We start from the raw sequence: 107169 nt of genomic DNA on the forward strand, positions 1-107169 counted from the left end.
GAGCTTGCGCTACGTATTTATGCTACTGCTACTGACGGCGATGATTGCTGTTCAGCACGGTGTGGGACGCATTGGGGAGCTTTGGACGATTTTTCGTCAGCATATGGGTTTTTGGTGCATCACCGGCAGTATTGGTTTTGGATTGTTTTATACCGGTATTTGCTATGCAGGTGATCATGCCAGTGGATGGGTTGTCGCGGCAACCTTTATGTTTACAGTCGTCACCAGCTTGCTCGTCTTATTGGCATTTGGACAGCGCTTTGACAAAAAGTTCATCGTCTATGCGCTAATTGTCTTCGTTGGTGTGGTACTGGTTAATATCAGTGAAGGTCTACACGCCCCCACTGATACCAACGCTATTCCACTGACCCAAATGCTGCTATATGGTGCACTACCGGCGCTAATCGCTGCATTTAGCTATCCTATTGGCAATCAATTGGTCTGGCAGGCTTCTTATAATGCCAAGCAGCATAAAATCAAAGAACAAGACGGCCAGCAACAGGCGCAGCCAATGCGTGCTGAGACCGCATTACTAGCCAGTGCTCATGATACCGCTGATACCCATAGCACTCCGCATGACACTACCGGTAGCTCTACCCTTCAGACTCTGATCGGACGTATCCCTGTTATCGACACGTACTTACTGCAGAACGCCTTTAACAAAGTGTGGTTAATGACCGTAGGGAGTTTGCCATTTTGGCTTGTGTTAGGCATTATAGTCCGCCCTGAGTTGCCAGGCGGCGCGCAGGTATTCAATACGCTACTGGTTGCTTTACTATCAGGCGTGGCTGCGACTAGCCTCTTCTTATATTCACGTGAGCAAGCGGTGACCTCAAGCGAGGTAGCGGGCGTCGACTCGACTCAAGCAAGTGAAATCATCTTTGCTTTGATCGGTGGTATGATCCTGCTGGGCAACCCACTCCCATCAATCCTAGGATTGGTCGGTATTGTGTTGATTATTATAGGTCTAATACTGTTTGCAAAAGATGGCTAAATGATGATCCAACAGCAAACCAGCTTCGTTTAGGTCATCATCGCCATACCCGCTCTAACAACACATTCAATTATTTTTGATGATCAAGATTTGGCAATATAACCATGGTTAATGATTTAATTTTTCCCGATATTCTATTATATTTATTAGATATGGTAGGTATCATCGCTTGTGCGATTGCAGGAACGCTACTCGCGCAGCACAAAGGCTTTGATATTGCTGGTTGCATATTGGTTTCTATGGTCAATGCCATCGGCGGTGGAACCCTACGTGACATGGCACTAGACCGTCATCCCCTATTTTGGATGACTGATCTCAATTATGTGATCGTGATTACTGTAACGTCTCTTATCCTGCAGATATTTTTCCATCTCTACCACAAAATTGATAATGCACTTAAGCTTTTTGATGCTATTGGTCTGGCGGCATTTAGTGTTATTGGCTTTAAGGTTGCATTGACACAAGATATGTCGCCGATTATTGCGATAATGATGGGCGTTTGGACGGCCATCATTGGCGGAATGCTACGTGATATTATCTGTAATGAGATACCCCTCGTACTACAACGTGAAATTTATATCACTGCCAGTATCGCAGGATCTGTGACTTATTTATGTCTACAGTACTTGGGCGTAAGTGCTAGTATTAATGAGTTTATTATGCTTTTTGTGATTTTTGCCGTGCGTATGCTAGCACTTAGATATGACTGGCATCTGCCCTCTATTCGTTTGGTTGCTTAGTTATTAGCTGCTTAGTTGCTAATTACTTAGTTGCTAGCTACTGCATTTGCGATGGCAGGCTTATGGTAGTTTATTAACTAAGACAGTCCCAATGACGATCATTGAAAATAGTGAGAATGACTTATGTTGGCTATCGCACTGGATCCTGCCGTCCTAATCACTACTTTTGATCCGCGCTCTTTGATATATTTTTTTGATATGATCGGCATTGTCGCCTGTAGTGTTTCAGGAACGATTCTGGCGAAGCACAAAAACTTTGACGTCTTTGGTTGCTTGCTGGTATCAATTGTCACCGCTATTGGCGGCGGCACGGTACGTGATGTAATTTTGGACCGTCATCCGCTATTTTGGATGGTAGATATGAGCTATCTGACGCTCATTACTATCTCGTCACTGGTGATGCAGATCTTTTTTCACCCGAACTCAAGGCGCGTCGACAAGTTCCTCAAGCTATCCGATACCATCGGTTTATCTGCATTCACATTGATAGGTATCAAGGTCGCTGATAGCATGGGCGCCAATGTACCGGTAGCACTATTATTGGGTGTGATTACCATTATTGTTGGCGGCATTATCCGCGATATGATCTGCAACGAGATTCCACTGGTACTACAGCAAGAGATTTATATTACTGCCGCATTAACTGGTGGTATTCTCTACTTTGCGCTCAGAAACCTAGGCGTGACAGACTGGATCGTTGATATCTCTACCATGAGTACGATATTTACTTTACGTATGCTGGCTATCCGCTATGACTGGCAGTTTCCGACACTCGAATGGAAATACTAATCCAAAATCAAAAGATGGCAACTGGTATGAGTACACTCAAGCTTGATGGCACTCACACTATTTTAGCCTTAGCCCTGTTCTACTACCGCTAGATCTTTTATCATCAGCTGTAGGCTTTGCTTGCCATTCCATTCATTAATATCTAACTGAAACAGCAAATGTACTTTTTTGGCACGGTAATCCCAAGCATCACTGTCAAAATTAAAGCAAATCGCATCAATTGGATACTGAACGTCTGGATAGCGTAGCGATAGCTTCAGATGCTTGTCTTTTAATATTTTAAAGCTGAGCACATCAAAGACGCCATCAAACAGCGGCGGTGCAAATCCATGACCCCAAATACTGGCATCTGCGAGATGTTCAGCAAACCATAGACTAAAGTCACTCGCCTGCAAAGACCCATCAGTGAATTTTTGCTCTGCAAACACGTCGTCGTTCATCTGAGCCATCACTTCATCGAACGCTGCGACAAATGCTTCAAAGTTACGGCGTTTGAGGGTCAAGCCTGCTGCCATCGCATGACCACCAAAATGGCTGATCAAATCCGGATATCGCTCGGCGACTTGTTCAATCGCATCACGAATATGGACACCTGGAATAGACCGTGCTGAACCTTTGATGGCACTGTCTTCATCCGTATGCTCAGTGTCTGCTGGCGCAAAAACGATACTGGGTAGATAGTGGCTTTCTTTTAACCGACCAGCAACAATACCAATAACCCCTTGATGCCAGTCATCTTGATACAGAACGATACTACGAGCGCCTGTCTTGCTTGCCTGACCAGGGGTAGCCTCTAAAGTGATTACATCATCGTGATTGTCACTCTGGTTATCGCCTATATGCTCATCAGTATTAACATCAGTCTCAGTACTAACGTCGCTATCATTAATATTGTCAGTGGTTAATGCCTGCACAATACTATCTGCTTGTGCCCGCATCTCGCCTTCTACATGACGGCGTGTACGGTTTAGCTGTTCAAGCTCTTGCGCCAAACGCTGTGCTGTGCTCCAATCTTCGGTTAATAAGCACTCAATCCCAATACGCATGTTATCCATACGTCCAGCAGCATTGATACGTGGTCCTAACACAAAACCAAAATCCTGTGCCTGAAGCTGTTTCGGGTCACGGCCTGCTTGCTCAAGTAATGCCAATATACCCATACAGCAGCGACCTTGACGAATAGCAGACAATCCATGATGTACCAAGATACGGTTATTCTTATCGAGTACGCCAACATCTGCAATGGTTCCAAGCGCAACTAAGTCCAGATACTGACTGACCTGTACTGTAGACTTGCCCGCTTGGCGGCGCAGCTTTGCCAGTCGTCCAAGGACATAAAATGCCACGCCAACCCCTACCAGTGCTTTACTAGTAAAGTCGCAAGCAAGTTGATTAGGGTTTACGACGGCCTCAGCAGGTGGTGTCTCTTTAGTCGTGAGATGATGGTCAGTGATAATCACCGTAATACCATCAGCTTGGGCGCGCGCCACGCCTTCATGGCTAGAAATACCGTTATCGACTGTCACTATCAGATCTGGACGATAAGTCTCAATCCCTAGCTCAACAATCTCTGGCGTGAGTCCATAACCATACTTAAATCGATCTGGCACTAAAAAATCAACAACCGCATCCATCGCAGTCAGCGCACGCATCATCAGTGCGGTACTGGTTGCGCCATCGCAGTCAAAATCCCCAACAATGAGGATTCGCTTACGCTCATCGATAGCAGTATCTAATAGATGGACAGCGTCAGTAACACCGTGCAGCATATCAGCTGGCAACAGACCAGACAAAGCTGTCTCAAGCTCATCAGGCTCCATGATACCTCGCCCTGCATACAGTCGGGCAAGTGTGAAAGATTGGGCGGCAAGTGGTTGCAACGCAGTGGGTAGCTCGTCGATGCGAGTACCAGTATAACGGGAGGTTAAATTTAGCATGAACGTATTCTACTGGCTTTAGAGCGTGCTCACAACGACAATTTATAATGCCTCTGTATACTATTCATGGTTGCATATGCTTATCAAAATATTAGCTTCGCAAACACTTTAGATAGGTGATTGATTTGTATTTTCATCATCGTGTAAAAGCTGACATGTATAGGCACAGGCAGTCCTGTATTTACAAAAAGGGTGCATAGTGACAGTACTTTTCTGCATTTTGCTACAAAGCAATGATTGTATGCCGCTGATAAATACATAGAATAGTAAACAACTGAGAGACTTGCTATTTATTGAAATTTTAATTATCAATATTTTAACCATTTATAAGGACACTTTATGAAAACCACCCCAGCTGCTGAAAAACTACCGAATACAATCGATCCTAGCTTGGATCTTGATCAAGTCAAAAAAGAATGCCTAGGCATGGTAAAAAAGCGCGCCAGAGTATCTGCAGGTGTTGCTGTTATTCCTGTACCGTTTTTTGATGTGGCGGTCGATGCTGGTATGTTGACGCAATTGATTCCTGAAATCAGTGAGCGCTTTGGTTTGATTGAAGATCGTCAGTCAGCCATCAATTTAGAGTCACGTGAAGTGCATTGGAGTGCTGTTAAAGACCGTACGGTAGACTTTGCTGGTCTGATGGCAACGCGTGGTATCGTCAAAAAGACAATTCAAGGCTTCGGTGGTCGCATCGCTGCAAAACAGGTTACTAAATTTATCCCATTGGGCGGTCAATTGGTTGCTGCTACCATGGGCTATACCATCTTTAAAAAGATCGCTACTGACCATATCAATGAATGCTACAAGCTAGCAAAAGACATTCAGCAAAAAGAGCACGGCAAAAACGTCTAATATCAGCCATATTTTGCAAAAAGCCAGCTGAGAGACATTCTCTTAGCTGGCTTTTTTATGCGTTATCTAGTTGAAAGCTGACCCCAGCCATTGGTTCATGATGTCATTGCGATGTTTTACTGATAATATGTAGCTTTAGAGACTACCCAACACCTTAAAGGATTAATTCATGAAAAAACTTTTGGCTTCAACAGTCATGCTAGCCACTTTTGCGCTAGCTGGATGTACCACAACAGGTGCTACAAATAGCGGTACAGGTACAGCAATCGGCACCGCAAACGAGATTGGCATGAATGTCTTTAGAGCTGCGATCGACAACCAATGCCGTAGCCAAATTGAAAAACAAACCGCTTGGCGTGTTGCAAGCGTCGCCATGACAGAAGCACAGCAAGAATCGGTCAAAACCAACGTTTGTGGTTGTGTCAGCGAGCAAGCACCGCAGCAAGTCACCATTGTTGAGTTGGGCAATGCCGCTATTGATTCTCAGTATCGTACTCAGTTGGTAGCGCAAGTAGTCGCAAAATCCCTACAGAGCTGCTATGCAAGTTTTGTTCAATAGAATATATAAGCATGAAAAAATAGTAAAAAAAGGGGTGCATTGTAAGTAATGCACCCCTTTTTTTGCTACTCAGCTCTATACTGCGCAGCCTAGAACTTGTTTTCGTCTACTGGATTTTGCGATATAGCAGCGGTAAAAGGAAGCACTTGGCTACGACGAAAGTACTTAGAAGAGCTATCAATAATTTTATCTACTTCCTTGATCAAATCATCGATTACATCATCATAAATACCATGATACAGCTCTTTCTCAAATGCTGTAAATGGGTGCTTACGCGATGCCGAACCTACTTCTGTTACCCCTTCTTTACTATAAAAAATATCTACGCGGCCGTCACTATTTAGCACACAGTTCAATCGACCCCCTTCGAGTTCCATCTCTACACGCTCAGGCATAAAAATATAATCATCCACATTGATGAGCTTTTTTTCTACTTCTCTTTTAAAAAACGACTTGATATCAAACATAGTACAGTACATCCCTAACTTTATAATTATCAGATACGTGAGCATGCCCAGTTGTATATTATTTATACGACATTTATATATGTGCTTATCGGGTCATGCCTTACTGAACCATCCTATAAGATAGGAAAAAGTTATTTAAGGTACAATATGTAAAACTGCGTTTGATGTTGGTAAAAACCCGCGGTCAATTTTAGTGTCGGAACATAAATAAAGGTATATAAAGTAGAAAATAAAATTGCTCAATAGCACCTTCCCTACTGTATTATCAAACTACTTTAACGAATCCAACTAAACCCAGCCTTTATCACGAAATGATTTGAGCACTTTTACAAATACTGCCATCTCATCAGGTCTGCCAAGCGTTAGCCGATTAAATCCAGTGATTGGCGCAAACTCCCGACCGACTGCGATACCATGATCTCGCATTCTATCAATGTATGTTTGTACGTCTCCATTTATTTCATGAAATATAAAGCTGGCTTGCGATGGCAGGTAGCGCAAACCCAGCTCATCTAACGTCTGCTCAACCATCTGACGCGATTGATTGGCTGTGTGCAAGCTCAATGCCAGAAAATCTTTATCATCGAGAGTCGCTAGCGCAGCTACAGCACCTGATAAGTTGGTATTATCAATCGAGATGAAAGCCTCTAGTTTGGCTATCATTTGCGGGTTAGCTACGGCATAGCCGACACGCATGCCAGCGAGCGCACACAGTTTTGAAAAAGTACGCACAACGACAAGGTTATCCGATTGCTGCTGGCTGAGCCATTCAATACCACTCTCAAAGCTAGAGTCTGTCACGTACTCTGAGTAGGCTTCATCTAATAAAAAATAGTGATTGGCTGGTGCAGACTGTACCCAATTTTTTAATGCTGTAGTATCAGTAATCGTTGCAATTGGATTGTTAGGATTGCACAGATAAAGCAAACTAATTCCATCAAAGTCATCAGCGACTTTTTGCATGTTTTGTAAGTCGAAATCGTAGTTTTCAGGCGTCAAAGGCACTTTTACCACGGGTACATCAATGGACGTTGCATATAGCTCAGCATAAGCAAAAGTTGGATGCGGCACGATGACTTGAAAGTTTTTACCTTCTATTAAGGACTTATTTTTTAGCATTTGAACGACAGTGCGGATGTTCTCACTAGAGCCGCTGCCTAGTGAGATCTGGTTCTCTGCTACGCCGTTTATCTCAGCGACTTTGGTGATCAGTGCTGCACGCTGATCGTCTGGATAACGAAAGCCGATATCTAGAGAGTCAATAACAGCTTTTTTGGCAGCCACTGACATACCCAGTGAGTTTTCATTGGAGTTAAGTTCTATCAAATGGTTAGTAAGCACAGTGAATAATACGCCTAGTTTATGACCATTCCAAAAATTCAGTCTTGAATGACAAGCTCAGCTATGAAGCCTGGTACAAGTTTTGGAATGCGATGTGGATAGTAAGGATGGTGGCATATGGTAAGTGGCATTAAAACGTATTACAAGCACCCTACTATTGGAAAAGCCATAAAAAAGGTGAGGTGCTCAATAAGCACGTCACCTTTTTTTATTTATCAAACCAAACTATCAGATTAAATGTGCTTTTAACTCAAGCACTTTATCACGTGTTTTTGCTGCTTCTTCAAACTTCAAATCACGCGACATTTGCTGCATCTGTTTCTCTAGACGTTTGATTTCTTTAGCAAGCAAATCAGGACTGCGTAATATATTGATGTCGACATCTGGTAGATTACTCTTAACAGGGATAGCCTGATTATCATTGGCATCCAAGCTTTCACCCGTATCAATCTTATCAGTGATACTGCGGCGAGCGCCTTTTGGCGTGATGTTATGCTCGACATTAAAGGCAATCTGCTTATCACGACGACGATCCGTCTCGTCTATCGCTTTTTGCATACTTGGCGTAATACGATCAGCATAAAGAATGGCTTTACCATTTAAATGACGTGCGGCACGACCAATCGTCTGAATAAGTGAACGCTCAGAACGCAAAAAACCTTCCTTATCAGCATCAAAGATCGCCACTAGCGACACCTCAGGCATATCCAAACCTTCACGTAATAAGTTGATACCGACCAACACATCATGCACGCCTGTGCGTAGCTCATGGATAATCTGCATACGCTCAACCGTATCAATATCCGAATGTAGATAAGCGACTTTTACATCGTACTCTTTAAGATAGCTGGTCAAATCCTCTGACATGCGTTTGGTCAATGTGGTGATCAATACACGCTCGTCTTTCTCGCGGCGTTTAGTAATTTCTGATAGCACATCATCGACTTGCGTCAAGACGGGACGTATCTCAATCTCAGGATCGATCAGACCAGTTGGACGGACAACCTGCTCTACTACTTGCTCACTGTGTTCAAGCTCATATAATGCAGGCGTCGCACTGACATAAATCGTCTTAGGCTTGATACGCTCCCACTCTTCAAACTTCATCGGGCGATTGTTCATTGCACTTGGTAATCTAAAACCATAATTGACTAAGTTTTCTTTACGTGATCTATCGCCTTTGTACATCGCACCAATCTGAGAGACCGTGACATGTGATTCATCGAGGAACAACAACGCATCTTCTGGAATGTAATCAAACAATGTCGGCGGCGCCTCTCCTGATGGGCGACCAGAGAGATGCTGTGAGTAGTTTTCGATACCGTTACAGTAGCCCAGCTGCTGAATCATCTCAAGATCATACTGAGTACGCTCCTTTAGACGCTGTGCTTCAATCAGTTTGTTGTTATCACGGAAGTATTCTAGCCGTGGCTCTAGTTCTTCGCGGATAGTATGACTTGCTGCCTCTAATTTATTGCGCGGGGTCACATAGTGCGATTTTGGATAAATCGTAATACGTGGCACGCTGCGTACTGTTTTCCCTGTTAAAGGATCAAACCACGTAATCTTCTCGACTTCGTTATCAAATAAATGCACACGTACAGCCAATTGCTCCGACTCAGCAGGATAAATATCTAACAGCTCACCACGCAAACGATAGGTACCACGGCCAAAATCTAACTCGTTACGTGTATACTGCATCTCAACCAAACGCTTGATGGTCGCCGTACGGTCTATGTTATCGCCCACCACAACGTGCAGGAGCATTTTTAGATAGCTTTCTGGATCACCCAAACCGTAGATACAAGATACTGAGGCCACGATAATCGCGTCACGACGCTCTAAGAGTGCGCGCGTAGCAGACAGACGCATCTGATCAATATGATCATTGATGGCACTGTCTTTTTCGATAAAAGTATCGCTGGCAGCAACATAGGCTTCTGGCTGATAATAGTCGTAATAACTAACAAAGTACTCGACAGCATTGTTAGGGAAAAACGATTTAAACTCACCATATAGCTGAGCGGCCAGTGTTTTGTTGTGCGCCATGATAATGGTCGGACGCTGCGTCTCAGAGATAACCTTTGCCATGGTATAAGTCTTACCAGAGCCTGTTACACCTAACAATAGCTGCTCATCCATATCAGAGTTGATACCATTGACCAGTTTTTTTATCGCTTGCGGCTGATCGCCTGCCGGCTCAAAATCGGTAACCATCTCAAAAGCACGACTCGATATTTGCGTCCCTGACGCATTGACACCAGTGATTTCAGCTTCACCTTGGAGCTGTGTGGCCAACTGGTTTAACTGACGCGATGAACGCGGTTCAGGCATTCGCATAATTGATTTCTTCTTATTAACGTTTATAACAATATGGGGTTCAAACGGCGGATTTTAAAGGACAATAACGCCACTTATCTAAGGCTTACAAAGATTATTTCTAAACGAAGCGCGAGTATATAAAAGCGCTATTTGCTATATGTATAGCTTCAATAGTAGCGGATAAATATTGCATCGTTATAAAAAACGCACACAGCCTCTGATAAATTTACAAAGATTTTCACGGTTAACAAACCCTTTACACGACCACCCAACAAAGCCTAACACTCAGGGGTTCCATCATCGATTTAAGCTGCTATTATCGATCATGAATTAACAAGCAAGCATGAATTAACAAGCAAGTAGATGACACTTGATAAAATAACGAAGTTAATTGATCAAGTATCATCAAATAAGAACTAATAAAAATACATTGGATATTTAATTCAATATAATAATTTTAAACAAATAACGGAGTACAATATGAGAGAACGTTACGCAAGTGGAATTTCGGACGAGACTGCAAAGAAAATGATTGATTTGCTAAACGCAAACCTAGCAAACGTTATTGATCTAACTTTAGATGGCAAACAATGCCATTGGAATCTACAAGGTACTGGATTCATCGGTGTGCATCAATTATTAGATGAAACATCAGATCGTATTCTTGAAGTGTCAGACACGATTGCTGAGCGCATTGTTATCCTAGGTGGTCAGCCGAATGGTCTAGCCAGCCGTGTGGCAAAAGAGTCTATCTTGGATGATTATCCAACTGATATTACTGAAGTGGACCAACACGTTCGTGAGCTAACTGGTCGTTATAAAAAAGTAGCAGAGACGTTAAGAGAAGCGATTGCTACTGCTGGTGATGCAGGCGATGAAGATACAGCTGATTTATTCACCGAAGCAAGCCGCATTGTTGATAAAGACGCATGGTTCATCGGTGCCAACGCGCCAAAGAAATAACACATTTTAAGTTAGATGTTTTTTAAGAACTAGACTTAAGTATTAGTTATATATAAAGAGAGAAGCCGTCATAATTGACGGCTTTTTTATGCTTAAATTATTCTCTTTAGAATATAAAAAGATATATGAGTAGCATCTAAGAACTACACTACTCTATACTTTTTCTACTGATCTAACCGACCAAATTTTTGTCTAAACTTAGAAGCTCAGCATTTGGCACCGATAGTGTCAAAATAGCTTCCTGAAATATAGGATTGGCTCGAAATAGGTTTTCAATCTCTTCGAATTTCTGCGCAATCTGCTCTTCTTTTTGGTTACCTTTGATATCTACAGCCGCAACCATAAACATTTTTTTGGGACCGACCCACTCTAGGTGTAGATATGACACACTATCGATATCTGGATGATTGAGTAGTTCGCCCAAGACATACTCATGCATGCGTTCAGCAACTCGATGTCCTACCAAAAAGTCTCGGTTACGACTGATCAAAAAGATAGCGACCGCTCCCAGTAGCAAACCTACAATGATAGAGCCTAGCGCATCCCAATAAGGTTCTCCTGTATAAGCATGCATACCCATCGCGGCAGCCGCAATCACCAAGCCAACAACAGCTGCCAAATCTTCAAAAAACACTCCGCGCAGCGTTGGGTTAGAGGTATCTACCACATAGCCAATCGCGCTAATATCTAACGCCTCTCCATGTTTTTTACTTTGTCTATAAGCCTGAATCAGTGAGAACCCTTCAAGCACAAATGCTACGGCTAAAACAATAAAAGCGACCGTATAATTGGTCTCAGACTCCGTAGCATTCCACTCCTTGATACCAGTATAGATAGAGACAATTGAACCTGCGGTAAATACACCAAACGCAGCAATCATCGACCAAACATAGGATTCCTTGCCATAGCCTAATGGATGGCTCTTATCTGCAGGTTTTATAGATTTCTTTTCTGCCACGATAAGTAACGTGCCGTTACCGGCATCCGCCCACGAATGAGCGGCTTCTGCAATCATCGAAGCGGAGCCTGTCATAAAAGCGGCAACTGATTTTGCAATTGCGATAATAAGATTGGCACCAACCGCAATCAATACCGTAACGAGTGAACCTGAATGCTCATCATTGATTTCAGAATAGTTGTTGGTATTAGAGTTTAGGCTGGTATCATCTGATACTTTTGGATGACTGGCACCGCGAGCACGAGAGGGCTGTGCTTTAGGAGAGGATGACAGATGACGCTGGGGATTAGCGATAGATGGTTTTAGGCTCATGCTGGACTCACTAAAAAACATATTGATACTGAACGTATTTACTATAGATAAATAGATTGGAACACACATCAGCTTAAAGTAAGCGCGCTACAATATCAGTGTCTTTTTAGTGAGTCGTTACACAGGGTAATGATGGCTGAATATTCAGAATTGAAAAGCTATTCATTCTGTTTAGTTTCTTGTTTTATTTAGCCTCATTATCATGCTTATCGAATTTTTGACTTATGCCCTCAAAGTCGCAGCTTGGGCGATGTGAGCTTTCCATACGTTGCTGTTTACGCTCTTTTGCTGCATCAGCTCGGCACTGCTGCATTTCGTTTTTTATATCGAGCGGCGGCGCAGGGGTTGGTTTACCATTGTCATCGATAGCCACCATCGTAAAGTAACAACTGTTGGTATGGCGCACTGTACGAGCACGTACGTCTTCTGCCTCAACGCGAATACCTACTTCCATCGAAGTGTTACCTACATAGTTGACACTCGCTGCAAAAGTAACCAACTCACCCACATAAATAGGCTCACGGAACATCACTTGATCGACAGACAGTGTCACTACATAGTTCCCGCTATAGCGACTGGCACAGGCGTAAGCAACCTGATCAAGCATCTTGAGCAAGTCACCACCGTGTACATTACCGATGAAGTTTGCCATATCAGGTGTCATCAATATCGACATATACAACTCGTGGTTTAGTGGGGCTTTTTTGGCAGTTGAGCTGGTATTGTATTGTGGCATAATATTCCTTAATGGGTTTGACATTTATTATGCCTACCATTTATACAGTAGGTCAGCCTATAGCACAAACAGCCCTCTGTCAGTAAACAGTCTAGGTTATGTAAATCACCGCTCTACAAGTAGAGCGATATGTCAGTACTATATATACAACGTCATAGAGAGCAAGACGATATACCTTAACCTTAGCTCAACCAATGAAAACGATAAGCAAGCCAAGCAACAATCGCACTGACGGAACCTGTCAAAACACCGCCCCACACAAAATCAACCAGCGCCGTATCTAATGTAAATCCTTTATAAAGTGCCAAGTTGGTAAAGTCATAGGTACCATAAGCCATCAAACCAATCAAACCGCCAAGTAAAAAAATATGACCAACTGATGCGCCTGCTTTAATTTGTGGATATAAAACCAATATACAAAGTGCCAGTATATAGAACATATAGAACACACCAGCAGCCATCATATTTGGCTCATCAGCCAAAAGATGACCAATGCGCGACTCATAAAAAGCGCCTTTCATGGTCGTCAACCAAACAGCGTCAACACCCAAGAAAATAACCACAGCGGCAAGATAGATAAAAACGTAGCCCATAATGATATCCCTTATCAAATGAATAAAAACTATAATGTCAGCCGCGGCTGAATGAAATCTAGAAATGCTAAAATACGCGACGATACAGCACTGTTTCTATAATAAACCGCCTGTATCGATTCGCGATTGTTCGGTCTGTCTACCGCCTCAGGCAGTACCTCAACCAGTCGTCCAGACTCTATGTCTTTGCCGATCATAAAATGAGACAACAACGCGATACCTTGATGCGCCAAGCATAGCTGCCGTAGGGTCTCGCCACTACTCGCGGTCATATGAAAACTAAGATCCACGGACGACGTCAATGGCCAACTCGCAAGCTTTGATGCGTCATTAAAACTGATCAATTTGTGATGGATCAAGTCTGCGACATCTGTGACTTGGTTATGGCGATATAAATATTCAGGACTGGCTACCAAACGCAGTTTACTTCTGCCTAGCATACGCGCGTGCAAGTTCGAGTCTTTTAAGTCACCGATTCTGATCGCAAGGTCAGTTTTGTACTCAAGTAAATCGATAATATTGTCATGCGATGTCAAATCAAGCGTAATATGCGGATACTGCTGCACAAACTCACCTACCAATGGCGTGAGTTGATGCAAAACAAACGGACTGGCTGCATCAATTCGTAAGTGCCCACTTGGCGCTTGCTTTAACAACTTAATCGCCTCTTCACCAGTATGCAGAGTATTTAAACTCTCACGTGCATATCGGATAAAGACAAGCCCTTCCTCTGTCAACTCTAAACGTCGCGTCGTTCTATTTAGCAGTGTGCATTGCAGCGTATCTTCAAGTCTGGACACAGCACGAGATACTTTAGCGACCTGCTGATTTAACAAGTTAGCAGCGCCAGTAAAACTGCCCGTATCCACTACCGTCAAAAATATCTCTATATCTTCTGTTCTAGCATGTCCTGTCATTACTGCTACCTTTACAAAACTGACAAAAGTATTTTGTCATTTGTGCTGTTTTTTGCAAACTATAAGTACGTCAAACTACGCACATCATTTAATGCTTAGGATGTCGTTATGCCACTCGCTTTATGGGCGCTCACGCTGAGCGCATTTGCAATCGGGACAACCGAATTTGTCATTGTTGGGTTAGTACCAACTATCGCAGCCGATCTGGGCGTCAGTTTGCCTTCTGCAGGGCTACTAGTCAGCTTATATGCAGTGGGCGTCGCTATTGGCGCACCCATACTTACTGCACTCACTGGTCGCTGGAATCGCAAAATAGTGCTCATGAGCCTCATGGGTTTATTTGTCATCGGCAACTTGCTGGCTTGGCAAGCGCCCAGTTACGAGACGCTGATACTTGCACGTATATTGACCGGTCTGGCTCACGGCGTGTTTTTCTCCATTGGCTCTATGATCGCCACCAGTTTAGTGAGTAAAGAAAAAGAGGCCAGTGCGATTGCCATTATGTTTACCGGACTCACTGTGGCGCTAGTCACTGGTGTACCGCTCGGCACATGGATCGGTCAGCATTTTGGCTGGCGTGCCACGTTTTTGGTCGTCTCGGTACTGGGCGTCATCGCTTTGATTGGCAGCGCTTTACTAGGGTGTGTTGACAATTACCGTAAATGGATAATCGTCGCTGCTAAATAGATATTAGCAGCAAACGACTCATCCGTTTTTTCAGCACGCATGGCAATTTTCTTGAAATCTTTCAGCTTACAGAAGAAGTTCTCGATTAAGTGACGCCACTTGTACATTTCTTTATCGAAATCTCGTTGCTTTAAACGAGAGCGTTTAGGGGGTATGACCGCTTTGCTACCACGCTCTTCTAAGTCTAGCAGTAGCCAATCCGTGTCAAAGGCTCTATCAGCAAGCAATGCACCAAACTCTTTGTCTTTAATTAAAGGTTTAACGCCAGCCATGTCATGCTGTTGTCCTTTCAATAAAGTAAAATCAACAAGGTTGCCTAATGCATCAACCATTGCCATGATTTTAGTGGTCATACCGCCTCTTGATTTGCCAATTGCCTGATGACAAGCCCCCCTTTTGCGCCTTGTCCATGACGATGTACCTTAACAATAGTGCCATCAATCATGGCATACTCTAAATCTGAGTCATTCAGAGCATTAAATAGCTTGCTGAATCTATCGCTTTTTACCCATCGACGGTAGCGCTTATAAACACTGTTCCAGTTACCAAATTCAGGGGGTAAGTCTCGCCACGGACTACCTGTTCGGACAATCCATAGAACAGCTTCGATAAATAGTCGATTATTTACCGCTGTTCTACCAACATCGGTCTCTTTACCTGCACAATACGGTGCTATCTTTGCCCACTGGGCATCACTTAGGGTTAATCTAGTCATAACACTATGATTATCAATTATTCTATATATGTCAACACACCCTAGTACCCAAAAACCTCAAACAATCCATTCCTGCAACATTTAAAGAACAACTGCAAGTCATCGTAAAACCACAATTGCTGCTGATATACCTGATGACTATTCTTGGCTATGGTGGTACGTTTACAGCGTTTACTTACCTTGCCCCTATTTTGGAACAACAGACCAAATTTGCACCCTCTGCTGTTGCCCTCATCATGCTGGTATATGGCGTATCCGTTGCCATCGGTAATATCTGGGGTGGCAAACTTGCCGACAAACGTGGTCCCATCAGTGCGCTTAGTATCATATTTAGCGCACTTAGCATTGTCTTACTGCTGTTTACCTTTACGATGCAGTCAAAAGTTGCAGCGGTGCTGACTATCTTAGTATGGGGTGCTTTTGCCTTTGGAAACGTGCCTGGTCTCCAGATCTACGTCGTCAAACAAGCCGAAAAATACACACCAAATGCTGTCGATGTCGCCTCTGGTCTCAACATTGCTGCATTCAATATCGGTATCGCACTAGGCTCTATTATCGGTGGCAGCGTGGTCGAAAACTTGAGCTTGCAAGATACCGCTTGGATCGGTGCTGTTATCTCTTTGATGGCATTGGCAGTGACACGCTATTCGGGCGCTCTTGATAGACGGTCTACACTAGCTTCCTAAGTCTGTCAGCACATCGGTCTCATACTCTACTACTGGTAGTATGAGACCGCACAAGCTCGACGACCAAATCTTATATACTTATACCGAGACTGTATCTGTCACACCTGCATCGTTAAATGTTCCTTCATTATCTGAGACCGTTTTGTTATTCAAGACAGCAGCTGGCAAATCAGAAAAATGTAAGGTATCGATATTGTTTGGTTTTACTGCAGTGACCTGCACCACACCAATGGTGCGCTCCAAAAACCCACCTTCGCAGTAGCAGAAGTAAAACTCCCACAAGCGTATAAAGGCATCATCATAGCCAAGCGCTTGGATCTCTGTACGCTGTGCCAAAAACGCCGCACGCCAATCACGTAATGTATAAGCGTAGTCAAAGCCATAGTCATGTAATTGCTTGATGACCATATCCGTCTGCTCAGTGAACTGAGTGGTCAACTCTTGGTTAGAGAGCAAACAGCCACCTGGGAAGATATGCGTCTGGATAAAATCGACCGAACCGATGTAATCTTGGTAGTTTTGATCATTGAAGGTGATTGCTTGTAATACCATGAGACCCGTTGGCTTAAGTAGGCTGTCACACTTAGCAAAAAACGTTGGCAAGTACTCATGCCCTACCGCTTCAATCATCTCAATACTGACCAGCTTGTCGTATTGTCCCGTCAGCTCGCGGTAATCTTGCTTGAGTAGCGTGATCTTATCTGACAGACCTGCTGCCTCGACGCGCCGCTGTGCCTCATCGTACTGAGCATCCGAGATAGTCGTGGTCGTCACATGACAGCCATAATGTTTGGCTGCATAGATAGCAAATCCACCCCAACCTGTGCCAATTTCAATCACATTGTCATCAGCGCTGAGCTGTAGACGCTGGCATATGAGTGACAGCTTATGCTGCTGGGCATCACTGAGTGTCATATCAGGCGTGGGATATACCGCCGATGAGTACATCATCGTATCGTCCAAAAACCGCTGATACATGTCATTGCCCAAATCATAATGCGCTAAAATATTAGACTTAGAGCCCGATTTGTCGTTACTACGTAGCTGATGCTTGGCTTTTTCGAACGCCTTACTAATACCTGCAAAACGATTTTCAAGCTTGTTGAGCACGGCTAAGTTGCGAGCCGCCAAGCGAATCAGACCTGTCAAATCATCCGTATCCCATTCGCCATTGATATAGCTGTCCGCAAGCGCGATTGAGCCGCCTAACAATAGCTGGCGATATACGGCGCTATCATGGATTTTTAAGGTGACATGTAGCGGATGGCGACCCACTGCCGAGCTGCTTGCTGCATTGGACTCGACTTTGCCAAAACTGCTCGTCTTTGATTCTGGCTCAGCAAATGTTTCAATTAAAGTAAGACTGCCAAACTGAATATGCTGCAGTGCACGAAATATAAGTTTTCGAGCGACATTGTTTACGCCATCGCTTACTGGCTGTAGCACAGCGCTTTCATTGACGACTTTGCTCATGCGAGCGCTCAATTTCTCTAGTGTTGTGACTGGTGCTCTGTCGGTCGGTCGTGCTGACATCTTATGGTTGTCCTTGTCTAAGTGCTTTGTATTTTGGAATTGAGTATATAAAGGGTATGGCTACGTTTTAGGTTGCTGCATCTTAAGATTTTGACTTTTGAGGTTATGGAGCGCTAATCCTCTAATCGTTCAGGCTTTTTTATGATGCGTACTTTTCTGCTGGCTGTCAGCTAGTTTTTCGTCATAATTGACGTAAGGTACTTTTTTGATCGCGTATAGCTTAAAAGCATGCCAATAGATACGTACTAAAGACGTGGTATTCATCAATGGATTTTTGCGCAAGCTATTACGCACAGAGCGATCTGTCATCGGTACGCCCGATATTTTTATACCCGTTTTTAGGACTTCGCCGCGCTCATCACTGATATTGATAGCGATACGAACCTGTAATCCAGTAGTTGATTGCTCGTCTGCCATATCTGTACTGCTACGCTTAACTGTGACCTGCCAGCGATATAACTGATCAATAGGGTTAAAAGGTGACACGTGGAAGTTTTTATCATGACAGAACTCGGTGTCCTCCCCTTCTAACAAAAACCCATAGTAGTAACGCTTATCCCAAGGCGTATTGGAAACTTCAGCCAGCAAATGCGTCGGTGTCTGCTGCTCGTCAAACCCTAAATAGAAATTGACTGGGCTAAAATACATACCTGCATTGCGGCAAACGAGTAATCCCAACATATCCCCTGTAGGTGTACTGCCTGCATGCTTTAAAAATGCTTGGCTCAAACGCTGCTCTAATGCTTGATCAGGCTGAATATTGTTATCTACCTTTTTATCGTCACTTAGGCTATTAGAATGTTGCAAATAGTCTTCAGGGCAGAACCGTTGTAGCGCCTTTGATTTTGCAGAAAACAAAGGCAGTCCTTTTACCAGCAATTGCTTTGGCAATATCGTACTCAAAGGTGATGTTCTGATAGTCTTATGATCGCTGAAGGCTGCTGTACTGATTTCAGGAAGCGCGTGACCTGCTGCCAGCGCGCTAATATTGACCCCCCAATAGCGATACGGATAAACAAACTTATTGATACTGGGTAGCAAGCGACTGTGCCATGTCGTACCCTCAAATAACTGATGCGGCACCATAGGACGCTTACGAGTTAGATCATGCGCGGGCATAGCATTAGCAGATTGAATGGGTGTGGCCATAGACAGTCTCATTTTTAACGTCATATTTTTATAACATACATTCTTTAAAATATCGTGATATTACTTGGCTTTACGGCGACCAAATAAACCACGTTTTTTAGGTTGGTTGCTATTTCCCGTCTCACTCTGTAGAAGTGCAGCATATTCAACCAGCTCTTGATTGGTGGTCGCAGTCATCACCTGACGCTTATCTAACTTACGCTGTTTTGTGTCAGCCTTTACTGGCAGGTCTTTATAGCGAAACGGCGTATGTGCACTCGTAGCGTCAGGCAAATGTGCTGGATCAACCTCATCTTTGATATCGATATCATGACCGAGCGACTGACAGACACGTAGACCACTGCGTACGCCATCTTCGTGGAAACCATTGAACCAATAGGCACCGCAAAAATGAGTGTGCAAGCCGGCACCAGATATACTTGACCACTTTGTTTGCGCATCAACCATTGTGAGATCAAATACCGGATGACTATAATCAATACTTTTAATGATTTGTTTGTCATCTATATCATGGTTAAGCGTAACCAAATAATTGTGCTTTTTGGTTAGACGTTGCAAGATATTCATATGGTAGGTCAGCACGGGCTTTGCAGGTGTTTTCGTATTTACGTCAGTTTGTTTATCACCTGTTTTAGTACCTGAAATACTCTCATCTATCAGGTAATTCCAACTTGCCCATGCCAATGGCTTCTTAGGTAAAATACTGGTATCGGTATGTAGTACAGCGGTGTTTTTGGTAAAGCGGAAATGACTCAGCACCTCTGATTCATTAGTGCTGGCATCTTTTAAAATACTCAGTGCCGTATCTGCATGACAGGCAAAGATAACTTCGTCAAATACAAGGTGTTCGGTATCGCCATCATCACCTTTGTTCTGGACAGTCAATAACACTTGCTCACCATCACGCGCCACAGACTGGACTGGGCTATTTACTCGCACTTTACCGCCCGACTTGATAAAACGTGGAATCAACTTATTGACGTATTGTTTTGAACCACCTTTGATTGTAAACCACTGTGGACGATTGACCACATCGAGTAGACCATGATTGTCAAAGAACTGCGCAAAAAACACCAGCGGGAAATCTTGCACTTCATCCAAGCTGGTCGACCAAATAGCAGAGACCATCGGCAGCAGATAGTTATCGGTGAACAGCTTACCGTAGCTTTCTTGCGCTAGGTAGCCGCCAAGGGTTTGCGTGGTAAAACCGCTAACATCCTCTCCTTGTACGCGTGCATTATCATAGTCTTGACGCAACTGCTTGATATGGTTATTGAACTGTAAGATATCTTTTATAAATTGCCAAAACTTTGGATTAAGTACGTTTTTGCGCTGTGACAATAAGGTATTTAACGTATGACCGTTGTATTCGAATCGACGCGCCGTGTTTTTTACCGAAAAGCTCATGTCCGTCGATTGAAACGGTACTTGTAGCTCGTGAAGTAAACGAAAGAAATTCGGATAGGTACGCTCATTAAAAACAATGAAACCGGTGTCTATTGCACTACTCTCTTCATTACCGCTCTTTGCCTTTTTGCCATCCTGTAGTGCCACATCAATGGTATTTACATGCCCGCCGATATAATCGTTGGCTTCAAAAACGGTCACCTCATGCTGAATACCCAAATAATGCGCACAAGTCAATCCTGATACCCCTGAGCCAATGATGGCAATACGTTTTTGCACTGGCTGACCGCCTGAACTTTTTATGTTGCTGTTATCAGTATTTTGGCTGGTTGCACGCTTGGCGCGAATAAACGGCATAAAGGCATTCCCTGTTATATTTTTACTATGTTAGTGAGTCATATATTCTATGATAAATTATTTTTTATTCAGCTTTTCACTGACTTGCTGCCAGACCAGATCAGGCAGCGTACCCAATGCTTTTAGTGGCATAGTAAGTTTTTTGGGAAACTCGATAACCTCATGACCGCTATCGATACCATCACGGATGGCTTGACTTGCTTGCTTTGGCGTCTGAATAAACGGCATAGGAAAGTCATTTTGCTTGGTCATTGGCGTCTCGACAAAACCAGGTACGACAAGGCTGACCGACACCTCATGTGGCGCCAAGCTAATTTGTAGCGTTTTCATCAGGTAATGTATTGCCGCTTTTGAGCTACCATAAGCTTCAGCACGCGCAAAAGGCACATAAGCAGATGCAGAGCCGATACCGACAAGGCGACCTTTTGAAGCAATCAGATGTGGTAATACTCCTTCGATAGCATGAGACAACGTACCCATATTGACTGACATGACTTTCATAAATGCGCTGCTATCGAAATTTGGCATGTCCAGATATTCACACATGCCAGCACCGCAAATCGCGAGATCAACCGTTTCGATTTTCGCAAAAGCTTCAACGACTTTATCTCGATCCATAAGATCCAAATCAATCGTTTCTGCACCTAATGACTTAAGTTCGGCTAATGCCTCATCATCCCGGCCAACGGCGTAGACGGTGTGTCCTTCTAACAGGTAATCCTTTGTTAACTGATTACCGATACCAGATGTCGCACCCGTAATGAGAATATGTAGATTTTCAGTAGAATTTGTCATGGTAATTGTCCTTTTTAATATTCTTATAGTATGAAATATATGTTGTAAAGTGTGCCCTTCATCTAGAATCTAAGGAGACTTATCTCGGAAAACCACACGAGGCTCTTCAATGAAGATTATTGGTCTTGCTTGCCGTTAACTGACTGTCTTGTTTCTAACATGCCGTATTGACTCACGCACCGTATTGAGTGATTTTGATTAAGCTATAAGCCATCTTATTTAACAAACCTAAATAATTATAGTGTATGGTGATAGGTTTATTGTTGTGACTTCGCAATTGCTGATATAAAAGCGCAATATCTTCGCAAAGCTTTAGCTATTCAGACAGGCAACAATATTAACAGATGGTACGGTTCGCGATATCGCAACCGTTTACTATCGTTTTGTCATAGAGGCGATAAGACAGCTCTATACGGGCATGCTACAATATCAAGATAGCCATACGTACATTAGTGAACCGGTTCGTTGATGGGCAAATAAAGGCTATCTTCATGACAAAATGAGACTGGCGTTATTATTGTTCAAGCCACTTAACATCTTGTCCTGACAGCTATAAAAACATTAAATCATTCATATCAGATTTTCTCCAATCCCACTCCCATATAAAAAAGGATCTCTCATGAGCGAGTTGCAACTGTCTGACCGCGTCAATAGCATTAAACCTTCTCCTACGCTAGCGATTACTAACAAAGCCAAAGAACTAAAAGCAGCTGGTAAAGATATTATCGGTTTGGGCGCTGGCGAACCTGATTTTGATACCCCTGATCACATCAAAAAAGCGGCAATCGATGCAATCAATGACGGCTTTACCAAATATACTGCTGTCGATGGTACGCCAGAGCTAAAAGCCGCTATCATAGAAAAATTCAAGCGTGACAATAATATCAGCTACGAGCCAAACGAGATCCTAGTATCAGTCGGTGGTAAGCAGTCATTCTTCAACCTTGCCCAAGCCTTTATCAACCCTGGCGACGAAGTCATTATCCCAGCACCATACTGGGTCAGCTATCCTGACATGGTTATCATCGCAGAAGGCGTACCAGTCATCGTTAAGTGCCCAGCTGAACAAGACTTTAAAATCACCCCTGAACAGCTAGAAGATGCCATCACTGACAAAACCAAAATGCTGGTACTGAACAGCCCTTCTAACCCGACTGGTATGATTTATACGCTAGATGAGCTAAAAGCCATTGCTGAAGTATTGAAAAAGTACCCACACGTCTATGTGGCATCTGATGATATGTATGAGCACATCCGCTGGACAGGCGATAAGTTCTACAATATTTTAAATGCAGCGCCTGAGCTAAAAGACCGTGCCATTATCTTGAATGGTGTGTCTAAAGCCTATGCCATGACAGGCTGGCGTATCGGATATGCTGGCGGCCCTGCCAAAATCATCGGTGCGATGAAAAAAGTACAGTCACAGTCTACTTCATGCCCAACGTCTATCAGCCAGGTTGCTGCAACCGCAGCGATCAACGGTGATCAAAGTGTGCTTGAGCCAATGATTGAGGCGTTTGAGAAGCGTTGTGACTTGGTTGTAGATGGTCTAAATGCTATCAAAGGTATTACTTGCCTGCGTCCTGATGGCGCATTTTATGTGTATCCAAACATTGTGCCACTTATCAAAGCGGCTGGTTTGTCTTCTTGTACTGAGTTTTCAGCTTGGTTATTAGATAAAGTTGGTGTGGCAGTCGTACCTGGTGATGCTTTCGGTCTTGGTGGCTATATGCGCATCTCTTACGCGACTGACGAGGCTACTTTAAAAGATGCTTTGTCACGTATCGAAAAAGCCGTTGCTGATTTAGACGTTGCTGAGTAAATTGTAAACGCTAATTGGTGTTGCCAATATTCTAGTAGATCTCGTATCTTGACAAATAAAGACGCCACATATTCTCTATGTGGCGTCTTTTTTAGGCAGTCTTTGGTTAGTTTTTGACAGAAACCTTCTCTCAAGCTATTAAAATGATAATTTTTACTAATTATGCAAAAAAACGCTTGACGTATTTTTTATCTTTGCTAGAATACGCCCCACTTAGCAAGAACTCGTTAGAGACTTCTAAGGCTCGTTGTAAGCGATCAAATACTTACAGCCTATTCTCCAATAGCTCAGTTGGTAGAGCAACGGACTGTTAATCCGTGTGTCCCTGGTTCGAGCCCAGGTTGGAGAGCCACATTTTAGTAGTAAACCTTTTGAGTCACTATAGATTCAATTATGGCATTTGCCAAAACCCCCATCAGTTTGATGGGGGTTTTTTTATGGCTATAATATGAAGGAAACTCTGCACTTATTCTAACTCTTCGATCAGCGCCTGCATTTCTTTTATCTCACGTTTTTGGGCTTCAATAATATCATCGGCAAATTATAGCTGCTGAGCGATGGACTCAATATCTGCATATACTTGATTTATACCGTCCTTATTCATTTGCATAATTTGATAAGGCGAGAACTGGTCTTGATACTCCATACCTGGGCTACCGACTGGCATACCAGGTACAGCGAGCCCAATAGCTTGCTCTGGTGGGTTCTGTAAAAACTCTGCCACATACTTCGCCGGGACATGACCTTCAAAGATGTAGCCATCGGTCGTCACTGCCGTGTGACAAGAACGCATCTCATTAGGAACGCTATAGCGGTCTTTAATCAATGACAAATCAGCTGGGTGCTGGGCTGTCGAGACTAGCCCGTGCGTCTGTGCATGATCTATCCACTCTTTACAGCAACCACAGTTGGCATCTTTGTAGACGGTTGCAGATACATTCTTCAAAATACCAGTCTGGCTTGCTTGTGTCGCTGCTGTAGACTCTACTACCGCTTCAACGTTTGCATCTTTACTGGTATTGACACTTACCTCATCAGTATTATCAGACTGTGCGCATGCCGACAATAGAAGCGCAGTAACCAATACAGCTGCCCCGCGGATTGGCATTAGCAAATACTGACGAGGTTTGAGGATGGTGTTCACAGTAAGCATTGTCATTTTATACCCTCATTTTAGGTAAAACACGGATTGCATGGAGACCTTATCATGCCCAAACAAAGCTGATCATCGATACATTTATCAAATTGGCGTTCTAGTAAAGCGGGCTTGCTAATGCTTTGATTAGCTTGACAGCATAGGCAACCAAACAACCAAAGCTAACAATGTTACGAGTAGCACAGGAGGCGTAATCAACAAGCCTATTTTTATATACTGTCCCCAGCTGATTTTATAGTCTTTTTCTGCCAGTACATGCAACCATAATAAAGTGGCAAGACTACCAATCGGTGTAAACTTGGGGCCCAAATCATTGCCGATCACATTGGCATAAATCATCAGCTCTCGCGTCGCTGCGGGCACTTGAGCCTGATCAATCGCTAGCGCGCCGACCAAAGTCGCTGGCATATTATTCATGATAGACGCGATAATAGCAGATAAAAACCCAGTTCCTACTGTGGCAATGACTGCGCCCTGCTCTCCCAACCAATTAAGGATTTGTGCGCCATATGCAGTGAGACCTGCATTACCTAAACCATAAACCACCAAATACATACCAATGGAGAATAACACGATTTGCCAAGGTGCATTACGTAACACCTCACTCACAGAAACGACTGCACTGCGCCCGCCTTGCCACAAGCGACCAGCAATGGCCATCAAAACAAGGGCGGCCGCACCAGTGACAAGTGAAATCGGCAGCCCTAACGGTTCAGTCGCAAAATAGGCAAGAAGCAGCAAGCTCAATAACGGAAATGCAGCCCGAAACACCAATGGATCTGTAATAGCAGACTCTGGAGCACTTAAGTTATCAACTGGATAGCGCTTAGGGATATGACGCGCGTAAACAACCCATAGTACCAGTAGTGTCGCCAATACAGACACGATATTGACGGGTACCATGACCGCCGCATAACGACCAAACCCAATATCGAAATAATTGGCACTGACGATATTAACCAAGTTTGACGTAACCAAGGGCAGACTTGCCGTATCAGCGATAAAGCCTGTTGCGATGATAAATGCCAAAGCTGACGGCGGCGAAAAATTCAAACGCAGCAAGATAGCAATCACAATGGGTGTTAGTAATAGCGCTGCCCCGTCATTGGCAAAAAATGCAGAAATAAAGGCGCCAAGCACGACAATCATCGGAAATAGCAAGCGCCCTTGACCATTACCTAGCCTTGCCACATGTAGTGCCGCCCAGCCAAAAAACCCTGCCCGATCTAGGATAAGCGAGATGATAATCAGCGCCACAAAAGTAAAGGTTGCATCCCAAACAATATCCCAAACAATACCGACATCTGATAGCTGCACCACACCGAACACCAACGCGACAAGCGCGCCACCCATAGCGCTCCAGCCGATACCCAATCCTTTAGGCTGCCATATAACCAATACTAAAGTAACCACAAAAATAGCAAATGCAAGCATGATGCAACCTTACTTAAGCTGACTTTGTTCAGCCGATTTTTTATAAAAGACTAGATCGATTTTTGATTAACGCGATTTGATACTTGCTCAGCACTTTCAACGCGTTCTGAATAGCGATCGGTAAGGTATGCTGAGCGTCCGCGTGTGAGCCAAGTAAATTTCACCAGCTCTTCACAGACGTCAACCAGACGCAGGTATAAAGGCGACATATCCATACGATTGTCATCGTTGAACTCTAAGAACGCTTTAGGGATCGAAGATTGATTAGGGATAGTAATCATCCGCATCCAGCGTCCGAGAATACGCATTTGATTGACCGTATTAAAGCTCTGACTACCACCACTGACTTGCATCAGCGCTAGTGTTTTACCCTGAGTGGGTCGCACGCCACCTAGTGACAATGGTATCCAGTCGATTTGTGCTTTCATGATACTAGTGATACTGCCATGGCGCTCTGGACTCACCCACAGCATGCCTTCAGACCACTGTGCCAGCTCCCGCAATTCTTGCACTTTTGGGTGGTCCGAATCTACATCGTCAGGCAACGGCAAACCAGATGGGTCAAACATCTGCACTTCACAACCATACCAACGTAGCAACCGGCTCGACTCTTCAGCAGCTAATCTAGAGAATGAGCGCGCGCGGACAGAGCCGTACAACACCAGTATTTTGGGTGGGTGACGTGAATCATTTGGTGCAATAAGAGACTTAATATCGATAGGCTGTAGATTATCGATATCAATATTGGGCAAGTCATCAATATTAGAGGTCGTCATAGATGGCTGCGTAGCCTTAGCGTTTACCATGAGAGACAACCTCGCCATCTTCTTTGGTAAAGCTGCTTATTGGGTTATCTAACAGCTCAAAAACTCGCTCTGAAGGACGACATAAAGCTGCGCCCTTTTCGGTTACTACGATAGGACGGTTGATTAAGATAGGATGCGCGATCATCGCATCGATAATGTGATCGTCAGAGAGTTCAGGATTATCTAGCCCTAGCTCATCATTGATAGCTTCTTTGCTTCTTAATAGTTCTCTCGGAGAGATTTGCATTTGCGCTAATAGCTCAACCAAACGATCGCGCGTCGGTGTATTTTTTAGATACTCCACTACTTCTGGCGTTTCGCCTGATGCCTTAATAATAGCGAGGGTATTACGAGAGGTACCGCAATTAGGGTTATGAAAAATCAATGGCTTCATAGTGATATTACCTATTAAGTGTGTGTCTTTTAAGTGAAAGGCGTTTAAGTGAGTGCCGTTATTGAATGGATAATAGGTTTAATGATGGCTTTGTTCGGCAGACGCATCCATTCGGCAGCCACTCAAACTATCCATAAGTGAGGCGCACAGCTCTGGATGCCCTGCACAGCAGTCTTGGAGTAAGAATTGAATGACGCTGTCCATATGGGAGAGTGATGCTCGATAAATGATTTGCCGACTGTGTCGTTGAGAGACTACCCAGCCTGCTCGTGCTAGCACCGCTAGATGAGCTGACATCGTATTGTGCGGCACACCAAGCTGACGGGCTATTTCGCCCGCAGGGAGACCTTCAGGCTCGTGGCTGACCAGCAGCTTAAAAGCCTTTAATCGAGTATCTTGAGAGAGCGCAGCAAAGCTTGCAATAGCATTAGTTATTTCCATATGTCCAATAATACAGACATATTAAAAATAGTTCAATGTTTTTTGAACGAGGTTTTCATTTCTTAGAGGTATCAGGCATTATTCATCATGGCATGATAAATCAAACCAACGCACCTTAGTAATGCACCACAAGCATTAGCAATTATCAGTTTCAGAAGTAAGACTGGATAGGAAATAATTTGATGCTACGGCTTGATATAGTATTACCTACCTTGGCAACTTATTATTTTTTTGCGCGTTTAAATACCCTACCAACATGAATCAAGCTAATTAGCTTAATTAGCGGTTTGATAAGTAGTTGTGCGCTGCCAAGGATGAATAGCCATGTACCGTCCGTCGTCAACGATTCTTTCAAAAAGAAAAAGCTACCAATCAAAAACCAAACAGCAATGAGTAAATCATTCACTGCACCCAAAGCGTCATATCGTCGCTGTATGACAATATGCTCTTGCCCAACATCAACATCTAATGCCTTGTGGTCACTCAAAATTTATCCTTTACTTGCATGTATTTGAGTCATAGATATATCAATTGGCCAGCATCTCTGTCAACAAGCTACTGTAAAAAACCTACTAAATAAGACGTCTGTTTTTAACTTCACTAACTAACGTTCAATAACTTTATTACATTTATAGAATTTTTAAACCTGAAAACAGCATACATGAGACGCTAAATATCGATCCAAAAAATCGCTGTTTATTGGATGAATACCTATATAAATATAAAGTTAATATATGTTATTGTATATTGATAGATATTAAGAAAATCTCAGTGAGTAAGAATTCAATCAGACAAATCAATGTAACTAGTAAGATGCTACTGGCAAAAATCTCATTTGACATAATTATAATAAGGAAAAGACCATGCTATTAGAAAAAATTAAAACACCTGGACTGTCTCACCTATCCTATTTGGTAGGCTCTGGTGGTAAGGCAGCGGTGATTGATCCGCGTCGTGACTGCGCGATATATGTAGAAAAAGCGCGTGCAGCAGGGCTTGAAATCACACATATTTTTGAGACGCATCGTAATGAGGATTTGGTCTCTGGCGCCCCTATTTTAGCAGCCTTGACAGGGGCTATCGTCTTGCACGGACCAAACCCAGAACAACCTATTGTCTACGCTCAGACAGCACGTAATGGTGATTGCTTCATCATCGGTCAACTTGAAATCCATGCTCTGGAGACTCCTGGCCATACCGATGATCATCTGGCTTATGCACTGTTTGATACCGCATATCCAGACAAAGCCGTCGGCGTCTTTACAGGCGATGCACTATTCGTCGGTGATGTGGGCCGTACCGATTTCTATCCTGATCGTCGCAGGGAAGTGGCAGGTCTACTTTATGACTCGTTACAAGACATTCTAGCACTTGGAGATCAGGCCATTATATATCCCGCTCACGGTGCTGGTTCAGTATGTGGCTCAGGTATGGCGGAGCGTGAGTTTTCTACTGTTGGTCATGAACGAATGAATAACCCGCGTTTGCAGATTACTGATCGTGAGGCATTTATTGACTTTAAGACTAACGAAAACCATTATCAACCGCCCTACTTTAGGTTGATGGAGCGTCTCAACATGGAGGGCGGTGAAGCACCTCCTACTGTTATGCGTCCTCGTAGCCTCTCGCTCAAGCAGCTGCATGACTGCGGTGCCGATCATCTCATCGATATTCGTGAGCCAATGGCCTATGCATCCGGACACCTGCCTGAATCGATGAGCTTACCTGTCAATATGCTACCTGCATTTGCTGGGTGGTTTATTGAGGAAGGACAAAGCTTGGCACTGATTGCTTCTGATGAAGAGCAACTAGCGACTGCAATGGAGCATCTGGTACGCATTGCTTTTGATAATATTGTCGGGGGCTATGTGGGTGTCGTTCCTGCTGCTGCCCAAGGCGCGCGGATGCAGCGAACCCCTATGATTGACACCTCTGAAGTAAAAAATCGTCTGGACAATGCTCAGAACTGGACTTTGCTAGATGTACGTGATATCGACGAGAGAAACGATAGTGCGATTGAAGGCTCACAGCATATCTATGTTGGTCATCTGAACAAGCGTTGGCGTGAGCTCGACCAGAGTCGCCACTATACCTTGATGTGTGCCAGCGGAGCTCGAGCAACGATAGCAGCAGGATGGCTTGCTAGTCGAGGTTTTGAGCATATTGATATCTATCTAGGATCAATGGGCGCATGGCAAGCAACGCGTGACTAACCCTCTATCTGTAGCTAGAGCCTATAATGAGCCAAACGTGTCATAAATTATAGATAATACACTTTAAGCAAAGCTCCTTTAAAACGCTGTATCTAAAATAAATATGATGACCCTTCTTTTATTCAATACAAGACTGATGTAAAAGAAGGGTTCACGCTCTAGCTGACCTTTAATTGATATGACTTAACTACATATAAATTATAATTCTAGATTATAACTCTTACTATATTTTCTTATCTGACTTATAACTCATAAAACATAGATAAAAACACAGGCACAAAAAAACCCCAAACAACCTAATGTTTGAGGCGAAACTTGCTTAAACTCGAAAGTCTAAATTCGTTTTAAATATGGCGCAGCGGACGGGACTCGAACCCGCGACCCCCGGCGTGACAGGCCGGTATTCTAACCAACTGAACTACCGCTGCTTAGGTCGTCTTAGCTTCTTGCTCTTGTTTAAGGAGCCCACTTGCTAAGAAGTGGTGGGTGATGACGGATTCGAACCGCCGACATTCTGCGTGTAAGGCAGACGCTCTACCAACTGAGCTAATCACCCTTCGAACAATTGCGATGCAATTTATTCAACATCAACTGAGCTCTAAGTTTGTCACTAAGCTCTGCTGCTGTGGGTGTGTATTATATAGATTTATACATGGGTGTCAAACGCTATTTTCTACTTTTTGAGATATTTTTGACGTTTTTATCCAAATATTTAGCAAGCATATGTTTTTGTTGATTTTATATTTTTCCAAAAAATCAAAGTTTTTGGGATATGCCATTTATTTATTCGCTAGTGTCTGCTCAATATCACTTTTGATTGCTTCTGGCTTAGTCGTTGGGGCATAGCGGTCAATAACTTGCCCTTGACTATCGATCAAAAACTTCGTGAAGTTCCATTTGATACCGTCGGTTAGCACACCACCTTTCTGATCTTTGAGCCATTCGTAGATAGGATGAGCATCTGCGCCGTTGACATCGGTTTTTGCCATCATAGGGAAGCTGACGCCATAGTTCTTTTGGCAAAACGCGCCAATCTCATCATTACTGCCTGGGTCTTGGCTACCAAATTGATTACAAGGAAAGCCGACAACCACCAGCCCTTGATCCTTGTACTGTTGATATAATGATTCCAACCCTTCGAACTGCGGCGTAAAACCACATTTGCTTGCCGTATTAACGATTAGCAATACGTTGTCTTTATAATCAGAAAATGCTTGCGAGCTACCGTCCATACGCTCAGCGGTAAAATCATAAATAGTACTCATTATTCATCCTTAAATTGAGGTTTGGTTATTTTTGGTGTTGGTTCAAAAGCTTTATCTTCTTAATGATATGAATAGTAAAAAATATTGAAAAGGAAGCACTTTGTACTTCCTACTCACACTGCTAATAATAAAACCCTACTTCTCAGACTTATCTAAATCAATAGATACTGAGTTGATGCAGTAGCGCATACCTGTCGTCTCAGTAGGTCCATCTGGGAATACGTGACCCAAATGGGCACCGCAGTTGCTGCAGGTGACTTCTGTGCGAGTCATACCGAGCGAGTTGTCAACGTGCTCGTCAATCGCGCTGTTGTCGATACCTTGATCAAAACTTGGCCAACCGCAGCTAGCATCAAACTTGCTGCTCGAATCAAACAAGCTAGCACCGCAGCCCTTACAGCGATAGACGCCATCATCAGTTGCGTCGTTGTACACACCTGTGAATGGACGCTCCGTACCTTTCTCACGCATCACGTGGTATTCATCAGCACTTAGACGCTCTTTCCAGTCAGCTTCAGTCAGTTGGCTAATCTCTTCTTTGCTTAATTGATTATCTTGCATAATTTATCCTTATTCGAGTATTTATTGTCTAATCTCGATAACTGTTTTATCGCCATATAATTATGAAAACGATGTGCCCTATCTGTTGGTTATTGCCTCACTATTCAAGGTATAAACAAAGGGAGTGCTGCTAATATTACGAGATACGTAGCATTGCTAATGAGATTGATTAAGCAAAATATAGCAAATTACCTCTACATAATAATGGGTAAAGATGTAATTTTGATACGTCTAACGCCTATTATTTTTATACAAACATTCCTAATCGAAGAGTTGTTTATAGCTAATGCAAGTATAACTTGCATATAAGATTATTTGTTTAAAACTATTTGCAAAACACTTTTGAATGCAATAATATCTTGCATTAGTATTAAGTAAAAACACGTATCTCAGGTTATGAGTCTACTAATCAATGAAGGTTCCAACAACAATGTCTGATGATAAGAATAAAAGCACGCAAGCAGAACGGTTGGTCCAGTTGCGACATGACAAAGGGTTCACCGCTGAACAATTGGCACAAGCCATGACAGCTGCTGGTGCCAAGGTCAGTCGCGGCGCTATCTCAAACTGGGAACGTGGCACCAATGGCATCGTCTCATCAAAGCTGCCCACACTTGCCCGTATTTTGGGGTGTAGCGAAGGCTACCTGCTACGCGGAGAGCTAAAGGGCGAGCGCACTGACAACGATGAATCAACTGTATCTACAAAACAGATTACGCAAGATACAGATGCCGACATAGCTACTGAAATAGCTACTGACATAAATGCGACGTCACATAATCAAATAAATACCAAAACAGACACTATTCAACCTGCTATGTCTTCTCATACTGGCAAACACACACACACTCATTCGACGAACGGTCACGCTATGAACACCATCAAAAAATCTGACAAACTGCAGAACGTCTGCTACGACATTCGTGGCCCACTATTACAGACTGCCAATAAAATGGAGGCTGAAGGCAAGCGCATATTGAAGCTTAATGTCGGTAATCCAGCACCGTTTGGTTTAGAAGCGCCCCATGAAATTTTGCGTGATGTTGCCATGAACCTATCTGAAGCTACTGGCTACTCAGACTCACAAGGCATCTTCTCAGCGCGCAAAGCCATCTTGCAGTACTACCAATCTAAAGGACTGCTGTCAGCGGTGGATGTGCGTGACGTTTATCTAGGTAACGGGGTCTCTGAGCTGATTGTGATGACCATGCAGGCGCTGATGAATGATGGCGATGAGGTACTGATTCCGATGCCAGACTATCCGCTTTGGACAGCGGCTGCTAACCTCGCTGGTGGCACCGCTGTACACTATCGCTGTAACGAAGAAGACAACTGGCACCCTGATATCGAAGATATCAAATCTAAAATTACCAGCAAGACAAAAGGCATCGTGGTTATCAACCCCAACAATCCAACAGGTTCCCTGTATAGCGATGAGCTACTAAAACAGATTATTGAGGTTGCCAAAGAGTACAATTTGATCATCATGGCAGATGAGATTTATGATCGTATTCTTTATGATGATCACGTGCACACCCCTATGAGCACCTTAACCGATGAAGTACTGGTGCTCTCATACAATGGCTTGTCAAAATCACACCGTATTGCAGGGTTTCGCTCAGGCTGGATGATGGTATCTGGTCGCAAGCAGCACGCTACTGACTTCATTGAAGGCTTGGATATGTTAGCCTCCATGCGCCTTTGTTCTAATGTTCAGGGACAGTATGCGATCCAAACCGCTATGGGTGGTCACCAAAGTATGCAAGAGCTAACCTCTGAAAAAGGTCGCCTATATAAGCAGCGCGAAATGGCGGTCTCACGTCTTAACGCAATTAAAGGTATTTCTTGTACCATGCCCCAAGGCGCATTTTATTGTTTTCCAAAAATGGATCCAGAGGTCTACCCTATCAACGACGACATGAACTTTATGATGGACTTACTGGTCGAAGAAAACGTATTGATGGTGCAAGGAACAGGGTTTAATTGGGACAAACCGGATCATTTCCGCTTGGTATTTTTACCTAACCTGCACGACTTAGAAAACGCGATGGATAGACTGGATCGGTTTTTTGCAAAAAAACGCCAACAGTTCGGTACCGATTAAACATACAGTTAGTAAACGAAACAAAAAAACGCTTATTAGCATGAGGCTAATAAGCGTTTTTTGTTGTTCTGAGTATGGTCGCAATCTAAATATCGCGACAAAGCACATACTAAAAGATGTTTTTCAAAACAATATAGCTGATCGCTGATAGTCCAGCAGCAACTGGCAAGGTGATTACCCATGCAAGACCAATTGGCTTCATTAGCGCCCAATTCGTATCTCTATTGACGATACCAATACCAAGTACAGCACCTACCAAAGTATGCGTACTAGATACCGGTAGACCTAAGGTTGATGCACCCATAACAACCGCAGCAGCAGCAAGCTCTGCTGAGAATCCTGACGCAGGATGCATTTTTGCTAGATTGGTACCAACCGTTTGAATCACTTCTTTACCGATGAACCAAAGACCTACGATCAACGCAACACCAAAAGTCAGCATAACAGCTGGCGGTACTGCTGCTTGTGAGGCAATCTCATTGGTACGGATAACGTCCATGATGGCAGCAAAAGGACCAACCGCATTAGCGATATCGTTTGAACCATGACTAAAGGCAAAGGCTGATGCGGTAAATACCTGCATCCAGCTGAACATAATAAAAGTAGCCTTGGTCAGATCTTCTTTGTGCTTACCGCGAATACTCTTGGTGTAGATAAAGGTCGCCAGCCAAACAAGGGCTGCAATCATACCCATGATCAAGAAACCCTGCAGCGTGGTCAGATTACTATTAACGTTTTTAAGACCTTTAAACACGACCAAAGAAGTCATGACTGCGCCGCCCAATGCAGCAATAATAGGCACCCATTGCTTAAGCGCTTTTAGCGTATCAAGATTACTACGCTCGTTTTCGATTTCATAAAGCTCTTTGTAGTAATCAGTTTCTAAGTCTGTGACGACACAATCATCATCTTTATAGATTTCTTGATCACGTAGCATCGCTGAGGTATAAGCCAGCTGTTCTGACTCTGTCAAACCATCCAAAAACTCTTTATGATTTTGCTTTAGTACCTTTTTATTGGCTTTTAGCTCACCGATATGGGCTTCTGTTTGATCATTATACGCAATGATATTTTTCTTAATGAGACCATATAGGATATATGCTAATACACCACCTAGCAGCGGTGATAGAACCCAAGAAATAGCGATGGTACCAACCGTACCCCAATCTACGGTAGATAGTGCAGTAGCGCTACCACCCAAATCGAATCCTAGAACGATAGAACTACCAATGACACCGCCGATAATAGAATGGGTCGTCGATACTGGTAGCCCCCTGCGTGTGGCAAATAGCAGCCAAAATGCAGCGGCGATCAATGCTGAGAGCATGACATAAATAAACTGATTGGGTGTGACTGTCAAACCATCTAAGTCGACAATACCTTTACGAATGGTATCGGTAACCTCACCACCTGCCAATACCGCACCAGAAACTTCAAATATCGCGGCTACCCCTAGCGCTTGGGGAATGGTTAGCGTTCCTGCCCCTACCGAAGTACCGAAGGAATTGGCAACATCGTTACCACCGATGTTGAATGCCATAAAGACACCAAACGCGGTTGCCACAATGAACAGCGTCGTTTGCTGACGCATGGTGTAATCTAAACCCCACCACAAAAAGTAGACGGTCATCGCAATTAATAGAATGGCAAAAAATAGATTTACTTTCATAGAGCCGACTGGTTGAGTTGGCTCTGTAGAACTGTTGCTAATACCCATACGTTGATACGTCCTGCGTAAGCTGATTGAAATTATATGCGATTAGGACATTGCGTAGCATTTAAGCAGATGATGGTAATCTGCATTTCGACTGCTTGATATGTGCGCAATGTGTTTTCTAAACAGTGAACTTAAAATAATGAACTTTTAACATGCTATTGCTGCCGTAATCCTAAATCTATCGTTGCTTTTGCACGTCTGATTTAGGTCGATAATAGTAGGTCAACAAGAAATACTCCCTACCAAAAACACATCACTCCATATATCACAAAGCCGCAAGGTATAGTGCTCAATCATTCGATTACAGCATCTCGCGGCTTACAACTCTGATAGTGGTACTGTTTTTATTTATCTCTAGTACGGCAGTAATATTGGTTGAATCTCTGCCCTAATCATAAAATATTCGTTTACTAGGAGACTTTATGACATAACAGAGGTAATTTTGCCCCTATTATATTAAATATAATCACATAATGCATAATGATATTGCAAGATTTGTAACTGGGAATGTGTACGTTTGATGTCACTCTTTCTCGATGACAGATTGGATTGAGTATGTTTTGTTCCATTAGCCTATTAATGGGTAACTTGTAGGCGCTATCAACAGTGAGCTGTCAGTATAAACCACTGTCAAAAATTACTATTCAAAGCATGACCATCACAGGCCTAACTATTAAAGTCCAGACACTAAAGCGCAGACATTGGAGCCAAGTTATGAAAACCAAAACATCAAAACTCTAATAGTGAAACCTAATCATTAAAAATTAGTCATTTTATTCAGCTACTGCCGATAGCTGCTCAATCGCATGATCTAACACATCCAAACGTGCTTGGCGTTTTTCATTGGTGGCAATAACACACCATGGCGCTGTTGCTGTGTCTGTACGTGCCAGCATATCCGCGGCAGACTGCACATAATCAGACCACTTATCACGGTTGCGCCAGTCATCATCAGTCAGCTTAAATTGCTTGTGCGGTGTGTCTTTACGATCCTCAAAACGTTCAAGCTGCTCTTTTTTGTCAATAGCCAACCAGTATTTGATAACCAACGTTCCTGCAGCTGCCAAATCTGACTCAAAACGGTTGATTTCATCATACGCGCGCTGCCATTCGTCATTGGTTGCAAACCCTTCAATACGCTCAACCAATACGCGCCCATACCAAGTGCGATCAAAAATAGCGATACGACTGATACGATTGGTTTGCTCAGCAGGCAATCTGGTCCAGAACCGCCATAAGTAAGGATGCTGGGTCTCGTATAACATCGGTGCGCCAATATTATAAACTTGATACTCACGTGGATCGAGCGCTGCCACTAGTCTCTTAATCGCACCGCCTTTTCCAGCGGCATCCATGCCCTCAAAAGCAAAGACGATATGGCGACCTTTGCGCGCACGTAATAGCTCAGCAAGACGCGCTTGCTTCTCTGCCAGTGCTTCGCGGTAGTCAGACTTACTGATTTTTGAGTCGTCTATATCGGTCAGTTTCTTAGGTATCTTGACGGGCTTAAAGGGCTTTTTATCAGCATTTGACTGAGACTTTTTCTTCTTAGATTGAGATTTTTCAGCTTTTGGATCACTTTTGCGACTACTTACCAGCGAGGCTTGCATGGCATGCAAGACTTCATGACAGAAGTTATCAGCGGCTACAGACTTGTCGTCGCCATCGATAATAATCCAATCACCTTGCTGTTCGAGTAGCGTCGCTGCCACCTCATTAAATGTTTCGATGACTTTTTTACTGTTCCAGTCTATTTGATACAAGAACTGCGGATCCGCTTCATTATCTTTCAAACGACTTTGCAACGTGTCAGCGTCAACATGAAACCAGCATTTCAATACTCTGGTATGATTGGCCACAAGATCTTGTTCAAACGCTTTTAACACTTTTAATTGCTGCTGTAGATAGTCTTGCCATTGAGCAATAGGCAGTGCGTCTGTGTCGATACTATTATTCATTAACTGAGCATTCGTAGACTGATCTTGGTCACTTTTATCATCCGATGGGGCCAATCGCATGATGTTGTATAGCAAGTCAGCATACCAATTACCAAAATACACCATCACATCACCATGGCGCGGCATATCACTCGTATGGGCTTGCCAAATAGGCTGATAGCTTAGTGGTGCCTGACCAATGGTTGCTTCAACCTTGAGTAGTCTTGGATCAACCCACTGTCTGAGCTGCTTAACTGATGTGCCCTTACCTGCCTGCTCCATCCCATTGACAAGCACCAATAGTCCTGTTGGTTTGTTGGTGGTTTGCTGACGCGTGGCTCTTAGTGCATATTGCGCTGTCACTAGCGCCAGTCTCAGCGCATCCTCATCCATAGAGAACTGACTCAAAGGATTGGGCGTTAGGCGCTGCTCGACGACTTGCTCACTAAATTGTGCACTCACCGCTTGTAGTGACGCAGGTTCAGTAGTATCATTTTTTTGGGACATGATTGGACTCGCTTTTATTTATAGTAACTGTATTTTTGGTAGCTATATTCTTAGTAACTTTGTCTTTATTAAATGACGTTTTTGCTGATCTTTATTATTGCTCGGTCATTTTGTTGTCAGATAATATCAAAACCTTTGACCAAGAAGCCTGTCATGAAGAAGCTGTTAATTAAAAAGCTATGCGTTAAGAAGATTTCCGCTAAGTGCTTCTGCATACAGCGGATATTGCTAGCAAAACGTTCTTTCAACTGTCTTTTCGGCTATTTTTATCTCACTTAATCATAGCACCACGTCAATCGAGTAAATAATAGTGCTATGTAACAGTTTGGCATTTGTATTCTTATTTATTTTCTTTTAAGGTGAACACAATTTTTAGTGCTTGTTAACATAGATACTCAAACACTCACTACATCAAATCAACATACCTACTTTTTATAATTTTAAAATATTATTTACCTCTATAGGATTTACTGCCATGGCCGCTTTAGCTGATCTACAACAGCACTTGAACCGTTTTTGGGCACTACCTCATCATCAGGATGAGCAATTGAGCATTAAGCTCAAAGAAGTACAAACATGGCAGCAAGCACGCATACGTCATACTCATCGCGCACTGTTTGAACAGCCAAAAAACCAGCTAATGGCAGATTATTTTTTGACCCAGTTATATGGGGGTGATGAATTCAAGGTGTTGGCTGAACAGCTAGCACGTATATTGCCAAAAGCCAAAAAACTAGAACGTCTTGCCAAAGAGTCTGCGTTAGAAGCTGGTAGCATGGGTATTCAAGCCGCGATTTTAGCCATTGAGCTAGATTTGCACTTAGCACAGTGGCTGCTCGATCAAGACTTGCCTGTGAACGAAGACAATATGCTGGCCGCTTACCGTGCTGTGGACGAAGAGGCAGAGCGCCGAGTACAGATTGCCAATCTAAAAGAAGTCTGTTATCGCACGGACAAACACTTAAACTCATTCATGTTAAAAAAAGCGTTTGGCTTAGCAAAGACCACAGCATATCGTCACGGTTATCAACCGCTTTATGACTTTATTGATACCGGCTTTAAAGCGATGAAACCTCTTAAGAGTGTCAGCGACTTTATTGAGCCGTTTTGTAAGCGTGAACTACTGATCGTCGATGATGTGCATAATAGCGATAAGCCAGTAGGGTTTGGTGTATCATAGAACACATAATTTAGAGTTCAATCAGCTCTTATAATACATTAGGCTGTATATAGTCTAATAAAAAACGATAGGGAAACACGATGACCGATACTTCAAACAATAACAGTGCCCATATTGACCATACCACACCTACCAATAGTCACCTGCAAAACAAACTGGTAGAGGACAGTATCGCTCATAATCAGCAGATCAGCGCACAAATACTGCGTGCCCAAACAGCGGCATCTAATGCAGATAACAGCAATGCTGCTCATGATAGCAACAATGACTTTACCAAAGTTCAAGATCTACCAACCGGAACGCCGCAAGGCCAGCAAACGACTATGCCAGACAGCAATGAGAGTAGCAGCGCTAATAACAGTACCGCACAAACAAGCAAGCAAGCACTATTTAACCAACGCGATGACATCAACAATCCGCATACCCCAGATACTGATGGCGACGAGCCAACGCATTTTGGGTACAAGACCGTTAATAAAGCTGAAAAGCAAGCACGCGTGGCTGATGTTTTTACGTCTGTCGCCAAAAAATATGACATCATGAATGACTTGATGTCATTTGGCATTCATCGTCTATGGAAGCGCTATGCTATTAGCCTATCAGGGGTTCGTGCAGGTCAACATGTATTAGATATCGCTGGCGGTACGGGCGATTTGGCTAAAGTGTTTAGCCGTGAAGTCGGTAGAAACGGTCATGTTGTATTATCAGATATCAACGCTGCTATGTTAGAGGTGGGCCGTGAACGTCTGATCAATGCTGGCTGTAATAATGTTGATTTTGTATTGGCAAATGCTGAGACATTGGCACCGTTTGATGATGAGAGCTTTGATTTAGTGACCATTAGCTTTGGTCTACGTAATGTCACAGACAAAGATGCAGCGCTAAAAGCCATGTACCGCGTCCTAAAGCCAGGTGGTCGTTTGTTAATTTTGGAATTCTCAAAGCCCGTGTTTGAGCCATTATCAAAAGCCTATGATTTGTATTCGTTTACCGCCCTGCCAGTCATGGGCAAACTGATTGCTAATGATTCTGAGAGCTATCAATACTTAGCTGAATCGATCCGTATGCACCCTGATCAGCAGACCTTAAAGCAAATGATGCAACAAGCTGGCTTTGAAAATTGTGATTATCACAACTTGACTGCTGGTATCGTGGCTGTGCACCGCGGCTTTAAGGCGTAGAGCACAACTGGCAGTACCCTATTGAACTGACGTTAATACTTAATATTTTATGCGCTAATCAAGCGCTCACTTAACGATGCGAGAGCCTTATGCTGACTGTCTTACTATTGGCTGGTGCCGAAAAGCTGATTAATATTGCGATTGCGAGTGACGAGATTACCAAAGCAGGTTTGGCACCACTTGCGGGTAAAGTATTGCGTCTCAATATGGGTATGCCTGATATTGATTTAGATGTCCTGTTCTCTCATGATCGCTTGCGTTTTGAGCCGGTCATGACTGAAAGTGTGTTTGAGCCAAGTGGCCAGATGAGTGAGCGTCAAAAAGCCAATATGGAGCGCGCACGTTTTGGTCATAGCCGACCAGACTGTACCATCACTGTAGACAATCCTGCGCAGCTGCTCAATCTGATGCGCGGCGCTGAAGGTAACTTACCAATCGCTGGTGATTACAAAGTACTAATGCAGCTAAAGCAGCTGGTGGCAGGCTTTGATCCCGATGTAGCAGGTCAGCTTGAGCCACTGATTGGTAAACCGATGGCCAGTCAATTACATCTTCTCATCTCTCAGCTCAAAGGTACCTGGCGTCACAATGCCAAACGTGCTTTTGACGATGTTAGTGATTGGGCTAATGATGTCGCCGGTAATAGCACACCTGACCCTGTTGAAGTCGCTGAAGCCAATGACCTCAAACAGCAACTGTTGAAGCTGCGTGCTGATGTCGAACGTGAACAAGCCAAGCTTGCTGCTATCAAAGAAGAGCAAGCCCGTTTCCTCAACAATTCTTTTCATCAATAGTTCGTTTTATTAGGGCGTGTTATCATTTAGATAGCGAGGCTTAGAATGAGATAAACTGCAATCAAACAAGGAAAAAATTGCAGAGAATATCGACATATTCACAAAATTTTTGACGATATTTGGCAAAATTTAGCCGTTTTAAGACCGCTAAATGATTTAACGCGCTAATTGATAACATGCCCTAGTAGCGTATTTAATTCATGTTAAGTAAATACTATTGCTGATAGTACGTGCTTAGTATGAAACACAGCGCCTACCCTATTTTCGTTTTTGTCCAGAGTACCCAATCCCATGCTACTATCCCATCATGCCCGACTACGTGAGCTTTGGCGTATCGCCGCGATGTATCGTCTTGATACACACCTGCCTCTTGAAGACGCACCGCAGCTACAACCATTAGCACGCTTAATTCGTACGCACCGTGCTGCGTGGGGTAAAAAGCACCAGCCAAATGCAATCAAGTACGCGCTTGAAGATATGGGTACGCTATTCCTAAAATTGGGGCAGCTGCTCTCAACGCGTCGCGACTTGGTACCACCTGAGATTATTGCTCAATTAGTACAGCTACAAGATAAAGTTAAACCGTTTGATGTAGATATTGCTATCGCCCAAATTGAGCATCCAAAACAGGGTCTTGGGCAGCCTATTGACACACTGTTTGCTCGTTTCGACATAAAGCCACTAGCAGCAGCGTCTATTGCACAAGTCCATACGGCGGCCTTGCATGACGGACGTGAAGTCGTCGTAAAAGTCGTGCGTCCTGATATTCGTACTGTGATTGTCTCTGATTTTGAATTGCTACGAGAACTGGCAAGTTGGGCATCTGCACGTATCGAGGCGGCGCGTGCCGTTCATATCATCGATATTGTCGAAGACTATCGACAGGTGATGCTCAATGAGCTGGATTTGACGCTTGAGGCGGACAATACCACGCAGATGCGCAACAACTTCTTGGGTTCAGCATTGATGTATGTGCCTGAAGTCTATGATGCTGCCAAAAACGTGATGGTCATGGAGCGTATCCAAGGGGTTCCTATCTCACAAGTTGAGGTTTTTGATCAGTTGGGTTATGACCGTGCCGCGCTTGCAGAAAAAGGCTTAACGATATTTTTTACCCAAGTCTTTCGTGATAACTTTTTTCATGCTGATATGCATCCAGGTAATGTCTTCGTAGAAACACCGCCTGTGCAAACACTACATGCAGATATGGCAGCGGTCGATTTGGGTCATCAGCCACGCTATATCGGGCTTGATTGCGCCATTATGGGCACATTATCAAAAGACGATCAGCTTATCGTGGCACGTATGTTACTTGCGGTCATGAATAACAACTTTACCGCGGTCGTTGATATCGTTAGCCGTGCAGGTTGGATACCACCAAATGCGGATAAACATGCCCTAATGCGTGATATGAAACGCACTGTTGGCCCGATGCTACAAAAATCAATCAACGATATCGATTTTGCTGGTGTGCTGATGCAGATTTTAGACATTGCCCGTCGTCATCATATGAGTATACCGCCGCAGCTAATGCTCTTGCTCAAAACATTAGTTCATGTAGAGGGACTTGGTCGCGACTTGTATCCTGATCTTGATATCTGGTCACTTGCCAAGCCAATTTTGAGTAGCTGGATCAAAGAGCAGCTAGATCCTATGCGTAATCTACAACAGCTGCGCCAGCAATTGCCTGAAGTGCTACTGTCTACCACTGATATTCCAAAGCTACTTGACCAAGGGCTACAAAGCCTTGCCTCACAAGGATCACGCCAAGACAGCCAACTGCGTGAGATACAACAAATCCGTGCTGATATGCTCAATGACCGTCGCCGCGACTGGTTAGCGTTGGCAGGATTCGGGATTAGTATTGGTATTGCAACTCAAGTAGGCTGGTTTGCGCCTGTCTTTTACTTATTGGCGATTTTAGTGGTTGTGTGGCGTATTCTAATTTAGATAAAATAGAACAAATGCCTGTCATCAACTCATATCAAATGGATACTGAATATGCTAATTTGATGCCAAGCAATTGCATTGTCTATAGGAGACCTTATGTTATCACTACCATTGTCACAGACTCAAAGTACCGAAAACCCAAATCACAGCGACGCCATCGCAGCCCTACAAGAGCGCTTCGGTAAGCAGTTGAGTGTGAATTCGACAGTGCGTGAGCAGCATGGTCATACCATGACTTGGCTGGCCAATCAGCCGCCAGATGCTGTATTGACTGTACAGAACAAACAAGAGGTCGCCGCGGCAGTCGAGATTTGCAATCAGTATAAGATGCCAGTGATCGCTTTCGGTATTGGCTCATCATTAGAAGGTCAATTGAACGCCCCTTACGGTGGTCTATGCATCGATATGCATGCCATGGATGCTATTTTGCAAGTCGATAGTGACGATTTGACGGTTACCGTACAGCCTGGCGTGACGCGTGAGCAGTTGAATCATTATTTGCGCGATACAGGGTTGTTTTTTCCGATAGATCCTGGCGCCAACGCCAGTATCGGCGGCATGGTTGCCACTCGCGCCTCAGGTACCAATGCGGTACGTTATGGCACCATGAAAGATGTGGTACTCGCGCTCGAGGTGGTCACTGCGAGCGGAGATATCGTACGTACAGGCACGCGAGCCAAAAAATCTGCCGCAGGGTATGATTTAACACGGCTGATGATAGGTTCTGAGGGAACCTTAGGGATTGTTACTGAAATCACGCTGAAACTGTTTGGGATTAGTGAATGTATAGGGAGCGGTATTTGTCATTTCTCGACCATTGAAGAGGCCTGTCAGGCAGTGATGCTAACCATTCAGATGTGTCTGCCTATTGCTCGTATTGAGCTATTGGACGCCATGCAAATCAAAGCCTGTAATCAATATGCCAATCTGAATCTCACCGAGACGCCTACCCTATTTGTGGAGTTTCACGGCACAGAAGCGGGCGTTGCTGAACAAGCTCAAATCTTTACCGATATCATCAAAGAATTTGGTGGTCGTGATTTTGCTTGGGATACCAATGAAGCTGAGCGCAAACGACTGTGGCAAGCGAGGCACAATGCCTATCATGCCAGCTCCGCTCTGAGACCTGAAGCGAGTGCTTTATCCACTGATGCCTGCGTGCCCATTTCACGATTGGCGGAGTGCGTTAGCGCTACCGCAAAAGATATCGAAGACGCTGGTATGATTGGTCCTATCGTCGGTCATGTGGGTGATGGTAATTTCCATGTCTTACTCTTGGTCGATGCAGACAATCCTGAAGAAGTCGCCACCGCTGAAGGCATTATCGGACGCTTAGCCACACGCGCTATTGAGATGGATGGCACTTGTACGGGCGAACACGGTATCGGGCAAGGCAAACAAAAATATATGGATCAAGAACATGGTAACGCATTAATGCTGATGCGAGCTATCAAGTCAGCACTTGATCCCAATAATATTTTTAACCCCGGAAAGATATGGCCTGAAACGCTACCTATTTCTTAATAATCTGATAGAAATCAAAACACACATAGAGTCAAAGTAATAAACAAAAAAATGCGCCTGCTTCTAATTAAAAGCAGGCGCATTTTTAATGCTCATTGTCATAACATTTGATCAATGGCCATTTGTGTCAAAACCCGTCCGCGAGCGGTACGAAGGACATACCCTTGTTGAATCAGATAGGGCTCAATCACGTCTTCTAGCGTGCCGCGGTCTTCAGCCATTGCCGCTGCCACAGCTTCCACCCCAGCAGGACCACCATCAAAACGCTCATGCAAAATCTCGATATAGCGTCTGTCTAAATGATCAAGACCACGTCTATCTACTGCCAACATATCTAGCGCACTACCTGCAATCGCGCCATTGATGCTGCCATCACCTTTTACCTCAGCATAATCACGCACTCGGCGTAATAACCGGTTAGCAATCCGCGGCGTACCACGAGCGCGACGGGCAATCTCAATCGCACCATCTTCACTCATCGGCACACGCATGAGGCGAGCTGCTCGACTAACAATCGTTGTAAGATCAGCAATATTATAAAACTCAAGACGCTGCACAATACCAAAACGATCACGCAGCGGTGAGGTCAACAGCCCAGCTCTCGTCGTTGCTGCCACCAATGTGAATGGCGGCAAGTCAAGCTTAATAGAACGCGCAGCAGGCCCCTCGCCAATCATAATGTCCAGCTGAAAGTCCTCCATTGCTGGATACAGTATCTCCTCAATGACCGAGCTCAATCTATGAATCTCATCAATGAACAGCACATCGCCTTCCTCTAGATTGGTCAACATGGCTGCCAGATCACCTGGACGCTCAAGCACGGGTCCTGAGGTAGAGCGTAGATTGCCACCCATCTCACGAGCAATGATGTTGGCAAGAGTCGTCTTACCCAATCCTGGCGGCCCAAATATAAGTGTATGGTCTAACGCTTCGTTACGGCCACGAGCAGCACCGATGAACACTTCCATCTGTTCACGTACCACCGGCTGACCAATATACTCAGCCAATAATGCTGGTCGGATGTTGGCATCGGGTGCATCACTGGCACCCTCTAGTGGATTAATTAAGCGATCTTGCATCATAGAATTTATCGTTGTATTAAAAATATTAGGTAATAAATAGCATAACCAAACGCTGCGCATAAGTCATGCAAAACATCATTAAACAGGTGTCAAAACGAAAATAAGCGACACTCAATGTCGCTTATTTTTTTACTGCATAATGATACTGTTATCGATATCTGGTATTACTCAAAAGCCAGACAGTTGCTGCAGTGTGGCTTTTAGCAAACCTTGAGTATCAGAAAAACCATCCCCTTTACTCTTGGCTGCTTTTATCGCTAATTGCGCTTCCTTTTCTTTGTAGCCCAAACTAATCAGCGCACCCTCTACTTCAGCGATGATACTGCCTTCGTGAGAAACCGTAGTTTCTTGAGGCGTCAACTCAAACGCACCATTATCGACTTCGATAGTTTTCAGCTTATCTTTTAGCTCAATTAATAAGCGCTGAGCTGTTTTTTTGCCGATACCTGGTATACGAGTCAATGCCGTCTCCGACTCTTGCTCGACATGCATTTTGAGCTCAGCTGCTGACATTGCAGAGAGCATAGCCAATGCCATTTTTGCCCCAACGCCATTGATCTTAATCAACTGACGAAAAACATCACGCTCTTTACGATCTATGAAACCGTAAAGCAACTGCGCATCTTCGCGTACATGAAAATGCGTCCAGATGCTCGCTTGCTCATTGAGTTGTAGTTGACAAAACGACGGCAATGGCAGCTCGATATCATAACCCACACCAGAGGTTGTCATGATACAAGCCGTCGGCGCCATCAAGTACTGCACCTGTCCAGTAATCAATCCAATCATTATTTACGACCTCTTGTATGAGCGATTATAAAAATCAGCTGCCATTCATTGTATAAGCTTACCTTTTACCAGTATAGTCTACTACTGGTAAAAACCAACCATACCTTCAAGGCTAGTTGGACGGATCTTGTGCGCTTGACCTGCTGAACCAAACGCTTCAAAACGATTAGTACAGATGTCTGACATCGCGACCATAGACGCTTTGAAATATTTACGTGGATCAAATTCACTTGGGTTTTTCGCAAGGAACTCACGGATAGCGCCGGTTGATGCCAGACGTAAATCAGTATCGATATTGACTTTACGTACACCATGTTTGATCGCTTCTACGATCTGCTCAACAGGCACACCATAAGTTTCGCCGATATCACCGCCGTTTTCGTTGATGACTTTTAGCCATTCTTGTGGCACTGATGAAGAACCATGCATGACAAGGTGAGTATTAGGAATACGCGCATGAATCTCTTTTACACGCTCAATAGACAAAATATCGCCTGTCGGTGGACGTGTGAATTTGTAAGCACCATGGCTGGTACCGATAGCAATCGCTAACGCATCGACATTGGTGTCTTTTACAAACTGCTCAGCTTCGTCAGCACTAGTCAATAGCTGTTCGTGATCTAATACACCTTCAGCACCAGAACCATCTTCTTCACCAGCCATACCAGTCTCTAGACTACCTAGGCAACCAATCTCGCCCTCTACAGAGACACCACAAGCATGTGCCATTTTGACAACTTCGCGAGTAACGCTAGCATTATAATCGTAATCCATTGGCGTTTTGCCATCTTCACCAAGCGAGCCATCCATCATGACTGATGAGAAGCCAAGTTGAATTGAGCGTTGGCAGATAGCTGGTGACATACCGTGGTCTTGATGCATTACCACCGGGATATGTGGCCACTCTTCGATAGCAGCAATGATCAAATGACGCAAAAATGTCGACCCTGCATAGTTACGTGCGCCTGCACTGGCTTGAACGATGACAGGTGAATCACAAGCATCCGCAGCCATCATGATTGCACGCATCTGCTCTAAGTTATTAACGTTAAAAGCAGGAACACCATAGCTGTGTTCAGCGGCATGATCTAGAAGTTGACGTAAGGATATTAGGGCCATAAGACGCTCTCTGATTGGATTTTGAATAGTATGTTAGAAATGACGACCACTCTACTGCCTATAAGACGACATGCAGAATGATAAAACCCTAAATAATTTTGGGCGTGGTCATCACGCGGTGATTATAGCAAAAATTGTCCTGTCTTCGTAGCGGTTACCTGACTATTTGTCAGTCTGATTAGTGCATCTGCGCCAACCCCTTCTATCATACTTGTTATGAGTCATATAGGCTTGGTGGCATAGATTGAGTGACATATACCAAATCAAATATGTTAAGTCACGCTATCCATTATCCTAATAGCGCACAACGCAAAAAGCCTTGGCAATCACCAAGGCTTTTCTAATATTTCGAGGCTTATAAAGCAATGACTAATTAAAAGGATGATCTATCAGTTACTGATAATATCCAAACAGTCATCAAAGTACTTATTACTTTGCTTAGTACTGCTGTTCTGCATCAACTGCAACATCGTTAGCACCGTCAGCAACAGCGTTAGCGCCATCAGCAACAGCTTCAGCAGTATTTTCGACCGCTGTGTTAGTACCTTCAGCAATAGCATCACCAGTGTTTTCTAGAGCGTCTGTTGCAGCAGCGCCAGCATTTTGTGCAGCATCTTCTGTTTCAGCAGCAGCGTTTTGGGCAGCAGCTTCAGCTTCAGCGGCAGCAGCTTCAGCTTCAGCTTCGGCAGCTTCTGCATTCATCTCAGCATCATCTGCAGCTGATTCAACAGCAGCTTCCGTATTCTCTTCAGTTTGTTGGCTACATGCAGTAACTGCGAAAGTACCAGCAAGTACGCTAGCAAGTAACAAATGACGTTTTAACATAATAAACCTCTCGTAAATAATGCATGTCAAGATACATGGTCGCGCTATTTTATAGAGTGCGAATGAGACATGCAATAATAATTTTCAGTATATAAACAAATAATTACCGCTTGATAATGAATGACTACCGTTCTCACTTATGTAAATAAAAATAAGAAAAACAACAGTCAAAATATTATTTTCACAGACTACCTTAGATACCTACTATTAGTTGTACGTCTAATGTTACTAAACTGCTGAGTAACGTTAACTTCTTAGGCGTCAGTTTGCAGCGCTGCAACTGCTGGGAGTACCTTCCCTTCGACAAACTCTAAAAACGCGCCGCCACCTGTGGACATATAACTGACACCATCAGCAACTTGGTACTTGTCAATAGCCGCCAATGTATCACCGCCACCAGCTATAGAGAAACCATCGCTGTCTCTTACGGCAGTTGCCAGTATTTGTGTGCCTTGACCAAAAGCATCAACCTCAAAAACACCTACCGGACCATTCCACAAGATTGTCTTTGCATTAATAATGGCATCAGCAAGCTGCTCTGCGCTTTGTGGCGCGATATCCAATATCATGTCATTTTCGCCGATTGCATCAACAGACTTGATGGTTGCTGCAGCTTTCTGTAAAGAACCTGTAAAATCAGAAAAATCGATATCGCCTTTATCGGCAACAACGACATACTCCGGTAGCAAGATCTCAGTTTTGGTCATAATGTCACACGCAGTATCGAGCAAATCTGCCTCGTACAGTGAGGCGCCAACACTATGCCCTTGAGCGGCCAAGAAAGTATTGGCAATACCGCCACCAACGATAATTTGCGAACACACTTCAGCTAGACTATGTAGTACTTCTAGTTTAGTAGACACTTTTGATCCACCAACAATAGCAATCATCGGCTGTGCTGGCGTTTCTAGCGCTTGGCTTAAGGCGTCTAATTCAGCTGCCAGCAAAGGTCCTGCGCAAACGCTTTTACCTGCTTGACGCATCGCTTGGGTAACCCCTTCTGTTGATGCCTGTGCACGGTGTGCGGTACCAAAAGCATCCATGACAAAAATATCGCACAAATCAGCGTACTGCTTTGCTAAAGTTGTATCGTTTTTCTTTTCACCATCATTAAAGCGTACGTTTTCTAGTAGTACAACTTCGCCAGGTTTTGCTGCGGTACCTTGCATCAGGTAGTCACTATTAAGGCGTACTGGCGTCGATATTTTCGAGCCCAGCTTGTCTGTCAAATAGTCAGCAACTGGTGCCAATGAGTAGATGGTTTCAGGATTGCCTTCTGTTGGACGTCCTAAGTGTGAGCATACAATCACAGCAGCGCCCTTCTCTAACGCCATCTCGATAGTGGGTAAACTTGCTTGTAAGCGGGCATCACTCGTAACCTTACCGTCTTTAATGGGGACGTTTAAATCCTCTCGGATCAATACTACTTTGTCCGTTAAGTTCAGCTCACTCATACGCAAAAAATTCATTACCTGCTCCTATGTATCAACACATTTGTTAATTTACAACTGCTATCATTATTAATAAGACCAATAGTCTTTCTAACTATGAGCCATTATATGTACTCAACGATTTGGATTATCGCTTTACATGCTCATTATTTATGTCTTTATCGCTAAACGCTCAGGCTGTTTACCCATTTATTTTGTTGGACTGGATAAGCAGTTAGAAATCAGCGGCGATATATTCTACCAGTTTTCTATCATAGGCTCGCAAGCAACGCTACAAAAACCTGCGTAATGTTGATATAGCGAGCTATTATTCTTAGACGTCTATTTCAACGAATCGATTGTATTTACTAGTGTTGAGCCGATTCAATAAACAGTAACATTTCGTGGTGGTACTCAGCAGTCAGGGTCTTTATGATAGGAGCATTGACAATAACAACAACCCTTTAGGAGAGCATTATGAGTATTGATTTAGAGACTGCAAAACAAAACTTATTAAAGTTAAAAGATGAATACGAGTCTCGAATTGACAAAATCGAAGATCATATCCAAAACCCACAAGATGATCTCAATGAGCACTGGGAGGATCAAGCCATCTCATATCGCCAGAACGATATGCGCAAGAATCTAATGGGCGAAGCACGTCAAAGCCTCATTTACGTTGAAAATGCATTGAGTCGTATCGAAAACGGTACTTATGGCGAATGTGAAGTGTGCGGAGAGCAAATCGAAGAACAACGATTAGAAGCACTGCCCTACGCCACTTTATGTATGGAACATGCCGAATAGTTATTCAGCTTTTTGATCAGTTCTTTCAAAAAATATTATCAAGTAAGTGTTTTCCCTTTAGACGGGTACTTTCTATTTAGAAAATGCCTGCTGCCATTCATAGCAACGCTCAGCAACTTTATGTACTGGCAATCCCATGATATCGTTCACTACTGCTATAAGAGCAATAGGTATATCCGCCAGATCTGAGATATTTTCTGCAGTCAATCCACCTATGACACATATCGGTATGTCCTGTTGACACCCTTCAATTAGTTGCTGACGTGAGACAATATTCGCATTTGGCTTAGTGGTAGAAGCAAATACCGCACCCATTGCCGCATAGCTTGCTCCGTTCTCTTTCGCTTCTTTGATGAGTTCTATATCACCGTGGCAGGTACGTCCAATGATTTGGGATGGTGCTAGAACTTGCAAGGCATCACTAACCTTTCCATCTGTTTGACCCAGATGCACACCGACGCCAAGCTTTACTGCCAGTTCAATGTCATCATTAATGACGACTGGGACCTCATATATGTTAGCCAACTCGACAATTTGCTTCGCTTCCTCATAGAGCATCGCATCACCATTTGGTAAGCTCATGATCTGCTTGCGGCGAATCTGTAATAGCCCAATCAAACCTGTCGATAGCGCTGCTTCTAGCTTTTGGTACAATAGACCAAACTCATCATCATTGGTCAGCAAGTAGAGCTTCGGTGGCGCAATAGATTGAGATTGTGGCGATTGACTCATAGTAAACATCCTTGATTTATTATTCTTAAACACAACACAATAAAAAGGCCGTTATGTAAAATAACAGCCCTTTATGTATTCAAAATAAACGCTTTATACCGTACGGCGTGTTGCTAAGCTATTTAGGATGTTTTTGGCATCTCCCCAACGTGTCGCTGAGCTGTTTGCCCCTAAGATAACGATAATCGCTGGACGATTATTAACACGTGTTTCCATTACAACGCAGCGCCCAGCTTCGTTGATGAAGCCTGTTTTTGAGATCCCGATTGGATAATCACCTGCACGAACTAAACTGCTGGTATTGTTGGCACTGTAAGTGCGATTACCGCTTGAGTAGTTCGAGACAAAGAAGTCATAGCTCTTAGTAGTAGAAAAACGACGAATGACATCGTAGTTGCCAGCTGCACGTACCATTTTTACCAAATCATTTGAGGAAGCAACATTACGTTTATCAAGTCCAGTTGGGTCTCCAAAGAATGCCGTGCTCATGCCCAAATCTTGTGCTTTTCGGTTCATTGCACGCATAAAAGAATTGTAGCCACCTGGATAATTACGCGCTAAGCTTTTTGCCGCTGGGTTCTCAGATTTCATCAAAGACATCAGCAGTAGCTCTGCACGGTTCATGCGGTCACCTGATTTTAGACGTGAGCTTGCACGCTTAGGACCAACAAAATCCTCTGGATCAAGTGTGATCTCTTCACGCATATCGAGACCAGCATCCAGCACTACCATAGCCGTCATTACTTTTGTAATACTGGCCATAGGGCGCGCAATATCTGCATCTTTTTCGTAGATAGATTCGCCAGTTTCGGCATCAATTACTGCAACACTGCGCGAGTCAGTGCTGATTGGGATCATGTTGCTGCTACCAAATGCACCGCGATAAGTTGTATTGTAACGAGCGCCATTGGTGTTGCTACTGCTCGCAAAGCTATTGGTGTTTGTGATATTGGTCGTACCATAACCATTATCGACTTTTTTGATAGCTGAGCTGTTAGACTTATACATAATGTTGCGTGCTTCAGATAGGCTATCAGCACCGCCCCAACTCATACGGGCACTAGAGGTCGTCTCAGTGCTACCATTAATTGTAAGTGCGGCTTGTGCAACACTGCCCAAACTCAATGAAATCATAGCAGCGATCAATTGCTGTTTGGTTAATGGTAGTTGCTTCATTATGCCTCCTGCTGTCGCTATCACGCCAGTTACATACTGTCTGACGCCAAAAACGTACGTAGCGTTTGTAGATGTGTTTGTAAGTACTCACATAGAGCTTTTGTATTTTTAGTGTATCATGGTTTACATTTAAGTTTAATCTATCAAACTGATTTAGTGGTTTTTTTTGACTCCATTCAAACTTTGACACAACCAGTTTATATTGTGGAAACATTGATTCACAATATAGAAATATAACTTAACTTAGAATGCTATGATTCTTTATACCTTTCTATATTAACTGATAACTTTCAAATGGACTAAGTACTGACATTTACGTGGTGCATTATCAATGTTTTTTATATTCGGAAACAAAATATATCTCAAAACAGTTTCGTTTTTCCTACGATCTCATTCTTATAAGAAATTCATTCTGACAAACAACAAAGAGTATGGTTATGATTAAAGTATTGGTGGTGGATGATCATGATTTGGTGCGGATGGGTATTAGTCGCATGTTATCAGACAGCCCCGATATCGAAGTAGTGGGTGAAGCAGACAGCGGAGATATGGCGATAAAACAGGCCAAGCAGCTACGTCCTGATGTGGTATTGCTAGATGTCAATATGCCAAATATCGGCGGGCTTGAAGCCACCAAACGCCTGATTCAGCTCGATATGGGTATTAAGATTTTGGCAGTGAGTAGCATGTCAGCCCAGCCTTATCCTTCAATGTTGATAAAAGCTGGCGTAAATGGCTATATCACTAAAGGGACTCCGCTTGACGAGATGATACGCGCTGTCAAAAAAATCTATCAAGGAGGTCGTTATTTCAGTCAAGATGTTGCTGAGCAATTGGCCGATGTTTTGTTGTCTGATAATGCCACTTCACCTTTTGAGTTATTAAGTGATAGAGAAAAACAAGTCGCCATGATGGTCGTCAATTGCCAAAGCCCTCAGCAAATTGCTGATCAATTATTTGTCAGTGTCAAAACCATCAACACGTATCGCTACCGTATCTATGAAAAAGTCGGGGTTGATAGTGATGTGAAATTGACCCACCTTGCCATTCGCCATGGTTTGATTCAACCCTAAGCTGCTCAGCACCTCTTTTTTGTAATGGTCAATTTATGAAACCTGCTACCAGACTCGTCTCTGCCATCACACGCTACATCCATCAAGATGATACGATTCCTTTGCCGCAATTGCGTAGATTGGGCATCATTTATAGCAGTTATCGTTTTATCGTCAGCATATTTTCTATGCTGATGCTATATATCGCTGCTCGAGCTGATAACAACGACTCTCTCCCCAGCTTCTTGCAGCAAACCGCATTGAGTTTTTATGTGATGCTGAGTTTGATTTTGCTGGGCCTGTTTTATGTGGTGAACAAACAAATGCGCCGGCAACTCGCATTTGGTCTGGTGCTCGACGTTATTATATTGAGTCTATTGCTCTATACCGCAGGGGAACCTGATTTACAGCTGACTATGCTATACATGGTCGTTGTTGCCGCCAGCTTCATGCTACTCCATGGCTCTCAAGCCCTAGTTATTACTTTACTGGCTATTATTTTTGTCATTTACCAGCAGTTTTTCTATGCTATTGCCAATAGTATGAGCTTAGCTAACTTGGGTGATGCATTACTGATGTCAGCCAGCTTTTTGGCAGTGGGCGGTTTGAGTTGGTCCATCTCTCAGCGTTTGGTGCAACTTGAAAAAGTAGCTGCAACCCATGCCAAAGAAGTCGAACGACTCAATGTGATCAATCAAGAAGTCATCACGCAAATGGTCAACGGGGTTATCGTCATCGACAGACAGCATATTGTCCTTGCGAACCTGGCAGCTCACCAATTGCTCAGCATTGCACAGAGCTCTTCAATACAAGCACATAAGACCTTGACGGCTACAGGAGATGACCGTAGCCATGCCGTTTTGTCTAACTTTGAACAGCAACTGAGCAGGCAACATACTCAGCTACTCAAAGCCTGCCTATCAGTGGCTACAGGACAATCGCGTACGTTTACTTATGATGTGCCTGAGATAGCCAATGCTTCGATATTTGGTAAGCTGCGTGTACAAATCATTCCACTAAAAGATGACAGTAAATTAATTATTTTAGAAGACTTACGCCGTGAACAAGCCAGCGCACAGCAATTAAAACTGGCATCATTGGGTCAGCTGACAGCCAGTATCGCTCATGAGATCAGAAATCCTCTCGCTGCTATCTCTCAAGCCAGCCAGCTTTTAATGGAAGATTTTACTGAGTTTGAAACAGATGACAGTCTATCGGCCAGTGCACCACATGTAGATATGGCGGGTAATCATGAGCTCTATAAAATGATATTTTCACAAACGAAACGGGTGAACCGTATCATCGAAGATATTTTAAAACTGTCGCGCCAACAAGCCGCTTCTCAGCAATCAATTGTATTGGCTGAATGGATGCCCGCATTTTTAGAAAACTACTTCAAAGGACACGACATTTTTCTAAGGGTGAAAACCCAACCTACTATCCAATTTGACCCTCATCAATTGGAGCAAATATTGATAAACTTGATCAATAATGGCTTACGTTATAGTAGCTATAGCCACCCTCATGCTTATGTGGAAATTGAAATTTACTGCGCCGACAACGATGTTATAATCGATGTATTAGATGACGGTAATGGTGTAAGCAATGAAGATTTAAAACATTTGTTTAACCCATTTTTTACAACAGACAAAACAGGGACTGGTCTAGGATTGTATTTGTCACAAGCTTTTTGTGAGGCCAATCAGGCACGCTTGCTATATATTTCTGAACACGAAAAAACATGCTTTCGTTTAATTATACCCGCTATTGACTCTGATCATAATTTTCAAGCTGTTGAAGAAAACCTCTATTAGCATCGCTTTAGATCAAAACCTTGTCTATTTGTAATTCTTGAGTAGTCAATATTGATCATTATAGAAGCCAGGTATGATTGACATACTCTTTTACAAAAAGCGCTACCCTATCTGGCCCTAGCTATTAATATTTTGTAGCCATTAAACACAATGAGATAATGTATGACAACAAAAGCGCTGGTCGTTGATGATGAAGTGGATCTATGCCGATTAATGCAAATCACTTTAACCAAGATGGGCATCAAAAGTGATGTTGCTTATACATTGGCGCAAGCAAGATCCTACTGGCAGGACAATGATTATGATTTTTGTCTGACTGATTTAAAGCTTCCTGACGGCTCAGGATTAGAGTTGGTAAAAGAAGTTAGCAATAGCTCCAACACTCCCATTGCGGTGATTACCGCTCATGGCAGTATGGATCTGGCAATTGAAGCATTAAAAATCGGTGCTTTTGATTTTGTGAATAAGCCACTTGAGCTGCCACGTCTACGTCAGTTGGTCGAAAATGCCCTGAAAGTTATTCATCAAGATAACGAAGCACAAACCACACCTGAGTGCTCGCCTGAACAAAAACTATTAGACACTAGACTGATTGGCAACTCTGCTGTGATGCACCCTCTCAAAAATACTATTTTAAAATTGGCACGGTCACAGGCGCCCGTATTTTTGTCTGGTGCGTCAGGTACAGGTAAAGAAGTGGTCGCTAGACTGATTCATGACTTAAGCCCGCGACGTGATGGTAGTTTTGTACCGGTGAACTGCGGCGCTATTCCTTCTGAGCTGATGGAATCAGAGTTTTTTGGTCACAAAAAAGGCAGTTTTACAGGAGCAGTTGCCGATAAACAAGGTCTGTTCCAGCAAGCAAATGGTGGCACGTTATTTTTAGATGAGGTGGCAGACTTACCGTTGGCCATGCAAGTGAAACTACTGCGGGCTATTCAGGAGAAAACCGTAAGAGCCATTGGTGATACTAAAGAAGTCCCTGTTGATATCCGTATACTATCTGCCACTCACAAAGATTTGAGTCGATTGGTGACAGATGGTGCGTTTCGACAAGATTTATACTATCGTATCAATGTGATTGAGCTCAAGCTGCCAACGCTGAATGCTCGCCGTGATGATATCCCTGTTTTGGCAGAACACTTTTTGGCAATGATCTCTGAAGAGTGGCAACTAGACACCCCGCCATCACTGACACGTGATGCTTGCGCGCGTTTGCAACGTCACGATTTTGCTGGTAACGTTCGTGAGCTTCGCAACTTACTTGAGCGTGCAGTGACCTTGGCTGAGACCTCAGAGATTGACACAAATCACTTGGGTCTTCCTGAGCTTGAGCAAAACCTTGAAGAGACACAATCTCACGGCGCAAACACGAACCAGAACGACAATCAAAGCGCTCACCAACATGTAGATGATCATAGCAAGCCGCAACCAACTGCTCAATCAATATCCCAAGTAGCACAAAATCATGAGCGGACCTCGCAATCTAGCAATGAGGTAACCGCTATACAGACCAAGCCAGAAACAACGAATCTACATCCTTATCGTACTAATATTCAGCATTATTCGTCGGTGATACAATCAACACCTAACCAAGTAGCACCATCAGCCACTCAAACGGATACGGATGAGCAAACGGATATTAATAAGACAGCATCGCTCACGCATACTACCCAGCTAGACAATAGCAGTACCACAAGCGCTCAAGAACCCCTTGATGGGCAGTTGCCACCTCAGGGCTTAGAGCATTACCTACAAGAGCAAGAAAGACAGTTGATTATCACAGCACTTAAGCAGACTGGTTGGAATAAAACCCAAGCAGCAGAACTGTTAGGAACCACTTTTCGCTCATTGCGGTATCGCATGAAAAAACTAGAAATAGCAGAAGACCAGTCTGATTAGTTTATCTAAGTATTAAAGTTGCTTTATTGAAAATGACACGTTGTATTACGATATGTTGTTAGGTAACAGCTAAATTTTTAGTTACTAGTCAACGAAAGGCTACTGTATCGTAGCCTTTCGAACAAAACGAATGCCAGAATCAAGTGCACGGGCTTTTAATAAGCTTAGTGCCTGCTCCTCCCAAGTACTCTCATTACCTGATAGAGAAACATCAGGCTCAACTCCAATGCCATCTATTTGCCTGCCCGATGCTGTCATATAGTTAGCTACCGTTAATTTCACTGCTTGCTCATCGTTGAGCGGTATAACAGATTGTACAGACCCTTTACCATAACTTACTTCACCAACGATAGTCGCCCGTTTTTGCGCCTGTAAGCTACTGGCTAATACCTCAGCTGCGGATGCGGAGTAGCGGTTTTGTAGCACAACCATAGGCAAAGGTTTGAGTAATGCATTCCCTTGTGTCGGTAGTACGCTTGATTGGTCTTGGCGTGCCTGTACTTGTACGACATCCGTATCACTCATAAATAAACTGGCAACGCTCACCGCTGATGTGAGCACCCCACCTGGATTGTCGCGCATATCCAACAGTACTCCTGAGATAGGTGCGTTCAAATCAATCAAACCTTCCAACAGCTTTTCACGGCTATTGTTTTGGAAGGCAGGCAGTTTAATAACTGCCATCCCGTCAACGAGTTTTGTTTGAATAACTTGGGGGTGACTATTATTGCGCTGTAACGTTGTGGTGTGCTTGCGGCGACCTGCCTTAGACGTAATGATATCTACTTGTGTACCAGCAATGCCTGTTAGCAGCTGATCAATATCGTTGCTTTTCCTATTCTCATCAAGCTTGAACTCATCAATCTGATGCAGGTAATCACCAACAGCGATTCCTTTTTTGTCCGCAGGTGAGTCATCGATAACGTCTGTCACAACCCAATATCCTGCATCTGCTTGGTAGGTGACTTTGATACCAATGTCGCCGACATCACCCTCTGTAAAAGCACGTAAGTTTTCGTAGGCTTCAGCATCTAAAAACTCAGCATGGCTATCAAGCTTGGTCAACATACCGCTCATCGCGTTATTAAATAGTTCCTCATCATTGACCGCATCGATGTACTGACGACGTACCAAATCTACGACAGCCACAAAGGTTTTTAGCGTCTCAGGAGAAATCGCATTTAACGATACTTGCTGGACCTCTGGTGGAATGCTTGTGTCAATGCTATCGGTATCATCCATTAACGCACTTTCATCTGGGGCGCTGTCTATCGAATCATCTGACTCATCAGCAGCTGCTAACATATCAATATCATTTTCAGACGCTACGGCGTCCGCATTTAAACTGATCAGTTGTAGACTGGCTGTAGGACTCGGGGTAAATGCATCAGTTGGCACTGCTGCTTGCGCACTTGTACTGGCAACACACCACCCTAGCAAACCCAGTGCTAATAAGCGTTTAGGATCTACAGAACTGAGAGATTTAGGCTTGAGGTGACTAGGCTTGAGGTGACTAGGCTTGAGATTACTGTTTGCGATTGATGATCTAAGCGCCTTTTTTCCCAATTGTTTAGACAAAGATGAACGCATAAGAGAAATAGGAGGCATAAGAAACTCATTTAAATAATAGAATGTATGACATTATTGTTATGTATTACCGTATAAGTTAACACCAAAAACCTCTCTCAGACTAGAGCAGTTTTGCAAATCATGGGACAAAATACGTCACAAAAAAAGGGAGAGATAATAAATATCCCTCCCTTTTCTAGTTTATATCATTAATCTAATTAACCATTTTCTACAAGTTATCCGATGTACGGATAACTTGAGACAACCGACTTACGACGCTGAAACCAATAGACTCTCACCAGTCATCTCAGCAGGTGCATCGACATTCATCAATGCCAAAATAGTCGGTGCCACATCACTAAGCTTACCGCCATGGCGTACTTGCAGCTTTTGTGTGCCTACGTAGATCAGTGGTACATGCTCTGTCGTATGCTGAGTATGCACTTGACCACTCTCATAGTCTTGCATTTGCTCACAGTTGCCATGATCGGCAGTGATAAGCATGTCGCCACCAGCCGCACGCACTGCTGACTCAATACGTCCAACACACACATCTAATGCCTCTACTGCTTTTACCGCAGCATCGAAGATACCAGTGTGCCCAACCATGTCACCATTGGCATAATTCACGACTAGCACATCGTATTTGCCAGATTCAATCGCTTCTACCAGCTTATCAGTGACTTCAGGCGCACTCATCTCAGGCTTTAAATCATAAGTCGCAACATCGGGAGACGGTACTAAAATACGGGTCTCACCGTCGTACTCTTCTTCGCGACCACCGCTAAAGAAAAACGTGACGTGTGCGTACTTCTCAGTTTCTGCAATACGTAGCTGCGTCTTCTCTTGATCCTGTAAGTACTCTCCCAATGTATTGGCCAAAGATGTTGGATAATAGGCAATACTAGTTTTTGTATTATTGGCCAAAATATCTGAGTACTTCGTTAGCATCACAAATGCCGAAAGCTTCGGTTGTTTTTGACGAGCAAATCCAGAAAACTCGTGATCTGGCAGAACAAACGCTTGTGCAAGTTCGCGAGCGCGGTCAGCACGGAAATTCATAAAGATTAGTGCATCATTGTCTTCGACCGTATAAGGCACTTCGTCACGTCCAATTACCGTCGTGGGGCTGATGAACTCATCAGTCTCGCGCGCTTTATAGGCGGCTTGGACAGCGCCATCTGCTCTGGTTGATAGGCGCTCAGCTTTGCCTTCTGTGATCAGCTCATAGGCTTTTTGTACGCGATCCCAGCGATTGTCGCGGTCCATTGCATAGTAGCGGCCGATGATGCTAGCAATCTGTACATGCCCGCCTTCATAATGGGCGTTGAGCTTGTTGATATAGTCACGCAAGCGATTGATATACTTGTCAGCAGACTTAGGCGGCGTATCACGGCCGTCTAAAAAGCAATGAATAAAGACATTTTTGGCACCGTGAACCAATGCCGAATGACACATGCCTTCGATATGATCCTGATGAGAGTGAACACCGCCATCAGAAAGCAGGCCCATAATATGGACATTGCCACCGCGCTCGTTGGCGGCTTTGACTGCATTAACGAGCGCTTCGTTTTTGTAAAACTCACGATTGGCAAGTTCATTTGAGATACGTGTTGAATCTTGATAAAGCACACGACCAGCACCCAGATTCATATGACCAACCTCTGAGTTACCAAATTGCCCATCTGGCAAGCCTACGTCTTCTCCTGAAGCGGAGATGAGTCCATGAGGATACTGTTGGTATATTTTATCCAGATTTGGCATATTGGCTGCAGCAATGGCATTGTCTTTATCGTCTTCGCGATGACCAAAGCCGTCTAATATCATCAAAACATGCGGCGTTTTTTTATTCGGTGCGCCATCTTGCTTACTATTAAGCTGCGCCTGATTGTCATCAATAGATTCTGATGTTTGCTGGGTACTGGTCATATATTACCGCTCCTCGAGTGAATGAACGCCTTCAATGCTATGTTAGGGTATGGAAAGCCCTATATATTAACACATATCTTAAAATAGCTGAAAAACTGACAATTTTTTACTAATAAATGAATGATTTTGTATCGTTTTTATACCGCCGTATTTTTAAGCAAACCCATACCAGTCATGTAACCAACGATACTGAGTATCAATCTGTAACTCACACTTGCAATCACTCATTTCATTAGTTAAGATGAATCTATTCTGAAGTGTTGGCTAGTAGATGTTTATTCCCTGAGCCGATAATGCTTTACCAGGATGTGGTACCTATTGTCTCATTGTGTATGCCTGCACCGCTTGCGGTGTATCAGGAAACCTGCAGAGATGATGACGCATCCGCCCTGAACTTCACGGTTCATGGGTCACCATCTTACAGCGGCACTTCGGTTGTTTCATTCGGTCTGTAAACGCATCCTTTGTATTATATTAGGTGTTTTTACTGCCACTAAAAAGCCCCTTTCGCCATTAGCGAAAGGGGCTTTTTTTATGTTGGATGAATGACTGGATAGCCGTTACTCATCATTAGCAGATTTAGTGATTTTTTTCACATCTTTAGGAACATTCTTGGCAGTGCCATCAACCGTTGTATGTTGTTTGAACACATCACCAAATGGGTTTTGCTGTTGCTGACCAAATGGATTTTGATTGTTCATACCACCTGCTCCACCGAATGGGTTTTGACCACCCATGCCGCCAAACGGGTTTTGTCCGCCGCCCATTTGACCACCCATCTGCTTTGCCATCATTTCCATCATTTTTTGCTGATTATTCATGACATAGTTATTAGCCACATCTTTAAGCTTCTTTTGTACAGGTGGTAGTACAACCAGTAGCGCAAGCAAATCGCTTAATACGCCTGGAATCAGCAATAAGATACCCGCTGCTGCCATAGCAATACTTTTGATCATCGTAGACTCTGGCGGACGTATTGCAGGGTTCATCATGCCACCCGCTTTCATTTGCTGGGCCATTGGATTTAGAGAAGCCATACCTTTACGCACAAGAGAAATACCGATAACCGCTGCAACAATGAACCACATGAACACCCACCAGCCGCTCATAAATTGAGCAAGCAAGTACCACAGTAGCATCTCGATAATAAACCAAACGATGGCTATACCAACTATCTGACCCATAAAGTGTCGTCCTATAAAATAAAAACCAATAAATTGAGTGCCATGTAAATTAAAATGGCTAACATATGATGTATATGGGGATTGGTTGCTATACTATCAAACTTACGGCTCATTTTTAAGCCATAAAACAAAATGTAAGCAAGACGGAATACTATGGCAATTATTATTGGAATCGATCCAGGGTCACGTATGACCGGTTATGGGATAGTCCAGCAAACGGGTGATAAACTCACCTATATCGATGCAGGTACAATTCGCACAGATACTAAAGAGATGCCTGAGCGTCTCAAACGTATTTTTAATGGATTGACTCGTATCACACAGTATCATTTGAAATATGCAGATGAACCCATTTATACGGCTATCGAACAGGTATTTATGGCAGAAAACCCTGATTCTGCGCTCAAACTGGGACAAGCCCGAGGTGCCGCGATTGCAGCAATGGTCGCACTGGATCTAGAGGTATCAGAATATACTGCTCGGCAGATCAAACAATCGGTATGTGGCTATGGTGCGGCGGCAAAAGAGCAAGTACAAGAGATGGTCTGCCGAATACTGAAGTTAGAGGTGGTACCACAACAAGATGCTGCTGATGGTCTTGCCTGCGCGATTTGTCACGCGCACTCAAGTCACTCTATGAATAAAATACTATCAAACAGCTCTATGCGAGGGCGTGGCGGCTCCAAGAAAAAAGGGCGCTGGCGTTTGACCGAAGAAGATTTGGGTAATTTACGTTAGAACAGATAAATGCTGTTAAGATAAGTGCTGTTAAAGTCACTAAAGACTGACTCAAATAGATACTCAAGCATAAGATAGGCAATAAAAACACGCGCCATTGGTGCGTGTTTTTATTGCCTATCTTCATCCTAACTTTCGATATCTAATAGCTATCGACATCTCATAGCTGTCGACGTTTAAAATTTCTATTTTTTTTGAAATGTTCAGATGGGTTACAGTGTATTAAGTTATTCTGCAACCGAGCTTTCGATAACAGCGTCTAACACATAAGCATAGGCGTCATCATTCGTGTCACTCTCTAGTGGCTCATCGTTCATTAGTAGCTCACTGGTACCTAGCTGATAACGCTGTAAGCGCAGTACCTCCTCGTGCGTGCCATCGTGATGGTAGCCATCAATCTCTCCAGAAAATACTCTCCACTTTCCTTCGTGAGTTTTTATGCCTTGGTTATCGTAGGTGACCGGCTTAATTTGTAGACACTGTTTATCATTATTCATTTCACAGTCTACTTTTTTGGCATTTACTGCCCAAAACACGGCCTCACCCTTGCTGTTGTATTTCGCTTGAGGGGTGAGTCTACCGCTCCAGACCAAGGTGGCATTAACACTGGTAAACTGCGTCAAGACTGGGCTATCGCTCTGAGTCACCTTTAACTCACTGTTACCTAGCATCAGTGTACTCAAAGTGTTTTCGGCGCTATCGAGTTCGCTACAAGACATTTTGGTGCTCATACCTTCATCTATAGTCAGCGTATGTCCTTGTAGTTGGTAGGCGGCGCTAATTGTATTGCAACCAACACTATAACTGAGCGTGTTCTGTCCTTGATGCTCATTGAACACTAGGGTAACTTGGCTATTAATGTTCGCAAACTCGGTCACAGATTGATGGTTCGCATCAGTGACACTATCAAGTGTCCAACGATGACGAGATAAGGTGTCAATCAGCTGCGCTTCAGCATTAGACATAGTTGATCTGACTGGGTCTGATGTAGGGCTCACATTGGACGTCAAGTTTTCGCTCGCTACCGAATCTAATGCGTCGTTGACTTCAGTGCTATCTGATGCACTCTCTTCGCTAGTTGTTATTTCTTTTTGACAAGCACTTAGCATCAAACTTATTGCCAACACACTAGGCAATAAAAATACTCTCGTTGTTGGTTTTTTTGCTCTACCTACCATATTTCATACCTCGTAGTAAGCGTGTATCACTTTTTTCTATGTCTGGTTTTCATACTGGCTTTTATTAAATGATCATGTGGAATGAGATTATTATAATCAATTTAGATTGACCACTATAGACTGAGGGATATTGCCTTATGTAATGAAATGTTGATTTTTATTATTATTTAAATCTATTGTTGTTTGATGCCATAAGTATTACGAAAAAAAGGACAGCCAATAAATATCAGCTATCCTTGATATTACTTAAAATGCATTTGTTTCTCAGGTTAAATTTGGTTCTCAGGCTAATAGATCTTTGAATACCTAAATTTTAACGTTGGTTCATGCAGACTTGTTTTTGGCTATATTTTTAATACTAAAACGCTCATTCATCTTTTGATAAAAGCGTGCTAGGTTTTCACCTTGCTCATTAGGATTAATCTTAAGCACTTTACCAAAGTCTAGGCTTAGATAAAGCACGATATCTGCAAAGCTCAGTTGCTCACCTACTAGATACTCACGACCCTCCAAAATTGTCTCAAAATACCCCATTGCCTTGATAGCTCGAGCAATCGATGGCGCGACGAACTCTGGCACCTGTTCAACACGCTGTGCTTTTGACGGGTGACTGTGCTGGAATGCTAGCATCAAATTGTACATCACCTCGAACTCAGCAACACGGCGCATAGAGCACACTTGGGCACGCTGCACCACGTCATTACCCATGACCGAACGCTCTCCATAAACGCGATCTAAATACTCGCAAACTGCCTGTGAGTCATTGAGCACGGTACCGTCATCTAGTGTTAAGACGGGTACGGTCTGCATTGGGTTCATTTGAGTAAAGGCTTCTGACATCTGCTCGTTTGCAGCAAAGTCAATATCAATCACATCAATGTCATCCATATCATCGACATCGATGCCTTTTGAAGCCAATAAAATAAGTGCTTTGCGCGGATTGGGTGCGGTACGAGTAACGTATAGTTTTTTCATAGTAAATTCCTTGTAATAATGATTGAACAACAGCTTAGCGTTAATACGCTTTATTATGATCGTAGTAGTACTGAGTAGCAAACTATTGATGCTTTATACCACAGTTATAGCCTACTCTGACCCTCATGGCAAAGGCTGATTGCTCATGAGTCAAAATATAAAAAGCCCCACGACATTGAGTCATGAGGCTCTATTTAATCATATCTATGCAACCAAGCTAATTATTTGTTTGGTGCAGGTGTCGTACGCAAGTACGGCTTGATTTCTTTATGACCTTTTGGATAGTTGGCAGCAATATCTTCGTTCTTGACGCTTGGTGGAATGATCACGTCATCACCTTCTTTCCAATCTACTGGCGTTGCGATATTGTATTCGTCAGACAATTGCAATGCATCAATAACGCGGATGATTTCATCAAAGTTACGACCACAGCTCGCAGGATATGTCAGTGTTAGGCGCACCTTCTTGTTCGGATCGATGATAAACACACTACGTACTGTGTGCGTACTGTCTGCATTAGGATGCATCATGTCATATAATTCAGCGACTTCCTTGTTGGGGTCAGCGATGATTGGAAAGTTCATATCTGTCCCTTGCGTCTCACCGATATCATTTGCCCAAGACTTATGATCTTCTAGACTATCTACAGAAATACAAATCGGCTTCACATTGCGCTTTTGAAACTCGCCGTTCAATGCGGCTGCACGCCCAAGCTCAGTGGTACATACTGGGGTAAAATCTGCTGGATGCGAGAAAAAAACCACCCAATGATCACCTGCCCACTCGTGGAAATTGATATCACCTTCTGTGGTTGTCGCATCAAAATTGGGTGCGGTATCGCCTAAACGTAAATGTGCCATGCTTTATTCCTTAGCTATGTTGATGAACGCTTGTATCGACTCGTTGGCCGCGCGCTCTATTATTATCATCGACGTGCTCGCCATAAAAATGCAAAGCACATCCGTAAAAACTGACTTTATAGTAACAAACTGGTTATGAATGTCTTGTGACGAATTGTAATGCGGTTATTCCACTCTAAACTATCGGAGAACGTAGAATCTGGGTCAGTTCTATAATAGCCCGATTAAGGTTTATATTGTGACAAATAGTGCTGAATATCACTCTTTTGTGGATGCTCACTCAACCAGGTCGCAAAACCTTCAACTTTATCAAAGTCTGTCCCTAACTTCTGCTGATAAAGTTTTTTAAAAGACTGATCGCGATCTTGATTTCTTAATTGCTGTTGCCACGGCTCACTCATTACCGCGGTGAGTTTATCCTGCATGTTTAGATATTTGAGTAATGACCATTCACCTCGGTCTAACCAAACATCATCACAAGTGTGGCAAACGTTAATGGTGTTTTTATGCTCATTGTTAATGCGATATTTCAGCATAAACTTACGACAACGTTGACAGATGAGCGCATTATCTGTGTTGTCTAATTCATCCGCACTAAAAGCGTCTAAGGTCTCATTCGCATTATTGACAGCGGGATGGTTTTCAAGCCAAGTACGATAGCTTAGTAAATCGAGATAAGTCCCTTCGCAGGATTCGCAACCCAAAGCTGACAGGGTATCATCAAGCTTAGTCGGTGATAAGCTTTGGTTAGTACATTTATAGCAATTTAAACTCATAACATCCTCTTTTAAAGTTAAGTTTAGGGCATGTTTAATAACTCACAAATAAGCACTGTCTGTAGATTTATAATTATTCACAAAATGGGCTTGCTTGCAAACTACTATTGTTCAGTATTATTTCAAAACATCATTTTAGCAATGACATTTTAGAGACTGGGCCAATATGGATTACGCTGGCTTATAGCTATCACGCAAGCTAACGATTTGGTTAAATACTGGCTTATCCGTGCTGTGATCTTCGCTATCGGTGATAAAGTACCCTTCACGCTCAAACTGGAAACGCGTGCCAGCATCAGCACTGGCTAAAGACGGCTCAACGACAGCGTTTAGCTCCGTTAATGAATTAGAGTTCAATGCCTGATGAACGTCAGCGACGCTACTTGGATCCTCAACACTAAATAGCTGCTCATACATACGTACGATTGCTGGTACGCCTTGACTGGCTGATACCCAGTGAATCACCCCTTTAACTTTGCGGCCTTCAGGATTTTTTCCTAGCGTTGCAGGATCAATTGTCGCTTTTAGCTCAACGACGTTGCCACTCTCGTCAGTGATATGCTCAGTGACGGCTAACACGTAGGTGTTACGCAAACGAATCTCTGGCTTTTCTGGAGAGAGACGCTTGTAGCCTGCTGGTGGTTCAATCTCGTAATCACCTTGGTCGATGTATAGCGTCTCGGTAAATGGGATCTCGCGCTCACCCATGTCGACGTTAGGATGTTTGGGCTGAGTCAACCAAAGCGTCTGCGTCGCATCGTCAAAACGTGCATTAACACTATCGGCTTTTTGCGACTCCCAACTGCTGACCGCCTCGCTAAAGTTGGTAATCGTCACTTTTAATGGCTTTAACACCGCCATACCACGACCAGTTGTCGTTTCTAACGACTGACGAACGCTAAATTCCAATAAGCGAAAATCAACCACGCTATCGGCTTTGGTCACGCCCACACGCTCACAAAAATCACGCAAGCCCTCTGGTGTATAACCACGGCGGCGCATGCCAGCAACGGTCGGCATACGGGGATCGTCCCAACCGCTGACGATGCCTTCATCGACGAGCTGCTTGAGCTTACGCTTACTGGTCAATGTGTGATCCACGTTTAAGCGGCTAAACTCGTACTGATGCGGCGGCAGGTCAAAACCGATCTTGGCGATAACCCAATCATAGAATGGACGGTGGTCTTCAAACTCAAGGGTACACAATGAATGAGTTATACCTTCAAGCGCATCAGAGAGCGGATGAGCAAAATCATACATCGGATAGATACACCATTTGTCACCAGTTTGATGATGGGATTGATGCATGACGCGATAAATAACAGGGTCACGCAGGTTCATATTTGGGCTAGCCATATCGATTTTGGCACGCAGCACGGCCTTACCTTCAGCGTATTTACCTTCTTTCATATCATTGAAAAGCGCTAGATTTTCTTCGACGCTGGCATCACGCTGCGGAGATGGCGTGCCCGCTTCATTGAATGAACCACGGTTATCGCGAATCTGCTCAGGCGTTTGCAAATCGACATACGCATCGCCTTGCTCAATCAACTGTATTGCCCATGCATGCAACTGGTCAAAATAACTTGACGCGTGGTACGCCTCGCCTGCCCACTCAAAACCGAGCCACTTCACATCATTTTCAATATTATCAATGAAATCTTGTTTTTCTGCGGTTGGGTTGGTGTCATCAAAACGCAGGTTGCATACACCGCCGAACTCTTTGGCCACCCCAAAGTTTAGACAGATAGATTTGACATGACCTAAGTGCAAGTAGCCATTTGGCTCAGGCGGAAAACGCGTGACAATTTGCTGATACTTTTGCGCATTGACATCGTCACGAATGATATTACGGATAAAATCATTTTTTGGTTCGTCTTTTTGTGCAGTGTTGTTTGAGTGCTCACTCATCGGGTATTGCTCCTAACGCAAATTATCAGTTCATGGTGCGTGCCATCACGCATCACGAAACGTTTAAACTAAAGTATTAAAATAAATTGGGATATAAAAACTCAGATAGTGCGACCGCATTATCAAAATTTGTCAAAGCTGATCAAAAATGGGTAAAGTTGCGTTATTCTATCAGGTTTCACAAACGCATTAACAGCCTGATACATGACACGGGATAAAAAAGCCGTTAGACTACCCGTAACTTTTTAACAACCAACTTTTAACCACCACTTGACAGCGTCATTTAAGGCGCTGCAATCAAAAAGGAATATCCCATGGTAGACATGCCACCAGTAGTAGAACTTGAAACCAATATGGGTGCGATCGTTATCGAACTCAACGAAGAAAAAGCGCCAAAAACCGTAGAAAACTTTTTGAACTATGTAAAATCTGGTCAGTATGACGGTACGATTTTCCATCGCATCATTGATGGTTTTATGATTCAAGGCGGCGGAATGGACGCTGAGATGAATGAAAAACCAACCAATGCGCCTATCGAAAACGAAGCGGACAATGGTTTGAAAAACGACAAAGGTACTATCGCAATGGCGCGTACCCAAGATCCGCATTCAGCAACCAGCCAGTTCTTCATCAACGTAAAAGACAACGACTTCCTAAACCACTCTGGCAAAAACATGCAAGGCTGGGGTTACACCGTATTTGGTAAAGTAACTAGCGGTATGGACGTTATCGAAAAAATGCGCAGCGTCCCAACGGGTCGTTTCGGTATGCATGCTGATGTGCCAAAAGAGCCAGTTGTTATCAATTCAGCAACCATCGTTACTCAGTAATAGCTATTCGATAAAAGCTACTTAATAGCAGCTACTCAATAATAGCTGTGAATGAGCGAGCATTTTGTAGTAGAACTTATTAAGTCATGCTCGCTATACGATAAGTCACGAGGACAAATATAAATGCAAAGTTTTGATCACTTAATCACGACCCGCCCTCATCAAGTGCGGCAAGTATTGATTAGCGATTTGCATTTATCGCCTCAGGAGCCTGCCTTAGTGCAGGCTTTTTTGGCGCTATTAGATGACTGTCTTGCCCTGCCAGCGCTCAAACGCCTCTTTATATTGGGTGATTGGTTTGAGGTATGGCTAGGCGATGATATGTATTTATCCCTATTAAAAGAAAAAAGGTCAGAGGACGAACAAATAGCGCATTGGCTAACCCCGCTTATCGCCAAACTCAAGCAGCTACGTATCAATGGCTGCGAGATATTGGTCATGCATGGCAATCGTGATTTTTTGTTGGGTCAGCCGTTTTGTAATCTATTCGGTGGTGAGCTGATCAGCGAACCGTATACTTTGGCTATTGGTCAACAGAATTACCGCTTGGAACACGGTGACGCACTCTGCACGGATGACAAGAAGTATCAGTTCTTTCGTAAAATCATGCGTAACCGTCTGACTCAGTGGTATCTGCTTAGCAAGTCATTAGAAAAACGCTTAGCCATCGCAGATAACATGCGCAAAAAAAGCCAGCAGAATAATGCTAATAAAGCCGCTTATATCATGGATGTGAATGATAAAGCCGTATATCAAGCCATTACTGCTAGCGATGCACTACTGCACGGACATACCCATCGTCCCGATATCCATCAAGCTACCACTGATAAAAAGCGCTATGTGCTTGGCGACTGGCGATTATTAGATGAAGATACCCGCCAGCCAAAAGTCAGTGCGGTAATTGGAACAATAACAGATGATGAGCATTCAGATGACCGTTTGAATAGTAACAATTTAAGCAGTAATGATACTGAGTTTGAGTTATATGAGTTTGAATGTCTTATTCGCTAAAATGCGTTTAATGGCGCTTTAAACTTAATGGCGTTTTAAACAACGTATCTTAAAAAACATCTCTTCAGTTCAAAAAGGGTCTGTTGATAGTTCAACAGACCCTTTTTACGTTTACTACAATCTTGAACTGCTTATCGCTCGCTATCTAATCCATCAATTTAAAGAAATGCTGACGATAATGCTTTAGCTCACGAATAGAGTCGCGAATATCATCCAATGCTAAATGACTGCCCCCTTTTTCAAAGTTCTTTAAGATATCAGGACGCCAGCGGAAACACAGCTCTTTAATTGACGATACATCAAGGTTACGATAATGAAAGAAGCGCTCAAGCTCTGGCATTTGGCGCGCCATAAAGCGGCGATCTTGACAGATAGAGTTGCCGCACATTGGTGACTTGCCACTATCGACCCATTTACTCAGAAACTTAATGGTCTCAGCTTCCGCTTCCGCCAATGTCACCGTGCTACGACGCACACGGTCGACCAATCCTGACTGACCATGTTGCTTGGTATTCCAGTCATCCATTTTATTTAAGACTTGATCCGATACCTTAATCGCAAACACAGGCCCTTCAGCAAGCACATTCAAATCTTCGTCAGTCACGACAGTGGCAATCTCGATAATCTCATCGTTTAAGGTATCAAGTCCGGTCATTTCTAAATCAATCCACACCAGCCCTTTTTTACCTTGATTTTTGATTTTAATCTTATTGGGATGGTCACCGGTAGCCATAAAATATCCTATCATTCATAATTTTAAAAAAACAACTTTAGAAAAACAATTGAAAAAACGTATTACACGTAGACACCCGTGCTCAGACAGTATTGCAACACGCTACTTGGTTTAGAAAACCTATAGAATCGTACAATATTACAAAACCCCTGTCTGCCGCAGACGCTTTAGGCTGTATGTTAGCAAATTTTCACGCTACACTTAGCAATATTTTTATAATAGGTCAAAACCCATGGCATTAATCCGGCAACGCAAACTGACCAAACAACAGATTCGTCGCATCGACAAGCAGCAATTGTTAAGTCAAGACAGCATCGATGATAGCTTGATGGATGGCGTGGTCATGGCGCATTACGGTAAGCAATTAGAAGTACAAGTCACAAGTCTACCTGCAATGATACCTGAGCAGCCAGAGATTGCGCCTGATGATCCAGAGCCATTTTGGCAAGCGCTTGAGCTTGGCGACATCTGGCGCTGCCACGTACGTACCAACCTACCGATGCTAGCCGCTGGTGACCAAGTGCGCTGGAGTGCCGACTCCAACACAGGCTTTGGACGTATCGAAGCCGTCAAACCGCGTACGTCATTGGTCTCTCGCCCTGACCGTTATCATAAGCTCAAACCTGTTGCCGCCAATGTTGATATTCTGGCCATTGTCTTTGCCCCATTGCCTGCCGCCGCTCCTACTTTGATCGATCGCTATCTGGTGGTGTGCCATCACGCGGGTGTCAAACCACTGCTTGTCCTTAACAAAGCCGATCTGTTGGCCCAAGAAAACGGTGTCGATACGAGTGAATTATTGGCACAGTATGCCGCACTTGGCTATGAAAGCGTCCTGACCTCAGTCGATTGCCCCGAAAATATCGCCGAGAATGATGAGCAAGAAGGCCTCGATGAGCTAAAGCGCTATATAGACAAAAAGCTGGTGATCTTTGCCGGTCAGTCTGGTGTTGGCAAAAGCAGCCTTATTAACGCCCTACTTCCTGAGTCTGGTCAAAGCGTCAATATCATCTCGCAAAACTCGAAGCTTGGTCAACATACCACCACGACGAGCCGACTGTTGCCATTTAACCCAGATGATCTCACTCAGGGCGGTATTGTGGATACTCCAGGTATCCGTGAGTATGGTATTTGGCACCTCACGCCCGATGATATCATCTCAGGCTTCGTTGAGCTCGCGCCATTGGCCGGCGATTGCCAATTCCGTGACTGTCGCCACACCCATAACAGCAAAGGCTGTGCACTATGGCAAGCCGTGGCGAATGGGACTGTATTGCAGCGCCGCGTCGAAAACCTCGTGACGCTAAGAGAAGAGGCAGATACTAAGCCTTACTGATTCTTATTAGGCTCAATTGACGTCATCTCAAAGTCAAGATGACAGCTCGATTATTGACCGTGTTATCGCCCGTTTACTATAGATGACCTTATCGGTATAATAGCGCCTTGTTCACTATCATTGGGCTGGCTTCTCAGCCTGATAGAACACTTATTTTTTTGGAGGTATGGTTTGGATCGTGCGCTGGAATTTGTGGGCAACCACCCGTTTTTATTTGGTATATTAGCCGTACTTGCTATCCTGTTTTTTACCATTGAAAACAAACGTAGTGGCAGAAAAATATCGCCCAACACTCTTGGTATGATGGTCAACTCTCAAAATGCGCAGCTGATCGATATTCGCGCCAAGAAGAAGTTTGAATCAGGTTATATTCAAGGCAGCCGCAACATACCTTTCACTGACCTCAAAGACCGCTTAGAAGAGATTCGTGCGATTGAGCAGCCAGTAATTATTATCTGTGATATGGGCGTACAAGCAGGCGCAGCCATTCAGATGATTGGCAAAGATGACGTTTATCGTCTAGAGGGCGGTGTTGGTGGTTGGCAAGGTGCTGGCATGCCATTGGTTGGTATAAAAGACGCTAAATCAAAGAAAGGTAAGTCAAAGCCCAGTCTAAGCAAATAGCAGTTTTACTTAAACAATAAGCTTAGTTAGTGTTTACCACTTACTGACTGAAGATCGAAAAATGAAAAGACACCTTATAAAGAGGTGTCTTTTTTTGTGCAGTACTTATAAGGCAGTAAAGTTAAGGTGACAAAGTTAATGCTGTGAGGCGTTTTAAACTGAGACGGCTTGAATTTGTCGTACCTATCCCCACTTTAGTAGTGAGCACAATCGAATACATTTGTACTTTACTCATTGATAACAGACTATACCAACACGTAGACTATGATAATTAATCGTGTTATCTATAATAGTGCTGTTGTCTCACAAATTTATAAATAAGGATTAACCATGACTGTACCAGTTAAAGTTTATACCACACCTATCTGCCCATACTGCTCAAACGCCAAACAATTATTAAAAACTAAAGGCGTTGATTATGAAGAAATCGGTATGCACGATATGAGCCGCGAAGACCGCCAAGCATTGATGCAAAAAACCAATAACTACCGCACTGTGCCACAAATTTTTGTTGGTGATACCTTTGTTGGTGGCTTTGATGAGCTTAACCAAATGAACCAGCAAGGCAAACTTGACGAGCTATTAGCAGGTTAATCTGCTACTTTACGCTACTGTCTGTTTTTATGCCTATAAAGACAGACAGCGGTGGGTTTAAACATAGCTTTTGATTCAAATGTAGTCCTTGATATAAATACAGTATCAAGAAGTAGTGATAAAAACATCGAGTTTTCGTCCCTATTTATATTACAATGAATTTCTATTAAAATGACCGTTTGCCCAATTATTTGATTTAATTTTAGAGGATTTATCATGGCTGAAGAACAAGCACAACCACAATTGGCATTAGAGCGCATCTACGTAAAAGATATGTCACTTGAAGTACCAGGCGCGAGCGTATTCACCAAAGAGTGGAACCCAGAGCTTGATATCAACTTGTCTAGCAATGCTGAAAAGCTAGATGATGACCATTATCAGATCATCCTTACCGTGAGCGTTACTGCCAAAAATGCGGAAGAAGCAGCGTTTATCGCTGAAGTGCATCAGGCAGGTATTTTCTTACTAAAAGACATCCCAGAAGACCAAATCGGTCAAATCTTAGGTGCATACTGCCCTAACGTGCTGTTCCCATACGCTCGTGAGGTCATCAGCGACATCGTGACGCGTGGTAGCTTCCCGCAATTACTACTCGCTCCTGTGAACTTTGATCAAGCATACGCGCAAAGCCAGCAGCAAGCGCAAGTGGATGCTCAAGGTAACGCATAAGCATTAATTAAAATATATGAGCTCTACCAGTCGTATATTTGATAAGAGGCCGTTTACTTATAATGAGTAAGCGGTTTTTTTTGTGTGATTTCTCATGAGAATTTACAAAATTATTTGTTAGCCATCATGAAAGATAAATCTGTAAGATCTTGAATTAATAGACATATTGGATCAACAGATATAGAAAAACCCTGCTATCAAACAGGGTCTTTAATGACGATATCGACTGGCTAAATGAATTAGTTACAATCGATCATTAGCCTTTTAACGCTGATAAGATCTGCTGCTTGACCTCATCAATACCTTGCGTACCATCAAACTTATCATAGCTAGGTGCATCATCACCCTCAGTCGCTTTGTCTTGGTAAAAACCAACCAATGCTGACGTTTGCTCATGATACGTAGACAGACGGTCGCGGATAGTCGCTTCTTGGTCATCTTCACGCTGAATAAGCGCTTCGCCAGTGACATCATCGATACCATCAACCTTTGGTGGGTTGTGATCCACATGGTAAACACGACCCGAACCTGGATGCTGGCGACGGCCAGACAAACGGCTGACGATTTCGTCATCAGGTACGCTTATTTCGACCACATGATCGATGGCAACATCAGCATCTGCAAGTGCCTGCGCTTGAGGAATAGTACGCGGAAAACCATCCAAGATACAACCGTTGACACAATCAGGCTTAGCGATACGCTCTTTGACTAGGTTGATAATAAGATCATCAGAAACCAAACCACCAGCATTCATAATATCCTTGGCTTTTTTGCCAAGCTCGCTACCTTCTTTGATTGCTGCGCGTAGCATGTCGCCAGTTGAGATCTGTGGAATGTCATATTCTTTAGAAATAAACTGGGCTTGAGTACCTTTACCGGCGCCTGGTGGTCCTAGCAAAATAATACGCATCATTACACGACTCTCCTTAATAGATAGGATTTTGGGATTAATAAAACTTAGGGATTAATGGTTTGCAAAGCTACCTTACCTTGTGGCTTTGCAAACCTCAAGTATTTTCATAATTACGGTTATGAGTTGCTATGACTTAGCTGTTCATACAACACTGTTGCGCCCTTATATAACGGACAGTGTCACTAAGGTGATAGCGACTCATAGTAACAGAGAAGTCTATAGTACAGCGAACTTAAAAGAGTATTAAAACCACCCGTTATTTAACTGCTGCAAAGCAATATATCTCACTTACAACCAGAATGAGGCTGCTACGCTTTTGTAGTGAGTAGACTATGCTACGGTATTTGCTGATTGATTTCTACATTGGCCTGAGTTTGATCAGCACTAATCACTACGGGATTACCTGACAGGTCTCCAGACTCTGCGACTGCGTTACCACTGTGGCTGATACGAGCAATGACTGCCAACTGTACTTTGTCTCCTCGAGCAGATCCTATAGTACGTCCTGGCATCATAGCATCAAGATCGCTTAGGCTAATAGTAGCCTCGCCTTGCTTGATGGCGCTGATCGGTAAGCGCTTGGCGGCAAACGGTGGTCCACCATTGACATCACGAATCGCGACAAACAGCACATCATCAGCTTTGACCAACGGTAGCAAGCTTGAATTTATCTTAACGGTCACCTCAACACCTTCAGAGGCTTGCTGCTGCTGGATAGCCACATTAGCACTCAGCTCATCTAGGCTTGAGAGCGCCTGCGTATGATCGCCTGGCTTGGCAGAAATACTAGCACGCAAGCGTTTTATCCAGCCTTGTGCTTGGTCAAAGTTATTCGCTCGCGCCTCACCCATTGCCATCAGCATCTGAGCACCTTCATGCTCTGGGTTAGTTGCCAATAACTCTTCTAGTACTCGGCGACTATTAGCATCTAGCTGACCTTGATTAGCAAAAAAACTGATCTGCGCATAAGTCGCTGCAATTTCTTCGTTGTCGGGTGACAGGCGATAAGCACGTGATAGAGCCTCTAGCGCTGAATCAGTCGCTTCTAATGACAAAAATAGCTCTGATAGGCGCATCCAGCGATTGTAGTCATAGGCATGGCGATAGACATTGGTCTGCATGGCACTAATCAGCTGATTACCATCTTCGATAGCCCAGGCTGGCGGCTGATCAATTTTACCTGTTAATAAATCATCAGCCACTTGACCTACTTTGTCCTCAGCAGCCCATAGCTCAAACACAGGAGTACGATCAGCGACCATCAAGTAGGCCATGGCTGTAAGGACGGGGACCCAAACGATGATGATCAATCGACTTTTGATACCAGGCGTGACCATAGGGGCGACTTCACGCTGAGCATCTAAGAGCTGACGTTCTAGCTCTAGCTTTTGGTTTTGATAATGGTGATCATCAATGATGCCACTATCTTTATCTGTTTTTAGCTCAGCCAAACGCTCACGGAACACGGCAACGTTGATATCTAATAGCTGATTGTCCACAGGCTTACTGTGTTTGCGCGGTGCTTTTAGCCATGGCTTGATCGCGATAACACCAAGCAATAAGGCAATAAGTAAGCTTAGCGCAATAAATAAGCCAACCGTAGAGAATATGGTCATTTTTTGCCCCCAAGGCTTGTAATGTCATGATCGTCTTTATTATCAGCACGTGATAACAAACGCTCAAGCTCCGCTTTTTCGGTGGCAGATAATGCCTCAGTAGTATGCTCTACTGCCACGCCACTGTCGCCACTAGCGACCAGCTGACGCCGTTTGCTTTGCCAAAACCATCCAATGATCAAGATGATGAGCAATAATGGTGGGAAAAACCACAAGATCCATGTCGAAGGACGGACTGGTGGCTTATAACTGATAAAGTCGCCATAGCGTTCCTGCATATAAGCACGAATCTCACCATCACTTCGGCCGTCTTTGACCATGTTATAAGTTTTTTGTTTTAAATCTTGAGCAATTGGTGCATCAGAGCCTGCTAGGTTTTGGTTTTGACATTTTGGACAGCGTAGCTCTTCAATGAGACCGCGATACTGAGCTTCTTGTTGTACAGAGTCAAAGTCATAAACATCAATAGCAGCAAAGCTGGTCATACTCAATAAACAAGCAATGAGAACGCTTGTTAGTTTTATAACCAGGGTTTTTATTTGATAGGCCATCATTTACATGCCTCCGCAACCTGATTCGGATCTGGACTGGTACCGTTATTATTGGCTTCGTTTAGCACCATCAAACAAGGCGTGATACGACTTTGCCAATTGCTCTCATTGATCTCACCGATAATATGCTGACGAATGATCCCCTCACCATCTACAACGAAGGTCTCAGGTGCACCCGTCAAACCCAAATCTAAAGCAAATTGCCCTGATAGATCCTGAATAGACATCGAGAATGGATCGCCGCCCCTATTTAGATAGCCCAATGCATCACCGATATCATCTTTGTAATTAATACCTACTAAGTTGACACCGCGCTCTTCTAGTGTCATCAAAAAAGGATGTTCAATGATACAAGTCGGACACCAAGAGCCCCAAATATTCATGAGGAATGGCTGATCTGGCAGGTTGTCATTGGTCATGATACGACTGGTATCTGACAACAATGGCAGCTCAAAAGCAGGCACAGGACGCTCAAGCGCGGTATTAGTCACAATATCGGTCGGTTTTCCCAGACGCATATATAGCATGGCAAGCAAGCCAACAAAAATTACTAAAGGTATTAAAAACCCTATTTTTAGTGATTTTTTACTTTTGGCTTTTCTGTTGCCTTGTTGAGCAGTACTGTGCTGCTTATTGTTGTCAGGTGTGTTGTTTGAGGCTGTCATATCAATGATCCCCTGTCTTTGTAACTGACGCATCCAAATCTGCAACCGTCGTAAACCCTGACTTTTTGGCAGCGATCTGTGCAGGTGTTCTGGTTTTTTTGATACGGTAACGATTGTCTAGCATACTGAGTAGGCCACCGAACGCCATAATAAGCGCACCCAGCCATATCCAGCGGATGAGTGGTTTGACATAGATACGGAATGCCCACTCGTTGCTGTCCTCAGCAATTGGCTCACCAAGTGCCACATACACATCGCGCATCAGGCTGGCATCAATTGCCGCCTCTGTCATCGGCATCATACTGATAATATAGTTGCGTTTTTCAGGGTATAACGTGGTCACTTCTTGACCGTCTTTACTGACCGTGACCTCAGCTTGAGTAGCATCAAAGTTACTGCCTTTTACTTCGCTAAACCCTTGTACGGTAAAGTCATAACCTTGGACATTGACACTATCGTTTGGTCCGAGCGCCACATCACGTTCAATACTGAGCGTAGTGGTAAATGCCACACCAATGACTGCAACGAGCACCCCAATATGAGCAGTTTGTTGACCCCAATAACTTAGGCGCAACTGACGCAGTCCACTTAGGCGACTTGGTGCGTTTTTGGTCTTGTCTTTAAAGTCAACCACCATCCAGAACAGCACCCAAAAGCTAACCGCTAACGTAACACCAATATTTAGTATCGCTGATGGACTGGTGAAATAAGCAATGATCGCGGCCAACACCAGGCTACTTACGGCGATAACCATACCAGCACCCAGTAATGGGCGGCTGTCTTGTTTCCAGCGGATATTAGAGCCCATACCCATTGCCACTAACAGTAGCCAGGTTAATGGCACAAATAGCGCGTTGAAGTACGGAGGACCAACAGAAACCTGACCCAGATTAAATGAATCAGCGATTATGGGATACAACGTCCCTAGCAATACGACCAAGGTCGAAATCAAAATGATAACGTTGTTAATCACTAAGAAGGACTCGCGCGAAACCAGACGATACTGGCTCTCAACTGTCAGACGCCACCCACGTACCGCAAACATCAACAGACCACCACCAATAATCACCCCAAGAATGGCTAGAATCACCAGACCACGGGTCGGATCAGCGGCAAATGAATGCACTGAAGTGATAACACCTGAACGAACGAGGAACGTACCTAATAAACTGAGCGCAAAGGCGAAGATCGCTAGCATGATTGTCCATGCCTTGAATACGCCGCGCTTTTCAGTCACTGCAAGCGAGTGTAACAACGCCGTACCTGCCAACCATGGCATTAGTGATGCGTTCTCCACAGGATCCCAGAACCACCAGCCGCCCCAGCCAAGCTCATAATACGCCCACCATGAGCCAAGCGCGATACCAACCGTTAAGAAACCCCAAGCCGCCAGCGCCCACGGACGTGACCAACGTGTCCACACCGCGTCCAAACGACCTTCCCACAATGCTGCCATACAAAAAGCAAATGGCACAACCAAACCCACATAACCCATATAGAGCATCGGTGGATGAATGATCAAACCAAAATCTTGCAAGACAGGGTTTAGATCCGCGCCATCGACGGGCAGATTGGGTAAGGTACGATCAAATGGTGATGAGGTGAAGATAAGCATCGCCAGCATCATCATCTGCACACCGGCCAGTATGACAAGCACACGTGCACGCATCGTAAGAGGTAAACCGCGGCTAAAATAAGAGACCAGCGCACACCAGGTGGCCATAATGGTCATCCACAGTAGCAAAGACCCTTCATGACCGCCCCACGTCGCAGACAGCTTATAGTACCAAGGCAACAACGTATTGGAGTGCTGCGTGACGTAGACAAGACTAAAATCATTGTAATAAAAGCCTGCCATTAATGCTGCAAATGATGTAATCATGGCCGCAAATTGCGCCCATGCAAGACTTGGTGCTAGGCGCTGCCAAGCGACATGGTCACGCATAACGCCAATAGTTGGTAGTACCACCTGCAAAATCGCCAGTATAAAAGCGGCCAGCAAGGCAAAATAACCCAATTCTGTGATTAACATACGGTCTAACCTTGTTTACCTTGGATACAATTAAGGGTTCACCGATGGCATTGCTAGCCACTGGCAAACGCTAAATAGTCCTTTATGCGGTCATAGTTTACGGTCAAAAACTGAGGTTTTAGTGGCTATAGACGCACCTAAAACCCGCTACTATCATTGAGAGGTATCAACATGAATGGTTGATACAAAATGCTTATCTGTCACTGGTCTTATGTTACTTTATTGATTCAAACTGTATTAGATATTGCGGTGTGTGACTATTTGAAAATACTTATTATCGTATTCTTGCTCACAGTACTTTGATAACAAAATCATAGCGTCTAAATTACAGCATAGAAGTTATGGTATCAAAATCATGGCATCGAGGGGAAAAACACCAGCACCAGATGCAACCACCCTGCCAAGAATCCTGTCAGACCGCCCAATACAATCAAGGTCATCTCGTCTTCTCGAAAGGCAGGACGCAGTAGATTCTGAAACTCATTTGGCGTTAGCGCCCGTATTCTATCGCGAAACAGACCGAATATCTTACTGGCGCGACTTTCATTGAGCTCAGGATCACGCAGTGGTACCATCGTCGCTACAATTGACTTATCGATAATGGTATTTTTGAGCTGCCCATAATCACGGCGACCCAACCCCACACGTAATGTCGTACTGATCACTGGAGACTCTAGTACCGTGTATAAGTGCGACTTCATCAATTCACGAGTTTGCGCTGAACGATCACCATACATCATCTCATTCATGATGTTCTCAAGGGTGACCAAGTCTTTTACCACAATCTCAGCGAAAACTTCAGACACTTCCTCTTGGCGCTTCATAAAGCCGCCTTGCAAACGATACCTTGCGATATGCGGCATCACTGGCTTGATAAACGGGAAGCCACTCTGTACCGTGAATAGCTTTAAATAAGGTATAAAACGTGGCTCTACCGGATTAAATACCATCCAAATGGCAATCCAGTTGGTCAAAAATCCCCAAATCGCGGCGAAAAACGGTACAGTCCAATGCTGCGGCACCACCAAAAATATAAACATCTGAATAATACCAAACACCAAACCAATCAGTGCGCTGATATGCCAGATGAAATCGATCTCTTTTTGACCGACCCTTAGGAACATGTTAACCATCAGACGACGGTCGTTCTCCATCGTGTTAACGATCATCTTACGCATATCGACTAGATCTTCGACATGATAAGTCAAATCTGTCACCAGCGACTGCATGATACTGGGCAGCTCTTTGTGTGCTTGGGCATAGACACGGCGCTTTAGGGCGTAAGGCAGATTACCCCATAGGGCGGGCGAATGATCGAGCATAATCTCATCAATCAACGGCTCAAGATTTTTGTCCACCGTGTCAGTGACAAATAGCGCCATTTGCTCCGGTTCCATCGCCTTAAAAAATTCATCAAGCGAACCGAGTTTTGATAGCGTCTGATCAACAATGACGCCCGATATCTTGCCTGCTTTTCGCGGCACGATACCCTGCCAGCCGATACCTGGCAACCCAAAAAACGGGAAGTTAGGAATACGAATACCCCGAAACTTAATCGGGTAAAACAGCATCTTGAGTGCCATCCACACATGTACCCAAGTGACGAATGCCGTCACTGGTGGAATGGTCAGCATGGCAAAAAACTCTGGGTGTTCAGCGATTGTCTGCCACAATGAATTTACGTCCATGACTTCTCTAGTCCCTGACAGGTTGATTGTCGTTGCTATTGTCGTTACTGATAACAACTGATTAGCAAATTAGAACGTTTCAAAAGACGCTCTGCCCGTAACAATTACGATAAAATAAATCGCCTGATTTTAGCATACTTGCCATTTATTAGCACATATAGACCCTCAGCAAGTTGTGACTAAAGATGACATCTTTTATACGGTATCTTTAGTAGCAAAGATATCACCATGGCCCATCGCTTATAGAACGTATGGTCAGAACAAAATGAGCAGCCAAATACTGCACCCTTTCATTTGTTCTGTTATAATTTGTAGTGAAGCAACAAAGACTCCCTACGTAACAGTCGATCGTACCAATCGACGCCTCATAAATTTCTCTCGTACCACGCTATGTGATTGAAACCATTTGCATTATCCTTTAGACTCACCGCACTTTGGTTGACCAAGCCGCCCATTTATTCCTCTTTTACTGACTCACTGACCAATTGGGCTCTGATTTTCTATGAATAAACCGCTAACTCCCAATACTGAGCAGGTCAATAGCACCTTTACTAACCGTATTATTATCTTTGGGATTTTGATATTGATTGGTTTGGGCGGCTTGATAACGCGTTATGGTTATCTGCAAGTTTATGCTCATGATAAATATACCACTCAGGCTGATAACAATCGTATCAAGCTCATCTCTGCACCGCCTAGCCGTGGTTATATTTATGATCGTAATGGGATCATTTTGGCAGACAACCAACCCGTCTTTACTGCCATGCTAAGCCCCGATGAAGTCGACAATCCTGAGCGCACCTTGAGTTTGCTCGCACCTATCTTTGACTTAACAGCAGAAGACATTACGGATATTTTGGCGCGTTTAAGCAAAAACAAAAACGATCCTGTCACCATCAAAATCGACTTGACGGAAGCGCAACTGGCTCAGTTTAGCGAGCGCAAGCCTTTTTTTCGCGGGGTTTCTATTCAGAGTAAGCTGACACGCGACTACCCTTATGATGAGCTGTTTGCTCATGTTATCGGTTATGTTGGCCGTATCAATGACAAAGAATCTAAGCGTATAGACAAAGACCGCTATGCAGGTACTGACCTGATTGGCAAAATTGGCATCGAAGACTATTACGAAGATATTTTGCTTGGGCAACCCGGCTACCAATCAGTAGAGACAGACGCTCATGGCAACATCTTGCGCCAATTAGACACCAAGCCGCCAACTTCTGGTAATGACTTGACCCTGAGCTTGGACTATGGCTTACAGACCATCGCACAAAAGCAACTTGATGGTCGCCGCGGTGCAATTGTAGCGATAGATCCCAAAAATGGTGACGTACTGGCGTTTGTCAGTAACCCAAGCTATGACCCTAACCCGTTCATATCAGGCATCTCATTTAAAGACTACGACGCCCTACGTGAGGATCTGGATCAACCACTATACAATCGCGCCTTACAAGGTACCTACCCGCCTGGCTCTACTATCAAACCATTCGAAGGTTTGGGCGGTATACATTATGGCTTGCGAGACTGGGACACTACTATTTACGACCCTGGTTACTTCAGCCTACCTGGCGACTCGCATCGGTTCCGTGACTGGAAACGCGGGGGACATGGTACGGTTGATTTAAAAAAATCTATCGCGATGTCAGTCGATACTTATTACTACAAGCTAGCATATGAGATGGGTATCCAGCGCTTGCACGACTGGATGGTACGTTTTGGTTTTGGTCAAGACACCGGTATCGACCTTCCTAATGAAAAGTCAGGCATCATGCCCTCACCAAAATGGAAGCAAGACACTTATGATAAGAACTGGCTACCAGGTGAGACGATCTCTGTCAGTATTGGCCAAGGCTATTTCTTAGCCACACCGCTACAGATTGCTAACGCTACTGCCATGACCGCCAGTAAAGGGCAACATATCACCCCGCACTTACTAAAAAGCAGCGATGGTGCCGCAAAGGTAAAAGTAATCACCAAACCAGATGGCAAAATTGATTATAACGGTAAGCCTTCTGACTGGTTACGTATGCACGATGCCATGGAGAGTGTGATAGAAGACGGAACAGGACGCGGTATCTACACCCCGCGCTACCGTATCGCTGGTAAAACAGGTACCGCGCAGGTAAAGTCTATCGCTCAGGGCAAACGCTATGATAAGTCTGCGATAGATAAGCGCCACTGGGATCATGCTTGGTTTAATGGCTTTGCGCCAGTAGAAGATCCACAAATTGCGCTTGCCGTGCTGGTCGAAAATGGTGGCGGTGGTAGTACTACAGCCGCTCCTATTGGCCGTGCGTTATTTGACTATTGGATGGTACAACGAAAAACTGATCCTGTACTACCGCCGTCACCCGATGAGCTAAAAGTCATCAAGCGACAAAAGGCATTTGAAAAAGCATTGCAAGACGCACTGCGTGAAAAAGAAGCAAAGGCTCTAGAAGCGCAGGAAGCGGCAGAAGCAGAGGCAGAAATACAGGCAGCAGCGGCAACCTCTGAATAGTAGTATTTGACCGTTATTGCTAAAAAACTATTACTGAGTAAATACTGCTAGGTAGACCCATCTACATAAAACGCTTAAGCAAAACAGAGTATACGAGACCCCATAATGAAAAAACCCGCAAACGGACGCGTATCAAAAAAAACCCATAAGGCAAAAAGTGCAGCGGCAGGTGACGTGCGTATCATTGGTGGTCAGTTTAAGCGCCGTATTGTGAGCTTTATCGATGCAGAGGGGTTGCGCCCCACCCCAGATCGCTTGCGTGAGACTCTGTTCAACTGGTTACTGGCTGATATTCATGGTGCACAGGTGCTCGACAGCTGCGCGGGCAGCGGCGTGTTAGGGTTTGAAGCCTTGTCTCGCGGCGCGGCACATACTACTTTTATCGAAGTGAATAGCGCCCAGAGCAATATGCTACGTCAGAGTGCCGAGCAGCTGCGTCTTGATGCCGCCACTTATAGCGTCATCACGGGCACGGCTGAGCAAGTACTGGGTCAAGCCCAACTGAAGCAAGACCGACCGGCTCAGCGACCTTTCGATATTGTATTCATCGATCCGCCGTATGCTCAAGATCTGTGGCAGCCTATTTTGACCACGCTCATCACAAATGATTTGGTCGATACAAAGACGCTTATTTATTTAGAGGCAGATAAGGATTTAAGCGCTCAGCTTAAGCAGTTAGAAGAGACACTTAGTGAAAACCCAGATATTCATTTATCTAATACTCAGCAAATAATAAGCTTTGATTGTTTGAAACAAACCAAAGTCGGTCAAGTTGTTGCTGGACTTTATCAGCTGTCATTGTCATAATTGTACGGTAATTGCTAAGCGCATCATTAGCGATTATTTGTTAAGATCCTTTAGCAAAATCAATCAATACCTGTAAAAAATGTTTAAAACCGCTTAAAAACTGGCCTAACGCTGCAGTTTAATGTATAAAGGCGAAAATAAACCCCAATGCAGCTTGCAAGCGTAGGCGCTACTGCTTATAATGTGCAGTCTGTTTTTTGAGAGCCCCGTTCCCAGCTAAACTCTCAACGAATTCTAATTTTAAGGTTTTATCATGAAAACACTTAGTGCAAAACCAGCTGAAGTGACCCATGACTGGTATGTCGTAGATGCTGACGGCAAAACCCTTGGTCGCTTAGCCACTCAAATCGCAACTCGCTTACGTGGCAAGCACAAGCCTTCTTTTACTCCGCACGTTGATACTGGTGACTTTATTGTTGTCATCAATGCTGACAAAATCACGGTAACGGGTAAAAAAGCACAAGACAAAAAGTACTATCGTCACAGTGGCTACCCAGGTGGTATCAAAGAAACCAACTTCAATAAGTTGCTTGCACATAAGCCTGAAGATGTTCTACATAAAGCAGTTAAGGGTATGCTTCCAAAAGGCCCTCTTGGCTATGCAATGATCAAGAAGCTGAAGCTATATGCGGGTACTGATCATCCACATACTGCACAGCAACCTAAAGAACTAGACATCTAAGGATATACTTATGGAACGCAATTACGGAACTGGTCGCCGCAAGACGTCTACCGCTCGTGTCTTTTTATCAAAAGGTACTGGTAGTATCGTTGTTAACGGTAAGCCACTAGACGAATACTTCAGCCGTGAAACTTCACGCATGGTTGTTCGCCAGCCATTAGAACTACTAGACTCAGCTAATGCATATGACTTGTATGTCACTGTTGCAGGCGGCGGTATTAGTGGTCAAGCTGGCGCAATCCGCCACGGCATCACACGTGCATTGATCGAAGCTGACGAAACTTTGAAGCCTGCCCTAAAAGCAGCTGGTTTTGTTACTCGTGACTCACGTCAAGTTGAACGTAAGAAACTTGGTCTACGTAAAGCACGTAAACGTCCACAGTTCTCAAAACGTTAATCAAAGCGCTCTCTTATATTTTTGTTGCTATTGTCTTTTTCTCGGAGCGATAGCAGCAATATTTAATAAGAGAATAGTTTTGCAAAACCTTATAAGCTGTTTACAGCTTATAAGGTTTTTTTATGTCTCAAGGTTTTTTTATGTCTGTTAGAGGCGTACTACTCATATGGCTATTTCTACATGATGGCTTTCACTGTACGACTTTCCTTATAACGACACTGACTACCCCTATTTACCTTTAAGACTTCATTATAGAAAAGCAACGCATATCGATACTGCATAGTAGACACCTTCTAAAAATTCTAACTTGCAAAGCGTTTGACGCTACCCCATCATATCAATAACTTTTTATCATTAGCCGCGATGTCATAGACAGTGCTGTAGAAGGATATTATGAAAGCGCCTGAACAATACGACCCCAGTAAACCCTCTAGCAATAGCAGCGTACCGTCACCAAGTATGCAGCAGTCGAACAAGTCGCCTAAAATACCTGCTGGCACCCCAACGATTACGCAGAATCATAAGCGTACGGCGCAAGCAGATAAAAAGCCATTTCAGTGGCAGTTTTTAGCACCAAAATACTGGGGCATCTGGTTGTTATTCTTGATTATGTTGCCAATGATGTATCTACCGCTACGCTGGCAATTTTGGCTAGGGCGTCAGCTTGGTCGTTTGATTTATAATGCTGCGGGCTCACGTCGGCGTGATACCCTAATCAATCTCAAGCTGGCATTCCCAGAAAAACCAGAAGCTGAACGCGAATTGATGGCCAAGCAAGTTTTTGTCAATCAAGGCATTGGTGTATTTGAAACCTTGTGCGCTTGGTTTCGCCCCAATGTGTTTACTAGAACAGTATCTATCTCAGGACTACAGCATTTGGTCAATGCTCAAAACGAGCAGCGGCCCGTCATCTTATTAGGTGCACATTACACCATGCTCGATTTGGGTGGTTTGCTGAGCGCGCAGTTTTTCCCTGTGGACTGCATGTACCGTACGCAAAACAATTCTTTATTAGACTGGTTTATTTATAATGGTCGTACCAATATATTTGGTAAGCAAATCTCTAGCCGAGATATGCGCAGCTTGGTCACATCAATCAAAGCAGGACACGTTATTTGGTATTCCCCTGATCAAGACTATGGTCTCAAGCAAGGTGTCATGGCACCATTCTTTGGCGTGCCAGCAGCGACGATTACGGCGTCACGCCGTATGGCAAAAATGGGTAACAAAGCCACGCCACCTGCGGTTATGGCGCTGCACACCTACCGACAAACGCCAGACAGTCTGCCGCGTGGTAAGCGTCCACATTATCATCTGACTATCACCCCAGAGTTGGACAACTACCCAAGTCATGACGAGGTCGCTGACGCCACTCGAGTCAACGAGACGTTAGAAGGGCTCATTCGTATCGATCCTACCCAGTGGATGTGGTTTCATCGCCGTTTTAAACATGGGCCGAATGGTCGTACGGACATCTACAAGTAGACTTAGTATTTGGTAGACTTAATAGTTGAATGCTCAACAGACCCCAATAAATTTGCTATACTTTGCGGCTAATATTTCGCTTCTTTGACCCTATATTTATAATAACTTGATAAACAAAACAATGGATTTTTCATGAGTAATAACAGCACCTCTGGCAGCCAAGCTTCTGACAATTTAACTGAAAAAAAACGCATCCTAACTGGGATTAAACCTACTGGTATTCCGCATTTAGGTAATTACGTTGGTGCGATTCGTCCCGCAATTGAATCCATCCAAAATAGTGATCACGAAGCGTTCTTCTTTTTGGCAGACTATCACGGTATTATTGGTTGCTACGACCCTGCTATCATTCATGAATCGACGAGAGCGATTGCGGCCACTTGGATTGCTTGTGGTCTCGATCCTGAGCGTGTGACGTTCTATCGTCAGTCAGATGTGCCTGAAATTCCAGAGCTCGCTTGGGTTTTGAACTGCTCATGTGCTAAGGGTCTCATGAACCGCGCCCATGCCTATAAGGCAGCAGTGGATATCAATACAGAAAAATCCGATGTCGATCCTGATCAGGGAGTCACGATGGGTCTGTTTGGTTATCCTGTGCTAATGGCAGCTGACATTTTGATGTTCAATGCGACCCATGTACCTGTTGGCCGTGACCAGGTTCAACATATCGAGATGGCACGTGACATCGCAGGTACGTTCAACCATCGATACAAAACACTCTTTACGCTCCCGACAGCGGTTGTAGACAATGATATACCACTACTCACTGGCTTAGATGGTCGTAAGATGAGTAAAAGTTACAACAACACTATCCCCTTGTTTGGTGAGTCAAACCCGCAGGTCAGCTCAGAGAAACAAATGCACAAAGCCATCATGAAAATTGTGACCAACTCACAACTGCCTGATGAGCCGAAAGACCCTGATGACTCTGCTCTGTTTGAGATTTATAAAGCATTTGCTACTCCTGAAGAAATTGCTGACATGCGTGCACAATATGCAGCCGGTATTGGCTGGGGCGATGCCAAGCAAGCGCTATTTGATAAGATCAATGATGAGATTGCGCCTTTCCGCGCGCGTTACGAAGAGCTCCTGGCCAATCCAAAAGAGCTAGAAGAAATCTTGCAGATGGGAGCAGATAAAGCCCGTCGTCATAGCCGTAAGCAATTAGACAAGACTCGTCGCGCTATTGGTATCCGACCCCTTGCCAAAATCAAGTAGTCGTTTGATTGTCGCCATTTATCACTACTAGAGCGGATACCAAACGTGCAGACTAAGCCAAACACCAAACAAGCGGCTTTATCAAAAGCCGCTTTGTTCTCACCAGTGGATAAAACATCTACCAATAAAATATCTAAGTCTATATATAGTCAAAGTGACTATGCTGAATCAGTCAGTCATGATACTGCTCTACGTATCTATCAGACGCCAATACAGCATCTACCAGACGATCTTTATGTCCCGCCACAAGCCTTTGCGATTTGGCTAGAGCAATTTGCAGGTCCATTAGATTTCTTATTGTATTTGGTTAAAAAGAACAACGTTGATTTGACCCAAATGCCGATATTACCAATCACTGAGCAGTACCTTGCCTATATCAGTGAGTTGGGTACTGAGCACTTTGAATTGGCAGGTGATTATCTCTTGATGGCCTCCACGCTTATAGCCATAAAGACAGAATTGCTCCTACCGACGCCTGATACGCCTACTGATGAACGCGACCCAAAAGCCGAACTGATTGAGCGTCTTGAGGAATATGCGCAGATTAAAGTAGCCAGTCAGCGCTTAGATGATCTGGTACGTTTAGAGCGCGATGTGTTTTTGGCGATGGTCAGCATGCCTGGTCAAGAGATTATGAACGCTGAATTACCCAGCTACTCACCAACATTATTGATTGAGAGCTTATTTAAGATGCAGCTGCAGCCAGACTATCACATGCATACTATTAAGGTTGACGCCGTACCACTCTCTGACCGTATTGCCAGTATCAGCAGGCAACTGAGCACTGATGGTGCGCGCTCCTTTTATGAGCTATTAGACAAATCACAGGGCAAGATAGGTGTTGTCGTCAGCTTTGTCGCAGTGCTTGAGCTGATAAAACGGCAGCTGGTCGGTGTGATTAGCTCTGAGTTAGATGATGAGGTGATAGCATCTGCTACCCATACTGCTGGTCAGCGGTATACAGATGAGTCCTCAACACTGACATTGCAGTGGCTGGTCTAATATGCGTTAAGGCTAGTTGCTAGCATTGTTTATCAAAAAATTGAAATAAGAGCGCATTTTAGATGGTAGATATTGACGAATCAAAGCCGCATGATGACGCAGAGCTCACAAGCACTGCTGCTTCTGCCTCTAATGAAGCAAATCATGCTCATCTTGAGGAAACGAGTAAACACATCGAGGTACTATTGCATGCTTCAGAAGCGCCGCTAACAGCGCATGCGCTAAAGAAGCATTTGTCGTTATCCACAAAAGAGCTCAAGCAAGCCCTAGACGTATTACAACAACGTCTAGATACAGGTGTGCTCAAACTACACGAAACAGCTAGTGGCTATCGCTTGCAGATAGGTAATGATTACAGTCGTTTGATTCAGCGCGTCTTTCCGCAGCGTCAAGAACGCCTAAGCCAAGCACTGCTTGAGACATTAAGCGTCATTGCTTATAAGCAACCAGTAACGCGCAGTGATATCGAGCAAGTACGCGGTGTAACACTGTCCAGCAATATATTGCGCCAGTTGTTCGATAAAGGATGGATTATCGAGAAAGGCTATAAAGATACTTTGGGACGTCCCGCACTGCTTCATACTACTGCGCAATTCTTAGATGCGTTTGGGCTGAGTCATCTAGATGAGCTACCACCGATGCCAGATATAGATACCATACGAGCCATGTCTTAATTTTTCTGTTAGACAACTCAAACTATTCTCATAAAAAAGGACAGCCCCCGTAGGATCTGTCCTTTTTATTAGATGTTTAATCTTATACTGAGGTGAAACCTATTGAGCCTCTCACCTGCCAGTATTTATTAATTAGCCTTTATTGATTAATAACATCAACGCCTTTTGGCGGGTTGAATTTAAACTGGCTGCTACCGATGCTCGGGTTCATTTTGATACCACTGAACTTGATAGAAGTCGTTTGACCCAAAGTATCGTTTAGTACCATCATGACAGGTTTACCACCACTAAAGCTCATTGATAGGCTCTTAAAGCTAGCGCTGTCTGATTTTGGATACAGCACATAGTAGTTTTTGTTGCTGTATGGCTGAGTGATCTTGAAGTTCTGATCAATCTTGCTTGGATCACCTGATAGTAAAAGTGCTGGCGTATTGCCTACTTGGCTGTCGACATTTTGCTTAGTCGCTTGTTCTAGATCTTTGTCATAGATCCACATAGAGTTACCATTAGCAACGATCAACTGCTCTGATGGTGACTTGGTCTCCCAGCGGAAATTATTGGGACGCTGGACACTCATAGAGCCTGTAAACGTACCGCTGCTAGCCCCTTTCGTTGTTTGGCTAAAATTCGCAGTCATACTTTTGGTATTGGTCAATAACTTATTCAAGCGTTTGGCTGCCGTCATATTGTCAGCAGGTGCCGCTGTAGCAGACTGAGTCAATGCCATCATTGGCGCTGCGATACCAAGTGAGGTCATCAACACCCCTGCCAAAGCCCCACTCATTACTTTTTGTTTGGTCGTTTGTTTCGTAGATACAGTCATCATAAATCCTCTCTAAAAAAGCACAGTTGCTTTAAAAATAGTTGTTCTAAAAATAATCGCTTTAAAAATATTTACTTAAAATAAAACAGTTTATTGAAGTTTTTATTTTCTAAAAATGCTTATGTTTGCCAGTATCGAACTGGTATCAATCAGCAATGGCAACAGTGTGCCACTTTTTTTATTACGCGCCTAGTCGTGATTTGCAATCATTACTACGCCTGCCATACACGCTTGTAACCAATACAGTTACACAGTGAGATATGTCTTTATCGTCATTAGCTATGAGTATTATTTTGAAAAAATAGCTCAGATACAGTTTCAGACCATTGAGACGGTTTGATGATGGATATTTCGTTAAGACTCAACTCTTGAGTATGTAGTTTATGTATCGGTTGATAGGACTCTATAAACGCAAAAAGCCCCTACTACCATCAGGCAGTAGGGGCTTTTTTAATTATCCGATCATTCTATCCAAAGAACAAAATGACCTACATAGATAATTATGCGTTTTCAACCGTAACATAACGACGGTTAAATTTACCTTTGGTCTCAAACTTTACAACACCGTCATTTAGTGCAAATAAAGTATGATCACGACCCATGCCAACGCCTTCGCCTGCGTGGAATTCTGTACCACGTTGACGAACGATGATGTTACCAGCTACGATAGCTTGGCCACCAAAGATTTTTACGCCTAGCATTTTTGGGTTTGAATCACGACCGTTACGGCTCGAACCGGCAGCTTTTTTATGTGCCATGAGAAAATCTCCTTGTTAATGTGACTTATCGCTTATGCGACAACTCTTAAGCATTTAGTGCGCTATTTAGCAATGTTTGCTAAATGGGTAATTAGGCATTAATGGCTTTGATTTTTAACAAGGTGTACCATTGGCGGTGACCTTGCTCTTTGTGGTAATGCTTACGGCGGTTGTGCTTGATGATACGGATTTTTTCGCCGCGACCATGCTCAACAACTTCAACTTCTACGCTAGCGCCATCAACGACAGGCTGACCGATTTTGACGTTATCACCGTCAACAACCATCAACACGTCTTCAAATTTGATTGTTTCGCCTTTTTCTGCTTTTAGCAATTCAACTTTAAGCAATTCATCGACGACTACACGGTGCTGTTTACCACCAGTTTTAATTACTGCGTACATTGTATGACTCCGTTTAACCCGTGTGCCGTGGCTGATGTTATACCAACGCTTTTACGACGAACACGACAGGGAAAAATTAAAGGCAAGATTCTACGGCTTTTTGCTCATAAAAGCAAGCCGCGCCTCTTGTTTTTGTAAGGTGATTACACTAAATCACCATCGCTTATGTGACGACAAGTTCTATAAATGATTAGAACGCCGTAGATGACCATTCTAATCAGACTCTAGAAGTCATCATTTCGATCGATGGTTTGAGCCTAACGGGAGCTATTATAACTTATACAATCAGTTACTTACAGTCCTTTATCAAGCCATTATGTGACTACAGCATCATTTAATAAGTGAACCACTGTATGATCCAAGTATGCGATACCTTTTATCAATTACAAGCTACTCTTTATATACAGTAATGCGTTTGTAGCGTAATGCCGACCTCTTCTGTCATCTACTTTAACCCACAATTTTCGCAGACAGCTATGCTATTATAAGCCAAACGATACCTTACCCATGGATGGACGACATCAAGGTTATAAAAACTCTCTTTATTCTTATTAATATGACTATTTATTATGACTATTACCTCTACAGATAATACCCTACCCACTGCTCAAGCAACGCCTAGCTATGCTGATATCCAACGTATCGTCGCCAATGATTTTGAGGTGATGGATAAGCAGGTATTCGGTAGTCTAAATTCAAAAGTACAGCTAGTGATGAGTGTCTCGCAACACGTGATCAATGCTGGCGGCAAGCGTATGCGCCCGTTGATTACGCTTTTATGTGCTCGTATGTTTGATGATAACCCATCAGAAAAAGCCATGCACTTAGCGGCCATTACTGAGATGCTGCATACGGCAACTTTAGTCCATGATGACGTGATCGATGAGTCAGGACAACGCCGCGGCAAACCAACTGCAAATGCCACTTGGGATAATGCCACTGCGGTGTTGGTCGGTGATTATTTGATTGCACGCGCTTTCAATCTTTTGGTCGGTTTTCAGAGCTTGCCCCTATTGCAGATATTTTCAGATGGGACTTGTGATATTGCCGAGGGTGAGGTATTACAGCTACAGCATCAGCACAACCCTGCGGCGACAGAAGAGGATTACTTACGAATCATCGATGGTAAAACCTCACGGCTGTTTATGATGGCGACCCAAGGCGCTGCTATTTTGCAAGACAAAACCGAATATATGACCGCATTGGGCGCATTTGGACAACATTTTGGTAATGCGTTCCAAATTATTGATGATGTGCTGGACTATAGTGGCGACAGTGACGTAATGGGTAAAAACTTGGGCGATGACCTTGCAGAAGGCAAGCCTACTCTACCCACTATCAAAGCACTTGAGCTGCTAAAAGACAGTGATACCGAAGGCTACGAGCAGCTTCGTATCGCTGTACAGACTGGCAAGACGCCAAACGCCGAGCAGCTCATTGAGTTAGTAAGACAATCAGGCTCATTAGATTATTGTAAGCAGCGTGCTTTAGAAGAGACTAGACTCGCCCAACAAGCGCTTAGCACGTTACCTGACAACCAGTATCGTCAAGGACTGTATCAATTGACTGAGCTTGCTAGCGCACGACTAGTATAATCAAATCTGAGTCGTCTTTACTTTCAGCCAACTAAAAAGACCAGCCAGTTAAAACAGCCAGCTGATAAAGACGACTCTTCTCTTAACGCTTTAGCCGCTTTCTTTAACAGTCGGTTAACGTAACGCCGATAATTCAAAACGACTCTCTCAAAAGTTACCCTCTCAAAAACGACGGTATCAGCCAAATCGTTACCTTTCTTTAAGTTTCATAACTCCTTGCAGTACTATAATCCTGACAAGGGTTTTGATGGTTAAATGATGTTAGATAAAGATATGATGTTAGATAAAGGCATATTGACGACAGTTTTCTGAGCGGTAATTAAGGGTTGCTAAATTTTCTATTTTGAGTACAAACATGGTTTTTGGGGTCTTAAATACCCTAGTGCTCATATGGCTTTACAATTATAACAAAAAATTACATTATGTTTTGGTGTCGGGTTGTATATCAGACTATTAGCTGTTAGCTAATGTGACGCTTACTATAGCGCCATTTTTTTTATTCATAAAACGTAATATTACTACTTTTCGCCTCTGCCTCTTTTATAAATCACTTGACTGTGGGGTTACCCCAATAGTTTATAATAACCCATTAAATTTACTAGTCCACTTTGTAATCTGTCTACATTTTTGATGCCAAATCCGCCAAAACCCTACTTTATGTTTCTCACTATCAGATGTCCTACTAGTGAGTTTTCAATTAATAAGTATCATCAAAGGCTGGGTCGATAGCGATGGAATAGACTTGCAGGATTAGTAAACACTTTATATCTCATACGCCAACATTTATTGTTTAATTTTTATACTGTCATTATTTATATATATTGCCGAGGACATTGATGAAGCACTCTACTCTTGCGCTTGTAATAGCATCTGTACTATCTGGAGCTGTACTGGTCGGCTGTGACAAAAGCGACGACGCTGCTGGCGAACAAGCGGCACAACAGCAAATGCCGCCTGCGGTTGTCAACGTTCAAACCGTTACGTTCGATACCATTCCACAGGTACAGACTTTTTCTGGACGTACTGCCGCCTACCAAACTGCCGATGTTCGCCCACAGGTCAATGGGGTCATTGATGAAGTGTTGTTCCGTGAAGGAAGCAATGTCAAAAAAGGTCAGCCACTGTATCGCATTAACACCGATAACTATGCGTCGTCTGTCAGCAGTGGTCAAGCAGCCGTACAACAATCACAGGCCAACTATCAGACTGCTGTAGCAAACAATGCTAATGCAAAAGCTGAACTGGTGAGTCGCCAAGCGTCATTGGCACAAGCACAAAACGATCTACAACGCCTGCAAGGTCTTGTCAGTATCAATGCCATCTCACAGCAGCAGTATGAGCAAGCACAGACAGCGGTACGTACTGCACAAGCTGCTGTACAAAGTGCGGCGGCGGCTGTCGGACAGACCCAAGCGGGTATCGAAAGCGCAAAAGCAGGTATCCAAACTGCCCAAGCTGGTCTCGATGCAAGTACGTTGGATTTGAACCGTACTATCGTACGCGCGCCTCTTACCGGTCGTACTGACCGCTCAAGCGTGACTGCTGGTACGCTAGTGAGCGCCGGTCAAGCGGATCCTCTGGTTACGATCTCGCGCTTAGATCCTATCTATGTCGACATCAGCCAGTCTTCTTCTGAGCTACTCAAGCTGCGTCAGCAAATAGCAGACGGCTCTGCTCAAGCAGGTATGAACTCGGTTGAATTAGTACTAGAGGATGGCTCAGTCTATCCAGTACGCGGTAAGCTTGCATTGTCTGAGGCCAAAGTTGATGAATCAACAGGCGCGGTCACTTTACGTGCGATTTTCCCGAACAGCAACAATATCTTGCTACCCGGTATGTATGTCACAGCGCGTCTAACACAGAGCGTCATTACCAATGCCACTTTGGTCCCTCAGAGCGCGGTGACACGTACGCCTAAGAGTGAGACTCAGGTGTATATCGTTGATGAAAACAACAAGATACAAGTACGTCCCGTCACTATCAATGGTACTTATGATGGTCAATGGGTTGTCACTGATGGCTTGCAAGTAGGTGACAAAGTGGTTGTGATTGGCGGTGCTAAGGTAAAACCTGAGCAAGAAGTGGTTGCCAAGCCCTTAGAGAGCGCAAATCCTGCGCCATCTGCACAAAACGCGCCTAATGCCAAAACGCCGCAGCAAGCGGCAAAAACGATGGATAAAAAGCCAGCTAGCACTGCCGCTTCTAGTAGTGAGACATCAACAGAAGCTGCTGCTAACTAATTCCATTCAGAGACAAGAAGACTTAGGGATATACTATGTCACGTTTTTTTATTAATCGCCCTATCTTTGCTTGGGTGCTGGCTATTTTGGTCATGCTCATCGGGGTGTTATCGGTTCTCAACCTACCGATTGAACAGTATCCACGTATTGCACCACCGACGATTTCGGTCAGTGCAAGCTATCCGGGTGCTAATGCGCAAACTGTTGAAAACTCCGTAGTACAGGTTATCGAACAACGTATGAAAGGCCTAGATGGCCTCATGTACATGTCGTCATCGAGCTCATCAAATGGTAGTGCCTCAGTGACGCTAACGTTTGAAAACGGCACTGATTCTGATACCGCTCAGGTACAGGTACAGAATAAGCTGCAGGCTGCGATGAGCGCCCTACCTGAATCGGTACAGCGACAAGGCGTCAACGTCAATAAATCGTCTAGCAGCTTTATGATGGTGCAGGCATTTATTTCTGAAGACGGCAGCATGGATCGTAGCGATATTGCCGATTATATTAACTCCAATGTCCTCGACTCGATCAGTCGTGTTGAAGGGGTTGGTGAGGTTCAGGTCTTCGGCTCTACTTATGCGATGCGTGTTTGGCTTGACCCTTCACGCCTGCGTAGCTACAACATGGTGCCATCCGATGTTGTCAGTGCGATACAAGCGCAGAACGCTCAGGTATCTGCTGGTCAGTTAGGACAAGCGCCCGCTGATGCAGATCAACAAGTTATTAACGCGACAGTGACCGTTCAAAGCTATTTACAAACACCTGAAGAGTTCCAAAACATTCTGTTAAAAACAGACACGTCTGGTGCTCAGGTGCGTTTGGGTGACGTCGCTGATGTCGAAATCGGTAGCGAAAACTATAGTGTTTTATCGCAATATAATGGACAAGAAGCTGCAGGTCTGGGTATCTCACTTGCTGGCGGTGCCAACGCATTAGAAACTCGCGAAGCGGTCAGCGCGCGTATGACTGAGCTGGAGCAAAACTTCCCAATTGGTCTAGCCTCAGTCGTTCCGTATGACACCACACCCTTTGTACGCTTGTCTATCGAACAAGTCGTTATGACCCTCATTGAAGCGATTGTGTTGGTATTTATCGTTATGTTTATTTTTTTACAGAACTGGCGTGCAACGATTATCCCGACCCTTGCCGTACCTGTCGTACTCTTGGGTACCTTTGCAGTGTTGTATATTGCAGGCTTTAGTATCAACGTCTTGACCATGTTTGCTATGGTTCTCTCCATCGGTCTGCTGGTCGATGATGCGATTGTCGTGGTAGAGAACGTTGAGCGAATACTAGAAGAAGATCCACATATCTCTATCAAAGACGCGACCACTCAATCGATGGGGGAAATCAGTAAGATCGTTATTGGTATTGCGCTTATTTTGTCCGCAGTATTCGTACCGATGGCCTTCTTTGGCGGTTCAACTGGTGTGATCTATCGTCAGTTCTCTATCACACTGATTACGAGCATGGTGCTCTCTGCCATGGTGGCATTGATATTCACCCCTGCCCTATGTGTGACACTGCTCAAACGTGGTAAGAGCCACGACAAAAGCAGTACTGAGACGCAAAAAGGTTTCTTTGGTTGGTTCAATCGCGGCTTCTTTAAACTTAGCCGTTCTTACGAAAAGTTCGTCGGTAAAAGCATACGTTTTAAATGGCTTTATATGATTGGCTATGCCGCCATTATCGGTATCATGGCGGTTGTGTTCTTACGTATTCCTGGCTCATTCTTACCAGAAGAAGATCAAGGTATTATGTTTACCTTGGTTCAGCTCCCTGCTGGGTCGACGTTAGATGAGACGCAAGACGTACTGGATAAAGTCAGAACCTATTATGATACCCAAGAGACTGATAATATCGAGTCTGTGTTTACCATTGCTGGCTTTAGTTTTGCAGGTCAAGGTCAAAACATGGGGCTGGCATTTGTTCGTTTGTCAGATTGGGAGGAACGCTCTGGCGATGAAAACACCGCACAGGCAGTTGCTGGTCGAGCAATGGGATATTTCTTCACTCAGTTAAATGAAGCACAAGTATTTGCCATTGTACCACCAGCCATCACTGAGCTTGGTAATGCCAGTGGTTTTGACTTGATGCTCCAAGATAGTAGTAACTTGGGACATGAGGGGCTGCTTGAAGCCCGTAATATGCTCTTAGGTATGGCCGCGCAGAATGACCAAGTCTCAGGCGTACGTCCTAATGGTCAAGAAGACTCACCGCAATTAAAAGTCAATATCAATCAAGAACAGGCCGCAGCTTATGGCTTGTCATTGAGTAGTATTAACAGTGTTATCTCTACTGCGTGGGGCTCAAGCTACGTCAACGATTTTATCGACCGTGGTCGTATTAAGCGTGTGTATGTCCAAGGTGAAGCGAGCAGCCGTACCAACCCTGATGACATCGGCAAATGGTATGTACGAAACGACATGAACGATATGATTTCGTTCGATGCCTTCTCTAATAGTGAATGGCAATCAGGCTCACCGCGTCTGACTCGCTACAACAGCCTACCGTCAATGAACATCCAAGGTAGTGCAGCACCAGGACTCAGCACTGGTGAGGCAATGAGCTCGATGGAGGCAATGATAGAACAGCTGCCTGAAGGTATCAGTTATGAGTGGACTGGTATGTCATTGGAAGAGCAGAAGTCAGGTGCACAGGCACCTATGCTGTATGCGCTTTCAATCCTAGTGGTATTCTTATGCTTGGCGGCATTGTATGAGAGCTGGTCTATTCCTGTCTCAGTCCTATTGGTCATACCACTTGGGGTCTTAGGCGCCGTAATCTTTACATGGCTACGCGGTTTTGCCAACGATATTTACTTGCAGGTGGGTCTACTCACGGTCGTTGGTCTATCCGCCAAGAACGCTATTTTGATTATTGAATTTGCCAAAGAACACCAAGAGGAAGGCTACAGTCTAAGAGAAGCGGTCATGACAGCAGCACGTCAACGTCTGCGCCCGATTATTATGACCTCGCTTGCCTTTGGTCTCGGTGTTGTGCCATTATTCTTGGCGAGCGGTCCAGGTTCGGGCAGTCAGAATGCGATCGGTACTAGTGTTGTCGGTGGTGTGATAACTGCGACACTACTAGGTATCTTCTTTATTCCGATGTTCTATATCTGGGTGCGTAGTGCATTTCCGCATAAATATGAGAACAACAAACCAAACGATAGAGACGATGGCAACGGTACGCCTGACTCGCATACCCCAATGCCTGCTGATAACTATCAGCCTGCAGGCCAGCCTGCAAGTCTTGGAGACAACAGATAATGAGTGCTCACAACATGTTTACTACTAACTCAGTGGCGGTGGCAGCTTCTGCTACCGTGGCACAGCCAACTCTGTCGCGCTTACGTAAAAATAGCAGTCGCTTGCTCGGCCTTACTGCCTTGGCAATAAGTATGACCGCTTGTAATACGATTCCAAAAGCTGATATGAGTCCTGTTTTGGCAGAGCCAAACCTTCCTATAGAACAAGCTTATGGTGCGTTCGATAAAGAAACGATCAGCACCCCTGAGCAAGCAAGTGTGGCAGGTCAACGCTGGCAGAACTTTTATAGCGATGAGCGTCTAAAAGGCTTAATCGCTCTAGGTCTTGATAACAACAAGAACTTTGAAAGTGCGCGCCTAGCAATTGAACGCGCGCGCGCGCAATATCAAATAACCGATATCAATAACTTACCAGCGATTAACGCAAGTGGTGGCTACTCGCGTGGCGCTCAAAACAATATCAGTAGTAGACCAGGTAGTGACTATACGGTACAACTAGGACTTGCCAGCTACGAGTTAGATTTTTGGGGCAGAATATCCAGCCTAAAAGATCAAGCGTTACAAAGCTTTTTGGCGACCACTGCTGCCACAGATGCTACCCAGATCAGTCTAATCAGTAACATTGCTCAAAGCTATGCTAATTTGAGCTACAGCTTGGCACAGCTACAACTGGCAGAAGCAACGGTGCAAAGTCGTGAGCAGTCATTGTTTATCGCCAGTAAGCGTTTTGAAGCCGGTATCGATCCTAAGCTTCCCTCACTACAGGCCAGCGCCTCACTTGAAAATGCTAAGCTCGCTGTCCTACGTGCGCAGAGTAGTATTTTGCAGTCGCGTAATGCTTTACAGTACTTAGTGGGCGGGACGATTCCAAACGAGCTTATCCCGACGCCTGCCGTTAGCAATATCACCAGCCAGCAGATATTTAGTGCAGGCCTGCCAAGTGATTTGCTACGCTATCGTCCAGATGTACTGCAAGCGGAATACAACCTTAAAGCGGCTGGTGCAAATATAGCGGTAGCACGTGCAGCTTATTTCCCAACCATCAGTTTGGCCAGTAGCGTCGGTCTTCGTAGCGATAACTTGGGGGATTTGTTTGACAATAATGGCTTTAGTTGGTCGTTTGGTCCTAATATCAGCGTGCCTGTCTTCGATGGTGGTCTTTTAGATGCAAATTATGAAGTCGCGCAAATCGAGCGTGATCAGACTCTCGCAAGCTATGAAGACTCTATTCAAACCGCATTCCGTGAAGTATCAGATGTACTTGCCACGCGTGCCACACTTGGCGAACAGCTCGAATCACAGTATCGCTTGCAAGACAATTTTGAGCAAACCTATCAGATTGCTGATGCCCGTTTCAAAGCTGGTCTTGATAACTATCTAGATGTACTCGATGCACAGCGTTCATTGTTTTCTACTCAGCAAGGTATATTAGACTTAGAGCTACAGAAAATCATTAGTCAAGTTGAGTTGTACCAAGCACTTGGTGGCGGTGCTAACTTGGATGTACCAACCGTGATTCCTGTACCGCAATATACCAATCTAGCTCAAATAGCGTCACTGCCTAGCAATACTGCAAAAGCCAAAGCTGCGGATGCCATACAAGCTGCCAGCTCAGCACGCGTAACCTCTCCTCAAGAGGCTATCGCTATTAAGCAGTCGCAAGCGACAGAAACCACTACCTTTAATCCTACAGCTATCGTCGATGTTAATGATGATGGCAAGAAAGATGCCGCTGTGGGTGTGATCACAGAAGAGACTCACTTTAGCGACAATAGCGTGGAGCAAGTTCCTGTCACACAGATTGTTGAGCCTTAAATGACATACTCATAATGTGATGATGCAGCACTATCATCATATCGACAGTCGATAAGTACCATCAGCCCTACCGACTTAACGTGGTGGGGCTTTTTGCTTTTACTGACATCTTTTGGTTATAGTAGGCTCGCTTTATACAAGCTCTTTTTATCTGTAGCCACTGATAAAGAACAGATTTTGATAAGCCAATTCTATAAAATACCGCTTATAGTGATATTATTTTAACCATGTAACATGATAACTATTAGAACAATCATAAGGAACTATTATGAGCTACACCTTTAACCGTCAATACCCTGCCACTCGCTTACGTCGTCTGCGTTATAACGATAATGTACGCTCAATGATTCGTGAAGTGGAGCTGCATCCTAAGCACTTTATTGCCCCTGTATTTGTATTAGAAGGTGAAAACCAGCGCGAAACCATCGCTAGTATGCCGGGCGTTGAACGCTTATCAATTGATTTGCTAATTAACTATGCCAAAGAATTGTTAGCAGAGGGTGTGACAACCATCGATCTTTTCCCTGTGATCGATAACGCTTTGAAAACACCAGATGGTAGAGCTGCTTATGACGAAAACGCCCTGACTGCACGTACGATAAAAGCAGTCAAAGATGCTGTACCAGAAATGGTCGTCATGACTGATGTGGCATTAGACCCTTATACCTCACACGGCCAAGATGGCCTGCTTGATGATAGCGGCTACGTCATCAATGATGCCACTATTGAGGTATTGGTCAAGCAAGCGCTCGTACATGCCCGCGCTGGCGCTGATATCATCTCTCCGAGTGACATGATGGATGGACGTATCAAGGCTATGCGTGATACGTTTGAAGCTGAAGGGTTTTTTAATACCGCTATTATGGCCTACTCAGCCAAATATGCGTCTGCTTACTACGGTCCATTCCGTGATGCTGTCGGTAGTGCTGGTAATCTAAAAGGTGGCCACAAAAAACAATACCAGATGGACTTTGGTAATCGCGCTGAAGCATTGCATGAAGTTGCTATGGATATCAACGAAGGCGCTGACATGGTTATGATTAAACCTGGACAGCCTTATCTAGACCTTATCCGTGAAGTTAAAGACACTTTTGGGGTACCGACCTTTGCCTATCAAGTATCGGGTGAGTATGCCATGCATATGGCCGCTATCCAGAACGGCTGGCTCAGTGATGCTGTAATTTTAGAGTCTTTGATTGGGTTCCGCCGTGCTGGTGCAGATGGTATCTTGACGTACTTTGCGCTAGAAGCTGCCCGTCAGTTAAATAATGCGTAGTATGAGCTAAACAGCTCTTGATAGCATAAAAGCCCCAGCTGCCTCATAACAGTTGGGGCTTTTTGCGTTTGTGCTCTTCTAGAACGGTACTCTTCTAGAACAGTGCTATTCTAGAGCAGATAGCCTTTGACCACCTTTATGAGTCAGACGTATTTATAAGGATTCACGATTGTGCGCTGCCGTAAAATCAATAACAGGCCCAGCAGGGATAATACGCGTAGGGTTTATATTGGCATGACTGGTGTAATAATGCTGCTTGATGTGCTCCATGTTGACGGTCTCAGCAATACCGGGCACCTGATACAATTCACGTAGATAACCCCAAAGGTTTGGATAATCGACGATACGATGCAAGTTGCATTTAAAATGTCCAACGTAAACGGCATCAAAACGAACCAACGTCGTAAACAGTCGCCAATCAGCCTCGGTAATGGTGTCACCTATCAGATAGCGCTGCTGGGCAAGGCGTGTCTCAAGTGTCTCTAATGCTGAAAACAGCTCATTCACCGCCTCTTCATAAGCTTCTTGAGTAGTAGAAAACCCAGCCTTGTATACTCCATTGTTGATAGCAGTGTAGACAAATGCATTGATATCATCAATTTCTTGCAATAGCTCTGCTGGTACAAAATCACCTGCTAGTGCACCAACGTCATCAAAGGCAGAGTTAAACATCCGAATGATTTCTGATGACTCATTACTCACGATCGTATTTGTTTTTTTGTCCCATAAAATGGGTACAGTGACACGGCCTGTATAGTCTGACTTTGCTTTGGTATAAAGCTCATAGGCATAGTCTGCATTAATCACTGGGTCGGCAATCACGCCTTTACCCTCTGCAAAAGTCCAACCATTCTCACCCATATATGGATGAACCACAGATATCGGAATGATATCCTCCAAACCTTTGAGCTTACGATAGATGAGTGTGCGGTGTGCCCAAGGACATGCCAACGACACATACAAATGATAACGATCAGTCTCAGCCTTGAATCCGCCCACCCCTGTTGGTCCTGCACTGCCATCGACCGTTACCCAGTTTCTAAAACCAGCGTCTTCACGCTCAAATCGACCACCACTACCTTCTGTGTCGTACCACTTGTCCTGCCATTTACCATCGACTAATAAACCCATATCGTTGCCTTATATTTTTTGATTTATATTAAAAAACGTTTAGTTGCGCTTAGCTATGCTATTTAGCGTTTATATTAACATCTCTGTATTGTCCTTCCTCAAATCTTCGTTGCAAGATTGGTATGGTTATAGATGTATTGCTTATCTAAGATGTTATCTGTTCCTTATGCTGAACATATAGAACCCTATAAAGGTAAAATCTCTAATATTTTGATAATAACTGCAGATAGTGATAGAAAAGGCTTGCAAAGTCTGAGAAACTTGCTAAAATGCTCAACCTAAATAGGCGTATAGCTCAGTTGGTTAGAGCGCTACCTTGACATGGTAGAGGTCGTTGGTTCGAATCCGATTACGCCTACCAGATTCGAAAAGCCCCAATCTTAAGATTGGGGCTTTTTTTTGTCCGTGAAATATGGGCTGTAGCGGAAAAGGAAACTATACGTCGATGCAAATTTCCTCTTTTCTCACTTTCAGCAAATGTCATCAAAAAACGTGTGTGCCCAAATTGTGCCTAAGTTGTGCCTGCTCTCTATTTAGCATTCCTTCCAGAGTAGCACTTTTGACCTCTACCCTGAATCATCTAAAGCGCTCTCAAGATTAATTTACTTCTCTTTATCTAGCGACTCGTTAGGTACATAAGTAAATAAATCACCTACTTCAATATCTAGTGCCTCACAAATTTTATCCATAGTGTCAAAATCTATTCTTGAGGTCTGTTCGTTATAGATCTTGTGCACTGTCGACTTACTAATTCCTGTCATCCTTATTAGATCTGCGACTTTCATACGCCGTTCAGCTAGTAGCACTGGTAAGTTACATAAAATCATCAATAATTCCTTAATGAACTAAAAAAGTACTTGCATCGAATTACGTTAGCTAGTAAAGTACTTCTATCGAACAACAAAATACTTTTATGAAGATATTTGTTATCCCGATAAAACCACCTAGTCGTTTAATTAGCTTACAAGGAATTTATTATGTCACATACCTACCTAACTACCCAAGAGCTTTCTGAGCTCATTAAGTATAACCCTCGTACGATACGTAACGAGCTCAAAGATACTGTGCTGATTGAAGGTATTCATTACATTCGCCCTTTCGGCGGCCGTAAGATTTTATATGTTTGGGAAGAGATTGAAAAAGATATGCGTACTGGCGTCGCCGGTAGCATCAACGCTATGGCACTACAATAAGGAGAAATATCATGGCTAGTATTAGAACACGCAAAGGTAGCGATATGCTATTTGTCGACTTTCGCTATATGAACAAACGCTGTAGGGAAACGACAAACCTCATTGACACGCCAGCGAATCGCAAGAAGCTTGAAAAAGTGATTGAGAAAATGGAAGCAGAAATCGTTTTAGGACTGTTCAACTATGCTAAGTACTTTCCAAAAAGTGATAAAGCGGCACAGATGGTAGCGTTAAACGACCGCAAGGAATGCATTAGTACCGATACGCCCTCTTTTGAACAGTTTGCAGAATTATGGTTCTCTGAAAAAGAAATTGAATGGCGTGATACTTATAAGCGCAAAATAAAGGAGATTATTGATATGTACTTGATTGCTAAGTTTGGGACTAAGCCCATTCATCTCATAAAAAAGACAGATGTATTAGCCTTCCGTTCATCGCTCGCCAAAGTAACGTACGGAAAAGCTAACAAACATCTGTCAGCGGCACGCATCAATTCGATAATGGTACCTTTAGGTATGATACTAAAAGAAGCGGCTAAACGCTATAAATTTGATAATCCTTACTACGATATCAATGCGCTCAAACAGCCCAAAACGGATATTCAACCATTCACACTAAGTGAGGTTTGGACGTTTATCAATGGGGTGAGAGCAGACTATCGCAATTATTATCTGGTACGTTTTTTTACAGGTATGCGTACGAGTGAGATTGATGGGTTGACGTGGGAGAACATTGACTTTAATCGACGTGAGATTGTAATCAAACAAGCTTATGTTAAAGGCAAAATTGTTCCTCCTAAAACTCAAGAGTCTTACCGTGCGATTCAAATGTCACCTTGGGTCTACGATGCTCTGAAGGAACAGCAGACCATCACTTATAAGCGATCTGACTATGTATTTTGCGCACATACGGGTGAGCCACTTGATTACAACAACGTGAATAAACGTGTTTGGCACCCTACTCTTAAGATTTTGGGTCTGAAGAAGCGTAATGCTTATCAGACTCGTCATACCGCAGCGACGCTATGGTTAGCTGCTGGCGAAAGTCCTGAATGGATTGCCAGTCAAATGGGACACTCTACAACCAAGATGCTGTTTAATACGTATAGCCGTTACGTACCGAATATGACTCGGCAGGATGGTAGTGCATTTGAAGCATTGGTCAATCGCAGTCAGATTGCTCAAGTATCTACCGATAAGGGGCCTCACAATGAAAATGATTGATTACGATAAGCTGCATGCGACGTTTAAACCTAGTGGCTATATCAGTAATGGTGCAGATAATATTGCTAACTACCTTATCTGTGAGCTCTGTATTCAGTCGGGTACTGGTTTGGCTAGGTTCCTGAGTATTGATAGCTGCTTTGATAATCATATGGCGCTGCGCATATGGGTTCAAACGCGCTTAGATGTCAATCCTGACTATGTCGTTGATGATATGTGTAGTCAGCTACAGAGTGAGCTTTACGAGCTACTACCTCAAACTGGCTATGGATACTAAGGAGAATGTTATGAGTTTGAACTTCGTCTTTGATTCAGCTCTAGAGGATGCAGCAAAGCGTTTGTGCCATGAATATTGGTCCTATGTGTCGCCCAGCAATTATATAGCGCATTTGGAATTGCTTTGTTATGACCACAACATAGAGTTTGATGAATTGTTCGCTACACTTGCAAAATGTCAGGTTTATTTAGATGACGTACACTGTGAGTACTGTGGTCGTCCCTATCAACTAGATGTCCCAGCAGATGTACCTTATGCAAGGAGGTTAAATTCTTGGTTTTGTGATGGGTGTATTAGCTTTTCTGGAGACCATCCCAGATTCTGTGTAACTGCCATTTAGATTAAATGCCTGCTAATACGATCATCAAACATAATCATAAAACGATTCAGAGCAGACGTCCAGTTACGAATGGGCATCGACCACTTTTTAGACGCCTGCTGAGTTGCTAGGTAGACTACCTTAAACGCTGCCTGATCAGACGGGAACA

General features: G+C 43.9%; 94 protein-coding genes, 4 tRNA genes, 1 other RNA gene and 1 pseudogene (1 of these 100 running past the window's edge). 47 read left to right on the forward strand and 53 right to left on the reverse strand.

The window, feature by feature from the left end:
- The 3 genes from NJD71_RS03580 to NJD71_RS03590 form a co-directional block, all read left to right on the forward strand.
- Positions 1-994: the 3' portion of a multidrug resistance efflux transporter family protein gene (locus tag NJD71_RS03580; RefSeq protein WP_319050583.1), read on the forward strand. 107 nt of this gene lie to the left of the window's left edge; 994 of the gene's 1101 nt are visible here — the last part of the coding sequence; its start codon lies off the left edge, out of view; the stop codon is at positions 992-994.
- A 104-nt stretch (positions 995-1098) separates the two neighbouring features.
- Complete coding sequence (locus NJD71_RS03585; protein ID WP_319050584.1) at positions 1099-1734, forward strand: trimeric intracellular cation channel family protein; 636 nt, start codon at positions 1099-1101, stop codon at positions 1732-1734.
- Positions 1735-1857: 123 nt separating this feature from the next.
- Positions 1858-2523: a trimeric intracellular cation channel family protein gene (locus NJD71_RS03590; protein ID WP_319050585.1), complete on the forward strand. Its 666-nt coding sequence runs from the start codon at positions 1858-1860 to the stop codon at positions 2521-2523.
- 68 nt (positions 2524-2591) lie between these two features.
- Here NJD71_RS03590 and recJ read toward each other — a convergent pair whose 3' ends face one another.
- Entirely contained in the window at positions 2592-4460 is a 1869-nt protein-coding gene (gene recJ, locus NJD71_RS03595; RefSeq protein WP_319050586.1) for a single-stranded-DNA-specific exonuclease RecJ, read from the reverse strand.
- Positions 4461-4799: 339 nt separating this feature from the next.
- On the opposite strand from recJ, the gene NJD71_RS03600 reads away from it, so the two are divergent.
- Positions 4800-5315, forward strand: coding sequence for a hypothetical protein (locus tag NJD71_RS03600; protein ID WP_319050587.1), 516 nt, complete (start codon positions 4800-4802; stop codon positions 5313-5315).
- Positions 5316-5484: 169 nt separating this feature from the next.
- Positions 5485-5874 carry a hypothetical protein gene (locus NJD71_RS03605; protein WP_319050588.1) on the forward strand — a complete coding sequence of 130 codons (390 nt, stop codon included), beginning with the start codon at positions 5485-5487 and terminating at the stop codon, positions 5872-5874.
- Between the two features lie 89 nt (positions 5875-5963).
- Here the strand turns inward: NJD71_RS03605 and NJD71_RS03610 are convergent, their stop codons facing one another.
- The 3 genes from NJD71_RS03610 to uvrB form a co-directional block, all read right to left on the reverse strand.
- On the reverse strand, positions 5964-6341 hold the full coding sequence (locus tag NJD71_RS03610; RefSeq protein ID WP_319050589.1) for a hypothetical protein: 378 nt from the start codon (positions 6339-6341) through the stop codon (positions 5964-5966).
- Between the two features lie 288 nt (positions 6342-6629).
- Positions 6630-7682 (reverse strand): pyridoxal phosphate-dependent aminotransferase, encoded by a 1053-nt coding sequence (locus tag NJD71_RS03615; RefSeq protein ID WP_319050590.1) that lies wholly within the window; start codon positions 7680-7682, stop codon positions 6630-6632.
- A 228-nt stretch (positions 7683-7910) separates the two neighbouring features.
- Positions 7911-10022, reverse strand: coding sequence for an excinuclease ABC subunit UvrB (gene uvrB, locus NJD71_RS03620; RefSeq protein ID WP_319050591.1), 2112 nt, complete (start codon positions 10020-10022; stop codon positions 7911-7913).
- Positions 10023-10484: 462 nt separating this feature from the next.
- On the opposite strand from uvrB, the gene dps reads away from it, so the two are divergent.
- The gene (gene dps / locus NJD71_RS03625; protein ID WP_319050592.1) at positions 10485-10967 is read left to right on the forward strand and encodes a DNA starvation/stationary phase protection protein Dps; all 483 of its coding nucleotides are present in this window, start codon (positions 10485-10487) and stop codon (positions 10965-10967) included.
- A gap of 172 nt (positions 10968-11139) precedes the next feature.
- Here the strand turns inward: dps and NJD71_RS03630 are convergent, their stop codons facing one another.
- From NJD71_RS03630 to NJD71_RS03645, 4 genes are all read right to left on the reverse strand, one after another.
- Positions 11140-12237, reverse strand: coding sequence for a cation diffusion facilitator family transporter (locus tag NJD71_RS03630; RefSeq protein WP_319050593.1), 1098 nt, complete (start codon positions 12235-12237; stop codon positions 11140-11142).
- A 184-nt stretch (positions 12238-12421) separates the two neighbouring features.
- Positions 12422-12973, reverse strand: a complete 552-nt coding sequence (locus NJD71_RS03635; protein WP_319050594.1) for an acyl-CoA thioesterase — start codon at positions 12971-12973, stop codon at positions 12422-12424.
- A 182-nt stretch (positions 12974-13155) separates the two neighbouring features.
- Positions 13156-13566 (reverse strand): DUF2177 family protein, encoded by a 411-nt coding sequence (locus tag NJD71_RS03640; protein WP_319050595.1) that lies wholly within the window; start codon positions 13564-13566, stop codon positions 13156-13158.
- Between the two features lie 29 nt (positions 13567-13595).
- Entirely contained in the window at positions 13596-14483 is an 888-nt protein-coding gene (locus NJD71_RS03645) for a LysR family transcriptional regulator (RefSeq protein ID WP_319050596.1), read from the reverse strand.
- Positions 14484-14591: 108 nt separating this feature from the next.
- On the opposite strand from NJD71_RS03645, the gene NJD71_RS03650 reads away from it, so the two are divergent.
- Positions 14592-15170, forward strand: coding sequence for an MFS transporter (locus NJD71_RS03650; protein WP_442967643.1), 579 nt, complete (start codon positions 14592-14594; stop codon positions 15168-15170).
- On the opposite strand, the gene NJD71_RS03655 is transcribed toward NJD71_RS03650, so the two are convergent.
- A protein-coding gene (locus tag NJD71_RS03655; RefSeq protein WP_165596948.1) for an IS5 family transposase occupies positions 15137-15885 on the reverse strand; the annotation gives its coding sequence in 2 pieces (ribosomal slippage) (positions 15137-15555 and positions 15555-15885; 750 coding nt in all). The genes NJD71_RS03650 and NJD71_RS03655 overlap by 34 nt on opposite strands.
- A 26-nt stretch (positions 15886-15911) precedes the next feature.
- Here NJD71_RS03655 and NJD71_RS03660 point away from each other — a divergent pair.
- Positions 15912-16571, forward strand: a complete 660-nt coding sequence (locus NJD71_RS03660) for an MFS transporter (protein ID WP_336623806.1) — start codon at positions 15912-15914, stop codon at positions 16569-16571.
- A 78-nt stretch (positions 16572-16649) separates the two neighbouring features.
- On the opposite strand, the gene NJD71_RS03665 is transcribed toward NJD71_RS03660, so the two are convergent.
- The 4 genes from NJD71_RS03665 to NJD71_RS03680 form a co-directional block, all read right to left on the reverse strand.
- A complete protein-coding gene (locus tag NJD71_RS03665) occupies positions 16650-18104 on the reverse strand; it encodes a cyclopropane-fatty-acyl-phospholipid synthase family protein (RefSeq protein ID WP_319050597.1) in 1455 nt (484 codons plus the stop codon).
- Positions 18105-18233: 129 nt separating this feature from the next.
- Positions 18234-19253, reverse strand: coding sequence for a DUF1365 domain-containing protein (locus NJD71_RS03670; RefSeq protein ID WP_319050598.1), 1020 nt, complete (start codon positions 19251-19253; stop codon positions 18234-18236).
- A 60-nt stretch (positions 19254-19313) separates the two neighbouring features.
- The gene (locus NJD71_RS03675; protein WP_319050599.1) at positions 19314-21017 is read right to left on the reverse strand and encodes an NAD(P)/FAD-dependent oxidoreductase; all 1704 of its coding nucleotides are present in this window, start codon (positions 21015-21017) and stop codon (positions 19314-19316) included.
- A 57-nt stretch (positions 21018-21074) separates the two neighbouring features.
- Positions 21075-21812, reverse strand: coding sequence for an SDR family NAD(P)-dependent oxidoreductase (locus tag NJD71_RS03680; protein ID WP_319050600.1), 738 nt, complete (start codon positions 21810-21812; stop codon positions 21075-21077).
- A gap of 619 nt (positions 21813-22431) precedes the next feature.
- Between NJD71_RS03680 and NJD71_RS03685 the strand changes: the two genes are divergently transcribed.
- Both NJD71_RS03685 and NJD71_RS03690 read left to right on the forward strand, forming a co-directional pair.
- On the forward strand, positions 22432-23634 hold the full coding sequence (locus NJD71_RS03685; RefSeq protein WP_319050601.1) for a pyridoxal phosphate-dependent aminotransferase: 1203 nt from the start codon (positions 22432-22434) through the stop codon (positions 23632-23634).
- A 276-nt stretch (positions 23635-23910) separates the two neighbouring features.
- Positions 23911-23986, forward strand: a tRNA-Asn gene (locus NJD71_RS03690).
- A 189-nt stretch (positions 23987-24175) separates the two neighbouring features.
- Here the strand turns inward: NJD71_RS03690 and NJD71_RS03695 are convergent.
- The 6 genes from NJD71_RS03695 to NJD71_RS03720 all read right to left on the reverse strand — a co-directional run bounded on the left by NJD71_RS03695 (position 24176) and on the right by NJD71_RS03720 (position 28352).
- Entirely contained in the window at positions 24176-24742 is a 567-nt protein-coding gene (locus NJD71_RS03695) for a DUF411 domain-containing protein (protein WP_319050668.1), read from the reverse strand.
- 174 nt (positions 24743-24916) lie between these two features.
- Positions 24917-26224, reverse strand: a complete 1308-nt coding sequence (locus tag NJD71_RS03700) for an arsenic transporter (protein ID WP_442967644.1) — start codon at positions 26222-26224, stop codon at positions 24917-24919.
- 50 nt (positions 26225-26274) lie between these two features.
- Positions 26275-27000, reverse strand: a complete 726-nt coding sequence (gene arsH, locus NJD71_RS03705; protein ID WP_319050602.1) for an arsenical resistance protein ArsH — start codon at positions 26998-27000, stop codon at positions 26275-26277.
- 16 nt (positions 27001-27016) lie between these two features.
- Complete coding sequence (arsC, locus tag NJD71_RS03710; RefSeq protein ID WP_319050603.1) at positions 27017-27424, reverse strand: arsenate reductase (glutaredoxin); 408 nt, start codon at positions 27422-27424, stop codon at positions 27017-27019.
- Between the two features lie 78 nt (positions 27425-27502).
- Positions 27503-27865 (reverse strand): ArsR/SmtB family transcription factor, encoded by a 363-nt coding sequence (locus tag NJD71_RS03715; protein ID WP_319050604.1) that lies wholly within the window; start codon positions 27863-27865, stop codon positions 27503-27505.
- 223 nt (positions 27866-28088) lie between these two features.
- Positions 28089-28352: a YrhK family protein gene (locus NJD71_RS03720; RefSeq protein ID WP_319050605.1), complete on the reverse strand. Its 264-nt coding sequence runs from the start codon at positions 28350-28352 to the stop codon at positions 28089-28091.
- A 376-nt stretch (positions 28353-28728) separates the two neighbouring features.
- On the opposite strand from NJD71_RS03720, the gene NJD71_RS03725 reads away from it, so the two are divergent.
- Positions 28729-30078, forward strand: coding sequence for an MBL fold metallo-hydrolase (locus NJD71_RS03725; protein ID WP_319050606.1), 1350 nt, complete (start codon positions 28729-28731; stop codon positions 30076-30078).
- A gap of 351 nt (positions 30079-30429) precedes the next feature.
- Here NJD71_RS03725 and NJD71_RS03730 read toward each other — a convergent pair.
- The 4 genes from NJD71_RS03730 to msrB all read right to left on the reverse strand — a co-directional run bounded on the left by NJD71_RS03730 (position 30430) and on the right by msrB (position 31904).
- Positions 30430-30506: transfer RNA gene (locus tag NJD71_RS03730), tRNA-Asp, on the reverse strand.
- A 52-nt stretch (positions 30507-30558) separates the two neighbouring features.
- A tRNA-Val gene (locus NJD71_RS03735) sits at positions 30559-30634 on the reverse strand.
- A 223-nt stretch (positions 30635-30857) separates the two neighbouring features.
- Complete coding sequence (locus tag NJD71_RS03740; protein ID WP_319050607.1) at positions 30858-31343, reverse strand: glutathione peroxidase; 486 nt, start codon at positions 31341-31343, stop codon at positions 30858-30860.
- Positions 31344-31478: 135 nt separating this feature from the next.
- Positions 31479-31904: a peptide-methionine (R)-S-oxide reductase MsrB gene (msrB, locus tag NJD71_RS03745; protein WP_319050608.1), complete on the reverse strand. Its 426-nt coding sequence runs from the start codon at positions 31902-31904 to the stop codon at positions 31479-31481.
- A 430-nt stretch (positions 31905-32334) separates the two neighbouring features.
- On the opposite strand from msrB, the gene NJD71_RS03750 reads away from it, so the two are divergent.
- Positions 32335-34008, forward strand: coding sequence for an aminotransferase class I/II-fold pyridoxal phosphate-dependent enzyme (locus NJD71_RS03750; RefSeq protein WP_319050609.1), 1674 nt, complete (start codon positions 32335-32337; stop codon positions 34006-34008).
- A gap of 109 nt (positions 34009-34117) precedes the next feature.
- On the opposite strand, the gene NJD71_RS03755 is transcribed toward NJD71_RS03750, so the two are convergent.
- Positions 34118-35725, reverse strand: a complete 1608-nt coding sequence (locus NJD71_RS03755) for an inorganic phosphate transporter (RefSeq protein ID WP_319050610.1) — start codon at positions 35723-35725, stop codon at positions 34118-34120.
- Between the two features lie 773 nt (positions 35726-36498).
- Complete coding sequence (locus tag NJD71_RS03760) at positions 36499-38169, reverse strand: ATPase (protein WP_319050611.1); 1671 nt, start codon at positions 38167-38169, stop codon at positions 36499-36501.
- Between the two features lie 475 nt (positions 38170-38644).
- On the opposite strand from NJD71_RS03760, the gene NJD71_RS03765 reads away from it, so the two are divergent.
- From NJD71_RS03765 to NJD71_RS03785, 5 genes are all read left to right on the forward strand, one after another.
- Complete coding sequence (locus NJD71_RS03765) at positions 38645-39349, forward strand: FFLEELY motif protein (RefSeq protein ID WP_319050612.1); 705 nt, start codon at positions 38645-38647, stop codon at positions 39347-39349.
- An 80-nt stretch (positions 39350-39429) separates the two neighbouring features.
- Positions 39430-40530, forward strand: a complete 1101-nt coding sequence (ubiE, locus tag NJD71_RS03770) for a bifunctional demethylmenaquinone methyltransferase/2-methoxy-6-polyprenyl-1,4-benzoquinol methylase UbiE (protein ID WP_319050613.1) — start codon at positions 39430-39432, stop codon at positions 40528-40530.
- An 89-nt stretch (positions 40531-40619) separates the two neighbouring features.
- Complete coding sequence (locus tag NJD71_RS03775) at positions 40620-41324, forward strand: ubiquinone biosynthesis accessory factor UbiJ (RefSeq protein WP_319050614.1); 705 nt, start codon at positions 40620-40622, stop codon at positions 41322-41324.
- A gap of 291 nt (positions 41325-41615) precedes the next feature.
- Positions 41616-43274, forward strand: coding sequence for an ABC1 kinase family protein (locus tag NJD71_RS03780; protein ID WP_319050615.1), 1659 nt, complete (start codon positions 41616-41618; stop codon positions 43272-43274).
- Between the two features lie 96 nt (positions 43275-43370).
- Positions 43371-44798 (forward strand): FAD-binding oxidoreductase, encoded by a 1428-nt coding sequence (locus NJD71_RS03785; protein WP_319050616.1) that lies wholly within the window; start codon positions 43371-43373, stop codon positions 44796-44798.
- Positions 44799-44896: 98 nt separating this feature from the next.
- Here the strand turns inward: NJD71_RS03785 and ruvB are convergent, their stop codons facing one another.
- The 5 genes from ruvB to NJD71_RS03810 all read right to left on the reverse strand — a co-directional run bounded on the left by ruvB (position 44897) and on the right by NJD71_RS03810 (position 50082).
- The gene (ruvB, locus tag NJD71_RS03790) at positions 44897-45877 is read right to left on the reverse strand and encodes a Holliday junction branch migration DNA helicase RuvB (protein ID WP_319050670.1); all 981 of its coding nucleotides are present in this window, start codon (positions 45875-45877) and stop codon (positions 44897-44899) included.
- A 171-nt stretch (positions 45878-46048) separates the two neighbouring features.
- Positions 46049-46669 carry a Holliday junction branch migration protein RuvA gene (ruvA, locus tag NJD71_RS03795; protein WP_319050617.1) on the reverse strand — a complete coding sequence of 207 codons (621 nt, stop codon included), beginning with the start codon at positions 46667-46669 and terminating at the stop codon, positions 46049-46051.
- An 81-nt stretch (positions 46670-46750) separates the two neighbouring features.
- Positions 46751-47788, reverse strand: coding sequence for a class II fructose-bisphosphate aldolase (gene fba, locus NJD71_RS03800; RefSeq protein WP_319050618.1), 1038 nt, complete (start codon positions 47786-47788; stop codon positions 46751-46753).
- A 438-nt stretch (positions 47789-48226) separates the two neighbouring features.
- The gene (locus NJD71_RS03805; protein ID WP_319050619.1) at positions 48227-48613 is read right to left on the reverse strand and encodes a hypothetical protein; all 387 of its coding nucleotides are present in this window, start codon (positions 48611-48613) and stop codon (positions 48227-48229) included.
- Between the two features lie 254 nt (positions 48614-48867).
- Complete coding sequence (locus tag NJD71_RS03810; RefSeq protein ID WP_319050620.1) at positions 48868-50082, reverse strand: phosphoglycerate kinase; 1215 nt, start codon at positions 50080-50082, stop codon at positions 48868-48870.
- Between the two features lie 121 nt (positions 50083-50203).
- Between NJD71_RS03810 and NJD71_RS03815 the strand changes: the two genes are divergently transcribed.
- Positions 50204-50353, forward strand: coding sequence for a hypothetical protein (locus tag NJD71_RS03815; RefSeq protein WP_319050622.1), 150 nt, complete (start codon positions 50204-50206; stop codon positions 50351-50353).
- A gap of 167 nt (positions 50354-50520) precedes the next feature.
- Entirely contained in the window at positions 50521-50850 is a 330-nt protein-coding gene (locus tag NJD71_RS03820; RefSeq protein ID WP_319050623.1) for a TraR/DksA family transcriptional regulator, read from the forward strand.
- A gap of 72 nt (positions 50851-50922) precedes the next feature.
- Here NJD71_RS03820 and NJD71_RS03825 read toward each other — a convergent pair whose 3' ends face one another.
- Together NJD71_RS03825 and NJD71_RS03830 are read right to left on the reverse strand one after the other, a co-directional pair.
- Positions 50923-51582: a thiamine phosphate synthase gene (locus tag NJD71_RS03825; protein ID WP_319050624.1), complete on the reverse strand. Its 660-nt coding sequence runs from the start codon at positions 51580-51582 to the stop codon at positions 50923-50925.
- 93 nt (positions 51583-51675) lie between these two features.
- Positions 51676-52758, reverse strand: a complete 1083-nt coding sequence (locus NJD71_RS03830; protein ID WP_319050625.1) for a serine hydrolase — start codon at positions 52756-52758, stop codon at positions 51676-51678.
- Positions 52759-53195: 437 nt separating this feature from the next.
- Between NJD71_RS03830 and NJD71_RS03835 the strand changes: the two genes are divergently transcribed.
- The 3 genes from NJD71_RS03835 (at position 53196) to NJD71_RS03845 (ending at position 57526) form a co-directional block, all read left to right on the forward strand.
- Entirely contained in the window at positions 53196-53831 is a 636-nt protein-coding gene (locus tag NJD71_RS03835; protein WP_319050626.1) for a response regulator, read from the forward strand.
- Between the two features lie 35 nt (positions 53832-53866).
- Positions 53867-55624 (forward strand): sensor histidine kinase, encoded by a 1758-nt coding sequence (locus NJD71_RS03840; RefSeq protein WP_319050627.1) that lies wholly within the window; start codon positions 53867-53869, stop codon positions 55622-55624.
- A 162-nt stretch (positions 55625-55786) separates the two neighbouring features.
- Positions 55787-57526: a sigma-54 dependent transcriptional regulator gene (locus tag NJD71_RS03845; protein WP_319050628.1), complete on the forward strand. Its 1740-nt coding sequence runs from the start codon at positions 55787-55789 to the stop codon at positions 57524-57526.
- A 99-nt stretch (positions 57527-57625) separates the two neighbouring features.
- Here NJD71_RS03845 and NJD71_RS03850 read toward each other — a convergent pair whose 3' ends face one another.
- Positions 57626-59134, reverse strand: coding sequence for a S41 family peptidase (locus NJD71_RS03850; RefSeq protein WP_319050629.1), 1509 nt, complete (start codon positions 59132-59134; stop codon positions 57626-57628).
- 231 nt (positions 59135-59365) lie between these two features.
- The gene (gene gpmI / locus NJD71_RS03855) at positions 59366-61024 is read right to left on the reverse strand and encodes a 2,3-bisphosphoglycerate-independent phosphoglycerate mutase (protein WP_319050630.1); all 1659 of its coding nucleotides are present in this window, start codon (positions 61022-61024) and stop codon (positions 59366-59368) included.
- A gap of 246 nt (positions 61025-61270) precedes the next feature.
- Here gpmI and ssrS point away from each other — a divergent pair.
- A non-coding RNA gene (gene ssrS / locus NJD71_RS03860) (6S RNA) lies at positions 61271-61466 on the forward strand.
- 118 nt (positions 61467-61584) lie between these two features.
- Here ssrS and NJD71_RS03865 read toward each other — a convergent pair.
- Positions 61585-62208 (reverse strand): FxsA family protein, encoded by a 624-nt coding sequence (locus tag NJD71_RS03865; protein WP_319050631.1) that lies wholly within the window; start codon positions 62206-62208, stop codon positions 61585-61587.
- 153 nt (positions 62209-62361) lie between these two features.
- On the opposite strand from NJD71_RS03865, the gene ruvC reads away from it, so the two are divergent.
- Positions 62362-62946: a crossover junction endodeoxyribonuclease RuvC gene (ruvC, locus tag NJD71_RS03870; RefSeq protein WP_319050632.1), complete on the forward strand. Its 585-nt coding sequence runs from the start codon at positions 62362-62364 to the stop codon at positions 62944-62946.
- 227 nt (positions 62947-63173) lie between these two features.
- Here ruvC and NJD71_RS03875 read toward each other — a convergent pair whose 3' ends face one another.
- The 5 genes from NJD71_RS03875 to NJD71_RS03895 all read right to left on the reverse strand — a co-directional run bounded on the left by NJD71_RS03875 (position 63174) and on the right by NJD71_RS03895 (position 68646).
- Entirely contained in the window at positions 63174-64124 is a 951-nt protein-coding gene (locus tag NJD71_RS03875; RefSeq protein WP_319050633.1) for an META domain-containing protein, read from the reverse strand.
- 324 nt (positions 64125-64448) lie between these two features.
- Complete coding sequence (locus tag NJD71_RS03880) at positions 64449-65099, reverse strand: glutathione S-transferase family protein (RefSeq protein ID WP_319050634.1); 651 nt, start codon at positions 65097-65099, stop codon at positions 64449-64451.
- A 221-nt stretch (positions 65100-65320) separates the two neighbouring features.
- Positions 65321-65959: a peroxiredoxin gene (locus NJD71_RS03885; RefSeq protein WP_319050635.1), complete on the reverse strand. Its 639-nt coding sequence runs from the start codon at positions 65957-65959 to the stop codon at positions 65321-65323.
- Positions 65960-66183: 224 nt separating this feature from the next.
- A complete protein-coding gene (locus NJD71_RS03890) occupies positions 66184-66735 on the reverse strand; it encodes a hypothetical protein (RefSeq protein ID WP_319050636.1) in 552 nt (183 codons plus the stop codon).
- A gap of 171 nt (positions 66736-66906) precedes the next feature.
- Positions 66907-68646: a glutamine--tRNA ligase/YqeY domain fusion protein gene (locus NJD71_RS03895; protein ID WP_319050637.1), complete on the reverse strand. Its 1740-nt coding sequence runs from the start codon at positions 68644-68646 to the stop codon at positions 66907-66909.
- Positions 68647-68960: 314 nt separating this feature from the next.
- Here NJD71_RS03895 and NJD71_RS03900 point away from each other — a divergent pair, with 314 nt between their 5' ends.
- Positions 68961-69476, forward strand: a complete 516-nt coding sequence (locus NJD71_RS03900; RefSeq protein WP_179798385.1) for a peptidylprolyl isomerase — start codon at positions 68961-68963, stop codon at positions 69474-69476.
- Positions 69477-69599: 123 nt separating this feature from the next.
- Entirely contained in the window at positions 69600-70487 is an 888-nt protein-coding gene (locus NJD71_RS03905; protein ID WP_319050638.1) for a UDP-2,3-diacylglucosamine diphosphatase, read from the forward strand.
- 145 nt (positions 70488-70632) lie between these two features.
- Here NJD71_RS03905 and orn read toward each other — a convergent pair whose 3' ends face one another.
- Positions 70633-71220, reverse strand: coding sequence for an oligoribonuclease (orn, locus tag NJD71_RS03910; RefSeq protein WP_058025917.1), 588 nt, complete (start codon positions 71218-71220; stop codon positions 70633-70635).
- 232 nt (positions 71221-71452) lie between these two features.
- On the opposite strand from orn, the gene rsgA reads away from it, so the two are divergent.
- The 4 genes from rsgA (at position 71453) to secB (ending at position 74443) form a co-directional block, all read left to right on the forward strand.
- A complete protein-coding gene (gene rsgA / locus NJD71_RS03915; protein WP_319050639.1) occupies positions 71453-72556 on the forward strand; it encodes a ribosome small subunit-dependent GTPase A in 1104 nt (367 codons plus the stop codon).
- 171 nt (positions 72557-72727) lie between these two features.
- On the forward strand, positions 72728-73180 hold the full coding sequence (locus NJD71_RS03920) for a rhodanese-like domain-containing protein (RefSeq protein WP_319050640.1): 453 nt from the start codon (positions 72728-72730) through the stop codon (positions 73178-73180).
- Positions 73181-73510: 330 nt separating this feature from the next.
- Positions 73511-73774: a glutaredoxin 3 gene (grxC, locus tag NJD71_RS03925; RefSeq protein WP_319050641.1), complete on the forward strand. Its 264-nt coding sequence runs from the start codon at positions 73511-73513 to the stop codon at positions 73772-73774.
- Positions 73775-73990: 216 nt separating this feature from the next.
- A complete protein-coding gene (secB, locus tag NJD71_RS03930) occupies positions 73991-74443 on the forward strand; it encodes a protein-export chaperone SecB (protein WP_057760989.1) in 453 nt (150 codons plus the stop codon).
- 256 nt (positions 74444-74699) lie between these two features.
- Here secB and adk read toward each other — a convergent pair whose 3' ends face one another.
- From adk to NJD71_RS03960, 6 genes are all read right to left on the reverse strand, one after another.
- Complete coding sequence (adk, locus tag NJD71_RS03935) at positions 74700-75353, reverse strand: adenylate kinase (RefSeq protein ID WP_319050671.1); 654 nt, start codon at positions 75351-75353, stop codon at positions 74700-74702.
- A 338-nt stretch (positions 75354-75691) separates the two neighbouring features.
- The gene (ccmI, locus tag NJD71_RS03940) at positions 75692-76972 is read right to left on the reverse strand and encodes a c-type cytochrome biogenesis protein CcmI (protein ID WP_319050642.1); all 1281 of its coding nucleotides are present in this window, start codon (positions 76970-76972) and stop codon (positions 75692-75694) included.
- Positions 76969-77457, reverse strand: coding sequence for a cytochrome c-type biogenesis protein (locus NJD71_RS03945; protein WP_442967645.1), 489 nt, complete (start codon positions 77455-77457; stop codon positions 76969-76971). The genes ccmI and NJD71_RS03945 overlap by 4 nt, the downstream gene beginning before the upstream one ends.
- A gap of 65 nt (positions 77458-77522) precedes the next feature.
- Positions 77523-78188: a DsbE family thiol:disulfide interchange protein gene (locus NJD71_RS03950; protein WP_319050644.1), complete on the reverse strand. Its 666-nt coding sequence runs from the start codon at positions 78186-78188 to the stop codon at positions 77523-77525.
- A 1-nt stretch (position 78189) separates the two neighbouring features.
- Positions 78190-80220 carry a heme lyase CcmF/NrfE family subunit gene (locus NJD71_RS03955; RefSeq protein WP_319050645.1) on the reverse strand — a complete coding sequence of 677 codons (2031 nt, stop codon included), beginning with the start codon at positions 80218-80220 and terminating at the stop codon, positions 78190-78192.
- 353 nt (positions 80221-80573) lie between these two features.
- Positions 80574-81908 carry a hypothetical protein gene (locus tag NJD71_RS03960; RefSeq protein WP_319050646.1) on the reverse strand — a complete coding sequence of 445 codons (1335 nt, stop codon included), beginning with the start codon at positions 81906-81908 and terminating at the stop codon, positions 80574-80576.
- A gap of 502 nt (positions 81909-82410) precedes the next feature.
- Here NJD71_RS03960 and mrdA point away from each other — a divergent pair.
- The 8 genes from mrdA to scpB all read left to right on the forward strand — a co-directional run bounded on the left by mrdA (position 82411) and on the right by scpB (position 90673).
- The gene (gene mrdA / locus NJD71_RS03965; RefSeq protein WP_319050647.1) at positions 82411-84408 is read left to right on the forward strand and encodes a penicillin-binding protein 2; all 1998 of its coding nucleotides are present in this window, start codon (positions 82411-82413) and stop codon (positions 84406-84408) included.
- Between the two features lie 105 nt (positions 84409-84513).
- Positions 84514-85215, forward strand: coding sequence for a 16S rRNA (guanine(966)-N(2))-methyltransferase RsmD (gene rsmD / locus NJD71_RS03970; protein WP_319050648.1), 702 nt, complete (start codon positions 84514-84516; stop codon positions 85213-85215).
- A gap of 253 nt (positions 85216-85468) precedes the next feature.
- The gene (gene rplM, locus NJD71_RS03975) at positions 85469-85897 is read left to right on the forward strand and encodes a 50S ribosomal protein L13 (protein ID WP_057761004.1); all 429 of its coding nucleotides are present in this window, start codon (positions 85469-85471) and stop codon (positions 85895-85897) included.
- A gap of 10 nt (positions 85898-85907) precedes the next feature.
- Complete coding sequence (rpsI, locus tag NJD71_RS03980) at positions 85908-86294, forward strand: 30S ribosomal protein S9 (RefSeq protein WP_021813618.1); 387 nt, start codon at positions 85908-85910, stop codon at positions 86292-86294.
- 393 nt (positions 86295-86687) lie between these two features.
- Positions 86688-87779, forward strand: coding sequence for an LpxL/LpxP family acyltransferase (locus NJD71_RS03985; RefSeq protein ID WP_319050649.1), 1092 nt, complete (start codon positions 86688-86690; stop codon positions 87777-87779).
- A gap of 132 nt (positions 87780-87911) precedes the next feature.
- Positions 87912-88997, forward strand: coding sequence for a tryptophan--tRNA ligase (gene trpS / locus NJD71_RS03990; protein ID WP_319050650.1), 1086 nt, complete (start codon positions 87912-87914; stop codon positions 88995-88997).
- A 141-nt stretch (positions 88998-89138) separates the two neighbouring features.
- Positions 89139-89999, forward strand: a complete 861-nt coding sequence (locus tag NJD71_RS03995) for a segregation and condensation protein A (protein ID WP_319050672.1) — start codon at positions 89139-89141, stop codon at positions 89997-89999.
- A gap of 62 nt (positions 90000-90061) precedes the next feature.
- A complete protein-coding gene (scpB, locus tag NJD71_RS04000; RefSeq protein WP_319050651.1) occupies positions 90062-90673 on the forward strand; it encodes an SMC-Scp complex subunit ScpB in 612 nt (203 codons plus the stop codon).
- A gap of 139 nt (positions 90674-90812) precedes the next feature.
- On the opposite strand, the gene lolA is transcribed toward scpB, so the two are convergent.
- The 3 genes from lolA to rplU all read right to left on the reverse strand — a co-directional run bounded on the left by lolA (position 90813) and on the right by rplU (position 92657).
- Positions 90813-91499: an outer membrane lipoprotein chaperone LolA gene (gene lolA / locus NJD71_RS04005; RefSeq protein WP_442967646.1), complete on the reverse strand. Its 687-nt coding sequence runs from the start codon at positions 91497-91499 to the stop codon at positions 90813-90815.
- A gap of 497 nt (positions 91500-91996) precedes the next feature.
- On the reverse strand, positions 91997-92254 hold the full coding sequence (gene rpmA / locus NJD71_RS04010) for a 50S ribosomal protein L27 (RefSeq protein WP_319050653.1): 258 nt from the start codon (positions 92252-92254) through the stop codon (positions 91997-91999).
- A 91-nt stretch (positions 92255-92345) separates the two neighbouring features.
- Entirely contained in the window at positions 92346-92657 is a 312-nt protein-coding gene (gene rplU / locus NJD71_RS04015) for a 50S ribosomal protein L21 (protein ID WP_057761012.1), read from the reverse strand.
- A gap of 569 nt (positions 92658-93226) precedes the next feature.
- Between rplU and NJD71_RS04020 the strand changes: the two genes are divergently transcribed.
- The 5 genes from NJD71_RS04020 (at position 93227) to hemB (ending at position 102857) form a co-directional block, all read left to right on the forward strand.
- Positions 93227-94252: a polyprenyl synthetase family protein gene (locus NJD71_RS04020; RefSeq protein WP_319050654.1), complete on the forward strand. Its 1026-nt coding sequence runs from the start codon at positions 93227-93229 to the stop codon at positions 94250-94252.
- 836 nt (positions 94253-95088) lie between these two features.
- A complete protein-coding gene (locus tag NJD71_RS04025) occupies positions 95089-96492 on the forward strand; it encodes an efflux RND transporter periplasmic adaptor subunit (protein ID WP_319050655.1) in 1404 nt (467 codons plus the stop codon).
- A 35-nt stretch (positions 96493-96527) separates the two neighbouring features.
- Complete coding sequence (locus NJD71_RS04030; protein ID WP_319050656.1) at positions 96528-99767, forward strand: efflux RND transporter permease subunit; 3240 nt, start codon at positions 96528-96530, stop codon at positions 99765-99767.
- A 14-nt stretch (positions 99768-99781) separates the two neighbouring features.
- Complete coding sequence (locus tag NJD71_RS04035) at positions 99782-101581, forward strand: efflux transporter outer membrane subunit (protein WP_319050657.1); 1800 nt, start codon at positions 99782-99784, stop codon at positions 101579-101581.
- A gap of 268 nt (positions 101582-101849) precedes the next feature.
- Positions 101850-102857 carry a porphobilinogen synthase gene (gene hemB / locus NJD71_RS04040; RefSeq protein ID WP_319050658.1) on the forward strand — a complete coding sequence of 336 codons (1008 nt, stop codon included), beginning with the start codon at positions 101850-101852 and terminating at the stop codon, positions 102855-102857.
- Positions 102858-103010: 153 nt separating this feature from the next.
- Here the strand turns inward: hemB and NJD71_RS04045 are convergent, their stop codons facing one another.
- Positions 103011-103988, reverse strand: a complete 978-nt coding sequence (locus NJD71_RS04045) for a glutathione S-transferase family protein (protein ID WP_319050659.1) — start codon at positions 103986-103988, stop codon at positions 103011-103013.
- Between the two features lie 284 nt (positions 103989-104272).
- Here NJD71_RS04045 and NJD71_RS04050 point away from each other — a divergent pair.
- Positions 104273-104349 (forward strand) — tRNA-Val (locus tag NJD71_RS04050).
- Between the two features lie 241 nt (positions 104350-104590).
- On the opposite strand, the gene NJD71_RS04055 is transcribed toward NJD71_RS04050, so the two are convergent.
- A complete protein-coding gene (locus tag NJD71_RS04055) occupies positions 104591-104815 on the reverse strand; it encodes a helix-turn-helix domain-containing protein (RefSeq protein WP_095570171.1) in 225 nt (74 codons plus the stop codon).
- Between the two features lie 150 nt (positions 104816-104965).
- Between NJD71_RS04055 and NJD71_RS04060 the strand changes: the two genes are divergently transcribed.
- The 3 genes from NJD71_RS04060 to NJD71_RS04070 are packed head-to-tail and all read left to right on the forward strand — an operon-like array spanning position 104966 to position 106681.
- Entirely contained in the window at positions 104966-105181 is a 216-nt protein-coding gene (locus NJD71_RS04060; RefSeq protein WP_058025596.1) for a hypothetical protein, read from the forward strand.
- An 11-nt stretch (positions 105182-105192) separates the two neighbouring features.
- Entirely contained in the window at positions 105193-106404 is a 1212-nt protein-coding gene (locus tag NJD71_RS04065; RefSeq protein WP_319050660.1) for an Arm DNA-binding domain-containing protein, read from the forward strand.
- Complete coding sequence (locus tag NJD71_RS04070; RefSeq protein WP_075107541.1) at positions 106391-106681, forward strand: hypothetical protein; 291 nt, start codon at positions 106391-106393, stop codon at positions 106679-106681. The genes NJD71_RS04065 and NJD71_RS04070 overlap by 14 nt, the downstream gene beginning before the upstream one ends.
- Positions 106682-107017: 336 nt before the next feature.
- Here NJD71_RS04070 and NJD71_RS04075 read toward each other — a convergent pair.
- Positions 107018-107169, reverse strand: a pseudogene (locus NJD71_RS04075) (IS256 family transposase); the annotation flags it as partial.

This window comes from Psychrobacter sp. PP-21 (genome assembly GCF_033790785.1).
In the GTDB taxonomy this organism is placed as follows: domain Bacteria; phylum Pseudomonadota; class Gammaproteobacteria; order Pseudomonadales; family Moraxellaceae; genus Psychrobacter.

What these genes read in the sequence shown, in the direction of transcription:
- NJD71_RS03585 (WP_319050584.1), top strand. Translation starts at nt 1,099, where the DNA reads ATGGTTAATGATTTAATTTTTCCCGATATTCTATTATATTTATTAGAT.
- NJD71_RS03590 (WP_319050585.1), top strand. Translation starts at nt 1,858, where the DNA reads ATGTTGGCTATCGCACTGGATCCTGCCGTCCTAATCACTACTTTTGAT.
- recJ (WP_319050586.1), bottom strand. Translation starts at nt 4,460, where the DNA reads ATGCTAAATTTAACCTCCCGTTATACTGGTACTCGCATCGACGAGCTA.
- NJD71_RS03600 (WP_319050587.1), top strand. Translation starts at nt 4,800, where the DNA reads ATGAAAACCACCCCAGCTGCTGAAAAACTACCGAATACAATCGATCCT.
- NJD71_RS03605 (WP_319050588.1), top strand. Translation starts at nt 5,485, where the DNA reads ATGAAAAAACTTTTGGCTTCAACAGTCATGCTAGCCACTTTTGCGCTA.
- NJD71_RS03610 (WP_319050589.1), bottom strand. Translation starts at nt 6,341, where the DNA reads ATGTTTGATATCAAGTCGTTTTTTAAAAGAGAAGTAGAAAAAAAGCTC.
- uvrB (WP_319050591.1), bottom strand. Translation starts at nt 10,022, where the DNA reads ATGCGAATGCCTGAACCGCGTTCATCGCGTCAGTTAAACCAGTTGGCC.
- dps (WP_319050592.1), top strand. Translation starts at nt 10,485, where the DNA reads ATGAGAGAACGTTACGCAAGTGGAATTTCGGACGAGACTGCAAAGAAA.
- NJD71_RS03630 (WP_319050593.1), bottom strand. Translation starts at nt 12,237, where the DNA reads ATGAGCCTAAAACCATCTATCGCTAATCCCCAGCGTCATCTGTCATCC.
- NJD71_RS03635 (WP_319050594.1), bottom strand. Translation starts at nt 12,973, where the DNA reads ATGCCACAATACAATACCAGCTCAACTGCCAAAAAAGCCCCACTAAAC.
- NJD71_RS03640 (WP_319050595.1), bottom strand. Translation starts at nt 13,566, where the DNA reads ATGGGCTACGTTTTTATCTATCTTGCCGCTGTGGTTATTTTCTTGGGT.
- NJD71_RS03645 (WP_319050596.1), bottom strand. Translation starts at nt 14,483, where the DNA reads ATGACAGGACATGCTAGAACAGAAGATATAGAGATATTTTTGACGGTA.
- NJD71_RS03650 (WP_442967643.1), top strand. Translation starts at nt 14,592, where the DNA reads ATGCCACTCGCTTTATGGGCGCTCACGCTGAGCGCATTTGCAATCGGG.
- NJD71_RS03665 (WP_319050597.1), bottom strand. Translation starts at nt 18,104, where the DNA reads ATGTCAGCACGACCGACCGACAGAGCACCAGTCACAACACTAGAGAAA.
- NJD71_RS03670 (WP_319050598.1), bottom strand. Translation starts at nt 19,253, where the DNA reads ATGGCCACACCCATTCAATCTGCTAATGCTATGCCCGCGCATGATCTA.
- NJD71_RS03675 (WP_319050599.1), bottom strand. Translation starts at nt 21,017, where the DNA reads ATGCCGTTTATTCGCGCCAAGCGTGCAACCAGCCAAAATACTGATAAC.
- NJD71_RS03680 (WP_319050600.1), bottom strand. Translation starts at nt 21,812, where the DNA reads ATGACAAATTCTACTGAAAATCTACATATTCTCATTACGGGTGCGACA.
- NJD71_RS03685 (WP_319050601.1), top strand. Translation starts at nt 22,432, where the DNA reads ATGAGCGAGTTGCAACTGTCTGACCGCGTCAATAGCATTAAACCTTCT.
- NJD71_RS03695 (WP_319050668.1), bottom strand. Translation starts at nt 24,742, where the DNA reads ATGCCAATCCGCGGGGCAGCTGTATTGGTTACTGCGCTTCTATTGTCG.
- NJD71_RS03700 (WP_442967644.1), bottom strand. Translation starts at nt 26,224, where the DNA reads ATGCTTGCATTTGCTATTTTTGTGGTTACTTTAGTATTGGTTATATGG.
- arsH (WP_319050602.1), bottom strand. Translation starts at nt 27,000, where the DNA reads ATGACGACCTCTAATATTGATGACTTGCCCAATATTGATATCGATAAT.
- arsC (WP_319050603.1), bottom strand. Translation starts at nt 27,424, where the DNA reads ATGAAGCCATTGATTTTTCATAACCCTAATTGCGGTACCTCTCGTAAT.
- NJD71_RS03715 (WP_319050604.1), bottom strand. Translation starts at nt 27,865, where the DNA reads ATGGAAATAACTAATGCTATTGCAAGCTTTGCTGCGCTCTCTCAAGAT.
- NJD71_RS03725 (WP_319050606.1), top strand. Translation starts at nt 28,729, where the DNA reads ATGCTATTAGAAAAAATTAAAACACCTGGACTGTCTCACCTATCCTAT.
- NJD71_RS03740 (WP_319050607.1), bottom strand. Translation starts at nt 31,343, where the DNA reads ATGAGTACTATTTATGATTTTACCGCTGAGCGTATGGACGGTAGCTCG.
- msrB (WP_319050608.1), bottom strand. Translation starts at nt 31,904, where the DNA reads ATGCAAGATAATCAATTAAGCAAAGAAGAGATTAGCCAACTGACTGAA.
- NJD71_RS03750 (WP_319050609.1), top strand. Translation starts at nt 32,335, where the DNA reads ATGTCTGATGATAAGAATAAAAGCACGCAAGCAGAACGGTTGGTCCAG.
- NJD71_RS03755 (WP_319050610.1), bottom strand. Translation starts at nt 35,725, where the DNA reads ATGGGTATTAGCAACAGTTCTACAGAGCCAACTCAACCAGTCGGCTCT.
- NJD71_RS03760 (WP_319050611.1), bottom strand. Translation starts at nt 38,169, where the DNA reads ATGTCCCAAAAAAATGATACTACTGAACCTGCGTCACTACAAGCGGTG.
- NJD71_RS03765 (WP_319050612.1), top strand. Translation starts at nt 38,645, where the DNA reads ATGGCCGCTTTAGCTGATCTACAACAGCACTTGAACCGTTTTTGGGCA.
- ubiE (WP_319050613.1), top strand. Translation starts at nt 39,430, where the DNA reads ATGACCGATACTTCAAACAATAACAGTGCCCATATTGACCATACCACA.
- NJD71_RS03775 (WP_319050614.1), top strand. Translation starts at nt 40,620, where the DNA reads ATGCTGACTGTCTTACTATTGGCTGGTGCCGAAAAGCTGATTAATATT.
- NJD71_RS03780 (WP_319050615.1), top strand. Translation starts at nt 41,616, where the DNA reads ATGCTACTATCCCATCATGCCCGACTACGTGAGCTTTGGCGTATCGCC.
- NJD71_RS03785 (WP_319050616.1), top strand. Translation starts at nt 43,371, where the DNA reads ATGTTATCACTACCATTGTCACAGACTCAAAGTACCGAAAACCCAAAT.
- ruvB (WP_319050670.1), bottom strand. Translation starts at nt 45,877, where the DNA reads ATGCAAGATCGCTTAATTAATCCACTAGAGGGTGCCAGTGATGCACCC.
- ruvA (WP_319050617.1), bottom strand. Translation starts at nt 46,669, where the DNA reads ATGATTGGATTGATTACTGGACAGGTGCAGTACTTGATGGCGCCGACG.
- fba (WP_319050618.1), bottom strand. Translation starts at nt 47,788, where the DNA reads ATGGCCCTAATATCCTTACGTCAACTTCTAGATCATGCCGCTGAACAC.
- NJD71_RS03805 (WP_319050619.1), bottom strand. Translation starts at nt 48,613, where the DNA reads ATGTTAAAACGTCATTTGTTACTTGCTAGCGTACTTGCTGGTACTTTC.
- NJD71_RS03810 (WP_319050620.1), bottom strand. Translation starts at nt 50,082, where the DNA reads ATGAATTTTTTGCGTATGAGTGAGCTGAACTTAACGGACAAAGTAGTA.
- NJD71_RS03815 (WP_319050622.1), top strand. Translation starts at nt 50,204, where the DNA reads ATGCTCATTATTTATGTCTTTATCGCTAAACGCTCAGGCTGTTTACCC.
- NJD71_RS03820 (WP_319050623.1), top strand. Translation starts at nt 50,521, where the DNA reads ATGAGTATTGATTTAGAGACTGCAAAACAAAACTTATTAAAGTTAAAA.
- NJD71_RS03825 (WP_319050624.1), bottom strand. Translation starts at nt 51,582, where the DNA reads ATGAGTCAATCGCCACAATCTCAATCTATTGCGCCACCGAAGCTCTAC.
- NJD71_RS03830 (WP_319050625.1), bottom strand. Translation starts at nt 52,758, where the DNA reads ATGAAGCAACTACCATTAACCAAACAGCAATTGATCGCTGCTATGATT.
- NJD71_RS03835 (WP_319050626.1), top strand. Translation starts at nt 53,196, where the DNA reads ATGATTAAAGTATTGGTGGTGGATGATCATGATTTGGTGCGGATGGGT.
- NJD71_RS03840 (WP_319050627.1), top strand. Translation starts at nt 53,867, where the DNA reads ATGAAACCTGCTACCAGACTCGTCTCTGCCATCACACGCTACATCCAT.
- NJD71_RS03845 (WP_319050628.1), top strand. Translation starts at nt 55,787, where the DNA reads ATGACAACAAAAGCGCTGGTCGTTGATGATGAAGTGGATCTATGCCGA.
- NJD71_RS03850 (WP_319050629.1), bottom strand. Translation starts at nt 59,134, where the DNA reads ATGCCTCCTATTTCTCTTATGCGTTCATCTTTGTCTAAACAATTGGGA.
- gpmI (WP_319050630.1), bottom strand. Translation starts at nt 61,024, where the DNA reads ATGACCAGTACCCAGCAAACATCAGAATCTATTGATGACAATCAGGCG.
- NJD71_RS03865 (WP_319050631.1), bottom strand. Translation starts at nt 62,208, where the DNA reads ATGGGTCAGATAGTTGGTATAGCCATCGTTTGGTTTATTATCGAGATG.
- ruvC (WP_319050632.1), top strand. Translation starts at nt 62,362, where the DNA reads ATGGCAATTATTATTGGAATCGATCCAGGGTCACGTATGACCGGTTAT.
- NJD71_RS03875 (WP_319050633.1), bottom strand. Translation starts at nt 64,124, where the DNA reads ATGGTAGGTAGAGCAAAAAAACCAACAACGAGAGTATTTTTATTGCCT.
- NJD71_RS03880 (WP_319050634.1), bottom strand. Translation starts at nt 65,099, where the DNA reads ATGAAAAAACTATACGTTACTCGTACCGCACCCAATCCGCGCAAAGCA.
- NJD71_RS03885 (WP_319050635.1), bottom strand. Translation starts at nt 65,959, where the DNA reads ATGGCACATTTACGTTTAGGCGATACCGCACCCAATTTTGATGCGACA.
- NJD71_RS03890 (WP_319050636.1), bottom strand. Translation starts at nt 66,735, where the DNA reads ATGAGTTTAAATTGCTATAAATGTACTAACCAAAGCTTATCACCGACT.
- NJD71_RS03895 (WP_319050637.1), bottom strand. Translation starts at nt 68,646, where the DNA reads ATGAGTGAGCACTCAAACAACACTGCACAAAAAGACGAACCAAAAAAT.
- NJD71_RS03900 (WP_179798385.1), top strand. Translation starts at nt 68,961, where the DNA reads ATGGTAGACATGCCACCAGTAGTAGAACTTGAAACCAATATGGGTGCG.
- NJD71_RS03905 (WP_319050638.1), top strand. Translation starts at nt 69,600, where the DNA reads ATGCAAAGTTTTGATCACTTAATCACGACCCGCCCTCATCAAGTGCGG.
- orn (WP_058025917.1), bottom strand. Translation starts at nt 71,220, where the DNA reads ATGGCTACCGGTGACCATCCCAATAAGATTAAAATCAAAAATCAAGGT.
- rsgA (WP_319050639.1), top strand. Translation starts at nt 71,453, where the DNA reads ATGGCATTAATCCGGCAACGCAAACTGACCAAACAACAGATTCGTCGC.
- grxC (WP_319050641.1), top strand. Translation starts at nt 73,511, where the DNA reads ATGACTGTACCAGTTAAAGTTTATACCACACCTATCTGCCCATACTGC.
- secB (WP_057760989.1), top strand. Translation starts at nt 73,991, where the DNA reads ATGGCTGAAGAACAAGCACAACCACAATTGGCATTAGAGCGCATCTAC.
- adk (WP_319050671.1), bottom strand. Translation starts at nt 75,353, where the DNA reads ATGCGTATTATTTTGCTAGGACCACCAGGCGCCGGTAAAGGTACTCAA.
- ccmI (WP_319050642.1), bottom strand. Translation starts at nt 76,972, where the DNA reads ATGACCATATTCTCTACGGTTGGCTTATTTATTGCGCTAAGCTTACTT.
- NJD71_RS03945 (WP_442967645.1), bottom strand. Translation starts at nt 77,457, where the DNA reads ATGACCAGCTTTGCTGCTATTGATGTTTATGACTTTGACTCTGTACAA.
- NJD71_RS03950 (WP_319050644.1), bottom strand. Translation starts at nt 78,188, where the DNA reads ATGACAGCCTCAAACAACACACCTGACAACAATAAGCAGCACAGTACT.
- NJD71_RS03955 (WP_319050645.1), bottom strand. Translation starts at nt 80,220, where the DNA reads ATGTTAATCACAGAATTGGGTTATTTTGCCTTGCTGGCCGCTTTTATA.
- NJD71_RS03960 (WP_319050646.1), bottom strand. Translation starts at nt 81,908, where the DNA reads ATGGACGTAAATTCATTGTGGCAGACAATCGCTGAACACCCAGAGTTT.
- mrdA (WP_319050647.1), top strand. Translation starts at nt 82,411, where the DNA reads ATGAATAAACCGCTAACTCCCAATACTGAGCAGGTCAATAGCACCTTT.
- rsmD (WP_319050648.1), top strand. Translation starts at nt 84,514, where the DNA reads ATGAAAAAACCCGCAAACGGACGCGTATCAAAAAAAACCCATAAGGCA.
- rplM (WP_057761004.1), top strand. Translation starts at nt 85,469, where the DNA reads ATGAAAACACTTAGTGCAAAACCAGCTGAAGTGACCCATGACTGGTAT.
- rpsI (WP_021813618.1), top strand. Translation starts at nt 85,908, where the DNA reads ATGGAACGCAATTACGGAACTGGTCGCCGCAAGACGTCTACCGCTCGT.
- NJD71_RS03985 (WP_319050649.1), top strand. Translation starts at nt 86,688, where the DNA reads ATGAAAGCGCCTGAACAATACGACCCCAGTAAACCCTCTAGCAATAGC.
- trpS (WP_319050650.1), top strand. Translation starts at nt 87,912, where the DNA reads ATGAGTAATAACAGCACCTCTGGCAGCCAAGCTTCTGACAATTTAACT.
- scpB (WP_319050651.1), top strand. Translation starts at nt 90,062, where the DNA reads ATGGTAGATATTGACGAATCAAAGCCGCATGATGACGCAGAGCTCACA.
- lolA (WP_442967646.1), bottom strand. Translation starts at nt 91,499, where the DNA reads ATGATGACTGTATCTACGAAACAAACGACCAAACAAAAAGTAATGAGT.
- rpmA (WP_319050653.1), bottom strand. Translation starts at nt 92,254, where the DNA reads ATGGCACATAAAAAAGCTGCCGGTTCGAGCCGTAACGGTCGTGATTCA.
- rplU (WP_057761012.1), bottom strand. Translation starts at nt 92,657, where the DNA reads ATGTACGCAGTAATTAAAACTGGTGGTAAACAGCACCGTGTAGTCGTC.
- NJD71_RS04020 (WP_319050654.1), top strand. Translation starts at nt 93,227, where the DNA reads ATGACTATTACCTCTACAGATAATACCCTACCCACTGCTCAAGCAACG.
- NJD71_RS04025 (WP_319050655.1), top strand. Translation starts at nt 95,089, where the DNA reads ATGAAGCACTCTACTCTTGCGCTTGTAATAGCATCTGTACTATCTGGA.
- NJD71_RS04030 (WP_319050656.1), top strand. Translation starts at nt 96,528, where the DNA reads ATGTCACGTTTTTTTATTAATCGCCCTATCTTTGCTTGGGTGCTGGCT.
- NJD71_RS04035 (WP_319050657.1), top strand. Translation starts at nt 99,782, where the DNA reads ATGTTTACTACTAACTCAGTGGCGGTGGCAGCTTCTGCTACCGTGGCA.
- hemB (WP_319050658.1), top strand. Translation starts at nt 101,850, where the DNA reads ATGAGCTACACCTTTAACCGTCAATACCCTGCCACTCGCTTACGTCGT.
- NJD71_RS04045 (WP_319050659.1), bottom strand. Translation starts at nt 103,988, where the DNA reads ATGGGTTTATTAGTCGATGGTAAATGGCAGGACAAGTGGTACGACACA.
- NJD71_RS04055 (WP_095570171.1), bottom strand. Translation starts at nt 104,815, where the DNA reads ATGATTTTATGTAACTTACCAGTGCTACTAGCTGAACGGCGTATGAAA.
- NJD71_RS04060 (WP_058025596.1), top strand. Translation starts at nt 104,966, where the DNA reads ATGTCACATACCTACCTAACTACCCAAGAGCTTTCTGAGCTCATTAAG.
- NJD71_RS04065 (WP_319050660.1), top strand. Translation starts at nt 105,193, where the DNA reads ATGGCTAGTATTAGAACACGCAAAGGTAGCGATATGCTATTTGTCGAC.
- NJD71_RS04070 (WP_075107541.1), top strand. Translation starts at nt 106,391, where the DNA reads ATGAAAATGATTGATTACGATAAGCTGCATGCGACGTTTAAACCTAGT.